Source organism: Streptosporangium sandarakinum, assembly GCF_050942225.1.
Taxonomy (GTDB): Bacteria; Actinomycetota; Actinomycetes; order Streptosporangiales; family Streptosporangiaceae; genus Streptosporangium; species Streptosporangium nondiastaticum.
The window spans coordinates 781651-891196 of the sequence record NZ_CP192034.1; the positions used below are offsets into that span (position 1 = coordinate 781651).

Annotated in this window: 111 protein-coding genes, 1 tRNA gene and 3 pseudogenes (1 of these 115 cut by a window edge); 63 read left to right on the plus strand and 52 right to left on the minus strand. The window is 71.0% G+C overall.

Annotated features, from left to right (window positions below; translation table 11 throughout):
* The 4 genes from ACQP10_RS03775 to ACQP10_RS03790 form a co-directional block, all read left to right on the plus strand.
* On the plus strand, positions 1-729 hold the final stretch of the coding sequence (locus tag ACQP10_RS03775) for a BTAD domain-containing putative transcriptional regulator (protein ID WP_433540886.1). It extends 2088 nt beyond the left edge of the window; only the last 729 of its 2817 coding nucleotides appear in the window; its start codon lies beyond the left edge, outside the window; it ends in the stop codon at positions 727-729.
* A 130-nt stretch (positions 730-859) separates the two neighbouring features.
* On the plus strand, positions 860-1843 hold the full coding sequence (locus ACQP10_RS03780; protein ID WP_346017725.1) for a BtrH N-terminal domain-containing protein: 984 nt from the start codon (positions 860-862) through the stop codon (positions 1841-1843).
* A gap of 179 nt (positions 1844-2022) precedes the next feature.
* Complete coding sequence (locus ACQP10_RS03785; protein ID WP_346017724.1) at positions 2023-3021, plus strand: ATP-binding cassette domain-containing protein; 999 nt, start codon at positions 2023-2025, stop codon at positions 3019-3021.
* A complete protein-coding gene (locus ACQP10_RS03790; RefSeq protein WP_433540887.1) occupies positions 3018-3875 on the plus strand; it encodes an ABC transporter permease in 858 nt (285 codons plus the stop codon). The genes ACQP10_RS03785 and ACQP10_RS03790 overlap by 4 nt, the downstream gene beginning before the upstream one ends.
* A gap of 6 nt (positions 3876-3881) precedes the next feature.
* Here ACQP10_RS03790 and ACQP10_RS03795 read toward each other — a convergent pair whose 3' ends face one another.
* Together ACQP10_RS03795 and ACQP10_RS03800 are read right to left on the minus strand one after the other, a co-directional pair.
* Positions 3882-6992 (minus strand): BTAD domain-containing putative transcriptional regulator, encoded by a 3111-nt coding sequence (locus tag ACQP10_RS03795; protein ID WP_433540888.1) that lies wholly within the window; start codon positions 6990-6992, stop codon positions 3882-3884.
* A 135-nt stretch (positions 6993-7127) separates the two neighbouring features.
* Positions 7128-8333, minus strand: a complete 1206-nt coding sequence (locus ACQP10_RS03800; RefSeq protein WP_433540889.1) for an MFS transporter — start codon at positions 8331-8333, stop codon at positions 7128-7130.
* Positions 8334-8424: 91 nt separating this feature from the next.
* Between ACQP10_RS03800 and ACQP10_RS03805 the strand changes: the two genes are divergently transcribed.
* Positions 8425-9327, plus strand: a complete 903-nt coding sequence (locus ACQP10_RS03805; protein WP_433540890.1) for a LysR substrate-binding domain-containing protein — start codon at positions 8425-8427, stop codon at positions 9325-9327.
* A 265-nt stretch (positions 9328-9592) separates the two neighbouring features.
* Here ACQP10_RS03805 and ACQP10_RS03810 read toward each other — a convergent pair whose 3' ends face one another.
* The 5 genes and pseudogenes from ACQP10_RS03810 to ACQP10_RS03830 form a co-directional block, all read right to left on the minus strand.
* Positions 9593-9895, minus strand: a complete 303-nt coding sequence (locus tag ACQP10_RS03810; RefSeq protein WP_399498995.1) for a DUF6980 family protein — start codon at positions 9893-9895, stop codon at positions 9593-9595.
* A gap of 352 nt (positions 9896-10247) precedes the next feature.
* Positions 10248-10547: a hypothetical protein gene (locus ACQP10_RS03815; RefSeq protein WP_399498996.1), complete on the minus strand. Its 300-nt coding sequence runs from the start codon at positions 10545-10547 to the stop codon at positions 10248-10250.
* 71 nt (positions 10548-10618) lie between these two features.
* Positions 10619-10753: pseudogene (locus ACQP10_RS03820) on the minus strand (IS982 family transposase); the annotation flags it as partial.
* A 50-nt stretch (positions 10754-10803) separates the two neighbouring features.
* On the minus strand, positions 10804-11307 hold the full coding sequence (locus tag ACQP10_RS03825; protein WP_433540891.1) for a nucleotidyltransferase domain-containing protein: 504 nt from the start codon (positions 11305-11307) through the stop codon (positions 10804-10806).
* Positions 11308-11517: 210 nt separating this feature from the next.
* Complete coding sequence (locus ACQP10_RS03830) at positions 11518-12105, minus strand: TetR/AcrR family transcriptional regulator (protein WP_389991333.1); 588 nt, start codon at positions 12103-12105, stop codon at positions 11518-11520.
* An 89-nt stretch (positions 12106-12194) separates the two neighbouring features.
* Here ACQP10_RS03830 and ACQP10_RS03835 point away from each other — a divergent pair, with 89 nt between their 5' ends.
* The gene (locus ACQP10_RS03835; RefSeq protein ID WP_346017717.1) at positions 12195-13142 is read left to right on the plus strand and encodes an alpha/beta fold hydrolase; all 948 of its coding nucleotides are present in this window, start codon (positions 12195-12197) and stop codon (positions 13140-13142) included.
* Between the two features lie 95 nt (positions 13143-13237).
* Here ACQP10_RS03835 and ACQP10_RS03840 read toward each other — a convergent pair whose 3' ends face one another.
* From ACQP10_RS03840 to ACQP10_RS03855, 4 genes are all read right to left on the minus strand, one after another.
* Entirely contained in the window at positions 13238-13525 is a 288-nt protein-coding gene (locus ACQP10_RS03840; RefSeq protein WP_433540892.1) for a hypothetical protein, read from the minus strand.
* A gap of 64 nt (positions 13526-13589) precedes the next feature.
* Positions 13590-14462 carry an IS3 family transposase gene (locus tag ACQP10_RS03845; RefSeq protein ID WP_433540893.1) on the minus strand — a complete coding sequence of 291 codons (873 nt, stop codon included), beginning with the start codon at positions 14460-14462 and terminating at the stop codon, positions 13590-13592.
* Positions 14459-14770 carry a transposase gene (locus tag ACQP10_RS03850; RefSeq protein WP_433540894.1) on the minus strand — a complete coding sequence of 104 codons (312 nt, stop codon included), beginning with the start codon at positions 14768-14770 and terminating at the stop codon, positions 14459-14461. Before ACQP10_RS03850 ends, ACQP10_RS03845 begins: the two co-directional genes overlap by 4 nt.
* A 672-nt stretch (positions 14771-15442) precedes the next feature.
* Positions 15443-16051, minus strand: a complete 609-nt coding sequence (locus ACQP10_RS03855) for a hypothetical protein (RefSeq protein ID WP_346017715.1) — start codon at positions 16049-16051, stop codon at positions 15443-15445.
* Positions 16052-16414: 363 nt separating this feature from the next.
* Between ACQP10_RS03855 and ACQP10_RS03860 the strand changes: the two are divergent.
* A pseudogene (locus tag ACQP10_RS03860) lies at positions 16415-16570 on the plus strand (GNAT family N-acetyltransferase); the annotation flags it as partial.
* A 756-nt stretch (positions 16571-17326) separates the two neighbouring features.
* Here ACQP10_RS03860 and ACQP10_RS03865 read toward each other — a convergent pair.
* From ACQP10_RS03865 to ACQP10_RS03885, 5 genes and pseudogenes are all read right to left on the minus strand, one after another.
* Complete coding sequence (locus ACQP10_RS03865) at positions 17327-17980, minus strand: response regulator (RefSeq protein ID WP_433540895.1); 654 nt, start codon at positions 17978-17980, stop codon at positions 17327-17329.
* Between the two features lie 24 nt (positions 17981-18004).
* Complete coding sequence (locus tag ACQP10_RS03870; RefSeq protein ID WP_433540896.1) at positions 18005-19201, minus strand: sensor histidine kinase; 1197 nt, start codon at positions 19199-19201, stop codon at positions 18005-18007.
* 191 nt (positions 19202-19392) lie between these two features.
* Positions 19393-19503 (minus strand): annotated as a pseudogene (locus ACQP10_RS03875) (IS5/IS1182 family transposase); the annotation flags it as partial.
* A complete protein-coding gene (locus ACQP10_RS03880; protein WP_433540897.1) occupies positions 19487-19960 on the minus strand; it encodes a DUF3995 domain-containing protein in 474 nt (157 codons plus the stop codon). The gene ACQP10_RS03880 and the pseudogene ACQP10_RS03875, both read right to left, overlap by 17 nt.
* A gap of 55 nt (positions 19961-20015) precedes the next feature.
* Entirely contained in the window at positions 20016-20468 is a 453-nt protein-coding gene (locus tag ACQP10_RS03885) for a hypothetical protein (protein ID WP_346017711.1), read from the minus strand.
* Between the two features lie 305 nt (positions 20469-20773).
* Here ACQP10_RS03885 and ACQP10_RS03890 point away from each other — a divergent pair, with 305 nt between their 5' ends.
* Together ACQP10_RS03890 and ACQP10_RS03895 are read left to right on the plus strand one after the other, a co-directional pair.
* Entirely contained in the window at positions 20774-21235 is a 462-nt protein-coding gene (locus ACQP10_RS03890; RefSeq protein ID WP_389991306.1) for a DUF4279 domain-containing protein, read from the plus strand.
* 36 nt (positions 21236-21271) lie between these two features.
* Positions 21272-21490: a hypothetical protein gene (locus tag ACQP10_RS03895; protein ID WP_433540898.1), complete on the plus strand. Its 219-nt coding sequence runs from the start codon at positions 21272-21274 to the stop codon at positions 21488-21490.
* A 7-nt stretch (positions 21491-21497) separates the two neighbouring features.
* Here the strand turns inward: ACQP10_RS03895 and ACQP10_RS03900 are convergent, their stop codons facing one another.
* Together ACQP10_RS03900 and ACQP10_RS03905 are read right to left on the minus strand one after the other, a co-directional pair.
* Positions 21498-22130, minus strand: coding sequence for a hypothetical protein (locus ACQP10_RS03900; protein WP_433540899.1), 633 nt, complete (start codon positions 22128-22130; stop codon positions 21498-21500).
* 136 nt (positions 22131-22266) lie between these two features.
* Positions 22267-22488: a hypothetical protein gene (locus tag ACQP10_RS03905; RefSeq protein ID WP_433540900.1), complete on the minus strand. Its 222-nt coding sequence runs from the start codon at positions 22486-22488 to the stop codon at positions 22267-22269.
* A gap of 449 nt (positions 22489-22937) precedes the next feature.
* On the opposite strand from ACQP10_RS03905, the gene ACQP10_RS03910 reads away from it, so the two are divergent.
* Together ACQP10_RS03910 and ACQP10_RS03915 are read left to right on the plus strand one after the other, a co-directional pair.
* On the plus strand, positions 22938-23468 hold the full coding sequence (locus tag ACQP10_RS03910) for a hypothetical protein (protein WP_433540901.1): 531 nt from the start codon (positions 22938-22940) through the stop codon (positions 23466-23468).
* A gap of 273 nt (positions 23469-23741) precedes the next feature.
* Positions 23742-24149, plus strand: a complete 408-nt coding sequence (locus ACQP10_RS03915) for a tyrosine-type recombinase/integrase (RefSeq protein WP_433540902.1) — start codon at positions 23742-23744, stop codon at positions 24147-24149.
* A 254-nt stretch (positions 24150-24403) separates the two neighbouring features.
* On the opposite strand, the gene ACQP10_RS03920 is transcribed toward ACQP10_RS03915, so the two are convergent.
* Positions 24404-24556: a GNAT family N-acetyltransferase gene (locus ACQP10_RS03920; protein WP_346017701.1), complete on the minus strand. Its 153-nt coding sequence runs from the start codon at positions 24554-24556 to the stop codon at positions 24404-24406.
* A gap of 142 nt (positions 24557-24698) precedes the next feature.
* On the opposite strand from ACQP10_RS03920, the gene ACQP10_RS03925 reads away from it, so the two are divergent.
* The 4 genes from ACQP10_RS03925 (at position 24699) to ACQP10_RS03940 (ending at position 28607) form a co-directional block, all read left to right on the plus strand.
* A complete protein-coding gene (locus tag ACQP10_RS03925) occupies positions 24699-25124 on the plus strand; it encodes a spore-associated protein A (RefSeq protein ID WP_399499014.1) in 426 nt (141 codons plus the stop codon).
* Between the two features lie 729 nt (positions 25125-25853).
* Positions 25854-26384, plus strand: a complete 531-nt coding sequence (locus ACQP10_RS03930; RefSeq protein ID WP_433540903.1) for a hypothetical protein — start codon at positions 25854-25856, stop codon at positions 26382-26384.
* 310 nt (positions 26385-26694) lie between these two features.
* Positions 26695-27282, plus strand: a complete 588-nt coding sequence (locus tag ACQP10_RS03935) for a hypothetical protein (RefSeq protein WP_433540904.1) — start codon at positions 26695-26697, stop codon at positions 27280-27282.
* A 137-nt stretch (positions 27283-27419) separates the two neighbouring features.
* Complete coding sequence (locus ACQP10_RS03940) at positions 27420-28607, plus strand: AlbA family DNA-binding domain-containing protein (RefSeq protein WP_433540905.1); 1188 nt, start codon at positions 27420-27422, stop codon at positions 28605-28607.
* A 186-nt stretch (positions 28608-28793) separates the two neighbouring features.
* Here ACQP10_RS03940 and ACQP10_RS03945 read toward each other — a convergent pair whose 3' ends face one another.
* Positions 28794-30086 carry a hypothetical protein gene (locus ACQP10_RS03945; protein ID WP_433540906.1) on the minus strand — a complete coding sequence of 431 codons (1293 nt, stop codon included), beginning with the start codon at positions 30084-30086 and terminating at the stop codon, positions 28794-28796.
* A gap of 346 nt (positions 30087-30432) precedes the next feature.
* Here ACQP10_RS03945 and ACQP10_RS03950 point away from each other — a divergent pair, with 346 nt between their 5' ends.
* Entirely contained in the window at positions 30433-30726 is a 294-nt protein-coding gene (locus tag ACQP10_RS03950; protein WP_433540907.1) for a hypothetical protein, read from the plus strand.
* 303 nt (positions 30727-31029) lie between these two features.
* On the plus strand, positions 31030-31722 hold the full coding sequence (locus ACQP10_RS03955; protein ID WP_433540908.1) for a GntR family transcriptional regulator: 693 nt from the start codon (positions 31030-31032) through the stop codon (positions 31720-31722).
* 61 nt (positions 31723-31783) lie between these two features.
* Here the strand turns inward: ACQP10_RS03955 and ACQP10_RS03960 are convergent, their stop codons facing one another.
* Positions 31784-32227 carry a hypothetical protein gene (locus ACQP10_RS03960; protein ID WP_433540909.1) on the minus strand — a complete coding sequence of 148 codons (444 nt, stop codon included), beginning with the start codon at positions 32225-32227 and terminating at the stop codon, positions 31784-31786.
* Positions 32228-32404: 177 nt separating this feature from the next.
* Here ACQP10_RS03960 and ACQP10_RS03965 point away from each other — a divergent pair, with 177 nt between their 5' ends.
* The 7 genes from ACQP10_RS03965 to ACQP10_RS03995 all read left to right on the plus strand — a co-directional run bounded on the left by ACQP10_RS03965 (position 32405) and on the right by ACQP10_RS03995 (position 37962).
* Positions 32405-32830 (plus strand): plasmid replication, integration and excision activator, encoded by a 426-nt coding sequence (locus tag ACQP10_RS03965; protein ID WP_362790863.1) that lies wholly within the window; start codon positions 32405-32407, stop codon positions 32828-32830.
* Entirely contained in the window at positions 32830-33102 is a 273-nt protein-coding gene (locus ACQP10_RS03970; protein ID WP_433540910.1) for a hypothetical protein, read from the plus strand. The genes ACQP10_RS03965 and ACQP10_RS03970 overlap by 1 nt, the downstream gene beginning before the upstream one ends.
* Before the next feature lie 83 nt (positions 33103-33185).
* Positions 33186-34610 (plus strand): FtsK/SpoIIIE domain-containing protein, encoded by a 1425-nt coding sequence (locus ACQP10_RS03975; RefSeq protein WP_433540911.1) that lies wholly within the window; start codon positions 33186-33188, stop codon positions 34608-34610.
* On the plus strand, positions 34607-34756 hold the full coding sequence (locus ACQP10_RS03980) for a hypothetical protein (protein ID WP_433540912.1): 150 nt from the start codon (positions 34607-34609) through the stop codon (positions 34754-34756). The genes ACQP10_RS03975 and ACQP10_RS03980 overlap by 4 nt, the downstream gene beginning before the upstream one ends.
* Positions 34753-36414, plus strand: a complete 1662-nt coding sequence (locus tag ACQP10_RS03985; protein ID WP_433540913.1) for a replication initiator — start codon at positions 34753-34755, stop codon at positions 36412-36414. The genes ACQP10_RS03980 and ACQP10_RS03985 overlap by 4 nt, the downstream gene beginning before the upstream one ends.
* 13 nt (positions 36415-36427) lie before the next feature.
* On the plus strand, positions 36428-36634 hold the full coding sequence (locus ACQP10_RS03990; protein ID WP_389991224.1) for a helix-turn-helix domain-containing protein: 207 nt from the start codon (positions 36428-36430) through the stop codon (positions 36632-36634).
* A complete protein-coding gene (locus ACQP10_RS03995) occupies positions 36634-37962 on the plus strand; it encodes a tyrosine-type recombinase/integrase (RefSeq protein WP_433540914.1) in 1329 nt (442 codons plus the stop codon). The genes ACQP10_RS03990 and ACQP10_RS03995 overlap by 1 nt, the downstream gene beginning before the upstream one ends.
* Before the next feature lie 100 nt (positions 37963-38062).
* Here ACQP10_RS03995 and ACQP10_RS04000 read toward each other — a convergent pair.
* Positions 38063-38136 (minus strand) — tRNA-Gly (locus ACQP10_RS04000).
* A 120-nt stretch (positions 38137-38256) separates the two neighbouring features.
* Between ACQP10_RS04000 and dcd the strand changes: the two genes are divergently transcribed.
* From dcd to ACQP10_RS04015, 3 genes are all read left to right on the plus strand, one after another.
* Complete coding sequence (dcd, locus tag ACQP10_RS04005) at positions 38257-38832, plus strand: dCTP deaminase (RefSeq protein WP_179819944.1); 576 nt, start codon at positions 38257-38259, stop codon at positions 38830-38832.
* Between the two features lie 675 nt (positions 38833-39507).
* Positions 39508-40125: a DUF47 domain-containing protein gene (locus ACQP10_RS04010; RefSeq protein ID WP_179819942.1), complete on the plus strand. Its 618-nt coding sequence runs from the start codon at positions 39508-39510 to the stop codon at positions 40123-40125.
* Positions 40126-41130, plus strand: a complete 1005-nt coding sequence (locus tag ACQP10_RS04015; RefSeq protein ID WP_346017698.1) for an inorganic phosphate transporter — start codon at positions 40126-40128, stop codon at positions 41128-41130.
* 366 nt (positions 41131-41496) lie between these two features.
* On the opposite strand, the gene mshD is transcribed toward ACQP10_RS04015, so the two are convergent.
* The gene (gene mshD / locus ACQP10_RS04020) at positions 41497-42507 is read right to left on the minus strand and encodes a mycothiol synthase (RefSeq protein WP_399499016.1); all 1011 of its coding nucleotides are present in this window, start codon (positions 42505-42507) and stop codon (positions 41497-41499) included.
* A 129-nt stretch (positions 42508-42636) separates the two neighbouring features.
* Between mshD and ACQP10_RS04025 the strand changes: the two genes are divergently transcribed.
* Positions 42637-44436: a bifunctional metallophosphatase/5'-nucleotidase gene (locus tag ACQP10_RS04025; RefSeq protein ID WP_433540915.1), complete on the plus strand. Its 1800-nt coding sequence runs from the start codon at positions 42637-42639 to the stop codon at positions 44434-44436.
* A gap of 148 nt (positions 44437-44584) precedes the next feature.
* Here ACQP10_RS04025 and ACQP10_RS04030 read toward each other — a convergent pair whose 3' ends face one another.
* The gene (locus ACQP10_RS04030) at positions 44585-45298 is read right to left on the minus strand and encodes a winged helix-turn-helix transcriptional regulator (protein ID WP_179819934.1); all 714 of its coding nucleotides are present in this window, start codon (positions 45296-45298) and stop codon (positions 44585-44587) included.
* A gap of 207 nt (positions 45299-45505) precedes the next feature.
* On the opposite strand from ACQP10_RS04030, the gene ACQP10_RS04035 reads away from it, so the two are divergent.
* From ACQP10_RS04035 to ACQP10_RS04075, 9 genes are all read left to right on the plus strand, one after another.
* Positions 45506-45757, plus strand: a complete 252-nt coding sequence (locus tag ACQP10_RS04035; protein WP_179819931.1) for a MoaD/ThiS family protein — start codon at positions 45506-45508, stop codon at positions 45755-45757.
* A gap of 133 nt (positions 45758-45890) precedes the next feature.
* Positions 45891-46571: an LmeA family phospholipid-binding protein gene (locus ACQP10_RS04040; protein ID WP_433540916.1), complete on the plus strand. Its 681-nt coding sequence runs from the start codon at positions 45891-45893 to the stop codon at positions 46569-46571.
* A gap of 100 nt (positions 46572-46671) precedes the next feature.
* On the plus strand, positions 46672-47184 hold the full coding sequence (locus tag ACQP10_RS04045; RefSeq protein WP_179819927.1) for a sigma-70 family RNA polymerase sigma factor: 513 nt from the start codon (positions 46672-46674) through the stop codon (positions 47182-47184).
* Entirely contained in the window at positions 47181-48068 is an 888-nt protein-coding gene (locus ACQP10_RS04050) for an anti-sigma factor family protein (RefSeq protein WP_433540917.1), read from the plus strand. Before ACQP10_RS04045 ends, ACQP10_RS04050 begins: the two co-directional genes overlap by 4 nt.
* Positions 48069-48130: 62 nt before the next feature.
* Positions 48131-48556, plus strand: coding sequence for a thioredoxin family protein (locus ACQP10_RS04055; RefSeq protein ID WP_179819922.1), 426 nt, complete (start codon positions 48131-48133; stop codon positions 48554-48556).
* Positions 48557-48834: 278 nt separating this feature from the next.
* The gene (locus tag ACQP10_RS04060) at positions 48835-49230 is read left to right on the plus strand and encodes a DUF4395 domain-containing protein (protein WP_179819920.1); all 396 of its coding nucleotides are present in this window, start codon (positions 48835-48837) and stop codon (positions 49228-49230) included.
* A 15-nt stretch (positions 49231-49245) separates the two neighbouring features.
* The gene (locus tag ACQP10_RS04065) at positions 49246-50085 is read left to right on the plus strand and encodes a sulfurtransferase (protein ID WP_179819918.1); all 840 of its coding nucleotides are present in this window, start codon (positions 49246-49248) and stop codon (positions 50083-50085) included.
* A complete protein-coding gene (locus ACQP10_RS04070; RefSeq protein ID WP_399499021.1) occupies positions 50085-50381 on the plus strand; it encodes a DUF1416 domain-containing protein in 297 nt (98 codons plus the stop codon). The genes ACQP10_RS04065 and ACQP10_RS04070 overlap by 1 nt, the downstream gene beginning before the upstream one ends.
* A 248-nt stretch (positions 50382-50629) precedes the next feature.
* The gene (locus tag ACQP10_RS04075; RefSeq protein ID WP_433540918.1) at positions 50630-51934 is read left to right on the plus strand and encodes a hypothetical protein; all 1305 of its coding nucleotides are present in this window, start codon (positions 50630-50632) and stop codon (positions 51932-51934) included.
* 7 nt (positions 51935-51941) lie between these two features.
* Here ACQP10_RS04075 and ACQP10_RS04080 read toward each other — a convergent pair whose 3' ends face one another.
* The 3 genes from ACQP10_RS04080 to ACQP10_RS04090 form a co-directional block, all read right to left on the minus strand.
* Positions 51942-52706, minus strand: coding sequence for a hypothetical protein (locus ACQP10_RS04080; RefSeq protein WP_399499024.1), 765 nt, complete (start codon positions 52704-52706; stop codon positions 51942-51944).
* Positions 52707-52990: 284 nt separating this feature from the next.
* The gene (locus ACQP10_RS04085; RefSeq protein WP_346017691.1) at positions 52991-53644 is read right to left on the minus strand and encodes a hypothetical protein; all 654 of its coding nucleotides are present in this window, start codon (positions 53642-53644) and stop codon (positions 52991-52993) included.
* Positions 53644-54285 (minus strand): hypothetical protein, encoded by a 642-nt coding sequence (locus tag ACQP10_RS04090; protein ID WP_399499025.1) that lies wholly within the window; start codon positions 54283-54285, stop codon positions 53644-53646. Before ACQP10_RS04090 ends, ACQP10_RS04085 begins: the two co-directional genes overlap by 1 nt.
* A 165-nt stretch (positions 54286-54450) precedes the next feature.
* Between ACQP10_RS04090 and ACQP10_RS04095 the strand changes: the two genes are divergently transcribed.
* The 5 genes from ACQP10_RS04095 (at position 54451) to ACQP10_RS04115 (ending at position 61851) form a co-directional block, all read left to right on the plus strand.
* Positions 54451-56412 carry a hypothetical protein gene (locus tag ACQP10_RS04095; RefSeq protein ID WP_179819905.1) on the plus strand — a complete coding sequence of 654 codons (1962 nt, stop codon included), beginning with the start codon at positions 54451-54453 and terminating at the stop codon, positions 56410-56412.
* Between the two features lie 175 nt (positions 56413-56587).
* On the plus strand, positions 56588-59077 hold the full coding sequence (locus tag ACQP10_RS04100) for an ATP-binding protein (protein WP_433540919.1): 2490 nt from the start codon (positions 56588-56590) through the stop codon (positions 59075-59077).
* An 8-nt stretch (positions 59078-59085) separates the two neighbouring features.
* Positions 59086-59574, plus strand: coding sequence for a hypothetical protein (locus tag ACQP10_RS04105; RefSeq protein ID WP_433540920.1), 489 nt, complete (start codon positions 59086-59088; stop codon positions 59572-59574).
* Positions 59575-59837: 263 nt separating this feature from the next.
* Complete coding sequence (locus ACQP10_RS04110; RefSeq protein ID WP_179819900.1) at positions 59838-61139, plus strand: MurT ligase domain-containing protein; 1302 nt, start codon at positions 59838-59840, stop codon at positions 61137-61139.
* Positions 61129-61851, plus strand: coding sequence for a type 1 glutamine amidotransferase (locus tag ACQP10_RS04115; protein WP_346017688.1), 723 nt, complete (start codon positions 61129-61131; stop codon positions 61849-61851). Before ACQP10_RS04110 ends, ACQP10_RS04115 begins: the two co-directional genes overlap by 11 nt.
* A 29-nt stretch (positions 61852-61880) precedes the next feature.
* On the opposite strand, the gene ACQP10_RS04120 is transcribed toward ACQP10_RS04115, so the two are convergent.
* On the minus strand, positions 61881-62243 hold the full coding sequence (locus ACQP10_RS04120) for a DsrE family protein (RefSeq protein ID WP_346017687.1): 363 nt from the start codon (positions 62241-62243) through the stop codon (positions 61881-61883).
* Between the two features lie 69 nt (positions 62244-62312).
* Between ACQP10_RS04120 and ACQP10_RS04125 the strand changes: the two genes are divergently transcribed.
* The gene (locus ACQP10_RS04125; protein ID WP_433540921.1) at positions 62313-62822 is read left to right on the plus strand and encodes an FABP family protein; all 510 of its coding nucleotides are present in this window, start codon (positions 62313-62315) and stop codon (positions 62820-62822) included.
* Positions 62823-62987: 165 nt separating this feature from the next.
* Here ACQP10_RS04125 and ACQP10_RS04130 read toward each other — a convergent pair whose 3' ends face one another.
* Positions 62988-63887, minus strand: coding sequence for a macrolide 2'-phosphotransferase (locus ACQP10_RS04130; protein ID WP_346017685.1), 900 nt, complete (start codon positions 63885-63887; stop codon positions 62988-62990).
* Positions 63888-64410: 523 nt separating this feature from the next.
* Here ACQP10_RS04130 and ACQP10_RS04135 point away from each other — a divergent pair.
* The 3 genes from ACQP10_RS04135 (at position 64411) to ACQP10_RS04145 (ending at position 66416) form a co-directional block, all read left to right on the plus strand.
* Positions 64411-64899, plus strand: a complete 489-nt coding sequence (locus tag ACQP10_RS04135) for a DUF5946 family protein (protein ID WP_346017684.1) — start codon at positions 64411-64413, stop codon at positions 64897-64899.
* A 96-nt stretch (positions 64900-64995) separates the two neighbouring features.
* Positions 64996-65409 carry a Fur family transcriptional regulator gene (locus ACQP10_RS04140; protein ID WP_179819887.1) on the plus strand — a complete coding sequence of 138 codons (414 nt, stop codon included), beginning with the start codon at positions 64996-64998 and terminating at the stop codon, positions 65407-65409.
* 20 nt (positions 65410-65429) lie between these two features.
* Entirely contained in the window at positions 65430-66416 is a 987-nt protein-coding gene (locus ACQP10_RS04145; RefSeq protein WP_433540922.1) for a YgfZ/GcvT domain-containing protein, read from the plus strand.
* 94 nt (positions 66417-66510) lie between these two features.
* Here ACQP10_RS04145 and ACQP10_RS04150 read toward each other — a convergent pair whose 3' ends face one another.
* Both ACQP10_RS04150 and dtd read right to left on the minus strand, forming a co-directional pair.
* Complete coding sequence (locus ACQP10_RS04150) at positions 66511-67608, minus strand: M20 family metallopeptidase (RefSeq protein ID WP_433541874.1); 1098 nt, start codon at positions 67606-67608, stop codon at positions 66511-66513.
* 230 nt (positions 67609-67838) lie between these two features.
* The gene (dtd, locus tag ACQP10_RS04155) at positions 67839-68264 is read right to left on the minus strand and encodes a D-aminoacyl-tRNA deacylase (protein WP_346017681.1); all 426 of its coding nucleotides are present in this window, start codon (positions 68262-68264) and stop codon (positions 67839-67841) included.
* A gap of 57 nt (positions 68265-68321) precedes the next feature.
* Here dtd and ACQP10_RS04160 point away from each other — a divergent pair, with 57 nt between their 5' ends.
* A complete protein-coding gene (locus ACQP10_RS04160) occupies positions 68322-69269 on the plus strand; it encodes an asparaginase (RefSeq protein WP_389991172.1) in 948 nt (315 codons plus the stop codon).
* Between the two features lie 64 nt (positions 69270-69333).
* Here the strand turns inward: ACQP10_RS04160 and ACQP10_RS04165 are convergent, their stop codons facing one another.
* Together ACQP10_RS04165 and ACQP10_RS04170 are read right to left on the minus strand one after the other, a co-directional pair.
* A complete protein-coding gene (locus ACQP10_RS04165) occupies positions 69334-69753 on the minus strand; it encodes a hypothetical protein (RefSeq protein ID WP_433540923.1) in 420 nt (139 codons plus the stop codon).
* 182 nt (positions 69754-69935) lie between these two features.
* Entirely contained in the window at positions 69936-71639 is a 1704-nt protein-coding gene (locus ACQP10_RS04170) for a DUF2207 domain-containing protein (protein WP_389991164.1), read from the minus strand.
* A gap of 146 nt (positions 71640-71785) precedes the next feature.
* Here ACQP10_RS04170 and ACQP10_RS04175 point away from each other — a divergent pair, with 146 nt between their 5' ends.
* The 5 genes from ACQP10_RS04175 to ACQP10_RS04195 all read left to right on the plus strand — a co-directional run bounded on the left by ACQP10_RS04175 (position 71786) and on the right by ACQP10_RS04195 (position 77567).
* Entirely contained in the window at positions 71786-72811 is a 1026-nt protein-coding gene (locus ACQP10_RS04175; protein ID WP_346017678.1) for a neutral zinc metallopeptidase, read from the plus strand.
* 158 nt (positions 72812-72969) lie between these two features.
* Positions 72970-73683, plus strand: coding sequence for a sulfotransferase family protein (locus tag ACQP10_RS04180; protein WP_346017677.1), 714 nt, complete (start codon positions 72970-72972; stop codon positions 73681-73683).
* A gap of 669 nt (positions 73684-74352) precedes the next feature.
* On the plus strand, positions 74353-75120 hold the full coding sequence (locus ACQP10_RS04185; RefSeq protein WP_433540924.1) for an RNA-guided endonuclease InsQ/TnpB family protein: 768 nt from the start codon (positions 74353-74355) through the stop codon (positions 75118-75120).
* Positions 75121-75500: 380 nt separating this feature from the next.
* The gene (locus ACQP10_RS04190; protein ID WP_346017675.1) at positions 75501-76055 is read left to right on the plus strand and encodes an SGNH/GDSL hydrolase family protein; all 555 of its coding nucleotides are present in this window, start codon (positions 75501-75503) and stop codon (positions 76053-76055) included.
* 168 nt (positions 76056-76223) lie between these two features.
* The gene (locus tag ACQP10_RS04195) at positions 76224-77567 is read left to right on the plus strand and encodes an FAD-binding oxidoreductase (protein ID WP_433540925.1); all 1344 of its coding nucleotides are present in this window, start codon (positions 76224-76226) and stop codon (positions 77565-77567) included.
* 74 nt (positions 77568-77641) lie between these two features.
* On the opposite strand, the gene ACQP10_RS04200 is transcribed toward ACQP10_RS04195, so the two are convergent.
* From ACQP10_RS04200 to ACQP10_RS04270, 15 genes are all read right to left on the minus strand, one after another.
* The gene (locus tag ACQP10_RS04200) at positions 77642-79273 is read right to left on the minus strand and encodes an endo-1,4-beta-xylanase (RefSeq protein WP_433540926.1); all 1632 of its coding nucleotides are present in this window, start codon (positions 79271-79273) and stop codon (positions 77642-77644) included.
* Between the two features lie 155 nt (positions 79274-79428).
* Positions 79429-80988 carry a cellulase family glycosylhydrolase gene (locus ACQP10_RS04205; protein WP_433540927.1) on the minus strand — a complete coding sequence of 520 codons (1560 nt, stop codon included), beginning with the start codon at positions 80986-80988 and terminating at the stop codon, positions 79429-79431.
* Positions 80989-81180: 192 nt separating this feature from the next.
* A complete protein-coding gene (locus ACQP10_RS04210; protein WP_433540928.1) occupies positions 81181-83706 on the minus strand; it encodes a glycoside hydrolase family 9 protein in 2526 nt (841 codons plus the stop codon).
* A 256-nt stretch (positions 83707-83962) separates the two neighbouring features.
* Positions 83963-86902 carry a glycoside hydrolase family 48 protein gene (locus tag ACQP10_RS04215; RefSeq protein ID WP_433540929.1) on the minus strand — a complete coding sequence of 980 codons (2940 nt, stop codon included), beginning with the start codon at positions 86900-86902 and terminating at the stop codon, positions 83963-83965.
* 304 nt (positions 86903-87206) lie between these two features.
* Positions 87207-88814 (minus strand): cellulase family glycosylhydrolase, encoded by a 1608-nt coding sequence (locus ACQP10_RS04220; RefSeq protein WP_399499041.1) that lies wholly within the window; start codon positions 88812-88814, stop codon positions 87207-87209.
* Positions 88815-89147: 333 nt separating this feature from the next.
* Entirely contained in the window at positions 89148-90716 is a 1569-nt protein-coding gene (locus tag ACQP10_RS04225) for a protein kinase domain-containing protein (protein ID WP_433540930.1), read from the minus strand.
* A complete protein-coding gene (locus ACQP10_RS04230) occupies positions 90703-91716 on the minus strand; it encodes a LacI family DNA-binding transcriptional regulator (RefSeq protein ID WP_189247843.1) in 1014 nt (337 codons plus the stop codon). The genes ACQP10_RS04225 and ACQP10_RS04230 overlap by 14 nt, the downstream gene beginning before the upstream one ends.
* 105 nt (positions 91717-91821) lie before the next feature.
* Positions 91822-92379, minus strand: coding sequence for a GNAT family N-acetyltransferase (locus tag ACQP10_RS04235; protein ID WP_433540931.1), 558 nt, complete (start codon positions 92377-92379; stop codon positions 91822-91824).
* A gap of 178 nt (positions 92380-92557) precedes the next feature.
* The gene (locus ACQP10_RS04240; RefSeq protein WP_179819832.1) at positions 92558-92896 is read right to left on the minus strand and encodes a DUF2516 family protein; all 339 of its coding nucleotides are present in this window, start codon (positions 92894-92896) and stop codon (positions 92558-92560) included.
* A 225-nt stretch (positions 92897-93121) separates the two neighbouring features.
* Complete coding sequence (locus tag ACQP10_RS04245) at positions 93122-93568, minus strand: hypothetical protein (RefSeq protein WP_346017666.1); 447 nt, start codon at positions 93566-93568, stop codon at positions 93122-93124.
* On the minus strand, positions 93565-94104 hold the full coding sequence (locus ACQP10_RS04250) for a helix-turn-helix domain-containing protein (RefSeq protein ID WP_346017665.1): 540 nt from the start codon (positions 94102-94104) through the stop codon (positions 93565-93567). The genes ACQP10_RS04245 and ACQP10_RS04250 overlap by 4 nt, the downstream gene beginning before the upstream one ends.
* A 163-nt stretch (positions 94105-94267) precedes the next feature.
* Entirely contained in the window at positions 94268-95194 is a 927-nt protein-coding gene (locus ACQP10_RS04255) for a M56 family metallopeptidase (RefSeq protein ID WP_179819825.1), read from the minus strand.
* On the minus strand, positions 95191-95547 hold the full coding sequence (locus ACQP10_RS04260) for a BlaI/MecI/CopY family transcriptional regulator (RefSeq protein WP_179819823.1): 357 nt from the start codon (positions 95545-95547) through the stop codon (positions 95191-95193). Before ACQP10_RS04260 ends, ACQP10_RS04255 begins: the two co-directional genes overlap by 4 nt.
* 229 nt (positions 95548-95776) lie before the next feature.
* Positions 95777-96613, minus strand: a complete 837-nt coding sequence (locus ACQP10_RS04265; RefSeq protein WP_399499045.1) for a class I SAM-dependent methyltransferase — start codon at positions 96611-96613, stop codon at positions 95777-95779.
* A 2-nt stretch (positions 96614-96615) separates the two neighbouring features.
* Positions 96616-97353 (minus strand): SDR family oxidoreductase, encoded by a 738-nt coding sequence (locus ACQP10_RS04270; protein WP_346017663.1) that lies wholly within the window; start codon positions 97351-97353, stop codon positions 96616-96618.
* 144 nt (positions 97354-97497) lie between these two features.
* Here ACQP10_RS04270 and mshA point away from each other — a divergent pair, with 144 nt between their 5' ends.
* Together mshA and ACQP10_RS04280 are read left to right on the plus strand one after the other, a co-directional pair.
* A complete protein-coding gene (mshA, locus tag ACQP10_RS04275) occupies positions 97498-98736 on the plus strand; it encodes a D-inositol-3-phosphate glycosyltransferase (RefSeq protein WP_218912126.1) in 1239 nt (412 codons plus the stop codon).
* 136 nt (positions 98737-98872) lie between these two features.
* Positions 98873-99352, plus strand: coding sequence for a YbjN domain-containing protein (locus ACQP10_RS04280; RefSeq protein ID WP_179819812.1), 480 nt, complete (start codon positions 98873-98875; stop codon positions 99350-99352).
* A 472-nt stretch (positions 99353-99824) separates the two neighbouring features.
* Here ACQP10_RS04280 and ACQP10_RS04285 read toward each other — a convergent pair whose 3' ends face one another.
* The gene (locus ACQP10_RS04285; RefSeq protein ID WP_433540932.1) at positions 99825-100094 is read right to left on the minus strand and encodes a hypothetical protein; all 270 of its coding nucleotides are present in this window, start codon (positions 100092-100094) and stop codon (positions 99825-99827) included.
* A gap of 9 nt (positions 100095-100103) precedes the next feature.
* On the opposite strand from ACQP10_RS04285, the gene ACQP10_RS04290 reads away from it, so the two are divergent.
* The 3 genes from ACQP10_RS04290 to ACQP10_RS04300 all read left to right on the plus strand — a co-directional run bounded on the left by ACQP10_RS04290 (position 100104) and on the right by ACQP10_RS04300 (position 102177).
* A complete protein-coding gene (locus ACQP10_RS04290; RefSeq protein ID WP_433541875.1) occupies positions 100104-100343 on the plus strand; it encodes a cytochrome P450 in 240 nt (79 codons plus the stop codon).
* A gap of 97 nt (positions 100344-100440) precedes the next feature.
* Positions 100441-101289: an isocitrate lyase/PEP mutase family protein gene (locus ACQP10_RS04295; protein ID WP_346017660.1), complete on the plus strand. Its 849-nt coding sequence runs from the start codon at positions 100441-100443 to the stop codon at positions 101287-101289.
* Between the two features lie 144 nt (positions 101290-101433).
* Entirely contained in the window at positions 101434-102177 is a 744-nt protein-coding gene (locus ACQP10_RS04300) for a phosphoglyceromutase (protein ID WP_179819807.1), read from the plus strand.
* A gap of 252 nt (positions 102178-102429) precedes the next feature.
* On the opposite strand, the gene phoU is transcribed toward ACQP10_RS04300, so the two are convergent.
* A complete protein-coding gene (gene phoU / locus ACQP10_RS04305; RefSeq protein ID WP_346017659.1) occupies positions 102430-103086 on the minus strand; it encodes a phosphate signaling complex protein PhoU in 657 nt (218 codons plus the stop codon).
* Positions 103087-103232: 146 nt separating this feature from the next.
* Between phoU and ACQP10_RS04310 the strand changes: the two genes are divergently transcribed.
* Both ACQP10_RS04310 and ACQP10_RS04315 read left to right on the plus strand, forming a co-directional pair.
* Positions 103233-104429 (plus strand): sensor histidine kinase, encoded by a 1197-nt coding sequence (locus tag ACQP10_RS04310; RefSeq protein WP_179819802.1) that lies wholly within the window; start codon positions 103233-103235, stop codon positions 104427-104429.
* Entirely contained in the window at positions 104426-105115 is a 690-nt protein-coding gene (locus ACQP10_RS04315) for a response regulator (RefSeq protein ID WP_399499047.1), read from the plus strand. Before ACQP10_RS04310 ends, ACQP10_RS04315 begins: the two co-directional genes overlap by 4 nt.
* A 90-nt stretch (positions 105116-105205) precedes the next feature.
* On the opposite strand, the gene ACQP10_RS04320 is transcribed toward ACQP10_RS04315, so the two are convergent.
* Positions 105206-105814, minus strand: a complete 609-nt coding sequence (locus ACQP10_RS04320) for a copper chaperone PCu(A)C (RefSeq protein WP_346017658.1) — start codon at positions 105812-105814, stop codon at positions 105206-105208.
* A gap of 261 nt (positions 105815-106075) precedes the next feature.
* Between ACQP10_RS04320 and ACQP10_RS04325 the strand changes: the two genes are divergently transcribed.
* The 4 genes from ACQP10_RS04325 (at position 106076) to ACQP10_RS04340 (ending at position 107978) form a co-directional block, all read left to right on the plus strand.
* Entirely contained in the window at positions 106076-106558 is a 483-nt protein-coding gene (locus ACQP10_RS04325; RefSeq protein ID WP_012887713.1) for a CarD family transcriptional regulator, read from the plus strand.
* Positions 106559-106575: 17 nt separating this feature from the next.
* Positions 106576-107043: a 2-C-methyl-D-erythritol 2,4-cyclodiphosphate synthase gene (gene ispF, locus ACQP10_RS04330; protein WP_346017657.1), complete on the plus strand. Its 468-nt coding sequence runs from the start codon at positions 106576-106578 to the stop codon at positions 107041-107043.
* Positions 107044-107346: 303 nt separating this feature from the next.
* On the plus strand, positions 107347-107613 hold the full coding sequence (locus tag ACQP10_RS04335; RefSeq protein ID WP_346017656.1) for a GlsB/YeaQ/YmgE family stress response membrane protein: 267 nt from the start codon (positions 107347-107349) through the stop codon (positions 107611-107613).
* 92 nt (positions 107614-107705) lie between these two features.
* A complete protein-coding gene (locus tag ACQP10_RS04340) occupies positions 107706-107978 on the plus strand; it encodes a GlsB/YeaQ/YmgE family stress response membrane protein (RefSeq protein WP_179819789.1) in 273 nt (90 codons plus the stop codon).
* A gap of 549 nt (positions 107979-108527) precedes the next feature.
* Here ACQP10_RS04340 and ACQP10_RS04345 read toward each other — a convergent pair.
* Positions 108528-109367, minus strand: coding sequence for a hypothetical protein (locus ACQP10_RS04345; protein ID WP_433541971.1), 840 nt, complete (start codon positions 109365-109367; stop codon positions 108528-108530).
* Positions 109368-109546: the final 179 nt, after the last annotated feature.

The following is a 109546-nucleotide window of genomic DNA, read 5'->3' on the forward strand; positions in this document are numbered from 1 at the left end:
GCGGAGGAGCACGCGCACCAGGCCCTCGACGCGTGCGAGGAGACCGCCGAACGGGCTCGGGCGCTGCTCACGCTGGGCAACGTGGCCCTGCGCCGGCGGCAGGACGCGCAGGCGGAACGGCATCTCAGGCAGGCGCTCGACCTCACCCGGATCGGCGCCGACACCTGGGGCGAGGCCCACGTGCTCGGCATCCTCGCCCTCGTCCTCGACCGGGCCGGCCGTCCGGAGGAGGCCCGGCGCCATCTCGACCTGGCGCTGGCCCTCCACCGCAAGGTCGGCAACCCGGCGGGGGAGGCGATGACCCTCGACCACCTCGGCGTCGTCCTCCGGCACCAGGACGAACCCGACCTGGCGCGCACCCGCCATGAGCAGGCCGCCGCCCTCTACCGCGGGCTCGGCGACACCGCCGGCGAGGCGGCCGCGCTCAACGGGCTCGCCGAGGCGGCGGACGATCCGGCCCGGGCGGTCGAGGAGCACACGACCGCGCTCGCGCTCGCCTGCCTGACGCGCAACCGGCCGGAGCAGGCGCGTGCCCACGACGGCCTGGCACGCGCCCACCTCGCGCTCGGGCACCCGGCGCGGGCCCGCGAGCACGGCCGGCTGGCTCTCGGCCTCTACGGCGAGCTCCGCGTTCCGGAGGCCGAGGAGGTCCGAGCCTTCCTGGAGCACGCCGGAGAGCTTCAGGAGCATGCCGGAGAGCCCGTACGGCAGGACGTCCTCACCCAGTGAGGCCGTGAGCGCTCCGCCGCGGTTGGACTCTCCCCCTGTGGGAGGCGTCAAGGTGTCTCCGATGATCCTGGTGGCCGGCCAGGGAGGAAACGGGCACGCGCTGGTCGCCCGGTTGTGAGGAGAGCGACGTATGACCATCGTGAAGGACGTCGAGGTCCGCGGCACGCAGCACTGCGAGACGACGACGCTGGGGGTGCTGCTGCGGCACGAGGGACTCGATCTGTCCGAGCCCATGCTGTTCGGGCTGGGCTCGGGCCTGTCCTTCGTCTACTGGGACGGCAAGGGCATGGCGTTCCCCTTCCTCGGAGGCCGCGTCAGGCCTTTCGAGCTCACCAGGAACCTGACCGCCAGGCTGGGGCTGACACTGCTGGTCAAGGAGACCACCTCACCGCGAAAGGCGTGGGAGAACGTGGTCGCCCCCATCGACGCCGGCCGGCCGGTCGGTCTTCAGCTCGACTGCTATCACCTGGAGTACTTCCGGTCCAAGGTGCACTTCGGCGGCCATGTGGTCGCCATGTACGGCTACGACGAGCACGACGTCCACCTGGTGGACACCGAACAGCAGGGAGGGGCGGTGCGCGCCGGCAGGGCCGGCCTGGCCATGGCGCGGGCCGAACGCGGCCCGATGACCGCCAGGAACCGATCCTTCACCATCACCCTGCCGGAGCACCCGCCCCGCTGGCAGGACCAGATCATCCCCGCCATCAGGGACTGCGCCGACGCCTTCCTGTCCGCTCCCATCGCGAACCTCGGCCACCGGGGCATCGGGAAGGCCGCCGAGCGGGTGCCCGGATGGCTGCTGCGCGCCGGTGATCCGCGGCGGGACCTGCCGCAGGCGGCCGTCCTCATGGAGGAGGCCGGCACCGGCGGCGCCCTGTTCCGCGCCCTCTATCGCGACTTCCTCGGCGAATGCGCCCGGTTGATCGACGACAGCGGCCTCCGCAGCGGTCACAGGCTGTACGCCGAGGCCGCCACCCTGTGGACGGACGTGGCCGACCTGATCACGAAGGCCGGGGAGAGCGGCGACGCGGGGCACCTCGAACGGGCCGGCGTCATTCTCCGCGACCTCTCGCGCATCGAGAGCGACGCCATGCGGGTGCTGCGCCGGCTGTAGCCCCACCCGGATCGCGCACGGCGGACGCCCGCCGCGCCGGTGCTCGCCGTACCCGAGGCACCGGAGCCGGTGAAACCGCCAGATCAGCGGTGAAACCACCGTGAAGCCGCGATGAAGCCGGCAACGTGGAAGCTCTTCTCCGACGCCGGGAGATACCCGGCGGAGAGAGGAGACGTGTCATGGCGGACCTCGATGCCGTCCGCGCCGACGGTCTGGTCAAGGACTTCGGGGACTTCCGGGCCGTGGACGAGATCGACCTCCACGTACGGCAGGGCGAGATCTTCGGAGTCCTCGGCCCCAACGGAGCGGGCAAGACCACCACGCTCCGGATGCTCGCCACCCTGCTCCCGATCGACGGCGGCCACGCGGAGATCTTCGGCGTCGACGTCCGGCGTGAACCCCACCGGATCCGGCAGCTGGTGGGCGTCACCGGCCAGTACGCCTCGGTGGACGAGGATCTGACCGCCCGGGAGAACCTCCGGCTGTTCGCCCGCCTGCAGGGCCTGACGAGCGCCCGGGCCAAGGCGATCGCCGGTGACCTGCTCGAACGCTTCGGCCTCCAGGAGGCGGCCGACCGCCCCCTGTCCCAGTTCAGCGGTGGCATGCGCCGCCGCCTGGACCTGGCGTCGAGCCTGATCACCCGCCCGCCCCTGATCTTCCTGGACGAGCCCACGACCGGCCTCGACCCCAGGACCCGGGGACAGATGTGGGACACCATCCGCGAGCTGGTCACCGACGGTTCCACGATCCTCCTCACCACCCAGTACCTGGACGAGGCCGACCAGCTGGCCGACCGTGTGGCCGTGATCGACCGGGGCCGGAAGGTCGCGGAGGACACCCCCGACGCTCTGAAGACCCAGGTCGGCGACTCGACCCTGCAGCTCGGCCTCGCGGACGGCTCCGACCTCGCCCTGGCCGCGGACATCGTCCGCCGGCTGCTGGCCGAGGACCCGGTCCTGACCCCGGAGTCGGGACGCGTGAACATCCCCCTCCCCGACCCGAACCGGGCCGCGGACGTCCTGATCGGCCTGCGGGAAGCGGGCATCGGCATCTCCTCGGTGAGCGTCGCCAAGCCGACGCTGGACGAGGTCTTCCTGGCGCTGACCGGCCACGGCGCCGACGAACCCCGAACCGGCGAATCCCAGGCCGGCGAACCCCGGATGGAGGCGGCCCGATGACCACGAGCGTCACGACCCCGATGACCCCTGCCCCCGGCGCCTCCCGGCGCGTCGACCCGTCCGCCGCGGTGGCCCGCACCACGTCCCACAGCTCGCTTCAGGAGACCCTGGTCCAGACCCTGGCGATGGCGTGGCGGGCCCTGAAGAAGATGCGCCGCAAGCCCGAGCAGTTCTTCGACGTCCTCATCCAGCCCCTGCTGTTCACGGCGATGTTCGCGTTCATCTTCGGCGGCGCGATCTCCGGCAGCGTGTCGGACTACCTCCCGGTGCTGATCCCCGGCATCCTCGCCCAGACCGCCCTGACCGTCTGCATGGCGACGGGTGTGCAGCTGCGCGAGGACATGGACAAGGGGGTCTTCGACCGCTTCAAGTCCCTGCCGATCGCCAGGATCGCCCCCCTGGCCGGTCCGATGATCGCCGACCTGATCCGCTACGGCATCGCGTCGGTGCTGACGCTCGTCACCGGCCTGATCATCGGCTACCGACCCGGCGGCGGCGCGCTCGGCTGCGTCGGAGGCGTCGCGCTCACCGTGATCGCGGGCTGGTCGCTGGCGTGGATCTTCACCTGGCTGGGCACGATGGCGCGCTCGGCGCAGAGCGTCCAGGGCATCTCAATGATGATCATGTTCCCGCTGACCTTCCTGTCCAACGCCTTCGTCCCCGCCGAGACGCTGCCCGGCTGGCTGGAGGCCTTCGTGAAGGTCAACCCGGTGTCGCACGTCGTCTCCGCGGTGCGCGACCTGCTCAACCACGGGGCCGTGACGGCCGAGGTCGGCTGGGCGGTCATCGGCTGCGCGGTCGTCGTCGCGATCTTCGCTCCCCTGGCGGTCCGCTCCTACTCCCGCAAGATGTAGGCGGCGTCAGACCACCCGCTCCAGGACGGCGCGGGCCTCGGCCAGCAGGTCGGGGCCGCGCCGTGCTCCGTACCCGGCCTCGATCCGGGAGATGAGGCCGGGGGCGACCCGTTCGGCGTGCGCGGACAGCACCGGCCACCGCATTGTCGGGGTGAACCGGTTGTAGGCGAACCGTTCGGCGAGCACGAGCAGCCGGGCCGCCTCCTCGTCGGGCATCGCCTCCTTCAGCAGACCCCAGATGCCCAGCCCGGCGAGCGCCATCCCCATCGCCGGGAGGTCCGGGAAAGCGCGGTCCAGGTCGAACACGACCAGGACTTCGGCCCGCAGCGCCTCGAAGAGGTCCGCGCCGTCGTCGCCCTCGCCGTACTGCGCGAACGCCGAGAGCGCGATGACCTCGCCCAGGATGGCCCACAGAGTGGAACCGCCCGGCGCGCCCGGGACGCGCAGGTCCCGGAGCGCCTCGGCCGCCTCGCGGTATCGCCGCAGCCCCCCGGCGATGTCGCCGTCGACGAGGGCCAGTTCGGCTCTGGCGGCGGCGACCGACAGGACCTCGCCGTAGGAGCCCTGGGAGGAGAGCGCCTCCAGGTCGTCGATCATCCGTGCGGCCTCGTCACGGCGCCCCCCGGTGAGCGCCGCCATGGCGAGGGCGGCGCGGATCTGGACGACGTCCTCCATCACCCCGAGGCGTTCGAGCACCGGAAGCGCCTCGGTGGCATGCCTGGACGCCGACGCGGAGTCACCGAGGTGCGCGTACAGGCCGGCCAGCTGGGTGTGCAACGTCGCCCGGTGCCAGGGACCGCCGTCGTCGCCGACGAGTTCCAGGGCGGCCCGGGCGGCCTCGACCGCGCCGGCCGGGTCGCCGGCGTTCTCCCGGCCGTGGCTCAGCCAGTGCAACGCGATCCGGCGGACCAGCGGGTCGGGATCGGCGGCCAGCTCGTCCAGGCCGTTCCCGGAATCCGACACCATGGTGAGCAGGGCGGTCACCAGCGCCCGGACGGCCGGGTTCGCCGAGTCGGCGCCCAGCCCGGACAGCAGCCTGGCCGGCGTCCCGGTCTCCTCGGGGGAGGCCATGACGGTGCTGAACAGCGCGATGCCCAGGGTCATCCGGGTCCGGTCGAGGAGCCGGGGTGGAGGCGCCCAGCCGTCCAGGGCGGCGGTGACGGCCGGGGTGAGGACGATGGCGCGCGGGTGATCTCCGCGGATCGTCCAGTAGCCGCCCAGAGCGGAGAACAGCACCACGGCCGCTTCGGGGTCGGGGTCGGCGAGGGCCTCGCGCAGAATGTCGGCGAGGTTCGTCTCCTCCGAACGCAGCCGGTCCATGGCGTCGACCTGCTCCGGCGAGTACAGCCGGGCACCGTGCCGGTCGGCGTAGCCCACGGCCCACGCGCGTACGGCGGCCCGCGCGCCGGCGGTCTCACCGGCCGCGTCCAGCCGGACCCGGCCGAACTCGCGCACCGTCTCCAGCATGCGGTACCGCACCCCGCCGGCCGTCTCCACGACGGTGAGCAGGGACTGCTCCACGAGCTCCTCGACGTCGCCGAGGGCGTCGCCGCCGAGCACCTCCTCCGCCGCGTCGAGGGCGAAGCCGTCCGGAAAGGCGGAGAGGCGGCGCAGGGCCCGGCGCTCCCGCTCACCGAGGAGGTTCCAGGACCAGTCGATCACCGCCAGCAGCGTCTGGTGCCGCGAGGGGGCGCTCCGGTCACCGCCGCGCAGCAGCGCGAACCTGTCCTCCAACCGGCGGGCGATCTCGGCCGGCGACATCACCCGCACCTTCGCGGCGGCCAGTTCGATCGCGAGCGGCAGGCCGTCCAGGCGGGCCACGACGGCGCCCACGTCATCCTCGTCCAGGCGCACACCGGGCCGGGCCGCGGTCGCGCGGTCGCGGAACAGCTCGACGGCGTCACCGGTTCCCAGCTGGGGCAGCGGATAGACGCGCTCGGCGGCGATCGCCAGCGGCGAGCGGGTCGTGGTGAGGACGCGCAGCTCCCGCGTGGTCGCGGTCAGATAGGCGACCAGGTCGGCGACCGCCTCCACCAGGTGCTCGCAGTTGTCGAGCACCAGCAGCGCCGGAGCCAGGTCGAGCTGCTGGGCGATGCGGGCACGGACGTCGGCGCGCTGCCGCGGGGTGAGCGTGCGGCGTCCGGTCACCGAGTCTCGGACGCCGAGCGCCGACCCGACCTCGCCGACCAGGTCCTCGGGCGCGGTCACGCCGGCCAGCTCGACGAAGTGCACCACCGGCTGCGGGGCCTCGCGGGCGACGGCGTGGGCGAGCCGGGTCTTGCCGAGCCCGCCGGGACCGAGGATCGAGACCACCCGGGAGGCGGCGAGCAGTGACCGCACCCGCCGGAGGTCGTCGTCGCGGCCGAGCAGCGGGGTCGCGTCGAACCGCACGCCGGCGCGCACGGGGCTGTCGAGCGCCAGCAGCTCACGATGGACCCGCCGCAGCTCCGGGCCGACGTCGGCGCCGATCCGGTCGCGCAGGTCCGACCGGTGGCGCTCGAAGCGGTCCAGGGCGGCACCCGTTCCGCGCACCGCCGCCTCGCTGCGCAGGAGGTCGGCGAGCAGCCCCTCGTCCTCGGGACGGACGCGCGCGGCCTCCTCCAGCCCGGGCAGGGCCGGGTCGTGGTCGCCGCTCCGGCTCCGGGCCCGGGCGAGCACGATCCGCGCGGACGCCAGGTCGTGTTCCGCGCGGCGGCGCACCTCGGCCAGCGGACCGCCGCCCTCGGGCGGCAGCGTCCCGGCACCCAGCGCGAGCGCCTCCTCCGCCGCCGCGGCCGCCGCGGCGGGATTCTCGGTGAGCAGCACCCCCGCCCGGCCCGCCAGACCGTGCAGCCGACCGGCGTCGACCAGGTCGGGCGGAACCGCGAGCCGGTAGCCGTTCCCCTCCGTGACCAGCGACGCGGGCCCCACGACCGACCTGGCTCGGGACACCAGGACCTGTAGCGCCTTCGCCGGATTGGCCGGTTCGCCGTCCCCCCACACCTCCGCGACGAGCCGGTCCGCGCTCACGGTCCGGCCGGCGAGCGCGAGGGCCGCGAGCAGCGCCTGAGCCCTTTCGCCGACCACCGGCCGCCCTTGCCACCGCACACCGTCGAGCAGGGTCAGGTGGATCGGCATGCCGCAAGTCTAGGCTTCACCGGGCCCTTAACCCGTTGCCGCTTTCACCGGTCCCGGCGGGCCCTCTGCCCGTTGCCGCTTTCACCGGTCCCGGCGGGCCTCCGCCCGTTGCCACTCTCACCGGCCCTACCCGGATCAGACGCGGCCCTCCGACGAAGCGGCCGTCCTGCTCATGCCCGAGACGGCCGCGCTGACCACGGCGAGTGCCGCTCCCACCCACATCACCGCGGAGAGCGACACGCCGTCCACGATCCGGCCGCCGGCGAACGAGCCGAGTGCGATGGAGACGTTGAAGGCGCCGACGAAGAGAGCCGTGCCCATTTCACCGCCGCCCGACCGCATGATCCAGAGCTGCAGCGTCACACCCACGCCGCCGTAGCCCAGACCCCACACCACGAGCATGATCAGGGGCAGGTCGATCAGAGGCAGCGCCGCCGTGGAGAGCGCGATCAGCGTGGCCAGTGTGACCAGGACCGGTCTGGGGTTCCTGGCCGCCCACGCGCCCGCCGCGAAGTTGCCGATCACGCCCGCGACGCCGTACAGGAGCAGGGCGACGCTGACGAAGGCGGGACCGGCGTGTGAGACCTGCTCCAGGAACGGCCGGACGTAGGTGTAGGCCGCGAAGTGGCCGGCCACGATCAGGACGGTCAGGACGAGGACGACCTTGAGCGGGCCGGAGAGCCGGGAGAGCAACCCCTTCGGCGCGGGGGAGGGGGTCTCGTGGGGCGTCGGCTCGGCCGCCTCCGTCCGGGACTCGCCGGGCAGGGGCGGCAGGGCGGTGGCCAGCAGCGCGAGCAGGGCCAGGGCCAGCACCCCCATGGAGACGAACGCGGTCCGCCACCCCGCGAACGAGGAGATGAAGGTCCCCGCGGGCACCCCCAGCACCGACGCCACCGACACCCCGGCCAAGATGATCGATGTGGCCCGGCCGACGGACCTCTCGGGCACCAGTCGCAGGCCGAGCCCTGCCGCGAAGGCCCAGAACCCGCCGATGCTCACTCCGGTCAGCACCCGGGCGGCCAGCATGACGGGGTAGTTCGGCGCGAACGCGCCCGCCAGGTTCGCCACCGCCAGCAGCGCCATCAGTCCCAGCAACGTGACACGCCGGTCGAGCCGTCGAGCGGTGATCGCCAGCACCGGCGCGGAGACGGCGGCGACCAGCCCGGGCGCCGACATCATCAGCCCGGCCGTCCCGTCGGAGACGCCGAGGGTGGCGGAGATCGAGGTCAGCAGGCCGACGGGCAGCATCTCGCTGGTCACGACGGTGAAGGTGCCCACCGCCACCGAGAAAACCGCGAGCCAGCGCGCTCGGGCGGCGGTGGAGACGTCAGTCATGGTCATGCCGTTCAGCCTTCTACCGTCCACCGGCGGGAACAACGCCGAAGGCCGAAGGCTTGGTTTAGGTGGACTAAACGACGAGGCGGAGGCGGGGATGGAGTTCAGGGAACTGGAGTGCTTCATCGTGCTCGGTGAGGAACTGCACTTCGCGCGTACGGCCGAGCGCCTCTACCTGTCACCCGGCCGGGTGAGCCAGCTCATCCGCTCACTGGAGGACAGGATCGGCGGCCGGCTCTTCCAGCGGACCAGTAGGCGCGTGAGCCTCACGCCCTTGGGCGAACGGTTCCTGGCCGACCTGCGCCCCTCCTACGACGGCCTCGCGAACGCGGTCGGCCGGGCCAAGGCGAACGCCCGCGAGGTGACAGGCGTGATCCGGATCGGCTTCCTGGCCACGCCCACGCAGGTCGTCACCGGCAGCGTGTCCGCCTTCGAGCGCCGGTACCCGGAGTGCCGGACAGAGCTCATGGAGATCCCGCTCTCCGATCCCTTCGGGAAGCTGCGGGCCGGGCAGGTGGACATCGCGTTCACGCTGCTCCCGGTGGACGAGCCCGACCTGGCGACGGGCGAAGAGTTGAACCGGGTCTCGTACCGGCTGGGCGTGTCCTCGCGTCACCCGTTGGCCGCCCGTTCGAGCATCAGCGCGGAGGAACTGGCCGGCGTTTCCCTGATCGGCCTGGACGGTCCGGCTCCGCGCGCGTGGCGCGAGCGCATGGCACCGTCCGTCACCCCCTCCGGCCGTCCCATTCCCAGGGCCGGTACGGTGACCACCAGCCAGGAGGGCCTGACCCAGGTGGCGCTCAACCGGGGCGGCATGCTGCTCTGCACCCCCACGGCGGCCTACCAAAGGCGGCCGGACGTCAGTTTCGTCCCCGTCACGGGGCTGCCTCCCTCGATACTCGGCCTGGCCTGGGTGAAGGCGGCGGAGACGGCGACCATCCGGGCGTTCAACGAGACGGCCGTCGGGCACGCACTCGGGAGAGCGGTCCTGGTGGCATGAGCCATGGCGGCAGATCTTCGGGGCGACGTCGGCGTGGACGACGGCGACGGGCCGGTCGAGGGGCTGGTGGACGGGCTGGGCGAATGGGGCAGGGTCGTGCACGTCCGTGATCCCCACGGCCGTCGTGTCCTCGCCTCGGGCATCGTGACGATGCTCGGCATGGACCACGGGCGCTACCTCGTCCGCGACGCTGAGCCTCACGAGGCCGCCCGGCGCTCTGTTCCGGGGGACCCGGCGCCGGGAGCCGGTCACCTCGCGAGCCGGATCATGGGTGCGGTCGGCGCCCGTCCGCGTATTCAGCGGGGATCTCGTCTTCCTGCGGATCGATCCCGCGTTGCTCCGGTTCCTCGAACCAGTGATCCCGCTGGGATTCGGGCAGGCGGCTCCCGCACCAGGGGCAGAAGGCGATGCCGATGGCCGAGGTCCCACCATCGTGGATGATCAGCCCGTACTCCTGGAACGTGGAACCGAACCACACGAGGGCATCCGGGCAGTCGAACGGGTCCTCATGGTCGTCGCAGTGCCACGTCACCTGACGGATCATCGATTCACAGCAGTGCTCGCCCATGGGGCTGGATTCTCGCAGGATGGAAGCCGGTGGCCGGCTCTTCCCGCGCGGCGCGTCCGCGCAGACGTCCACGAGACATTCCTCAAGCCGGCCCGCGCGCTGATCTGCTGGCGCCGACTCACCTCATTGCGTCAGCGGCTCTCAGGACCTACTCGTCTGGCCTGGGTCTCGGGAGTCTTGTCGAGACGGAAAGCAAACTCGCGCCGGTCTTCGATCCGTGACGCAGCGGTGCCTCCGTGAGCCGGCCGGCGCGCACAAGGCGCGCCGGCCGCCACAGCGGGGACCATCGCCCGTCGCCGACGAGGAGAGCCGACTCCGCCGCCGGGTCTCTCTTCTCGCGCACCGCCCCTGGCTAGTGATCTGACGTGTACCACTTGCCGCTGTAGTAGGAGCCACTGTTGCTGGCCGTGCTCGTGCCGCCCAGCCGAACCAGGCTGCCGGCCAGGTAGGTGCAGGATGAGGTGGAGCAGAACTGGGCCCAGACCCGGAATACACCCGTAGCGGTTCCGGTGGTGCACTTGACGCTCACCGAGTGGGTGGAGCTGGCGGTCTTGTAGCAGCCGGCCGCCGCAGCGGGGGAAGCGGTGCCGCCGATGAGGGCGGTGGCTCCGAGAACCACGCCGACGACGCCGGAAAGGATCTTCTTAGTCATGAGCACGTATGATCGCTTGCCGCACTTGATCTTCACAAGCCCTGTCCGTCCGGATACGTACGGCCGGGCTCGGAACGGCCGCACTCGATCGGCGTGGAATCCATCACCCACAGCGGGTCACTCCACAGGTCGGTGTCACGCGTCGGTGCCCGGACGGCCTGCTTGAGCAACGGCAGGGCCTTGCGCAGGCGCTTCCCCGAGCCGGTCGGAGGCCGGGCTGGACCTCGCCGGGAGGTGCTCGCCCGCACCGCCCGTATCAGAAGTGGGTGGCGATGCCGTAGACCCTGCGCAGCTGTGCCATGTCGTGCCGGTCCCGGTCGGTCGGCTCGTAACCCTGGTGGAAGTGGACCTGCTGCCTGGCCGACAGACAGGCGATGCTCGTGCCGAGGATCGTGCCGGTGGCGAAGGCGTTCGCGGGGTAGGGGAAGACGTCCCCACGGTCGTTGGCCGGCTGCACGGCGGAGCCGTCGGGCTGGAAGGTCAGCGGGTGCAGATCGAGCTCCCGCCCGTCGGGATGGCGCATGACGAACCGGGCAGGCCGTCCGGGGACGATGTCGTGCCTTTCGGCGAAACCGGTGTTCTCCAGGATCTCGATCAGGGTGGGCTCCTGGGTGGCGTCGTGCATCAGGTCCAGGTCCCGATGGGGGCGGGTGACCTCGCTCACGAGCGCGTCGATGCCCCAGCCGCCTCCGACCCAGACCCTGCATCCACCGTCGTGGAGCAGCCCGATGACTTCGATGACGTCGCCGGCTTCGAACACGGCTAAGACCCTACCTGCCATCGCTCCGCCGGAGTGAGCCGTTCGCGGCGGGGGCCGCGACCGGTCGAGAGATCCACCGGGCAGGGTTCAGGAGCCCGGCCGTCGCCCCGGCGACGGTGTTCAGGCGCGTCGAGTCCGCCCGGGAGTGCCGGCGGGCGACCACCGGAGCCTCCCGTCGCCGTCGACCTGTTTCGGGGATCCGCCTTCCCGTCACGAGTCCGCCGGCAAGCCGATCCGGCCGAGCTGGTGGTCGAGGACCGCGACCGCCTCCGCGACGCCCAGTTCCCCGACCAGCACGCCGTCGGCCAGGCCGCGCGCGAGCCCGAGAAGCACGTGGGCCTCGGCGCCGGCATCGACGCCGGGTCCCGAAGCGGTGGCGGCCACGAGCGCGGTGATCTCGCGATGGACCGCGTCGCCGCCCGCGCGGTACAGCCCGCGTACCTCAGGGTCGGCGACGGACCTGGCCAGGAACGCGTGCCCGGCGAGCAGGAGTACGGGAGCGCGCACGCCCAGCTCGACGACGGCGAGCAACGTGCGCCGCAGCGTGTCGGCCGGATCGCAGGCGTCCTGCAGCGCCGCGCGGACATGGTGCTCGATTTCCTGCCTGAGGAGATGCGCGCTCGCGCGCAGCAGGTCGGCCTTCGCCGCGAAATAGTGCTGCACGAGCCCTTTGGAGACGCCGGCCTCCTGGGCGACCCGCCCGATGCTCACGCCGGCCAGGCCGTCCCGGGCGCACAGTCTGAGGGCGGCATGGGCGATCTCCGCCCGCCGCGCCGCGTGGTCCACCTGCTTCGGCACGGCCCGGCCTCCTCTCTTCGCGATACGAGTGTATCGTGATATTGATGCGATGCGATCGTATTGTGAAAGGCGAACGGAGGATCCCGTACGTGAACGACCCCGTGGAGCCCAACATCGGAGCCGCGTTCCGCCCGCGGCGGCTCGGCCACTTCCGTGACGCGTCCGCCTTCGCGCGCTACCGGAACGCCTACGACCAGGCCATGGCCCAGCTTCCCGAACCCGATCAGATCCAGGACGTGGAAACCCGCTTCGGGGCCGTCCGGATCTATCGTTTCGGCACCGGCGACGGCGTACCGCTTCTCCTGCTGCCAGGACGCACCGCGTCCACCCCGATGTGGGAGGCGAACCTGGCCGGCCTCACGGGCCACCGGCCGGTTTACACGGTCGACCTGATCGGCGAGCCCGGCCTGTCGGTACAGACCCGGGCGTTCACGAGCGCGGCCGACCAGGCCGACTGGCTGGCGGAGCTGCTGGCCCGGCTCGGCCACGACCGGGTGCACCTCTTCGGAGTGTCCATCGGCGGGTGGAGCGCTTTTCACCTCGCCCTGCACGCTCCGGAGAAGGTCGCCTCGGTGAGCCTGCTCGATCCGGCCAGCCTTTTCGGCCGGTTCACCTGGAAGGTCGTCGTCGTCTCGCTGGGCTCGGTGGTGCCGTTCTTCCCCGAGTCGTGGCGCCGGAGGCTGCTGAGCTGGATCTCCGGCGGAGCCGACGCCTCCGAGGACGAACCCGTCGCCAACCTGATCTCGGCAGGGATGCGGGACTTCACCGCCTTCCTGCCGCCTCCGACGTACCCCACGGACGACCAGGTGGCCGGACTCGACGTGCCGGTGCTCGCCCTGATCGCCGGGCGCAGCATCATCCACGATCCACGCAAGGCCACCCTGCGCGCCCGCCGCCTGCTCGCCCGTGGCGTCGTCGAACTGTGGCCGGACGCCTCCCACGCCATCAACGGCGAGTTCCCCGAGCGCGTCAACGCGCGGGTCCTCGCCTTCATCGACGAGATCGACCGCACCGGCCACGCCGGCGACACACCGTGATGACACGAGCCGGTGAAGCGCGCTCCCGAACGACGCGGGCGTTCATTGCGGACAGGCGATCCGCCCCCTTGTCGCTCTGTCCAATCGCACGCTGATCAGCCCGCCGGCGCGATCTCTCCGGAGGAGTGATGCATCTCGCCGGCCCGTCCCGTCTGTCGTCGAACTGAAGGCGCCTGTTCGCTCTGAGCCGGCTTCCGCGTCGTCTCGGGACTCACGTAGTAGTGCAGCAAAGCGTTTTCGCCCGCCGCGTTCAGCCACTCGGCGCGGGCGCTTGCCACACGTCGCCATCCGGCACGTTCGTACAGGGCGATGGCCGCGTGACCGTCGTCGGATACGTCGAGCACGAGAGGCATCCCTAGATCGGCGGCCTTCTTGCCGGCCACGTCGAGGAGGCGGGTGGCATGTCCTGAGCTTGTTCCGCTTTGACGGACACCTTTGGTGTGGTGGTCAGACCGCGACAGCGGCCTCATAGGTGGCGGGGCTAACGTAACCCAGACTGCTGTGCAGCCGGTGCAGGTTGTACCAGCCCTCGATGAACTCGAAGATCGCGCTGCGGGCGGCCGCCCGGCTGGGCCATGACCGCCCGTCAAGCAACTCGCCCTTCAACGTGGCGAAGAACGACTCGGCCAGGGCGTTGTCCCAGCATTGGCCGGTCCGGCCGACTGACAGCCGCACCCCGAGCCGCTCGGCTAGATCGGCGAACGCCCCGCTGGTGTACTGACAGCCGCGGTCCGAGTGAAAGATCACTTCCTGGGCGGGGCGGCGCTGTCGGCAGGCTGTTTGCAGGGCCTCGGCGACCAGCTCGGTGCGCAGGTGGTCGGCGGTGGCCCAGCCGACCACCCGGCGGGAGGCGATGTCGATCACGGTCGCCAGATACAGCCATCCCTCGTCGGTGAGCAGATAGGTGATATCGCCGCACCAGCGGGTATCGATTGCGGCCGGATCCGGGGTGAAGTCGCGGCCGATGAGGTCGGGGCGTAGCGCGGCGGCCGGGTCGGCGATGGTGGTCTGCTGCCGGCGGCGCCGGTGCCGGCCCTGCAGACCGGCCGTGCGCATCAGCCGGGCCACCCGGCGCCGGCCGCAGACGATGCCTTCCCGTCGCAGGACGGCGTGGACGCGCGGAGCTCCGTAGGCGCCGCGCGAGTGCCGGTGGATCTGATGGATGCGTTCGGTCAGCTGCGCATCGCGGGCCGCGCGGGGACCAAGAGTGCCGGTTCGGCGGGCGTAGAAGGCGGCTCGGGAGACTCCCAGCAGCTCACACGCCCGTTTGACGTTGTGGCCGCCTTGCTTTTCCGCCTCGATGAAGGGGTGCACCTTCACCGGGTCTCCGTGGCGAAGAAAGCCGTGGCCCGCTTGAGGATGTCGACGTCCTCGCGCAGGCGGCGGTTCTCCCGCCGCAGCGCGGCCAGCTCCTCACGTTCACCACTGGTCAGCCCGTCACGCCGGCCGGTGTCGGTCTCGGCTTGGCGGACCCAGGCGCGCACCGCGGTCTCGGTCAGATCGAAGTCCGCAGCCACCTGGCCGATCGAGCGGTCTCCGCGTTGGCACAACTCGACGATCTCGGCTTTGAACTCACGGGTGAACGAGCGGCGAGGGCGCGGTTTCTTCTTCCCCATGTGCTCCATCATGGACATCCTTTCGGGGGCAAGCCCCTGATCTCGGATGTCCGTCAAACCAGATCAAGCCCAGTCCGCAGCCTCGCCCCTGAGGGGTCACGAAGAGCCGGGTGATCGATCCGACCGGACCGGCCGGCGTACTGATGGCCCGGGCGAGGGGCGCTTCAAGCGTTGCCGCGTCCAGCCGTGAGAGTCCCACGTGTCCGACGACGTCAGAGCCTTCAACCACCACCCATGCTTCAACAAGGTCGGAAGGTGTCAGCCATCGCCCGGGATCGGCGGGCCAGTCCACCGGGTAGCGGTCGGAAGCATGCACGGTGGCGAGAGCCTCGATGCAGGAACGCAGATCCTCGGTGGTTCTTGGGCGGATCAAGGGGCTCATCACCCGGCGATTTTCTCAGGGCGCGGGCTTGATCAGGTCGGCCAGGATCAGAACCTGTACTCGCGGACCGTCGGGGACCCGACTTCCGTATGGAGCGGGTGACGGGAACCGAACCCGCGCCGTCGGCGTGGGAAGTGCGTCGATCGCGCCTCGTGGAGCGTCTGAGCTGGGCGTTCGGCCGGTCATGAATGACCGTGGTCGACCCCTCGTCACCCTGGTCGATGGCACGCTGACGACACGGCGATCAAGGCTCCAGATCGGCTTGACGACGGACTCGGCGGCGATGGCCCGGAGTCGTTCGATCATCCCGCAGGTGAAGCGCTCCCGCCGGAGGCATCGGGGTTCATGGGGAGCGTTTGGTAGGTGGGTCGAGTCGCCCCCAGTCTCCGGGCACCGGCTGGAGACAGGGTCATAGGGGTGACCCACCCCTGCCGGGTCAGGACCACTTGGGCCGGCAGCGGGGTGACCGGGTAGACCTCGATGCCGCGTGACCAGTTCGTGAGCAGTCCTTCGGTGCCGCCGGAGTCGACCAGGACGAGCGAGATGGGCTGGCCGTCCATGGCCCAGGTGTTCCAGATCGCCCATCCTTCGGGCCGGGCTTCGACTCCCAGGCGGGTGCAGATCTCGATGTAGCTCTCTTCCATATCGGCGGGGACGGTATGCGGCCGGAGGATGATGACTCCGGCGAGTTTCATGAGCGGAAGCTCTCCGCCGAGGCAGCCGTCCCCGTCGAAGTGATGGTGACGGAGGTGACGGGCCGTTTCGATCACTGCTCGCTGAAGGGGAGTGGCTTCATCGGAGACGCCGGTGAGAGCGAGCCACCCTTCGCCGTCCGCCGCGTCGACAATGGCGCGCGCCAGGTGCTCGATGTGCCGAAGGTATTCGGTCTCACTGAGGTCGGTTGGGGACACCGCGACAGTGTGGCATCAGGTCGTGCGCTTGAACACGCGGGTTACCCGACCGACCGGAAGTCGTCGGTCTCCTGGTGGGGAGTTGGTGACGGGATTCGGATCATGCGCGGACGCGCACACTTCTCCCGGACCTGATCCGCTGACGTGACGAGTCAACCTGAAGGTCGCTTCCACGCGCGAACGGTAACCCGGTGCTCCCGCTTGTCGATGGAGACGGGATGAGAGGACTTCTACCTCAGCCAGTCGCGACCTCGTCCTACGATCGCGGCAATGGTTCCGGAGGCGAGGCCCTCGCTCAAGGAGGGAGTGAGGAGGCGCGCTCGGTTCACTTCGGGGCAGTCCTCGCCGTCGTCTCGGGGTGAGATGGGCTGGATTTTCCATCCATCGATGTCGGGCCGCGGGTTTGCCACAGAGGCGGTTCGAGCCCTCATCGGCGTGGCCTTCGAGCGCTGCGGCATGCACCGGGTCATTGCTCGACTCGATACGCGGAACGAGGCATCGGCGCGACTGTGCCAACGTGTGGGCATGGTCAAGGAGGCATACCTGCGCCAGGACTACTGGATGAAAGGCGAGTGGGCCGACACTCTGATCTACGGACTGCTCGCGGAGCAGTGGCACGGCTGAAGGAACAAGAGGGCCAGTGCCACACCAAGGGTGAAGGCCACATTCCCGTAGACCCTCACGGTCTCCACGTCGCTCTTTGTCTCGTGAGGAGTGACGTCATCCGGCTCATTCACAGCAAAGATCACCCCATGTCGGCAGATCGCAGCGAAAGAGTGCGGAGACGCCATCCGCAGATCCAGCCCCACATCAGCCAACTACGGCTCCGCGATCGGCAGTAGCGATCATCCCGGAGCGGAGTCCCCCGCCGGAGGCGTCAGCTTCGAAAGAGGCGGACAAGCGCGATGACTATCACCACGGGGATGACGACCGCCGCTATGAGCACGAGAAGAATGAAGATCCCGAATGGGGAGTAGATCACAGCCTGCTCCTGTCGACAGGGTGATCATATGCATGCCTAGAAAGCGGAGCGGCGGGGGCCGGTGGTCGGCGAGAGCATCGGTGGCGCGTCACCGCTTGATACCCCATGAGAACAATTCGGCAGTGACTCAGGCCGCGACCGGCTGGTGCGCCGTTGCTCAGAACTCCGGGAAGAGGCTGAGCACCTCGCTGAAGCCGTTGGTGAGGCTGTCGAGTAAGGCTTTGCTTTTTCGGCGGTGGCCATGGAGAGGCGGCAGACGACTCCGCTGCCCGGAAGCACCGTGGCCCCTCAGCTCAGCCGGGGGAGACGAAACCGGACTCGTAGGCCGTGATGACGGCCTGGGTGCGATCGCGCGCCCCCAGCTTGGCCAGGACGTTGCCGACGTGGGTCTTCACCGTCTCAGCCCCGATGACCAGCTCGGCGGCGATCTCGATGTTGGATCGGCCGCAGGCCATCAACCGCAGCACATCGGCCTCCCGCGCGGTCAGCTTCCCGAGCCCGGGGACGGCACGGGTGGCGGCGTACCGGCTCCGACGGTTCGCGGCGAGCGCGCGGATCGCGGCCGGGAACAGCAGCGATTCCCCGGCGGCGACGATTCGGACGGCCTGGACCAGGTCGTCGGGCCGGCTGCGCTTGAGCAGGAAGCCGCTGGCCCCCGCGCGCAACGCGTCATATACGTAGTCGTCGTTGTTGAAGGTGGTCACCACGATGACCTTGGGCGGTTGAGGCAGCGCCAGCAGCAGCCGGGTGGCCTGAATGCCGTCCACCGCGGGCATCCGCACGTCCATCAGCACCACGGCAGGCCGCGCCGTCCGAACCACCGGCACCACCGCCGCTCCATCGGCCGCCTCGCCCACCACCTCCAGGTCGGGTTCGGCATTGACGATGATCCGCAGACCGGTCCGGATCAGATCCTCGTCATCGGCGATGACCACACGAATCGGCATGCGCCCGACACTATCCACCACCATTCAGGGACGAAGTGGCAGCCGTAGCGACACGTGCCACTCTCCATCCGCGGGACCGGCGGCGAAGTCGCCGCCCAGCAGCGTGACCCGCTCGCGCATGCCACCGATGCCGCGTCCACTCCTGCCAGGCGCCCGTCCCGCCGGGTTGCGCACGTCGAGCTCCAGATGGTCGTCGTGCACGGCCAGCGCCAGCCGTACCGGACCGGTCCCGTGGCGCAGGGCGTTGGTGAGCGACTCCTGGGCGATCCGGTAGACCTCCCGGGAGACCTCGGTCGGCACAGCGGCCAGATCGCCGGTGACCTCAGCGGCGGCGCCGGTCCCGTGTACCAGGCCGCTCAGGTCGGCGAGCGTCCGCGCCGGGGCCGTGGACGGCTCGTCTTCCTGTTCGCGCAACACCCCCAGCACCTGGTCCAGCTCCTCCAACGCCGCGCGCGCCGATTCCTCGATCGCCCCCAGCGCGGCCCGGACCGCCACGGGGTCGCGGTCCAGGACCCGGGCGGCCGCCCCGGCCTGCACGGTCACCACACTCAGCGCGTGCCCGATCGAGTCGTGCAGTTCACGGGCCAGGCCGTTGCGGACCGCCTGGCGGTGGACCCGCTCCTCCAGCAGCGCCAGCCGCTGGGCGGGTGAGGGACCCAGCAGCTTCGGCGCCGACCGGGCCAGCAGCGCGCCCACCCCGGCGATCAGGTAGACGAGCGCGACCAGGAGGACGACGCCCAGCAGCGGGCCGCCCCACCAGACCGCCCGCAAGGTGGACACGATCCACAGGTCGAACGGGGCACCGGTGACCGGCAGCAGAATCGCCACGACCACGAACGGAACCGTCGCCAGCGTCAGTCCCGCCATCACCCCGCCGACCCCCAGGTGCAGGGTGAACCAGGTGGCGGTGCGCCGCCGCTCACCCCAGCTCCGCCTCCCGGACGCCCACCCGGCGGGCAGTGGGTCGATCTCGGCGCCCAGCAGGCTACGCGCCGCCGCCACCTCCAGCGCCCGGACCGGCAGTACCAGCCCGGTCAGTGCCACCAGCGGCAGCACCGCCAGGAAAACCAGCGGCTGGAGCGAGTCGCCTGACGCGGTCGACAACCCGGTCAGGCCACCGATCATGGAACCCACCATCATGTACGGCATCAGCAGTGCTCCGCCGAGGACGAGACAGGCCCACCGCAGATAGGTGACGCGGCTGACAAGGGGTGACAGCATGCCTTCAATCATCCTCAACCGCCGACGCCGTACGGCGGGCGAGTCCAGTGGGCGTAGACCAGCGTGGCGATGACCGTCCCGATGTTCTGAAGGAGCGGACACGTGCCAGCAGGGAGTGCTCGTCTCCTCGTGCGTCCTCTCATTCGGTGACCAGACGGTAGTGAATGAGGGCATCCCGCCGGTCAGGAGGCCGTCCGCTCGACGACCCGGCGGTGCCGTCCCAGGCGCCGGCTGGATTGGATCCCGCGGCGAGCGGTGCGCGGGATGACGTCTTGCCCACGGCACCTACCTCGTCGAGCTTTCACACCGCCTCACGGGCACGACCCTGCTCGCTCTGCCCAGCCGCCATCCGGCCGTTGCCCAGCACACCCCCCAGAGAAGAAAGAACGGCGACCACAGCAGCAGATCCCAACGCGCCAGGTCGCGAGCCAGCGAGGCGTGCTCGACCGGGGGCGGGCGAACCCCGGTCAACAGCAGCACGTCGCCGACGAAGCCGAACCCGAGCACGCCGATCGACCGGGCGATCATGAAGACTCCGAGCGTCCCGGTGATCGCGAGCAGCAACCGGCGCGGCACTCCCGCACCCCAGGGCCTCACGGTGGCCAGCGCGACGATGACACCGACCATTGCGGCACCGGCCAGCAACCAGTGGCTTGCCACGAACAAGGGATCACGGGCAAGCAACCGTTCGCGCAGGTGCGGGGGCAGCGGGTCCTTGTCGGCCAGCGCATCGGCCCCCAGCGCCTGAGCGAACTTCATCGATCCGTACGCCGCGGCGCACACCACGGCCCCGTACGCGCCCACCCGCGCGCGATCAGCCCGCGACACGTCTCGTCGCCGCCGCGTAGGACCGGGTCATCTCCAGGAACAGCCCGATCACGAGGATTCCGAGGACTCCGTGGTACCACTGCCAGCCCACACCGATGCCGACGAACCCGTCCACGATCATGATCCCCGCGCCGCCGCCGACGGCCAGCAGCATCCCGGCCAGCACGAGCAACATCAACGTTCTCGGCACCCGATGCCCCAGCGTCGTGACCGTGGCGAGGGCGACGCACGCACCCAACACGCCGGACGCGGTTGCGAGCCACTGTGCGGTGGCCGCCTCCATGAAATAGCTTCCGGTCTCGGCAGCCGACACGGGAGGGCCGCCCGGGAACCCGAGCCGGGCCTGCAGAGCAAAAGCGGCCTTCCCCGCGGCGTAACCGAGGAACAGCACCGCCACCGCGTACGCCGGCCAGCGTCGCCGGCGATCAGAGGTAACCATGATCACGAGAGTAGAAGCCGCACGTCGAACGTCATTCCCCACAGCGGGGGAGGCGCCTCCCCCGAACGGGGGAGCACCAGCAGCCCCTTCGAGCACGTTCCCGGCCCTCCCGAATCCCGAAGGCCGGTGGCCGACCGGGCTCCGGACCGTCGTTCGCTCCCAGCCTCTTACGGAGATCAGCCATCGCCAGGCGATCGTCAGGGCGGTATGAGTGCGGCACCACCACGAAGGCATAGCAGTCAGGCGCTTGATCTTTCCAGGTCGTTCAGGTGAGTCGGAGGTTCTCGGCTGTTTAGAGTCGCCCCATGGAAGTGGGTCAGTACGTGTACTTCGCTCTCAAGAGCGAACGCATGTCTGCAGAGGAGATGGCCACGCGCCTGGGTCTTGAGGCGGATGAGGTCACGATTCGAGCCGGTAAGAGGCTTGAGCCCCCTCGTCCAGCGGTGCACATCTGGCAGATCAACGTTCCCAGATCGAGCCTGCCCGTTGACGACATGATCGCAGCTTTGGTTGACCGACTGGAGCCGTACGCCCAAGCGATCGGAGCGCTCGCCGACGAACTGGACCGGCATGAGCCCGGACACACTGCCGTCCTACAGGTGGTTCGCTTCTTCGGTGACGATGACGAGAACTCCGAGGAAGAGCGAACAACAGAAGCTTCAACTCGACCCCGGCCACTGGGCTGGCACCTTGACCGCCGTGTCCTCGACTTCTTGCAGACCACTCGGGCGGAACTCGACGTTGATGAATACGGGGACACCCTCTGATCATCGATCAGTGCCGCTCTGGCCATGTGCCCGCCCATGGCTTGGCCGAGTGGTTTCACCGGCGGCGCGTCGCTGGTGTCGGCGAGTCTCGTCGGGTACGGCGGGTGCATGGTGAGGCTACGGCCCGGGGCGCCGCCGGCCGGGACCGGCGCCCACACCGCACGCCCGGACGCTTCGGGTACGGCGCTGGCCGTGGTGGAGGCACTGCCCCCTGCGGACCGGTACGAGTTGGAAGACGCCTATCCGATCGAATGATCGGCCTCTAATCGAACCAGACCACCAGTCGCACGCCATCGTCTCCGAACCGCCCCGCCAGAGCTCGCATCACCTCGAAGACGTGTTCCCACCCGGTGCCCGGCCCCAGCGCGTGCAGCCGTGTCACCGGGCCGTATTCAAGTGTCGCTCCGGCAGCTTCCCAGCGGCCTGCCGGTGCCTCGACAGGCGAGTCTCCCAGAGGGGGCATGCCATACCGCTCGACCATCTCGCTGGGCCACCGGTCATCGATTCGATACCTGTGGATGCGGTGGGTCGAGGAGCCCGGCCCTGAGCGGACCTGAAGTATTCCGCGCGCGGCCGGGCGGGCGGACATGTCAAGATCACGCAGCTCCGACCAGGAGACCCACGTGCAGCCATGCGTGGCGGCATCAACCCTTACGGAACCCTCGTAATCGGTACGGACATGCTCTGACACGTCAGCCGGCAAACCGCGGCCGGCCGCGACCGGGGTCCAGCCGAGCCGGTTACGGACGCCGAAGAGGCAACCGAACGCCACGTGGTCATCACCGTCGTACAGCGGATAGAGGGGCATGGCCACTGACCACGGCTCTCCCTCGTACCACTCTTCAGCAGCGGACGGGTGACGAGCCTCGATGAAGCCGTAAATGTCGGTGGGCACGGCGGCAGGTTAGAGGAAGCAGATCACCGCCGCTTACGTTCGTCGTTCGTAACCGCGAGCCGTCTCTGCGTCTGTCCTCCGCGTTGCCGTTACACTCGGCACGGCAAGACGGGTGCCGGCGCGCCGAGAGGCTGTTCTAGTCGCTCACGATGAAGGCGAGGACGATCAGCAAGGACAAGATCGTCCCGATGCCGAACAGCCATACGGCGGTCTTCCGGCCACTCCGTGCTGCAACGAAGGTGGCCACCGAAGGCACCCCGACCGCCACGACCCCGGCAGCGGTCATGAGCCGCGAGACATGTTCCCGATCGACGGGGCGGTCCCAACCCGCCGCAATGCCCTCGGTGAGCGGGTACACAGCTCAGGAAACAATCAAGGCCCGGGTCGGGATCTGATCCCTGACCTGGGCCTTTCGAGTGGAGCGGGTGACAGGAATCGAACCCGCGCTGTCAGCTTGGGAAGTGCATGACTCGCGCCTCGTAAGGCGGTTGAGCTGGGCGTTCGGCCGGTCGTGAGTGACCGTGGTTGACCCTTCGTCACCCTGGCTAATGGCACGGCGATCAGCTCGTGACCTGGTCTTGCCTGCGCGGCGCACACCCCGTTCGCCTGCTCATCCCGTCTGCCGTCGACCCGCCCGCAGGGGAAGCGGAGCAGGGCTTGTCCCGGGTCGACGGCAGACGGGATGAGCAGGCCCCTACCTCAGCCGGTCACAAGCCGAGAGGGATGGTCGCGTCCTTGGTGGTCATCCCGGAGCCGGAGCGCCCTCGCGGGGGCTGCTTTGTCGGGTTGCCTGGCTACAGTCGGTGCGTGCGTGACGATCAGAGCGCTTTGGAGCGGCTCATCGCTCTTGTGCCTCCGCCTGAGGACCCGCTGTTCGCCCTGGGGAGCTGGGAGGAGCTGTTCGCGGACCTGGGTACGCGGTTGCCCGCGGACTACACGGCGTTCATCGACGCCTATGGGCAGAGCGACTTCTCCGAGTGGCTGGGGATCGGAGATCCCCGGCGGGATGAGCACGGCTTCAGCAAGGACGCGGAGGCCAGGGAGATGGGCGATCAGTATCGCTTCTTCCGCTCGCAGCGGCCCGAGGACAATCCGTTCGCGGCGTGGCCGGAACCGGGTGGGTTCCTGTCATGGGGGAACACCGTCGACGGTGACCACTTGGGCTGGCTGACCGCAGGCGAGCCCGATCGGTGGCCGGTGGCTCTGTGGCCGCGTCACCACGGTCACCGGGTGGTCGACATGACGGTGACGGAGTTCCTGTGGGGCTGGTTCTCCGGTGAGCTTGTGGGCGGAGAACTGCCCGATATGGCTCCGCTTACCTGTCAGCCCTGGATGTAGATCACGGCACCGGTTGCATGACACGGGGCGGATAGCGGAGCGGGCTCGTCTATGCCTGAGCCGTAGCGGCGGTGCGCCGCTGAGGTCGGTGCGTCGGCAGGTGCGGCGGGCACGCGGTGCGGCTGCGGCCCGGGTCGCCGCCGGCCGGGACCGGCCCCCAGGCCGCACGCCCGGCCGGCGGGCGGCGGAGGGCCGGGTACGGCGGCGCGGCGCGCCGCCGCCTTGACCGGGGAGCTGGTCCTCGGTCCGCCCAAGTCCAAGGCGGGCCGGCGCGTGGTCGGCATCCCACAGAGGATCGTCTCGGCGCTGCGCGAGCACCTGGACACCTATGTTCAGGCCGATCCGGGCTCGCTCGTGTTCCCCGGTATGAAAGGTGGTCCGCTGCGGCGTAGCGGCTTCAACACTCGCACGCGCTGGGTGGACGTGGCCCGGGAGGTGGGGCTGCCCGGTCTGCATTTCCATGATCTGCGTCACACGGGCAACGTGCTCGCCGCCGAGTCGGGCGCCGGGCTCAAGGACCTGATGGCCCGGGTGGGACACGACAACGTGCGCGCGGCGATGATCTACCAGCACGCCGTACGGGGTGCCGACAGGGTGATCACAGAGGCGATCGACTGGCAGATCCTCGGGCGTGATGACGACGAGGACGGCCCGGCCGGAGTGCTGATCCCGATGGGCTGATCAGGAGCCAATGGCACGCTAATGGCACGGGAAGATCGAACAGCTCCGGAAACAAACAAGGCCCGGGTCGGGATCTGATCCCTGACCTGAGCCTTTTGGGTGGAGCGGGTGACGGGAATCGAACCCGCGCTGTCAGCTTGGGAACTGCATCGATCACGGCCCGCTGGGGCACTGAGCTGGGCGGAAGGCTGGTCCTGAGTGACCGTGGTTGACCCCTCGTCACCCCTCTTAATGGCCCGCTAATGGCCCGGTGATCAGTCTGCGACCTGGTGTTTCTCGCGCGACGCGTGCATCCCGGGCCAGTCGGTGTAGCGGGTCACCTCTGGGTCGCCGGCGAACGCGTGCACGGCCGCATGATCACTGGCACGGAAGTCACGCAGCAGCAGCCTAGGCGTGGTCAGTTCCATGATCTTAAGTATGGGCGCACCCAGAATGAGCCGCAGCCCGGAGTGAGGCTCTACGAAATGTCTAGCTTCGTCACGATGCATGGTGACGATCCGTTACGCTGCCCAGCGTCAAAGTATGATCTTGAGGAGAGCGAGCCAGACAATGCGTAGATTCAAGCAGGCAGCGGTGTTCACGGTCGCCACGGCAGTCGCACTTGCCAGTTCCGTGGTCATGAGCAGCCCGGCAATGGCCGCGTCATCGCCGACCGCGGCGTGCGGCGGCGGCAGCTACCGCGTCATCGACAGCCACGCCATCAGCGGGCTCGCCACGATTTACCTGCTCTACAACGGCAGCACCAACTGTGTGGTGACGTGGAAGAGCAGCAAGTACCAGGGCGGTTACACCCTTACGGGGGCCACCCTTCAAAGGAAGGGCGGCAGCAAGGTTGGTGACACCGGCTCCTACAAGATCTACGCCGGTCCCGTGAAGGTCAACGCTGCCGGCACCTGCGTCTCGTGGGGAGGCCATGCTTCGAACAGCGCCGGTGTTGGTGAGGGCTGGCAATCGAGCTGGACTCACTGCGGCTGATCACCGAGACAGGTCGTCATTTCAACGTCGGGGTGACTCGGCCCCGAGTTCACCGGGGCGCGAGTCCCCTTCCGTGCCCGGGCGAACGACTGGTGTCGAGAATGACTGCCCACACGCTTGCGTTCCACCTCGGCCGGGCGCGCAGTGACCGTACTTGCGCGCCGACAGAGACCTTCTGCCCAGGGTCGGCGGTATGAGCCAAGGCCCGGACGGGGATCTTGTCCCCACCTGGGTCTTCATAGTGAGAGCGGGTGACGGGAATCGAACCCGCGCTGTCAGCTTGGGAAGTGCATGACTCGCGCCTTGTGAGGCGGTTGAGCTGGGCGTTCGGCCGGTCGTGAGTGACCGTGGTTGACCCCTCGTCACCCTGGCTAATGGCACGCTAATGGCACGGCGATCAGCTCGTGACCTGGTCTTGCCTGCGCGACGCGCACACCCCCCCGCCTGCTCATCCCGTCTGCCGTCGACCCGCCCGTAGGGGGAGCGGGGCAGGGCTTGGGGGTCAAGGTGGAGCGCCCTACCGGACGAACGACCTTGACCCCCAAGCCCTGCCCCGCTCGGCTTGTCCCGGGTCGACGGCAGACGGGATGAGCAGACCCTTACCCCAGCCACCGACAGGCCGGAGGTGATGAGCACGCCCGAGGCAGTCATCCCGGAGCCGGAGCGCCTCCGCCGGAGGCGAGAAGTATTGCTTCGATCGGTGGAGTGGTGCGCTGGAAGACTGGCGGTATGACCAGTTCGTTGTCGTTGGTGCGCCGGGTTCGGTCCTATGAGAAGGGCAGCAGAGGCACGTATCGCTCCGAGTGTCATTTCCTGGACTTCGTGGTTGACGGCAGGTCGCTGTTGGAGATCGTGGCAGAGCGCAATCCCGGGAACGCGGATATGGCTTCGGCCCTGTGGCTGGCGCCTGCGCTTGAGGATGATGACGCTGTGGGCTGGATGCTGGGGCGGTGTGCGTCGCCGTTGGATGACGGCAGGGTGCCGCTGTATGTGTGCCCGGAGTGTGGTGATCTCGGCTGCGGCGCCCTGACCGCGGTGGTGGAGGTCTTCTCCGATCAGGTGGTCTGGCGGGATCTGGGGTGGCAGACCGATTATCGCGATGAGGTCGACTACGGCGACTTCATCGGCCTCGGTCCGTTCGTGTTCGACAGGGTCCAGTACGAGGCGGCGCTGTCGGTGGTGCCGGAGTTCCGTGCTCGGGAGGAGCGGGAGGCCCCGGTGCAGGAGCCTCGTCCTTGGTGGATGTGGTGGCGTCGTTGACTCGGATCGGAGTAAGGATGCGGTTCGCGGCGACCCGAGTCGCCGGCGGCCGGGACCGGCCCCCAGGCCGCATGCCCGGCCGCCGAGCGGACGTAGGGCCGCGAGGCGGCGCGCAGCGCCGCCTCCTTGATCCCTATGAGAACAATTCGACAACGCCTTTGCGTTTGGATGCGCGGTCGTACGCCAAGACCCGGCATCTGCTCGGCACTGAAGGATCTTGAACGCCACCCGACTGCTTCCGCCGATGGGGCAGCAGACTTGACCCGCTTCGAAGAGTTCATCCAGGCCGCTCAGAAGGGTTGTTCCGTTCATGCTTGACGAAAGCATCACCCGCTATGACGACATGCTGAGTCTTTGCGGCATGGAGGACTTCGCCTACACGGTGACGATCCCCGATGTCGGCGTCCTCACTGTTGAGGATGCCGTACGTCGTCTGGGAGCTGATCCCGCTGCACTGCGAGCCCTCGAACAGCCCATTGGTCGCGGTCTGCACCTCTACCAGGTTGGTGCCGGCATCGTGACACTGGATTGGGCCTATCCGGAGGATGAGCGCAAGGAGCTGACCGATCGACTTGCCGGCGAGGGGTTCCGGCATTGGTATCTGTCACTCGACATCGAGGGCAACACGGTCATGCACGTCCGCTACGGAGACGCCGAGGGATTCCTCGAGCACCCGGAGCCGGGCTGGATTCCCTTCACCGACTGGACGGATTGCTTCGGTCCCCTGAGCGCTTACACCGAGCTCCTCCTGACAGGTTATGACCGTGAGGCGGAGGCGGAGGCGGGGGTGGACATCACCGCAGCGTGCCTGGCCGTGATCGAGATGGAAAGCGGCGTCTGCCTGGACGATGCGCTGATGGACCGCCCCCACGCTCTCCTGCCAGATCCGGCATCTTGACGCGAGGCCTCACCTCCAAACGCAGCAGCGTTGAACAATTCGACAGTTCCTCTATGGTGGTCAGTGGCCCTTAATGACGGCCAGGGAGCATGAGGTATTGATAGGTCTACGCCATAGATGTTAAATAATTTCGACGGATGTCGGCTGTTGGAAAGGATTTTGTCTTGACAATTTACCTCGAAGGCTCGGGAATTCGTCAAAGCTATCCGAAAAATAATTTCGACTTCACTGCAATGCTGAACGATGTGTCGACACTATCTTTAAAAGATGTCGCTCTCATCGTGCGGAATTATATTGACAGCCTTGATTCATCCGATCGGAGTGGGTCGCACGAGATTTGCGGGTTTGACATAATCGCATCAGTTTTTATTGATATAGATCCGCTGGCTTGGGAAGAGGATGTAGATTTAACGCTTTACATTGCTTCAAGTGGTGAGATGATATTTGCGACCAGCGTGTCGGCTCTTGCTAGACAGACATCGCGATCGTTGATAAATCATTTTTCCAGCAGTCTGCGGAATTTGGGACACGAGCTTTTGGATATCTATGGAATAGAAGAGCAAATGATTGTTCGTAACCTTGATAAAGATGTCAAGGAGTGGGGTTTGCATGCGATGGTCTCATCCTTTGATTTAAGCGTGGAAAAATTGGCGGCACATCGCCATGAAATCGCTCGAACCACTTTCTTTCCAAAGAGAATGCAGTCGAGCCCTGGTGCCCTGTTCGAGATGGTCAAACTCGGCGGAATTAAGAATATAATAAACATGCCAGAGTCGGCTTCTCTTGAAGTGAAGTCTGCGCCTTATGAGATGAAGCGAGATAAGGAGTGGCAGTGTGAACTTGCCGAAGATATTGCAAGATTTTCCAATTCCGAACATGGCGGGTTGTTGCTAGTAGGTATGCGTTCTAAAAAAATAGACGGTCAAGACCTAATTGTTGATATCTCCCCTATCCCTGTAGATGGAGATAGGATTTCTCGCTATTATCAAACCATTGATTCACGCATTCATCCTCCAATATCAGACCTTCAGTTCGAAAGTGTCCCTTTCGACGCCGGAGAGATTCTGTGCATATTTGTGCCACCGCAACTGGAGGAGAGTAAGCCATTTCTGGTTCAGGGGGCGTTCTTCGATGGTAAATATCAGAAGGGATTGATATCTATCGTAAGGCGTCGTGACGAGCACTCTATCCCTGTTACTGCGCGAGAAATCCATTCTATGCTGGCCGCGGGGCGAGCGCTGCTGCGTGGACAAGCGGGATGGGATAGCAAAGGTATATCGTCGATTGATGGGTTTGATCGAGAAGATCCAGAAAATGCCGGTTAATAGATTTTATGCAATTCTCTGCCGACTCTCTTTTCTCTTGCATGCACAGAAAGGGTTAATTGAATAGAAATCTACTTATAGCTATATAAACATGACAAAATATGTTCAGTGACAGAGGGTGCGTGGAAAATCTTGACGTGCTCATCTAATTTCGTTTTACGATTCTGTGTGCGTTCAATATTGCGGCTAATCCAGAAGGTCGGGGCGTCGATTAGCTAGAGCTCGACGGGCCGTAAGAAACCGCTCGTGGAACTCTTCAGCAAGAGCTTCTCTTCGGTAGCTTTGGCGGAGAACTCGATCCAAGTCTCCAGCTCGATTGACTAGGTCAGTGAGAGACTTACGTTCGATATCAAACGCGTTCATGCCTTGTTCGACTGCGGCATCAAGGTCTCCGCGTCGGGCGTGGACAATGCCGAGGTCTATGTGAGCGTCGGCGACTCGCATGGGGGCGTTGGAAGTGCCATCCGGGCGGGTGTGCATCTGGATCGTCTCCAGCGCGTGTTCCTCGGCCCGGTCGTTGTCTTCCAGCCAGGTGTAGGCGGTGGCGGCGTAGAAGACCCACTTGGCGTGGTCGAACACGAAGTGATGGTCGGGGTTGCTCGGAAGCGGAAGCCTGGCAAGGATGTCGGCGCCTCGGGTGAGGGCCTTGTCGGCTTCGCGGCGGTCGCCGATGCGGGCCAGGCCGCGGGCCTCTTGCAAGGTGAGTTGCACCATGGCGCTGGACTGGCCGGCTGCGGCCTGGCCTATGCGGGCGGCGGTGACCACGTCCTCATAGCGGCCTTCGACCAGGGCGAACCATGCTGACATCTCGTAGGCCCAGCCCATGAGTTCCCCGTGCCCGACCTGGCGGCCCATCTCATAGGCGGTACGGCGGGCGGTCTCGGCCTCCTCCCGCTCGCCCAGGTCGTAATGCACGCATCCCAGGAGCGCGGTCAGCCATCCGGTGATGACCAGGAGTTCGCGATGCTGGTCGAGGGTGATCCGGCCGGACAGCAGGCGGGTGATCTGCGCGAGGCGCTTCTGTGTCCGGTCGCGCAACGTGGCGGCGGGAACAACCGGATAGGCCCGGCACAGTAGGTCGACGGCCTCGGCGAGTGCTTCGAGCGTGCCGGTTCCGACGTCGGACGCCTGGAGCTGCTGGGCGAGTTCCATGGTCCCGTACAGGTCGGCCTCGGCGCGGAGCGCGTCCATCGGCACGATGGTCGTCGCCTCGATCAGGCGACCCTGGCCGCGCCGGTTCTGGCGGAACCCCAGGGCTTCGGGTTGCAGGCCGGTCAACTGGGTGAGGGCGCGCCGGTAGGAGGTGTGCGGCCAGGAGACTTCGCCGGCCTCCCATCGCCTGATCCGCTCCTCATCGCACGCCAGGCGTTCGGCGATGCCGGTCGGGGTGGCGTTGATCCGGTCGGCCATGTCGGCGCGAGTGAGCTGGTGCTCGTTGCGCCAGGCCCGGAGTTGGACGTTCGGGATGTTGTCGGGCATCTCGGGTCTTCCTCCCGGCTGGGGGCTCAAGAGGGGGAAAGAAGGGGGGTCTTTCGGGGTCCTAGCGATCACGATTTGCCGGTGGACTTGCCATCAAGCAACCACGGTACGTCAGCCCGCCTTCCGCCGCAGGGAGCGCGGATCAAATCGAGGAGATGGCGACGGTGACCCGGCCAGACGAGAACAGCGCGACACGCCCGTGCCCTGCGTGCCGGGGACGTGGAACCAAACTGCGCAGCTCGCGCCGTGCACTTCTCCTCGGCGAGAGCAGCGATGACCACGAGACGTACGGAGAACAGGAATGTCTCGACTGCCTCGCAAGCGGCCGGGTCGAAGGGAACGCCAGATGAATCCGATCATGCAAGCCGCCGCGGCCTTCACCGAGCACCAGCGTCAGCAACGTGAGGCGTTCGCGCTCACCCGGTTGCGCGATGAACTGCTCACGCACAAGGTCCACGCCGAGCTGCGCGACAACGACAGCGCCCTGATGGTCCACCGTCCCGGCGGGGCCGGCCTTCCCGTGTGGGTCTTCGTCGGGTACGGCGGGGCCTACTACTCCTGGCAGTCCGCGGAGAAGCGTCACCCGGTGAGTGACCTCCAGGGCGCCGCACAGGTCTTGGCCGACTACGTCGGTCGCTGAGACGGGCACGGCGAGGCGGCGAGTCCGCCGGCTGGAGGGGGCCGGAAGGGCGTTACCCCTTCCTCGCCGTGTCCCCCGGCTCCCCGGCAGGCAGTAGAGCATGGCCGCGCGGCCCACCCCCTGTACGCGCGTCTTTCCCCCGTCTCTCCTGCCTGCCGGGGCTGCCTCATGTCTGTCGCGCCACCTTCGTCCGGGTGACAAGAGGGCGTCACGGCGATACGCTCAAACTTGGTAAAACAACCTGTCGGGTGCAGGACGGTCATGATGTCGCTTGAGTCCGTACCGCCGAAGTATGCGCAGCTTGTGCAGACGCTCCAACGGCGGATCGAGGCGGGAACCTACCCGCCCGGATCGCTCCTGCCGAGCGAGAACCAGCTCATTCAAGAGTTCGGTGTCTCCCGGCCCACCGTGGTCGCCGCCCTGCGGGTCCTGCGCGAACAGGGTTGGATCGAGTCCCAGCAGGGCAAGGGCCGGTTCGTCCGCGGCCGTCCCGCGCTCACCTCGGCGGAACAGCCCCGGCCCGGACAGGCGTACCTGATCGCTCCGGAGAGCGCGTCTCAGGGTGAGGTGATCGAGGCGGCGGCGCTCACCGCTCCCAACCGCATCGCTGCCCTGCTCGGTCTGGAGTCGAAGGGTAAGGCGTTCCTCCGCCGCCGGCTGATCAGCCGGGACGGGGAGCCGACCGAGATGGTCTCGCTGTGGGTGCCGGTGGAGCTGTCCCAGGGCACCGACCTGACCAGCGCCGAACCGCTTCCGCAGGGTCTCCGGGAACATCTCCAGTCTCGCAAGGGCGTGCGGTTCGATCACATCGTGGAGCAGATCACCGCACGCATGCCCACGGCCGACGAGACCAAGCGGCTCGGCATGCCGAAGAACACACCGCTACTGGCCGTCTACGGCGCGGTCCGGGACGCCTCGGGTACGGCGCTGGCCGTGGTGGAGGTCTTGCTCCCTGCCGACCGGCACGAGCTGGAAGACGCCTACCCGATCGGCTGATAGCCGGACGCGGGCTTTCGGGGTCACGCTGTCGGCTCCGAACGGCGAACGCTGTCGCTCCTCACTCGCAGAACCAGGGCACCTGTGTGGTGCTGTTCGGCTGTGCCGTGCAAATCGAGGGAGCGACGAACGCGTAATCGATGTAGCGGTGGCCGAAAGGCCCCGGAGCCAGGCGGACGACAGCGATCGCCAGGACCGCCAACGAGGCGGCGAACACCGTCGTTACCACCATCCTTCTCCTCATCAGGGCGACTGCAAGTCCGATCACCGGTATGCCGCCGCCGACGACCAGGGCCACGATGGCGAGGACTTCGGCGCGGGTGAGGGGATCGGGCGACAAGGCGCTGAGTCCCGGGCTCCACATCAAGATGTCGTCTGCTTCCCACCATTCCATGAAGTCGTCCGTGACGGTCAGCATGACCAGGACCAGCGCCCCGACCAACCAAGAGATGCCCAGCCAGAGCGGCCACGCGCTGTTGCCCTGTCGGGTGCCATCGGACTTCATGATCGAGATTATTCACCGCAACGGTGGGGCGGATAGCAGCAAAACCCGCATACCTGCCTGAGCAAGCCTGCCCGGTCGAACAACTTCACCTAGTTACTTGACCTACCAAGTTGAGCCGTCGTACTCTCAGAGCACTTGATAGGTCAAGTGCCTATCAGACGACAGGAGGAGACCACCATGGCTCTGCAAGGCCCCATCCCCGTCACCTTCGACCAGGTCTTCCCGCACGGCTGCTACGTCGTCGGGGAGGTCGAGGCGGTCAAGGACTTCGACGCCTCGACCAACGGCCGGTTCGTCCAGGCCCGGGACAAGTCCACCGGAGAGCTGGTGTGGCAGGTCGCGGTCATGGACGCCGACCCGGCCGTCAAGCCGGGACAGAAGACCGTCGCGGTCAAGATCCTTGCTCCGGTCCAGCCCGTGCCGCCGGCCCCCATGCCGGGCCTGCCCTTCACGCCGGTCGAGTTCGACCACGTCACCGTCACGCCGTACGTCAACGGCACCGGGCGTCTCGCCTACTCGATCAAGGTTCGCGAGATGCGGGCTCCCCGTACCGGTGCCGCTCCCGCCAAGAACACCGTCACCCCCGCAAAGGACGTCGCCTGATGACCCGTCGCAGGAACCACCGTGTCAGCATCATCAACCTCAACACCGGTCGCGGCGCCCGCGCGACCAGCCACCCCTACCCGGCCCGCACGCCGGTCCTGGCGCTCGACTTCGGGGCCGTCTCGGTCCTGGTCACCACCTCGGCCAGTGACCTGGTCACCGCGGCCGACGTCGAGTTCGCCCACCAGCTCGCCCGCGAGGCTCACGCCTTCGCGCGGTCGGTCGAGCGCTCCTTCCACGGTCTGGTCGACGGCAAGGGCATCGCGGCCTGACGCATGAAGCGGGGCCGCTGGAACTGGTCCTTCCGGCGGCCCCTCATCTCCCTGGATGCGTATCAAGAGAGGGCTCAAGCCTAATGTTCAAAAAACTGCCTGGCGACGAGGCCCGTAACCTCGTCTCCACCACCCCGGACACCGCCGTCGTCTTCCGGCCGGCCGTGGTCCAGACTCCGGCCGTCATCACCATCGTCATCTTCGTGTGGCGGCTCCTGGCCGGGCTCGTCCGGCTCGTCTGGCGTTACCCGATCGCCGTGGCGCTGCTCGCCGCTCCCGTGGTCCTCACGTGGTTGTACGGCTGGCGCGTCACCCTGGCGGCGGTCACGTTCCCCTTCTCCGTCCTGATCCCCTGGGCGCTGTTCGACCGGCCCACCTTCAACACCTGGATCGGCTGGCGGCTGCTGGCCTGGTGGCGGCTCGTCTGGGTCTACCGGCGGCACTGGCAACCGGTGATGATCGTCTCCGGGCTGGGTCGTCACCTCCGCGGGCGTGACTGCCTGCCCCGCCTGCTCAAGGTCACCTGTACCTCGTGGGCCGACGTGGTCACGGTGAGGATGCTCAGCGGGCAGGCCGTCAAGGACTGGGCCGACCGGACCGAACACCTGGCGCACGGCTTCGGCGCCGTCTCCTGCCGGGTCACCGTGGCCCGTGCCGGCCGGTTACTGCTCACCTTCCCCCGGTGTGATCCGCTGGCCGTACCGCTTTCGGCCGTCTCTGTTTCCGAGACACCCTCGGTCGGCCCGGTCGAGGTCGGCGCGCAGGAGAACGGGCAGCCCTGGCGGCTCAAGGTCCACGGGACTCATGTCCTGGTCGCCGGGGCCACCGGGGCGGGCAAGGGCTCGGTCATCTGGTCGGCGGTTCGCGGGCTGCTCCCCGCCGTCCGGGCCGGGCTCGTGGAGCTGTGGGCGCTGGATCCCAAGCTCATGGAGCTGTCCTACGGCCGGGCCATCTTCGGCGACCGGTACGCGGCCGACCCCAAGGAGTGCGCCGACCTGCTCGACGAGGCGGTCTCGGTCATGCAGGAACGGGCGGCCCGGTTCGCCGGGGTCCAGCGCAGTCACATCCCGACCGTGGACGACCCGTTCGTCCTGGTGATCGTCGATGAGGTGGCGTTCCTGACCGCCTACCAGTCCGACAAGGGGTTACGGCAACGCATCACGGCCGCGCTCGCCACCCTGACCACGCAAGGCCGGGCGGTCGGCATCGGTGTCCTGGCCGCGCTCCAGGACCCGCGCAAGGAGGTCATGAACATCCGCAACCTGTTCCCCGACAAGATCGCGCTCCGGCTCGACGAGTCCGAACAGGTGGACATGGTTCTCGGTGACGGTGCTCGCGACCGGGGCGCGCTGGCCGATCACATCTCCCCGATCCCGGAGCAGGGCGCGGGCGTCGGCTACGTCCGGCTGGAGACCAGCCCCGACCCGATCCGGGTCCGCGCGGCCTACGTCTCCGACGCCGACATCCGCGACATGGCCCGCGACTTCGTCAGGGGTGAGGCCGCGTGACCCTGGCCCACTTCCTCGACGGCCTGCGTTGCTCGGCCTGCGGCCTCCTCAACGCGCTCTGGCTCGACACTGTCCGGGGCCTGGTCGAGTGCCAGGGGTGCGGGCAGAGCGCGCTTCTCGTCCCGGAGATCGGAGAGTGCGAGTGACCGACGCGCAGACCGTACCTTCGACCCCTCCGGCCCGGCTGGTGAAGACCGTCCTGCCCTCCGCCCTGGAGGTCCTGGAGGCGGTGGCCGTACAGAACGGCGTCTGCATCCGGCCGGTGCCGCTCAAGCGGATCGACCTCGCGACCGGCAGGGCCGAGATTATCGACGTGCCGTGTGGCGCGACCCTGGAGAGCAAGTGTCCGGCCTGCGCCAAGCGGAACCGGCAGCTCCGCATGGCCCAGTGCCGAGAGGGATGGCACCTCGACCACGAGCCGGTCATCGTCAGGAACGATCCCGACGAGGAACAGCGGCGGCTCGTCGAACAGCGGGCGGACATCCAGGCGGCACGCGACCGAGCGGAGAGGGCCGGCGACTCCACCGCCGAGCTTGACGCGGTCATCGCCGACCTGGACGCGCGGATCAGGGCGGCCGGGGTCCGCGGTGAGGTACTGCCGGGTGACCGGCCCAAGCGCACCCGTTCGACCCGGCGGCGGCAGGACGCCCCGGATCTGCCCAGGCGGACCCGTGAGGCCCGGACCGTGGGACAGATATATAGGGCCTCGGACGGGAGGACCTACCGGCCGTCGCTGTTCGTCACGCTCACCCTGCCCAGCTACGGCCGGGTCCGGCGGGACGGCACCCCCGTCGACCCGGACACCTATGACTACGTGCGGGCGGCCCGCGACGCGCTGCACTTCTCCAAGCTCGTCGACCGGTTCGTGCAGAACCTCCGGAGGGTGGCCGGCTACGACGTGCAGTACTTCTCCTCGGTCGAACCACAGCGGCGGCTCGCCCCGCACCTGCACATGGCCATCCGGGGCACCCTGCCACGCAAGGAGGTCAAGGCCATCGCCGCCGCGACCTATCACCAGGTGTGGTGGCCACCGGTCGAGACGGTCGTCTTCGAGGGCGATCACCTGCCCGTCTGGGTGGAGAGGCCCGAGCGGGCGGAGCCGTACCCGGACCGGCAGGCCGGCGACTACCTCGACCCGGTGACGGGGGAGATGCTGCCCACCTGGGACCAGGAGCTCGACCGGCTCGACGCCGACGAGGACGCCGAGCCGTTCCACGTACTGCGCTTCGGCATCCAAGTGGACGTTCAAGGCGTGCTCGCCGGGACCCCGGACGCCGACCAGTGCATCCGCTACCTCGGCAAGTACCTGACCAAGTCGGTCGGCGAATGCCACACTCCGGAGAGCGACGCCCAGCGGCGCCACGTGCAGCGCCTGGCCGACATGCTGCGCTACGAGCCGTGCGCGCCGACCTGCCCGAACTGGCTCCGGTACGGCGTGCAGCCCAAGAACGCCAAGCCGGGCATGCGGCCCGGTGCCTGCCGGTCCAAGGCCCACAAGCCCGAACACCTCGGCTACGCGGGCCGTCGCGTCCTGGTCTCCCGCAAGTGGTCCGGCAAGACCCTGCGCGAGCACAAGGCCGACCGGCGGGCCTGGGTGCTGGAAGCTCTCGGCCTCACCGACGACCAGCCCGCCGACGGGTACGCCTGGCGGCCGGTCATGGCCGGTGACCCGGACCTGTTGCCCCGTGCCCGTCGCCTGCTCCGGCAGATCGCCGAACGCCAGCGATGGCGCATGGCCATGCAGCAGGCGGAGGCGAGAGCGGCAGGACAGCGAGATCTTTCGGCAACTCCACTGGCAGCCTGACGGGAGGGACCCATTGGACGAACTTCTCAAGGCCCATGAGGCCGCCGCACTGCTGCACACCTCCGAGCGCTTCGTCCGCCGGTTGATCGCGGAACGCCGGATCGAGTTCGTGAAGATCGGCCGACACGTCCGTATCCGGGAGTCGGCCCTGCTCGCCTTCGTCGCCGCCGGGACGGTCGAACCCCTGGCGGCCTCCGACGTCACCGGGAGGGCGGCCTGATGGCCAACAGAGACGGTCACCGGCGTTTCGGCAACATCCGCAAGCTTCCGTCCGGGCGCTTCCAGATCCGCTATCCCGGCCCGGACGGTCGCATGCGGACCGGCTCGGAGACCTATGAGCGCAAGGGCGACGCCGAACGGGCGCTCTCCCTCGTCGAGGCACAGATCATCAAGGGGGAGTGGACCGACCCCGATCGCGGGAAGGTCAAGCTCAAGGAGTACGCCGAGACGTGGATCTCCCAGCGTCCCGGCCTTCGGCCGCGCACGGTCGATCTCTATCGCTGGCTCCTGGGCAAGCACGTCACGCCGTATCTCGGCAACACCGCCGTCGGGAAGCTCTCCACCGCGATGGTCCGGCAGTGGCGGGCCGACCTGCTCGGCAACGGGGTCTCGGTCTCCGTGGCGGCCAAGGCGTACCGCCTGCTGCGGGCTGTATTGATGACGGCCGTCGAAGAGGATCACATCATCACCCGTAACCCGTGCCGGATCCGCGGGGCCGGCGACGAACATGCCCAGGAACGGCCGGTGCTGACCGTGGCCCAGGTCTTCGAGCTGGCCGGCCTGGTGGGCCGCCGACCGGTCGGCAACGTCCGCAAGCTCAAGGAGGACGCCTACCGGCTGCGCTTCCAGCGGCACGGCGAGATGAGGACTCATCCGGAGGTCTTCACCGGCCGGGCCGACGCCGAGCGGGTGCTGTGGAAGATGGGGATGGACGGCCGGGCCGACTGCGTCCATGACGGGCGCTTCCGCGCCCTGGTGCTGCTGGCCACCTTCGCGAGTCTGCGCTGGGGTGAGGTGAGCGCGCTCCGCCGTACGGACATCGACCTGGACGCCGGGACGGTGCGGGTTCGGGTGGCCTTCGTCGAGCGCTCGACCGGAGAGCTGGTCCTCGGCCCGCCCAAGTCCAAGGCGGGCCGGCGCGTGGTCGGCATCCCGCAGGGGATCGTCTCGGCGCTCCGCGAGCACCTGGACACCTATGTTCAGGCCGATCCGGGCGCTCTCGTGTTCCCCGGCGCGAGGGGTGGCCCGCTGCGGCGTAGCGGCTTCAACACTCGCACGCGCTGGGTGGATGTGGTCCGGGAGATGGGGCTGCCTGGTCTGCACTTCCATGATCTGCGTCACACGGGCAACATGCTCGCCGCCGAGTCGGGCGCCGGGCTCAAGGACCTGATGGCCCGGATGGGACACGACAACGTGCGCGCGGCGATGATCTACCAGCACGCCGTACGGGGTGCCGACAGGGTGATCACAGAGGCGATCGACCGGCAGATCCTCGGGCGTGATGACGACGAGGACGGCCCGGCCGGAGTGCTGATCCCGATGGGCTGATCGGGAGCCAATGGCACGCCAATGGCACGGGAAGATCGAACAGCTCCGAAAATGATCAAGGCCCGGGTCGGGAGATGCTCCCTGACCTGGGCCTTTCAAGTGGAGCGGGTGACGGGAATCGAACCCGCGCTGTCAGCTTGGGAAGCTGATGTTCTGCCATTGAACTACACCCGCAGCGGTGCGCCGCGTCCACCACTGTAGCGGAAACTCCGACCACTCTCACCGTCTGCGCCGTCCGCGGAGGAGGAGATTTCCCGGCGCGACCGGCGGCGTGGCGTTGGTAGGTTGCCTCACGTGCTGCTTTCCGACCGTGACATCGCCGCAGAGATCGAATCTGGCAGGGTCAAGCTCGATCCCTTCGACCCCGAGATGATCCAGCCGTCCAGCATCGACGTGCGCCTGGACCGTTACTTCAGGGTCTTCGAGAACCACCGTTACCCGCACATCGACCCGGCGGTCGAGCAGCCCGGCCTCACCCGGCTGATCGAGCCGGACGGCGACGAGCCGTTCGTCCTGCACCCTGGGGAGTTCGTCCTCGCCAGCACCTACGAGGTCGTCAGCCTCCCGGACGACATCGCCTCGCGGCTGGAGGGCAAGAGCTCGCTGGGCAGGCTCGGTCTGCTCACCCATTCCACCGCCGGCTTCATCGACCCCGGCTTCAGCGGTCACGTGACCCTGGAGCTCTCCAACGTCGCGACGCTGCCGATCAAGCTCTGGCCGGGGATGAAGATCGGCCAGCTGTGCATGTTCCGGCTCAGCTCGCCCGCCGCGCATCCGTACGGCTCGGAGCGGTACGGCTCGCGTTACCAGGGGCAGCGGGGGCCGACACCGAGCCGCTCCTATCTGAACTTCCACCGGACCACGATCTGAGCGACCCGGACCGGGACCGTCCGCCGAGCCGGGCCGGGCCGGGCCAGGCCGTCCAGCCTGTTCGACCCGGACCGGGACGCCCGGACCGCCGGCCCGATTGGGGCCGCCCTGCCGCCGACCCGTACCGGACCGCCCGGCCGCCGGCCCGGTCGGAACCACCCGCTCCACCGGCCCGGCCAGGGCCGGGTGGCCCGCGGGAGGCAGCGGTACGGCGAAGCCCCTGGAAAGTGAACGCAAAGTGAATATCAGATGAACATGGGGCCAAAAAGATCCACTCGGTCTGGCGGGGAACGAGGTATTCGAGTGACGGAGTGACCGAAATCACGGTCGCCGTCCGAAACCCCTGGATGCCCGGGGTCCTGTCATCGCAGGTGAAAGGGCTTGCCCGCGCGCGAGGAGCGGGGGAGGGCGTGTCCGGGGAGAAGAAAGCGTGACGGGCGGGTCAAGCCACAGCTGGCGGTCCTTCTTGCCGGCCCCGGCTCGGCGTAATATGGCCCAAAACCAGCAAAACGGTCATCGGAAAGATGAGCCCAAGGCTTCCTCCGGAAGGGTGCCGCCAGGTATACACCGGGCAGCGGCAGTTGGAAGAGTAGGCGTCTACTGGGTGAAGTTCGGATTTCCGCTGGTAACCCGTACCCTTCTCTGCGGACCATCCCCGCACATCTGGAGAACGACGTGCGCCTGCGTCTCACGCCTAGTGAGGACAGCTACTACGACTTGTTCGCCGACTCGGCGAACAACCTCGTCACAGCGTCCCGTCTACTGGTCGAGATCATCAGCGACGGATCGGACAGGGACGCCCTGGCCGAGAAGATGCGTGCCTGTGAGCACGCCGGTGACGAGCGCACTCACGCGATCATGAACCGGCTCAACGAGAGCTTCATCACGCCCTTCGACCGCGAGGACATCTACCGTCTCGCGTCGAACCTCGACGACGTGATGGACTACATGGAGGCCGCCGCCGACCTCATCGGCCTGTACCAGATCGACCACCTCCCCAAAGAGGTCGTCCGCCAGGTGGAAGTCCTGGAGCGCGCCGCCGAGCTGACCGCGGAGGCCATGCCGCGGCTGCGTTCGATGCGGAACCTCAACGAGTACTGGATCGAGATCAACCGTCTGGAGAACCAGGCCGACCAGGTCTACCGGCGCCTGCTCGCCAAGCTGTTCGGCGGGGAGTACGACGCGCTGACCGTTCTCAAGATGAAGGAGGTCATCGACCAGTTGGAGATGGCCGCCGACGCCTTCGAGCACGTGGCGAACACGATCGAGTCGATCGCGGTCAAGGAAAGCTAAGTGGACCTCACGCTCGTACTCGTCATCGGCGTGGTCGTCGTGGCGCTGGCGTTCGACTACACCAACGGCTTCCATGACGCCGCGAACGCGATCGCGACCTCGGTCTCGACCCGCGCGCTGACGCCCCGGGCCGCCCTGTTCATGGCCGCCGCCATGAACTTCCTGGGCGCCCACCTGGGCACACAGGTGGCGGCGACGGTCGGCAAAGGCATCATCGACGCCCCCAAAGGGGTCCACGGTCTGGTGATCGTGGTGTCCGCGCTGGTCGGAGCGATCTCCTGGAACCTCATCACCTGGTACTTCGGCCTGCCCTCGTCGAGCAGCCACGCGCTGATCGGCGGCCTCGTCGGCTCGGCCCTGGCCTCGTCGAGCGTCGTCCACTGGGACGGCGTGATCGAGAAGGTCGTCATCCCGATGATCCTGTCGCCGCTGATCGGCTTCGTCCTGGCGGCGATCGTCATGATCGCCATCCTCTGGGGCTTCCGCCGTTCCCAGCCGGCCAAGACGAACCGGGGCTTCCGGCACGCCCAGACGGTCTCGGCCGCGGCCATGGCCCTGGGCCACGGCCTGCAGGACGCGCAGAAGACCATGGGAGTCATCTTCCTGGCGCTCGTCGTCGGCGGGTTCCGGCACGAGGGTGACGAGATCCCCCAGTGGGTGATCCTCTCGGCGGCGGCCGCCATCTCGCTGGGCACCTACGCCGGCGGCTGGCGGATCATGCGGACGCTCGGCCGCCGGATCATCGCGCTCACGCCCCCGCAGGGCTTCGCCGCCGAGGCCGCCGCGGCCTCCGTCCTCTACACCGCGGCCATCGGCTTCGGCGCCCCCATCTCCACCACGCACACGGTCACCAGCGCGATCATGGGCGTGGGCGCCACCAAGCGCCTGTCGGCGGTGCGGTGGGGCGTCGCGGGCAACATCGTGATGGGCTGGATCCTCACGATCCCCGCCGCCGCGGCCGTCGCCGCGGTGTGCTACTTCGCGGTCCACTGGCTGGTCGAGTAGCGAATCGAGTGGTCGAACGGAGCGCCGGTCGGGGACATCCCGACCGGCGCTCCGCCGTCTTCCCGATCCTCACGATCCCCGGGGCCGGACGGTGCGACCGACCGGCGCTCCGCCGTCTCCGCCGTCTTCCCGATCCTCACGATCCCCGGGGCCGGACGGTGCGACCGACCGGCGCTCCGCCGTCTCCGCCGTCTTCCCGATCCTCACGATCCCCGGGGCCGGACGGTGCGACCGACCGGCGCTCCGCCGTCTCCGCCGTCTTCCCGATCCTCACGATCCCCGGGGCCGGACGGTGCGACCGACCGGCGCTCCGCCGTCTCCGCCGCCTTCCCGGTCCTCACGGCCTCCGGGGCCGGCCGGTGCGCCCTACCTGCGGTACATGACGTCGACGTCCCACCGGGTGAAGCCCAGCTTCTCGTAGAGGCGGACCGCGGCGACGTTGCTCTCGTCGGCGTACAGCATGACCTGTGAAAGGCCCCGGGAGCGCAGGTGGGCGAGGCCCGCCAGGGTGAGCGCCCTGCCCAGTCCGCCGCCCTGCTCGTCCGGATCCACGCCGACCACGTACACCTCCCCGATCGGGTCGTGCGCGTGGTCGCCGTCGCCGTGCACCTTGGTCCAGTGGAAGCCGACCAGCCGCCCGCCCCCGGTACGCCCACCGGCCGCCCCGCCGTACGGCTCGGCGCCCGGCCCGTCGGCCGCCCCGCCGTACGGCTCACCGGCCTCCCCGCCCGGCGGCTCCTCGGCCGCCCGCTCGGCGAGGAAGAAGCCCGCCGGGTCGAACCACGGCTCACGCTCGCGCCGCCGCAGGTCGTCGAGCGTCCACGCGCCCTGCTCGGGGTGGTGGGCGAACGCCTTCGCGTTGAGGGCTACCCACGCCTCCTCGTCCGGGGAGCCGGGTTCGAACGTGCGCAGCCGTACGCCCGCGGGCAGTTCGAAAGAGGGGAGGGGCTCGGTCAGCGGGCGGCGCATCTGCCACAGCGACCTGACCCTGCCGAACCCCGCCGACGTGGCCAGCGCCTCGGCCCCCGGGTGCCCGCCGTGCGCCCACAGGCGCAGCCGTCCCCCGGTCCGCTCCAGCACGGCCGCGAGCAGGCGCCGTCCGTGGCCGCGCCGCCGGAACGCCGGATGGATCACCAGCTCCCCGCTCGGTCCCTCGACCGGGTCGGTCGGATCGACGTGGGCGTAGCCCGCGAGGGCGTCCCCGTCGTAGAGGAGCACGGCTCCCGCCCGGTCGTCGCCGCCGTAGCGGAGATGGAGCATCACGTGTTCGTTGAGCGGCCTGACACCGTCGGTCTCCGTGGCGGCCGCGACCACCTCCATGACGGCGGCCACCTCCGCCTCGCCGAGCCTTCCTCGCTGTTCCACACGCACGTTCATGCTCTGGACTCTAGGCGGAGCCCGGAACGGGAAGGCTGCCCGGACCGGCTGAATCGCCCCCTTCCGGCGGGGTGAATCGTTACCTCCTGGACATTGTTTACATAGATTGCCGTTTTAGGGTCGTGGGTCATGATGTCTCGCTCCCTCAAGCGGCTGGCCCTCGCCGGTGCCCTCGCCGGCAGCGGCCTCGCCCTCGCGGTGGGGCCGGCCCAGGCGGTCGACCGGTCCGCCAGGACGGTGCCGGTCCGCCTGCTCGCCCTCAACGACTTCCACGGCAACCTGGAGGCCTCGACCGGGTCCTCCGGCCGGATGGTCGACGAGACGGGCACCACCGTCTACGCCGGTGGCGCCGCCTACATCGCCACCCACATGGCGCAGATGACGGACAAGAACACGCTGAAGGTCGCCCAGGGCGACCTGATCGGCGCCAGCCCCCTGATCTCCGCCGCCTACCACGACGAGCCGTCGGTGGAGTTCCTCGGCAGGCTCGGCGTCACCGCCTCGGCCGTCGGCAACCACGAGTTCGACGAGGGGTACGGCGAGCTGCGGCGCATCATGTACGGCGGCTGCCACCCGGTGGACGGCTGCTCGCCCGCCGGGCAGTGGAAGGGCGCGCGGTACGACTACCTCGGCGCCAACGTCCTGTTCAAGCAGCCCACCGGGACCGCCGAGAAGCAGGCGCTCGCCGCCTTCGGTGACCCGAAGAACGCGGCCGCACTGCGCGCCCTGCTGAAGAACTACGGCGTTCCGGCCCTGCCCCCGGTCGCCATCCGCTGGATGAACGGCGTGCCGATCGGCTTCATCGGCCTGGTCACCCAGAGCACCCCCGGCATCGTCACCTCCGAGGGCATCAAGGACCTGCGGTTCATCGACGAGGTCAAGGCCGCCAACGTCGCCTCCAAACTCCTGTCGCTGGTCGGCGTCAAGGCGCAGGTCGTGCTGATGCACGAGGGCGACCAGGCCGCCGTGGGCAAGTCGCCCGACTCGTGCAGCGCCGAGCCGGGCGCGGGCACCCGCATCGCCACCCAGGTGGACCCCCAGATCGACATGATCCTCAGCGGCCACTCGCACCAGGCGTACCTGTGCCAGGTGACCGACCCGGCGGGCGGCAAGCGCCTGTTCAGCCAGGGCGCCTCGTTCGGCCGGGTGATCACCAAGGTGGACTTCCAGGTGGACGTCCGCACCCGTGACGTCGTGCGCTCCACGGTCGCGGCCGACAACCAGGTCGTCACCCGGACCGTGGACCCGGACGAGGACACCTCCACGTTCGTCCAGACGTGGAAGGACCGCGTCTCGCAGATCGCCGACAGGCCGATCGGGAAGATCACCGCCGACATCACCAACACCGCCTCCCCGTCCGGGGAGTCGCCCCTGGGCAACCTCATCGCCGACGCCCAGCTCGCCGCGACGAAGACCGGCGGCAACGCGCAGATCGCGCTGATGAACCCGGGCGGCGTGCGCGAAAAGCTCACCTACGCGAGCTCTCCCGCCGGCGAGGGCGACGGGGTCGTGACGTACGGCGAGGCCTTCGCGGTGCAGCCGTTCAACAACCTCACGCAGGTCGTCACGCTCACCGGCGCCCAGCTCAAGACCGTCCTGGAGCAGCAGTTCACCGGCGGGCCCAACGCCCAGCCGTTCACCAAGATCCTGCAGCCGTCGTCGAACTTCACCTACACCTACAGCGCGAGCGCGCCGTGGGGCTCGAAGGTCTCCGACATGAAGATCGACGGCGTCGCCGTGACCGACACCCAGACGATCCGGGTCGCCGCCAACAACTTCCTCGTCGGCGGCGGTGACGCGTTCCAGGGCTTCACGGCCGGCACCGACCTGTGGAGCGGCCCGCTCGACATCGACGCCTTCACCGCCTACCTGACCACGGCCGGGACGATCGCGCCGCCGGTCCCGAACCACATCACCGTCGCGCCCTGACCCGGCGCGAAGCCCGACCGGCCGCCTCCCGCAACCCGCGGGGGGCGGTCCGGCTCCCGGGCCCGCCGCGTGCGGCCCGTCGCCGTGCCCGGGAGCCCGTGGTGCGGGCCCCGGCCCTCGCTTTCCGAGGGTCCTCGCGCGTGCGCCGCTACTTGCGTGCGGGCTCGCGTCTGTCGGTGGCCTCCTCGCCCCGCTCGGGGACGAAGCGGTACCCTACGTTGCGCACGGTGCCGATCAGCGCCTCGTACTCGGCGCCGAGCTTGGCGCGCAACCGCCGGACGTGGACGTCCACGGTCCGGGTGCCGCCGAAGTAGTCGTAACCCCAGACCTCCTGCAGGAGCTGGGCGCGGGTGAAGACCCGCCCTGGGTGCTGGGCGAGATACTTCAGGAGCTCGAACTCCTTGAAGGTCAGATCCAGCGCGCGGCCGCGGAGCCGGGCGGTGTAGGTGGCCTCGTCGATCGTCAGGTCACCGTTGCGGATCTCGTCGGGGGCCTCCTCCGCGGCGGCCTGGTTCAGCCGGCCCATGGCCAGCCGGAGCCGGGCCTCGACCTCGGCGGGGCCGGCGGTGTTGAGGACGACGTCGTCGGCGCCCCACTCGGCGGTCATCGCCGCGAGCCCGCCCTCGGTGACGATCACGAGGAGCGGGCAGGTGATGCCGGTGGTCCGCAGCAGCCGGCACAGGCTCTTGGCGTGGACGAGGTCGCGCCGCGCGTCGAGCAGCACGGTGTCCGCGGGCGGCGCGTCTATCAGGGCGGTTGCTTCCGCGGGAGCGACCCGGACCGGATGCAGCAGCAACCCCAGCGCCGGGAGCACCTCCGCAGAGGGCTCAAGGGCGTTGGTGAGCAGCAGCAGATTGCTCACAGTGCCTCCTTCCGCGTCGTGCGGCGAAAAGCCGTACAAACACGTAAAGGACCCGGGGGCTACGTCGCCCAGGTCCCGTAGTAGGTGAGGATAGCCCACGGGGTCGAAGGAACCAGCGGCCGTCCACCTGATGAACACCGGTTACATCCGGTGAGTTACCCGTGACGACGTCGTCACCATACGTGTTCCGAAGGAGTTGGTCAGAAGATGGCGAAAGGTGTGATCCGCTACTGGGCCGCCGCGAAGGACGCGGCCGGCGTCGCCGAGGAACCCTTCGAGGCGAAGACCCTGGCCGATCTCGTGGCGGATGTCACAGCGGGCCGCGAGTCGCTCGCCCAGGTCGTCAGAAGGTCGTCGTTCCTGGTGAACGGTGACCCGGTGGGGCTGCGGGCGCACGACGCCGTCGCGCTTCCCGAGGGAGCGACGGTGGAGGTGCTCCCGCCCTTCGCCGGGGGGTGACGGCCGGACTCCGCCCCGGCGACAAGAGGCCGAAAACGTCGCACACCTGGTAATGATGAGGTGTTTCCCGGGAAATTACCCGGGGGCGCCGCCGTGGCGTTCGGGCCGGAACCGGGGACGGACAGGGAGTCGGATGCGTAAGCTGGTCGCTTTTCTGATTGTGCTGCTCGTTCTCGTGGGCGTCCTCGACCGGGTCGCGGCCGCCGGGGTGGAGCGGGAGATCGCCACCCGGGCGACCGCCGAGTACGACCTCGCCTCCCCGCCCGAAGTGGACATCAAAGGCATTCCCTTCCTGACCCAGGCGATCTCCGGGCGGTACGACGAGGTCCGGGGCGCCACCGGCGCCCTGGAGGTCTCCGGCATCCGGCTGGCGGGCGTCGACTTCACCCTCTACGGGGTCACCGCCCCGCTGCGGGACCTGGTGCTCGACGGCGGCAAGGCGAAGGTCCGCGCCGACCGGGTCGCCGGGACCGCGGTCGTCTCGCTGGACACGCTGAACCGCAGGGCCCCGCAGGGGTTCAAGGTCGCGGTGGACGGCGACGCCCTCAAGGTGGACGGCGAGCTGACCGTCCTGGGCCGGAAGGTGGCCGCGGAGGCCCGGATGAGGATCGGGGTCGAGGGGGACGGGCTGCGGATCGTCCCGGAGAAGGTCACTCTGGCCGGCGGCATCCCGGTGCCGAACGCCGAGAAGGCGATCTCCTATCGGATCCCGCTCCGGAACCTGCCGTTCAATCTCAAGGTGACGGGCGTGAACGTCGTGCCCGAGGGGCTGCGGATCTCCGGCGAGGCGACGGACGTCCCCCTCCAGGGCTGACCCGGCCGCCCTGGCCGGACTCCGGTCCGCGAACCGGCCTTTTCCGTGGTCGACTGGAGAGGTGTCCGAACCGATCCGCCCCGCCGTACGTCATGGAGGTGTGAGCCGAGCCGGAACCGCCGACGAGCAGCTCGTCAGGGCGCTCTTCGACGAACACGGCGGGCCACTCTACGGCTACGTCCTGCGGCTGACGGGCGATCCGGGGAGAGCGGAGGATGTCGTGCAGGAGACGCTTCTGCGGGCCTGGCGGCATCCCGACGCGCTCAGCGGCCGTCCCATCCGGGCGTGGCTGTTCACGGTGGCCCGCAACCTCGTCGTCGACCAGCATCGGGCGCGCAAGGCGCGTCCCCCGGAGACGGGGGACGAGGCGCTCGCCGTACTGCCCGCCGATGACGAGCTGGAGCGGGCCGTCGAGTCATGGGCCGTCGCCGAGGCGGTGGCCACGCTGCGGCCGGAGCACCGCGAGGTGCTGGCCGAGGTCTACTACCGGGGGAAGTCGGTCAAGGAGGCGGCCGAAACGCTGGGCGTGCCGGCCGGAACGGTGAAGTCGCGCACGTACTACGCGCTTCGGGCGCTGAAGCTGGCGCTGGAGGAGCGGGGGCTCGCGCCATGATGATGACGTGTGACGAGGTCCGGATGTCGCTCGGCGTCTACGCGCTGGGGGCGCTGGAGCCCGAGGAGCGGGTGCTCGTGGAGGCGCACCTCGCCGAGTGCGCCGCCTGCCGGACGGAGGCCGAGGAACTGGGCGGGGTGGCAGCCCTGCTCGGCCGGGTCGCCGAGGAGGACGTGGCGCAGGCGGTCAGCCCACCCCGGGTGGTGCTCGACCGGCTGCTCAGCGAGCGGCTGCACGACGACAGGGCCAGGAAGCGCCGGACGGCCCGGGCGCTGCTCGCCGTGGCGGCCTCGGTCGTGGTCGCCGGGATCGGCGGGACGGTGTGGATGACCGCCGGCCCGCCCGCCGCGGACCATTCGGCCGCGGCCCCGGCGGTCTCGCAGCCCCGGTCGGAAGCCTCCCGGAGCGGGACCCTCCTACGGGACCAGAGGTACGGCAAAGCCGCGCCGGAGCGCTCCGCGCCGTCCGAGAACTCCGAGGGCGAGGTCAGGATCCTGCTGGACGCCCCGCGGGGCCGCGAGTTCGAGGGCCGCGACGGCGCCGCCCACGCCACCGCGATGGTGGCGGCGGGCGCCGGGCCGAGCGCCGGGCCGAGCGCGGGACCGGCCGCGTCGGCGGGCGCGGAGCGGGGCGGAGCGCCGAGCACGGTCACGGTCACGGTGTCCGGGGTGCCCGGCGGGACCCGCTGCCGCCTGGTGGCGGTCGGCGCGGGCGGCGTCCGCCGGACGGTCACCGAGTGGACCGTCGGCCGGGCCGTCCACGGCAGCCCCGGTGTCTCCGCCGGGAGCGCGGTCACCGGGACCACGACGCTCCGGCCCGAGGACATCGAGCGGTTCGAGGTCGTCGCCGGTGGCAGGGTGCTGCTCCGCCTCGGCCCCCGCTGACGGCCGGTGCCTCTTGACGGGCGGACGGGAATGACCGCCGCCGGTGGCGCGTTGTCGGCTCCGTGACCGGACTCGCGGTGCTGCTCGTCACGCTCGCCCTGGCGACGCTGACCGGGGTGGCGCTGCGGCGGCGCGCCGTGCCGCGCGACACGGGAGGCGGGAGGAGAGGCGACATGGGACGCCTGACGTCCGAGCAGCTCGCGGCGGAGCTGGGGGAGCGGGCCACGCTCGTGCAGTTCTCCAGCGCCTTCTGCCAGCCGTGCCGGGCGACCCGCCGGATCCTCGCCGAGGTCGCCGGGATGGTGCCCGGCGTGGCGCACGTGGAGATCGACGCCGAGGCGCGGCTCGACCTCGTCCGCGCGCTGAACATCCTGCGCACGCCCACCGTGCTGGTCCTCGACGGATCGGGCCGCGTGGTGAGACGCGCCTCCGGACAGCCCAGGAAGGCCGACGTGATCGGGGCGTTGGGACTCGCCGTCGGCGACTGAACCGGGGCCTCCGGACCGGGGTCTCCCGGCCGCGGTCCTCCGGACCATGGCTCTCCCGTCCGCCGAACATGGATGTCTCACGAATTGGACAGGGATGTGACAGAGGGCGGGACGTCGGGGTAATGTCGTTCGTATGATCCTGACGACAGAGCTGCTGACGAAGCGGCGCGCGGTCGACTTCTGCCCCGTGACCACCGCGCTCTGTCGCTTTTCCTAAGGGCGATCTCAAGCGGCCCCCGCGCCGCGCCGATCCGCACACCCTTGGGGAGCATCGAGCGATGCACGTCGATCCCAGAGCACTCCGTTTCGCCGCGACCGTGACGACCGCCGTCCTCGCGATCGTCCTGATCACGGGGAGCACGTGGCTGCTCGCCGCCCAGGCCGTGGTCTTCGGACTGGGCGTCTTCGGAGCGTCGCCGTACGGGATGGTCTTCAAAGGGATAGTGAAGAGCCCGCCCAGTGTGCTGGAGGACGCCGCCCCGCCGCGCTTCGCGCAGGGGGTCGGCCTCGCCTTCGCCCTGGCGGCCCTGGTCGGATACATCACACGAATCACGCCGCTGGCCCTCGGCGCCACCGCCGCGGCCCTCTTCGCCGCCTTTCTCAACGCCGTCTTCGGCTTCTGCCTCGGCTGCGAGATGTTTTTGATCATCCGCCGATCACTGCCCGCAAGATAATTCCGGAGGATTGCCATGAGCCGTTCCGCCACACTGGTGGACGCCGACTGGGTCGAGGCCAACCTCGGCACGCCCGGTGTCGTCCTCGTCGAGGTCGACGAGGACACCAGCGCGTACGAGAAGGGTCACATCCGGGGCGCCGTGCGGATCGACTGGAGGACCGACCTCCAGGACCCGGTCCGCCGCGACTTCGTCGACCGCGAGGGCTTCGAGGCGCTGCTGTCCGCCAGGGGGATCTCCAACGACGACACCGTCGTCCTCTACGGCGGCAACAACAACTGGTTCGCGGCCTACGCCTACTGGTACTTCAAGCTCTACGGCCACGAGAACGTCAAGCTCCTCGACGGCGGCCGCAAGAAGTGGGAGCTGGAGTCGCGCGAGCTGGTCAAGGACGTTCCCGAGCGTCCGGCCACCCAGTACCGCGCCCAGGAGCAGGACAGCTCCATCCGCGCCTTCCGTGACGACGTCGTCGCCGCGATCGGCAAGCTCAACCTGGTCGACGTGCGCTCGCCCGACGAGTTCACCGGCAAGCTGCTCGCCCCCGCCCACCTCCCGCAGGAGCAGGCGCAGCGCGCCGGCCACGTGCCGACCGCGCGCAACATCCCCTGGTCGAAGGCGGCGAACGACGACGGCACCTTCAAGTCCGACGAGGAGCTGAAGGCCCTCTACGAGGCCGCCGGTGTCGACTTCGGCAAGAACACCATCGCTTACTGCCGCATCGGCGAGCGTTCGGCCCACACGTGGTTCGTGCTGCACGAGCTGCTCGACCAGGCCGACGTCAAGAACTACGACGGTTCGTGGACCGAGTACGGCTCGCTCGTGGGCGTGCCGATCGAACTGGGAGAGGCCCGATAATGACTGACGGATGCGCTGCTCCGGAGCAGACTGTTGCTCTTCCGGCCGGGATCGACCTCTCGACCCAGGCCGTCATCCAGGGGGTGGTCTCCGGCACCGGCACCGCTTACGCGCGCCTGCTGGACCACTCCGGCGAGTTCACCGGTGAGGTCGTGGTGTCCGACGAGGGCGTCTTCCGCTTCTTCGCCGCCCCCGGTGACTGGACCGTCCGCATCATCGCGGGCGGCGGCGTCACCAAGGACATCCCCGCCCAGGCCCGCCTGGGTGAGGTGACCCAGCTCAGCGTGACGGTCTGACCGTCCGGACCCGTTCCGGCGGCCGGCCCGCGTCACGGCTCTGAGGGCCGGCGTTCCCCGCGAGGGGGCGCCGGCCCTCTCGCGTTCCCGGCGGGGACGCCTGCCGGGCTCCCGTTCCGGCTCGGGCGCCGCCCGGGGCCGGGCTCCCGCGTGGCCGGCGCCGGACCCGGGACCCGGGCGGGCACGCGGGTCCGGTACGGCCGGCGACGCCGATCGCTACGATTCGTCGGGTGTCCGGAACGCCTGTCATGCCCCAGACGTCAGCCCCGACGCCGCCGCGGGCCGTCGGCCGGGCCCCGGCCGCGCCCACCGCGCCCACCGCGTACTCGCTACCCCTTCACGCGCTGCGGATACTCGGGTCCCGCGCCGCCTCGCTGGTGCTGTGGTTCTCGGCGGGACGGGCCGTCCGCGCCGGCCTGATGTGGGCGGGCACCGAGGTCTCCCACGGCGACCACCGGCAGGTGCGGCTCGTCGTCACGATGCTGGTCTTCACGTTGATCGTGCTGAACGAGCTCGTGGTCACGGTGGGCATGCTGCACTCGGTGCGCGGCGCGCTCCGGGAGATCCGGGTGCGGCGGGCCGGAGACGAGGCGGACGAGAGCCTGTTCGGCGCGCTCAACCGGGCCACGCTGGTCTTCGCCACCATCTACCTGGCCTGGAGCTTCCACGTCGAGGACGCCAGGGAGTTCGTCGCCCTCGACCGCACCCATAACGCGGGCGAGGACCTGCTGCTCCGGCCGCTCACCGGTGAGGAGTCCACCACCGGGACCGGCCTCATCGCCCTCGACGTCCGGCTCTCCCTCGCCATCGCCGTGGCCGCCTACCTGCTCAGGGAGCTTTTCGGCTGGTGGCACGTGCGGGGCAGGATCAAGGGCAGCGGGATGCTGACCGCCTTCTTCGAGCTGGCGTTCGCGTTCTACGGCATCAACGCGATGCTCACCCTCGTCCAGGCCCGCTCCGACTGGCTGTCCCACCGGGTGGTCGTCGACGCGCTCGGCGACCAGGTCAAGCGGCTGGAGGAGAGCGTCCCGGGCTGGAAGGAGGTCGCGGCCCGGGTCGGGGAGGTCTGGCCGTACGTCGTGGACGCGCTGCTCGGGCCGCTGACCTGGCTGACGGTCGCGGCGCTCGTCTACGGCGCGTTCGCCGAGGACACGAGGTCGGTCGTGCGGGGGACCCGGCTGGACGCCGTGGCCGGACGGATGGAGCGGACCCACTCCCTCACCCGCTCCACCATGACGCGGATGACGGCCGGGTTCCGGGAGCGCTGGGTGCCGCCGGTGAACGCCTTCCGGCTCGCCGCCCGCGGGGGCGCCGCGCTGTTCGGCATGTTCTGCCTGTGCTACGTGCTCGTCCGGGTGGGCGCCGACTACACCACCCAGGGCGTCAAGATGCTGATCGGCAACCCGGAGCCCTTCAGCTGGGTGGCGTGGGGGTCCGCCGCGTCGGTCCTGCGCGACCTCGTCGTCGACACGCTGACGATCTGCCTGCTGGCGGCGACGTTCGACATCGCCGCCACCCGCGCCAGGGAGGCCGGCGAGGCCGTCAGCGCCTGAAGCGCCGTCAGCGCCTGAAGCAGAGGACGTTGTCGTTCAGTTCGCTCTCCCGCGCGGTGCGCTTCATCGAGTCCTCGAAGGACTCGTTCTCGATCATCCGGACGGCGCTCGGGCGCACGCACACCGACACCTCGCGGGCGAGGGCCCTGGGCACCAGGCTGAGCACGTCGTAGTGGTACGGCGTGCCGACCCTGTGCTCGGCGGCGGTGAGGGGCACGTCGTCCTCGGTGATCTGCGCCATCCAGGACCGGCCGTCGGGGTGGCGCACCTCGACGTCGGGGATGCCGCGCCGGATCACGCCCTCGGGGTCCAGGGCGGTCCGGGTCAGCCTGATCCTCAGCCACCGCCGGTCCGGCTCCAGCGGGCGGCCGCCGGGCAGGCCGTCCGACTCCTCCACGGCCACCTGCCAGGAGACGTGCCGGAACGTGGCGGTCCGGCCGGCCGCGAACGTGTGGACACGGTCGTCCGGCCGCGCGTCTTTGTAGGTCAGGTACCCGTCCCACGTCGGGACGGCCACGGCCACGGCCAGCGCCAGGACCGCCGCGGTGACCCGGAGCGCGGTGCGGGCCGGACGCCCGGCGGGGGCGGGGGACGCGGGGAGGTCCCCGCGCCCGGTCCCGGGGATCTCCAGCGGGCCGGGCGGCGGCGCGGACCGGGGCAGCGGGGCCGACCTGACCGCGGGGAACGGCTGCGTGGAGGCGCCTCCCGAATCCTCCCGAGCCACGGGGGGCCAGACCTGGCGGTCGGGGAAGGCGTGGCGCTCACCGGACATCCAGGGCGCCCCGCCGGTGGCGGGCCCGGGACCGCCGCGGTGGGGCGCCGGAGCCGGTCCGGAACCGCCTGGACGGGGCGCCGGAGCCGGTCCGGGGTGGCCCGGATGGGGAGCCGGAGTCGGTCCGGGGCCGCCCGGACGGGGAGCCGGCGCGGGCGTCGCCGGGCCGGGGGACGCCGTTCCCCACCCGGGGACCGGCGCCGCGGACCGGGAGTCGTGGGGAGGGGCGTCCTGGGCGCGCGGGGTGAACCAGCCGCCGGAGTCCCGGCCGCCGGGGGGTGCCGTCACGGCTTGCCCGCCAGTGTGTGGACGTCCTTCGCCGTGGAGACCAGGCGCGCCGCGGTGGCCTCGTCCAGCCCGAGGTCGATCTCCACCTCGGGGGCGGAGGGCTCGATCAGCCCTCCGTTCCCCTCCTGCGGATGCACCACGATCCGGGCCCCGGCCAGCTCGGCGGGCGGGACCTCGAAGACCGCGGCCTTCCTGGCCCACCAGCCCCACTGGATGAAGGGGCCCGTGATGGTCAGGTCGCCGTTCACCTTGTCGGTGGCGGCGTATCGGCGTCCGCTCTCCGTCAGGAGGACCGGCGGGGCGATCCGCTGCGGGACCCGAGTAGACGTCGCGGCCAGGTCGACGACGAGGAAGATCCCCTTGGTGGTGGCCCGCTGTCCCGTGCCGGACGAGGTGCCGGACGAGGTGCCGGACGAGGTGCCCGGGGACGTGCCGGCCTCGATGGCCCTGGCGGCGTGGACCCCCTCCGCCCGCACCGATATCCGCGAGGCGGTGACCGTCTCCCCGAGGCCGCCGGTCCAGGTGAGGGGGCCGCTGTAGTCGTCGCGGGAGAAGGCGAACGACTGGGCGGCGACCGCCGCCGCGGCGAGGACCGCCCCGGTGAGCAGACCGCCCAGCCTGCGCCACCGGCCGGGGGCCGACCTGGCCATCACCCGGTCGCCTTCCGCCGGACGGGCAGGATGACCTGCGCGGCGACGACCGGGGGCCCGTCGTCGTCCTTGGCCAGGAGCCAGCCGATCTCCTGGGTGAACCCCTCGGGGTGCTCGAAGGTGCCGACGTCGAGCCGCACCTGCCCGGGCGGGCGCCGCCCCTCGGGCAGCTCGTACCGCACCACGACGGTGGACTCCATCCCCGGGTGCAGCTGCTTGCCGGGCACGCCGTCGGCCTGGACGAACACGTCGGGGCCGAAATCGTTCCTGATCTCCGGGGTCATCCTCAGCAGGGACCCGGCGAAGAAGTAGCCCGGCTTCCCGCCCTGCCCCGGCGCCCCCACGCCGGTGGTCTCGTCCCCCTTGTTGGTCACCTGGAACACGATCTCCAGGTACCGCTTGTCCGGCCCGCCGTACCGGCCGGGCCGGGTGGTGGCGCGGGACTCCACGAACCTCGTGGTGAACTCCCCCTGGTCGAGGACGGCGCCGGGCCCCAGTCGCCTGGGCGGGTCGTCGGGCGCCTCGTCGAGGCCGCCGAGGGCCGCGGTGATCCCCAGGCCGGCGGCCGCGACGAGCGCGGCGACCGGCACCGCGACCGGGCGACGCCGTCGGGTCGCCGCGCCGCCGGGGGGAGACGTCATGGCACAGGATGGTAATCGCTGATCTTCCTGTCGTTCGACACACAGGTCCCACCAGCACTGGATAACCAACGGAAAATACAGCAGATTGGTGGGAACGCCGCCCGGAACGGAGATCCAGCTCCTACGCTGTCACCGAGGCGGCGAGGGTCCTATGGCGGAGGTTCCGTGGCGGACGTGCATCCCGAGCACGCGCAGCTCCAGGCGGACCGGATCTACCTGGGCTGGCAGTACGCCCTGCTTCACCCCGACCCGGGTCCCGCGCCCAGACGTCCGTCCCCCGCCGACGAGACCGTCGCGGCCGACCTGCCGAAGATCGACCCCGAGTGGGCGCGCCGGGAGCGGCTCAACGAGAACCTGCTGAACCGGCCGATGCGGACCTTCCGCGCGTTCATGGGCGTGCTCGCCGCGCTCATCCTCGTCCTCGGCGTCAGCCACCTGCTGAGCTGGTCGTTCGCGGTCGCCGGGCTGGTCGCGACCTGCGGGGTGGCGGTGTTCTGCAGCTACTCCATCCACCAGGGCGGCAGGGCGGTCCGCCACCGCATCCGCGAGCACGAGGAGGCCGGCGACCGGCTGCGCCGGGAACGTGACAGGAGCCTGCACCGCGCCCAGGAGGAGCACGCCGCCCGCTACCGGGAGTGGGCCGAGAAGAAGGAGCGCCACGACCGCCAGCTCACCTGGTACGCCGTGACCGTGCCGGACGAGCTCGACCGGATCGACGTCGCCGGGGGCACGCTGGCCGGCTGGTCGGCGCTGATCACCCTGCTCGGCGCGACCCGCCTCTACAGCGGCGGCCACCTGACCGTCCTCGACCTGTCGGAGGGCGCGGTCGCCAAGGACCTGATCGAGCTGGCCCGCCGCGGCGGCGACGACCCGCTGGTGTGGGTGCTCCCGGTGGACCTGCCCCGGCTCGACCTCGGCGCGACGCTCGCACCCGAGGCGTTCGCCGACGTGCTCGCGCACGTGGTGAGCGTCAGCGAGGAGCACCGCACCACCCGCGACCTGTCGTTCGACAACGCGATCCTGGAGCGGGTCCTTGAGGTCCTCGGCGAGAACGCCACGATCAACCAGGTCACCGCCGCGCTGCGGGCGCTGGCCCAGGTCGGCGACCCCCGCGAGGACCTCAGGCTCGGCCTGATCACCGCCACCCAGCTGGAGCGCATCGGCACGCTGTTCGGCCGGGGCGTCAGCGACCGGGTGGTCATCGAGCGGGCCTGGGCGCTGGAGTCGCAGCTGCGCAAGCTGGAGACGCTCGGCTCCGAGGCCGTACGGCTGCCGCCCGCGCGGCTGCGCGTGGTGTCGATGGACCGCCAGGCGGGTGTGTTCGGCAACCGGGTCCTCGGGACGTACGTCGCCACGGCCCTCACCCACATCCTGCGCCAGTCGCCCGCCTCCGAGCGGCCCTGGTACCACACGATCGTCGTCGCGGGCGCCGACAAGCTCCGCGGCGACGTCCTGGACCGGCTGATGGACGCCTGCGAGACGTCCAGAACCGGGCTGGTGCTGACCTACCGGTCGCTCACCCCGACCGTGCGGGAGCGGCTCGGCCGGGGGCACGCGGCGGTGACGTTCATGCGGCTGGGCAACGCCGAGGACGCCCGGGTGGCCAGCGAGCACGTCGGCACCGAGCACCGCCTGGAGCTGGCCCAGCTCACCGAGACGATCAGCGCCGCCGGGGCCGGGATGGACGGCGGCTACGTCTCCACCGTCGGCCACACCGACGACGGCGACGACCGCGACGCAGGCCGTCCCGATCTCAAGGAGGACATCACCTCCTCCACCGAGTGGGGCCGCCGCGCGACCGAGGCGATGGGCGAGACCGAGCGGGTGCTGCACCGCTCCAGGGAGTTCCTCGTCGAGCCGCACGAGCTGCAGCAGCTCCCCACCACCTCGGTGATCGTCACCGACGCCACCGCCCACGGCCGCCGGGTCCGCCTCGCCGACGCCAACCCCGCGATCCTCACCTTCCCCAAGACGACGCTGGGGGAGTTCGAGGAGATCAAGGAGGCCGTGCTGGAGCGCGGCCGGCGGGAGGAGGAGCCGGAGGTCCCCGCGCCGGGTCCGTTCGCCGACGCGCCGCCCAACCTGGGCCCTCCGCCGGCCCGGCTCGACTGGCGCACGCGTCAATGAAGCGTTCTTTTCCGGTAAGGGGATGGTCAGCAGGCGGGTGTCCTCCACCGTGGAGGTCCGACCCTGGTCGCCGGGGTGGTCCGCCTCCCGGCCCGCACCGGCCGGTACGGCGGGGCCGCCCATGACGCGTCAACACCCCGGCGTCGAGCCGGGTCCCCCGGGTGGAGACCAACAAATGCAGCCAAGCGTGTCCCTTCCCGCCGGCGGCCTGACCGGCCCCTGGTACCGGATTCAGGCGATCACCGCGCCGTCCCGCAGCTCGTCGGCGGAGTGGGACTTCGTCACGGTCCTGCCGGCCGTGCTGTCGGCCGCGCAGCGCAACCGGCCGTTCGTGGTCGGCTGGCTGTCGCGCGGCTCCGGCGCCCCGCTGGAGCTCGTCACCAACGCCGGGCCGCTGACCCCGCCTCGCCCGCCGCGCAGGGCGGCCGACATGACGGCCGAGGCCGATCCGGTCCCGGCCGCCTCGGAGCCGCTGCTGTTCCCCGCCGGGGCCAGGGGCGTGCGGATCGGCGACGAGTGGCTGCGTGACCTGGCGGACCTCGCCTGGACCGCCTGCCCCGGCAGACAGGCCCCGCCGCTCGGCGGGCGCCGCGAACCGGACGCCGACGAGGTCAGGCGGCCCACGCTGTTCGAGTCCACGCTGGTCACGCTCATGTCGCGGCCGTTCGCCTGGCTGGTGGTGGCCGAGCGGACCGACCTGCTGGACGCCGAGGTGGCGCACCTGCGGACCCAGCTCAACGTGCTGCGCCAGTACGGCGACGCCTCCGAGCGCTCCCGCTACGACGCCGAACGCGCCGAGCGGCGCATGCAGGAGCTGGACGCCTTCCGCGAGGCCGGGCTGTGGAGCGTGCGGGTGCTGGCCGGGGCCGCCGGGCCCGAGGAGCTGCGGCAGATCGCGCCGGTCCTGGTCGGCTCGGCCGAGATGAGCCACCACCCCTACCGGCTGCGCAGCGCCCTGTCCGGCCCGGTGTACGGCTTCGCCGAGGCGCTGTCGGTCACCCTGCAGGACCCGGCTGACGGCAGCGCCGCGCCGTTCGCCGCGACCGCGGGGGCGCTGGCCGCGCTCGCCGGGCTGCCGCGCCGGGAGGTACCGGGGGTCCGGGTGCTCGACGCGGGCTTCTTCGACGTCACCAGCGAGGCGGAGGCCGCCTCCGGGGCCGGGACCGTCGAGCTCGGGTCGATCCTGGACGGCCAGAACCGGGCGGTCGGCTCGTTCCGGGTGCCGCTCGCCACCCTCAACCGGCACGCCTTCGTCACCGGCGCCACCGGCTCCGGCAAGTCGCAGACCGTCCGGCACCTGCTGGAGCAGCTCACCGGCGCGGGCATCCCGTGGCTGGCCATCGAGCCCGCCAAGTCCGAGTACGCCGCGATGGGCGGCCGGGTCGAGCACCTCGCCCCGGTGACGGTGATCAACCCGTCGGCTCCCGAGGCGGTGCCGTTCAGCGTCAACCCGCTCGCGCCCGAGCCGGGCTACCCGGTCCAGGCGCACATCGACATGGTGCGGGCGCTGTTCATGGCCGCCTTCGACGCCGAGGAGCCGTTCCCGCAGATCATGTCGCTGGCCCTGCAGCGGGTCTACGAGGCCAACGGCTGGGACGTGGTGACCGGCTGGGCCGCGCCCGGCGCCGCCGTACGGCCGGCCGTGCCGACCCTCGCGCAGCTCCAGCAGCACGCCATGGACGTCATCCAGGAGATCGGCTACGGCCGGGAGGTCCAGGCCGACGTCGAGGGGTTCATCTCGCTGCGGCTGCGGTCGCTGCGGGTCGGCTCGGCGGGCCGGTTCTTCGAGGGCGGCCACCCCGCCGACATCGGCGACCTGCTCCGGCGCAACGTGGTGCTGGCCATCGAGGACGTCGCCAACGACGAGGACAAGGCGTTCCTGATGGGCACGCTGATCATCCGGATCGTGGAGCACCTGCGGATGCGGGCCAGGACCGAGCGGAGCAGCGGCCTGCGGCACGTCATCGTGATCGAGGAGGCGCACCGGCTGCTGCGCGACCGCGGCGCCGGGCGGGCCAGCACCCACGCCGTCGAGCTGCTGGCCGGCATGCTCGCCGAGATCCGCGCGTACGGCGAGGGCATCGTGGTGGCCGAGCAGATCCCCACCAAGCTGGTCTCCGACGTGGTGAAGAACACCGCGCTGAAGGTGGTGCACCGCCTGCCGGCCGAGGACGACCGGCAGCTCGTCGGGGCCGCGATGAACCTCAGCGAGGAGCAGTCGCGGCAGGTCGTCTCCCTCCAGCCGGGGACCGCGGCGGTCTTCGCCGACGGGATGGACCGGCCGCTGCGGATCCGGGTGCCGCTGGGGGAGGACCGCGAGCGGGCCGTGCCCGGCGCCCTGGGCCACACGCCGCCGATCAACGGGCGCCGCTCGGCGGCCTGCGGCCGGGAGTGCCGGACCGGCCGGGCCTGCACGCTCGTGGAGCTGCGCGAGGCCGACCTGCTCGCCGACGCCCCCGAGTGGGCGTGGCTGCGCATCTGGACCGACACGCTGGTGCTGGCCTTCTGCACCGACCGGCCGCTGCCGGGGGTGCCGCGAGCCCTCGCGGACCTGTGGGCGGAGCTGCCGCTGCGGCGCCGCGAGTGCCTGCTGGCCACGGCGGTGGAGCGCGCCGTGGCCCCCGGGCGTGGTCGCTGCGGACCGTCGCCGACCCGGCGAAGCTGACCGAACGGGTGGCGGCCACCGCGACCCGGCTGCTCGGCCCGGAACGAGAGGGCGCGGAACGGCCCGGCCCCGAATGGGTCATCCCGCAGGTCCGCTGGCTGCACGAGGTGGACCGGCTGTTCCCGCACGACCGGCCCGCGCCCGATCCGCACTCGCCCGCCCCGGCCCCGGACTACCCGCTGGTCACGCCTCCGCCGGGCGGCGCCGAGCTGCTCGGGCACCGGGCCAGGGCACTGCGCCACCACCCGCTGTCCATGGAGGCCGACCGCAACCGGGCGCTGGCCTGGCGGGTCATCCTCGGCGACGACGAGCGCGAGAGCGTGGAGCGGGACATCCAGACGGTGACGATCGGCGTCGCTCCCGCCGACCGGCTCCGGCACGTCGCCCAGACGATGGGGGCGGGGTGGCTGGAGACCGTGCTGGCGTGGCCGCGCCGGTTCGTGCTGCCGTTCGACGCCGCCGCGCCGGAGGACGTCGAACTCGCCTTCACCGACTGACCGGCGCGCGCCGTACGGCGCGCGGCGCGGCCGGGGCGGCACGGGCGGCTCGGACGCCTCGGAGGCGGCACCCTGTGATAGGGCGAGCCAGGCACGCCGTACGAACGGGACGGACGGTGCGACCTTCGTGATCGGCCCTTTCGCGGGCGTTGCCGGACCGTGACCATGCCGAACCCCGGCTAGTATCGCGGCATGAACGATTCGGCGGACCAGCCCCGGATGCTGAGTCGTCCCGCGACGGGGCCGCTGGGCGAGGAGAGGTCATGACACAGCTTCCGCTGCGGGCTCAGCTCGCGAGCGCTCTCGGACGGACGGCCGCGACCCTGTCCCGGGCCACCGGCCGCGGCGACGGATCGGTGATCGGCGGCCGGATCGGCCTGGCGCTGGAGCCCGACCTGCTGAGCCAGCTCGCCCGGGACCGCAGGCTCGCACTGGTGAGCGCGACCAACGGCAAGACCACCACGACCCGCCTGATCACCTCCGCCCTCCAGGAGCTCGGCGACGTCGCCACCAACGCCTTCGGCGCCAACATGCCCGCCGGGCACGTGTCGGCGCTGGCGTCGGCCAAGGACGCTCCGTACGGCGTGCTGGAGGTCGACGAGAAGTACCTCCCCGCGGTGATCGACGCCACCGGCGCGGGCGTGATCGCCCTGATGAACCTCAGCCGCGACCAGATGGACCGGGCGGGCGAGATCTGGCTGCTCGCCCAGAAGTGGCGGCGTGCCCTGGCCGGCAAGAACACCCACGTGATCGCCAACGCCGACGACCCGCTGGTCGCCTGGGGCGCCTCCACCGCCGCCCGGGTGACCTGGGTGGCGGCCGGGCAGCCCTGGAAGGAGGACTCCTGGTGCTGCCCCGAGTGCGGCGGCCCGCTCGACCGCAAGGGGGTCGACTACACCCCGCCGGGCGGCCACGTCGCCGGCGCGGCCCCCCTGGCGATGGTCCCGCGCCCGGTCGAGGACGACTGGGCCTGCCGCGAGTGCTCCTTCCGCCGGCCCCAGCCCTCCTGGTTCCTCGACGACGACGCGGTGATCGACCCGCGCGGGCAGCGCTGGGTCCTCGACCTCCAGCTTCCCGGCCGCGCCAACCGGGCGAACGCCGCGATCGCGCTGGCCACCGCCGAGGCGTTCGGCCTGCCGGTCCAGGCGGCGCTGCCCCGGCTGCGCGAGGTCAGGTCCGTCGCCGGCCGCTACACCACGGTCGAGCGCGACGGCCGCCGCGCCCGGCTGCTGCTGGCCAAGAACCCCGCCGGCTGGCTGGAGGCGTTCGACGTGCTCGACCGCTCGCTGCCGGTCATCCTCTCGGTGAACGCCCAGGGGCCCGACGGCCGTGACACCTCCTGGCTGTGGGACGTCGACTACCGCGTCCTGCGTGGCAGGCCGGTCTTCGTGACCGGGGAGCGGATGCTCGACCTCGCGCTCCGGCTGGACGTGGCGAACGTGCCGTTCCAGCTCGTGGCGTCCTTCGAGCAGGCGCTCGCCGCGCAGCCGCCGGGCAAGGTCGACGTGATCGCCAACTACACCGCCTTCCAGCAGATCCGAGCGGAGTTCGACCGTGCAGTCTGACAGCATCCTGCGGCTCGTCTGGATCTACCCCGACCTGCTGAGCACCTACGGCGACCAGGGCAACGTCCTGATCCTGGAGCAGCGCGCCCAGCGCCGTGGCATCCCGGTGCAGACCATCCACGTCCGCTCGGCCGACCCGGTGCCGGAGAGCGGCGACATCTACCTCATCGGCGGCGGCGAGGACCGGCCGCAGATCCTGGCCGCGGAACGGCTGCGCCGCGACGGCGGCCTGAACCGGGCCGTGGCGCGCGGCGCGACCCTGCTGGCGGTCTGCGCGGGCTACCAGATCATGGGCAGCACGTTCGGCGGCGAGGAGGGCCAGCCGGTCCAGGGCATCGGCCTGCTGGACATCGCCAGTGGCCGGGGCTCCGGCCGGGCGGTCGGCGAGTTGGCCGGGGAGGCCGACCCCGCGCTCGGCATCCCGATGCTCACCGGGTTCGAGAACCACATGGGCGTCACCCGGCTGGGGCCCGGCGTCCGCCCGCTGGCGCGCACCGCGGTCGGCACCGGCAACGGCGACGGCACCGAGGGCTGCTACGCCGGGAAGACCGTCGGCACCTACCTCCACGGCCCGGCGCTCGCCCGCAACCCGGGCCTGGCCGACCTCCTGCTCACCTGGGCGGTCGGCGCGCAGCTCCCGCCGATCGACGACTCGTGGTACGACCGGCTCCGCCAGGAGCGGCTGACGGCGGTGCTCCCCCAGCAGGCCTGACGACCCGCCTCCCGGCGGGTCGCCGCCCTTCAGTAGATCAGCGCCTGGACGCCCTCGGCGAGGACCTCCTCGACGAAGGTGGAGGCTCCCGCGATGCGCACGCCGTCGATCAGGTCGTCCGCCGTCAGGTCCCGCCGGGCCGCGCACTGGGTGCACAGCGTCACCCGGCCCCCGGCGAGGACGGCGTCGAGCAGGTCGCCGAGCTGGGCCGCGTGCGGGAGCGTGAACTCCTTGGCCCGGCCGGGCAGGGCGAACCACGACGCCTCGCCGGTCAGCCACAGCGAGACGGGGACCCCGCTCGCCAGCGCCGCCGCGGCCACCGTGAACGCCTGGTTGCAGCGCTCGGGGGCGTCCGCGCCGGCGGTCACCTTTATCACCAGTGAACGTGCCATGGTACGCAGCCTAATGCGGGCGGGAACCGGGGGCGCGAGCCGTACCGGGGCGGCCTTAGGCTCGTGTCCATGGACGTTCCCGAACTGCACCCCGACCTTGAGCCGATCGCCTTCCTCCTGGGCCGGTGGGAGGGCGCCGGAGTGGGCGGATACCCGACGATCGAGAGCTTCAACTTCGGGCAGGAGATCGTCTTCGGTCACAACGGCAAGCCGTTCCTGACCTACACGAGCCGCACCTGGCTCCTGAACGACGCGGGCGATCGGGTCCGCGAGCTGGCCACCGAGACCGGTTACTGGCGGCAGCTTCCCGACCGCCAGCTGGAGGTGTGCCTGACGCACCCCACCGGGGTCGTGGAGATCTACGTCGGCGAGGTCGTCTTCCACAAGATCGAGCTGCACACCGACGTGGTCGCCCGCACCGCCACCGCCAAGGAGTACACCGCGGGCCACCGCCTCTACGGCCTGGTCAACGGCAACCTGATGTGGGCCTACGACATGGGCGCGGTGGGACAGCCGATCCAGTCGCACATCTCCGCCGAGCTCAAGAAGGTGGCCGACTTCGTGTCGGAGGCCGGCTAGGGCCGGCCGGGCCGCCGCGTGTCCGAGAGCCGGACGGGCGGCACCCGGGCAGGAGCGTTCACTCCTGGGCTGACCCGTCTCGTGTGCCCCCACGGACCTCCGGGAACGACGACGGCGCACCTTCCCACTCCGGTGAGGCGCGCCGTCTCGGGACCGGGCAGGGCATCAGGCCCCGGGGTTCAGCATCGCCGCCGCAGCGGCCAGGTCGCTCTCGGCTCCGGTGGTCAGCGCGTACAGGGCGTACCCGATCGGGGAGGCGTCCCACAGGTGCTTCGCCTGGGCTGCCAGGCCGGGGTGGACGTGCCCGCCCGCCTGCTCGTACGCGGTGAGGGCGGCCTGCAGCATCTCCTCGCCCGCGGCGCCGTACTGGGCGGACAGGTCACGGGCGGGGTCGTCCACGCGGGCGGTGGTCCAGTCCAGGACCCCGGTGATCGTGCCCTCCTCGTCGAACAGCACGTGCGCGGGGTAGATCTCGCCGTGGGTCATCACGGTCCGCTCGGGCCAGCAGGTGTCGTCATCGAGCCAGGCCCGCCAGGCCTCCGTCAGGGCGGGGGAGACGGTGAAGGCCTCGCTCACACGGGCGATGTCGTCCCGCCACGCCTGACGTACCCGGGCCGGGGTGCGGACCTCGACGCCCGCGGCCTCGGCCTGCTCCGGGGTGATGGAGTGCAGACGGGCCAGCAGGCGCCCCAGACGCTCGGCGTAGTCCGGGCTGGCGGGGTCCATGTGCCAGTCGGGCTCCCCGGCGTCGGTCAGGGTCAGGCCCGGGGAGCCGGGCAGGGCCGGGTAGGCGATCAGCTCGGGGGAGCGGACCCGCCAGTCGGGGACCGCGACGCCGTGCTCGGCCAGGATGGGGGCGACCAGATCGAGGATGCGCGTCTCGGCGGCCATGCCCTCGGAGACGTCGGCGCGGCGCGGTACGCGCAGCACCCACCTCCGGTCGGTCGCGTCGGAGGCCATGACGACGCGGTAGTCCAAGCCCGCCTCGTTCACGGTGGCGCCCTGCGCGGACAGGCGCGGGCCGTGGGCGGCGGCCAGGGCGATGACGTCATCGATCGTGCTCATGGGACCAAGATCTCACCTGCGTCTACGCCATTTCCAACTTCTCCCCTCCCGGTCATGCCGCCGAGGGGCCGCTCCGGAGCGGCACGGCCTGCTCGACCGTCCTCGCTTGCCAGGTCAACCGTGCGTTCACTCCGCTGGGGCCGGCGGGCACCGGGGAAAGAAAAGAACCCCGGGCCTGCTCCCGCCGTTCACGGCGGGGCCGGATGGACCATAGACGGGATCTTCGCGTCCCGCCCTCCGGCAGCCCGGGGTTCCGGTGATTGTCATGGATTCGCCGAACGTCGCGAGACGTCCGGACAGAGTCCGGAGTCGCGGCGTCCTAGCGGACAGCCACCTCGCTAGCCCAAGAACTGTCAACCATTGTCTGGACCACCTCCTTTCTGCGTGCCCCAAAGCTATGCGCTCGGGTCAGCCGCGGGCAAACCTTTTTCCGCCTGCCGAAACGATCACCCCGGCCCCGCCGCGGGCGGTGGCGCCGAAAACTCGTCGACGAGGCCGTCGCCGGCCCCCTATGTTGCAGATCATGGAAGACGATCCCATTGCGGCTCGGTGCGACTGCGGTGCGGTGGCCGGCCCGCTGGGCGTGTGCGCGGACTATTACCACGCGATCCTCGCCGAGGAGCAGGCTGATCCTCAGATGTACCGGTGGCACGCGCCTGTGGTCTGCGCATACCTCCTGCAGCATCCCTCCAGGGCTCATGAGAAGTACCTCGACGGCCAGTTCCGGCAGTTGCAGCTCTATCTGGACAAGGGTCTCGACGCGCTGCTTCGCGTAGCGGCTCATCAGGTGGCGCGGAACAGGCACGGGGTGGGATCGGGCTACGACATGGCACCGTTGGCGGCATACGAACCGCTCCCGCCCGGTGGACCTCCGCGGCACTTCCGCGCCACGTTCTGCGGGTTGCCGTTCAGAGACGGCAGCTTCGTGTCCGACGGTCATTCGACGTACGGAGACCGCATCGAGGCCATCGTCGGAGCGACCGTGGAGTCCTGGAGATCCGTCCAGGCGTGAGACCCGGAGGCGGCTCCACACCACCTCGCTGGACGTGACCCGGGCCGAGCACGCGGCGGGCTGCTCCCGCGGCGGAACAGACCCTAGACTCTGGGCATGTCCGAGACGTCGTGGCACGAGCAACTGCGGGCGCACGGTTACCGGGTCACCCCGCAGCGCCAGCTGGTGCTGGAGGCCATCAAGGCCGCCGAGCACGCCACTCCCGAGGAGATCTGCGCCAAGGTGCGGGAGACCGCGCGCGGGGTGAACATCTCGACCGTCTACCGCACCCTCGAACTGCTCGAACAACTCGGCCTGGTCACCCACACCCATCTCGGGCACGGCGCCCCGACCTACCATCTGGCCGCCGACGCCGACCACGTGCACCTGGTCTGCCACGAGTGCGGTGAGATCGACGAGGTCGCGCCCGAGCTGGTGCAGGACCTCGTGACCAGGTTCGACGAGGAGATGGGGTTCGCGGTCAACGTCCACCACCTGACGGTGTTCGGGCGTTGCCGTAAGTGCCGCTGAGGGCTCGTAGGCTTGGGACCATGCGAAGCCCTCTGCTGGACACTCCCGGCGCGGTCGCGGCCGAGGCCCCCGACGCCGACGTCGCCGGACACTACGGCGACCCGTTCGCCGAACAGCGCGCGTTCCTCGCGGGCGAGGCGATGGTCGACCGGAGCAACCGCGAGGTCGTACGGATCTCCGGGCCCGACCGGCTGAGCTGGCTCAACGACCTGACGTCGCAGAAGCTCAATGATCTCAAGCCCGGTGTGCCGACCCAGACACTGTTCCTGGACGCCCAGGGCCGCGTGGAGCACCACCTGACGCTCGTCGACGACGGCGAGGCCGTGTGGGCGCACGTCGAGCCGGGCACGTCGGCCGAACTGGTCGCGTTCCTGGAGAAGATGCGGTTCATGCTCCGGGTCGAGATCGCCGACGTGACCGGCGACTACGCGGTCGTGTCCGTCGCCGAAGGGACGCCGGTCGCCCCGCCCGAGAGGTCCGTCGTCATCGGGGGCGACGTGCTGCTGCCGCGGGCGCTGCTGGCCGACCGGCTGGGCGGCATGGCCCCGGCCGGGCTGTGGGCCTACGAGGCGCTGCGGATCGAGGGGCACCGCCCCCGCCTGGGCTTCGAGACCGACCACAAGACGATCCCGCACGAGGTGGGGTGGATCGGCCCGGCGCTGCACCTGAGCAAGGGCTGCTACCGGGGCCAGGAGACCGTGGCCCGGGTGCACAACCTCGGCCACCCGCCGCGCCGCCTGGTCTTCCTGCACCTGGACGGCAGCGTGGACACCCTGCCCCGGCACGGCGACCCGGTGACCCACGACGGCGCGGAGGTCGGCTTCGTCGGCAGCGCCGCCCGGCACCACGAGCTCGGCCCGGTCGCGCTGGCCATGGTCAAGCGGACCGTGCCGGTGGACGCCACGCTCCAGGCCGGGGGAGTGGCCGCGGCGCAGGAGGTCGTCGTGCCGCCGGACGCCGGCCGCAACGTCGCCATCGACCCCGCCCTGCGCCGCCGCATCCGCTGAGACGGCGGCGGGCCTCTGAGGAACGGCCCGGCGCCTCGGAAAAGGGCCGGGCCGTCCGGCGGTCCCGGCTCGCCGGAAAGGCGACGGCCGCCGGTCAGGAGGCCAGCGTGCGCAGGAGCGCGGCGGTGAGGGCGGCGCGCTCCAGCATGCCGTCCACGCTGATGTGCTCGTGCCGGGCGTGCGCGCCCGCGCCGACCGCGCCGAGCCCGTCGAGGACCGGCAGGCCCAGCGCGGCGGCGAAGTTGCCGTCGCTGGCCCCGCCGACCGAGCGTTCGCACAGGTCGAGGCCCAGCCGGGCGGCCACGTCGCGGGCCCGCCCGAACAGGCGGGCGGTGCCCTCGCTCCGCTCCATGACGGGACGGTTCCACCCGCCGGTGACCTCGATCGAGGCGCGGGGGTCGTGCGGGCGCAGGGCGGCCAGGGCCGCGTCCACCCGGGCCGCCTCGGCCTGGCTGGCGACGCGGACGTCCACCTCGGCGCGGGCCGCGCCGGCGACGACGTTGGAGCCCGTGCCGCCCGAGACGACGCCGACGTTGACGGTCGTTCCGGCGTCGAGGTCGGTGAGGTCGTGCAGCAGGCGTACGGCCCGCGCCAGCTCGTCGATCGCGCTGGCGCCCTTGGCCGGTTCGAGGCCGGCGTGCACCTCGACCCCGGTGAACTCCAGGCGGAAGATGCCGACGCCCTTGCGCTCGGTCTTCAGCGCCCCGTCCACGCTCGCCTCGAACACCAGCGCCGCGGCGGCGTCACCGGCCGCCTCCTCGATCAGCGGCCGGGAGGCGGGGCTGCCGATCTCCTCGTCGCCGTTGAGCAGCAGCCGCAGCGGCGGCCGGGGAAGCCCGGCGGCGTCGAGCGCGCGCAGCGCCCAGACGAGCTGAACCAGCCCCGCCTTCATGTCGAAGACGCCGGGGCCGCTCGCCCGGTCCCCCTCGACGGTGAACGGCCAGGAGGCGAGGGTGCCGGCCGGCCACACCGTGTCGTAGTGGGCGAGCAGCAGGATCGGCGCTGTCCCCCGGCCGGGGTAGTCGTTGACCCGGATGTCGCCGTACGGCCCGCCGTCGACGCGCCGGGTGGCCGCGGGGGCGCCCAGCCGGGCGGTCAGGTAGCCGTCGAGCCACGCGAGGGCCGCGTCGAGCAGTGCCCTGTCGTTGCTGGGGGTCTCCAGCGAGACGTAGTCCGACAGGTCGGCGAGCATGTCGGCGCGGTGCCCCGCGATCCAGGCGTGCAGCGCCCGCGCGTCCGCCGCGTCGCCCGCGCTCCCCGCGCTCCCCGCGTCCCTCGTGTCCCGCACGTCGCTCATGCTCTCCGGCTCCTTCGCGTCCCGCGCGTCGCTCGTGCTCCCCGCGCCCGCGTCTCCCGCGTCGCTCGGTTCTCCCGCGCGGTGCAAGCCTAAGGTGACGTGATCAGGGCTTCCCCGGTCGCCGGTCAGATGTCCAGGACCAGGGTGATGGGCCCGTCGTTGACCAGGGCGACCTTCATGTCGGCGCCGAACACCCCGGTCTCCACCCGGGCGCCCAGCGCGCGCAGCTCGGCGCAGACCGCCTCCACCAGCGGCTCGGCCACCGGGCCGGGTGCGGCGGCCTGCCACGTGGGGCGGCGGCCCTTGCGGGCGTCGCCGTACAGGGTGAACTGGCTGACCACGAGCAGCGGCGCGCCCACGTCGGAGCAGGACTTCTCGCCGGACAGGATCCGCAGGCCCCAGAGCTTGGCGGCGAGCCTCGCGGCCTCGGCCGGGGTGTCGGTGTGCGTCACCCCCACCAGCACCAGCAGGCCGGGCTCGTCGATCGCCCCGGCCGTCACGCCGTCCACAGTCACCGAAGCGGAACTCACCCGCTGTACCACCGCACGCATGCCCCCCATCATCTCGCGCACCCGGCGACCCTAGAATCCACGCGAAAGGAGACAAAGGTGTCTGCTGAGTCGTTGGTTGTCGAGGTTGTCCGCTCGGGGTTCGTGGAGTCCACCCACCGGGCGCGAATGCTGGCCGTCGAGGCCGACGGGTCTCCGGTGAGGGTGCACGGCGCGGTCGACGCCCTGGTCTCACCGCGCTCGTCGATGAAGCCGCTCCAGGCCCTGGCCATGGTGCGCCACGGCCTGGCCCTGGAGGGTGAGCTGCTCGCGCTGGCGTGCGCCAGCCACTCCGGGGAGCCGTTCCACGTGGAGGGGGCCAGGAAGATCCTGTCCGGGGCCGGGCTGGACGAGAGCGCGCTGCTCTGCCCGGAGGACCTGCCCGGGGACGACGCCGCCCGCGACGAGGTGCTGCGGTCGGGCGGCGGACCGGCCCGCGTCCACATGAACTGCTCCGGCAAGCACTCCGCGATGCTCGCCACCTGCGTCGCCAACGGCTGGCCCGTGGAGACCTACCTCGACCCGGCCCACCCGCTGCAACGGGCCATCCGCGAGGTGGTCGAGGAGCTGACCGGCGAGCGCGTCGCCGCCACCGGCGTGGACGGCTGCGGCGCCCCGCTGTTCTTCGTCTCGATGGTGGGCGTGACCCGGGCGTTCCGCGCGTTCGTGCTGGCCGAGCCCGGCACCCCCGAGCGGCGCATCGCCGACGCCTTCCGCGCCCACCCCGAGTGGACGTCCGGCACCCGGCGGGCCGAGGCCCGGCTGATGCGCGCCGTGCCCGGCCTGATGCTCAAGGCCGGCGCCGAGGCGTTCGACGCGTTCGCCTTCAGCGACGGGCGCGCCGGAACCGTCAAGATCGAGGACGGCGGCCAGCGGGCGCGGACCCCCGTCACGGTCGAGGCGCTGCGCGCGCTGGGCTTCTCCGGCGCCGACCTCGACGAGCTGGCTGCCGGGGTGCTGTACGGCGGCGGCCGGCCGGTCGGCGAGGTCCGCCTGCGCCGTTCCTGACCGCCCGCGGTCGCGCCGCCCCGGCGGTCACCCGCCGCCGGGGCGGCACGGAGTCGCGCGGCGGTCAGTCCCCGCGGAGCTCCTCGGCCACCAGCCCCGCCCCGATGCCCAGCAGCCAGACGTCCTTGACGATGCCGAGCCCCTCGGGGGTGGGGCGCAGGCTGCCCTGCCGCCGCAGGCCCGGGGTCCGCAGGTACAGGCCCATCAGCCCGCCGGCGAAGGCCGCGAGGACGGCGCCGGCCAGCGCCGACGGCACCACCGGGAGCAGAAGAGCCGCGCCGAGGGCGATCTCCGACTTGGCGAGCCAGCGGGTGAACTCCTCCGGGTCCAGGTCCTTGAGGAACGGGTAGGTCCCGGCGGCCATGCCGTGGGTCTGCCGGGCGCGCTCGCCGTTCGAGGCGGCCATGGACAGCCCGGACTCCAGGATGACGAGCCCCGCGGCGACACGGGCCGGAAGCTGGTGCGGTCGGGCGGTGATCCTCATGGCGGCTCCTCCCAGTCGTCGGTGAGACGGGCGGGGGACCGTGGTCCTTCCCCCGCCCGCGAGGCGCACGCCCGATTTGATCCTTTCTTGGCGAGGAACCGCCGGAACCGCCCGCGGCCTCCTCACCTGGTGCCGCCCCGGACCGCCCACCGCGCTCCCGGTGAGGCGCCGTCCGGAACCGTCTACAGGGAGCGGAGCTGCCGGGTCGCGGAGATCGCGCCCGACGTCGTCGTGGTGAACGTCCGCATCGAGTCGGCGAACTTCGACAGGTCCCACTCGGCGGGGCCGTGGTACCAGTACAGGTTGTCGGCCTGCTGCCCGTTGCCGGTGACCGAGGAGACCACGCGGGCCCAGCGGTCCACGCTGTCGAAGATCACCGCGTACGGCAGGTAGCGGGAGAACAGCTCCACCCGCTGGGCCTGGGGCACGTCGGCGCCGACCTCGCCCCGGGCGAGATACTCCCGGAAGCCGAGGGTGTGGGCCAGCGCCGCGGACCCCTTGGCGGTCTTGGCCGGCATGTACTGCCCGCCCACGGCCAGCGCGGCGCCCGCGATGATCAGGGCCAGGCCGAGCACGCCGTACGTGGTGAACCAGGCGAGCGCGACGGTGGCGAGCACCCCGGCGAAGGTGAGCACCACGCCGACGGTCGTCCAGCGGGTGCGGACGGTGTCGGGGCGGCGGGCGAACCAGCCCTGGGTGACCACGTCCCGGTAGAGCGCGTCGCGCACCTTGCCGAGGTTCGCCGCGAACGTGCCCTTGAGCTGGGAGAGCGGCACCGCGTCGCGGCCGTCGAAGATCGCGTCGTAGAGCGCCCGCTCGTACGGCATGAGCGCGCCGACCTGGGCGCCCGGCAGCCGCACGAGCGTCCAGTCGGGGGCGTCGTAGGTCTGGCGCGGCTGCTCGTCGATGCGGAGGTAGCCGCGGACGGCCAGGTCCACGATGGTGGCGGTCACGTCGACCACGTCGGCCTGCTCGTCCACGAGCGTGCCGATCTGGCCGGGGCGCACGCCGTCCGGCGGGGTGAAGTGGCCGTTCTGCACCGCGTCGAGCGCGCCCGACTCGTGGCCGACCACGCGGGCGTCGCGGCCCCGCGTCCAGTAGAGGAGGCCGAGGCCGCCGAGCAGCAGGACCAGCAGGCCGGCCAGCGCGCCGCCGGTGACGGTGTTCAGCGTGAAGGCGTTGGACAGTTCGAAGCGGCGCTGCAGGATCGGCGCGCCCTTGGTGGCGCCCGCCGGGTAGCCGACGACGACGGTCAGCATCTCGTTCGCCCCGAGCTCCTGCTGCTCGAAGTCCGCGGTGGTCCCGGTGTGGTCGGGGGAGGCGGCGGTGCAGCCGATCGCGGAGGTCAGCACGCCCGCGAAGCAGGACAGGCTCTGAAGCTGGGCCGGCCCGGTCACCTTCACCGTGGCCAGCTCCACCGGGACCGGCCAGCCGCCCACGGCGTACCAGCGCAGCTCCTGGGCGTCGCCCAGCGGGGTCACCGCGCCCTTGACGTCGTACTCCAGCGTGGCGGGGCTCCGGCCGGTGACGGTGAGCGAGTCTCCCTGCAGGGTGCCGCCCCGCAGGTTGGCGACCTGGTAGACCCGGTCGTGGCCGTCGTCGTAGCGCGTCCGGGTGACCAGCTTGCGGGTCGGCCCCGTCCCCGTGAACTCCAGGGTCTCCTTGACGTGCAGGACGCCGTCCGGCCGCAGCTGGAGCTCGACGGCGTCCTTCGTCACCCTCCCGTCCGGCGCGGCGTTCCGGGCCTCCGCGGCCCGTCCGGCCTGCGCGGCCTCCGTGGTCCGTCCCGCCGGTACGGTGGCCGCGCCCGCCGCGAGGGCCGGGGACGCGCCCAGGGCGAGCGCGAGGGTGGCGGCCACGGCCAGGCCCCTCGCCGCTCGATGCATCAAAGATCCCGCCATGGCTCGGGAGCCTATCGAGAACCGCCCATCCGTGGCGGATGGGCGGTAACCAATTTTTCAGTCCTTAAACCTACATATGTGTGTATCCGCTAGATTGCCGGGCGTAGATCATTCCTCGGGAAGGCGGTCACATGCGGTCGCGCGGGTCGAGTCCCCTGGCCTTCGGCGTCCTCGGACTCCTCGCCACGGCCTTCACCGCGGTCGTGGTCGTCGCCGGCCTGACCGGCGGGGACGACGTCGAGGCCCCGGCCGCCCCCGGGTCGGGTCCCGTGGCCACCGAGGGCCCCGGACCCGAGCCGATCGAGGGCGCCGAGGTCGCCCCGCCCAGCTTCCGGCCCCCGCAGCGGCTGAACCTCGGCTCGGCCGCCGGCTCCCGCGTCGCGCTGGCCGCCGCCCGCCGTCAGGTCGTGGACCTGCGCACCATGCGACGGACCGACACCGCCGCCCGTCTCAAGCGCAACCCCCTGTACGGCACCGGCGTGATGCTTCCCACGTCCTGCCGCGCCCCGCGCCCCTCGACCCGGTCGCAGGACATGCTCGCCTACCTCGACGCCGTCTCCGCCTGCCTGGACCGGGCCTGGGCGGGCAAGTTCTCGCAGGCCGGGGCGGTGTTCCAGGCTCCGCGCCGGGTCTACTGGTCCCGTCCGGGCCGCGGCCCCTGCGGCACCTACCCCGCCCCGAACACCGCCGCCTACTACTGCCCCGCCAACCGGGGCATGTACATCGGCCTGGGCCACGTGATCGAGCAGACCGGCGGGCGGAACCCGGCCGGGAACCATGTGCCCTACCTGACGGTCCTCGCCCACGAGTACGGCCACCACGTGCAGTCCATGGCGGGCATCGGCGGCGCCTGGTGGTGGGAGGTCTCCAACCGGTCCAAGGCCGCCCAGAACGCCTACAGCCGCCGGTCGGAGCTCCAGGCGCAGTGCCTGGCCGGGGTCTTCGCCCGCAGCGTCCGCACCCCGCTCGCCATCACCGGCTCGCGCTGGCAGGAGGTGCTGGAGTCGGAGTACGGCCGCGGCGACGACCAGAACGGCGCGGGCCTGCGCGACCACGGCAGCGGCGAGCACTTCGCCGCCTGGATCCACCAGGGCTGGCGGTACGCCAAGGTCGGCTACTGCAACACCTGGGTCGTCCCCGCCTCCCAGGTCAGCTGACCTCCGCCGGGGCCGTCCCCGTCCCGCGCGTCACCCTTGTGAGCCGCCGACCCGGATGGCCGTTCCGGGACAGGAGAATCCCGGCGGGTGTGGACGAACGGCGCCGTGGGCATGCCGCCGGAGGGCGAATACGGAGATCGTCGAATGCGAGGGACGACATGCTGAAGGTGATCGGCGCGGGGTTCCCGCGCACCGGGACCAGTTCGACCAAGGCCGCGCTGGAGCGGCTGGGGTTCGGCCCGTGCTACCACATGTTCGAGATCCTCTCCAACCCGGACCACGTCGACCGGTGGCTGCCCGCCGCCTCCGGCGAGCCGCTGGACTGGGAGCGGGTGTTCGAGGGCTACCGGTCCACCCAGGACTGGCCGGCCAGCTTCTTCTGGCGCGAGCAGGCGGAGGCGTATCCGGACGCCAAGGTCGTCCTGACCGTGCGCGACCCCCACCGCTGGTACGACAGCATGGGGACCCTGCTCGCCAACGGGCCCGGCCGGGAGCTGCCGCCGGGCATGCCGGAGGGGGCGATCGCCGTGTTCCAGGCGATGGCCAGGCTCCGCCCGGTCCTGGACATGATCGGACGGAGCGTCTTCGGCGAGACCTGGAGCTTCGGGGAGAAGCTGCCGAGCGAGAAGGTCGCCGTGGAGGCGTTCCACCGCCACGTGGACGCGGTCCAGAAGAGCCTGCCCGCCGACCGGTTGCTGATCTTCGACGTCCGGGAGGGCTGGGAGCCGCTGTGCGACTTCCTGGGGGTCGACGTTCCCGAGGGTGAGCCGTTCCCGCACCTGAACGACTCCGACACCATGCGGCGGATGATGGAGCGGCTGGTGACCGAGGGCAGCGTCGAGAGTCCCTTCGGGAGTGGCCGGCGCGGCTGAGCCGGCCTCCGGCGCGGGGCCGTACGGCGGGCCGGGGCTCGGGAGCGGATACGGCCGGGCGGGATTCCGCCGGTGCTTCCGAGCGGGTGGTTCCGGCCTGCCGGACCCGGGCCGCGTTGGACGGGCCGCCCTACCGGTACTACGAGGTGGCGGTGACCACGACACGAGGCTGGGGTAGGGGGCCCGTAATGCCAGATACTGCCTATTTGTGATGCTTTGGGCAAGGCCCAACCTGCAATATTTCAAAAACCTACCCCTGACGGCAGACCGGATGAGGCGGGAGTGAACGAAAGGGATCGAAGGGGTGCCTGGGAGCCCGTCGCCCCCGTGGTCCCGCCGCCGGATCCGTGCCGGAGGGAATTCCACGATCCGCGGACCGGCGCTCCCGGTCCGGGCTACCGAAATGCGGGCCGGTGCTCCGGCCTTCAGGTGCGGGGGTGAAGGCCCGCGCGGGAGTGCCCGCCAGGGCGCGAGCGTGCCCTGACCTTCCTGGTCCTGTCGTTCGGCCCACCAGGCGCAGGGCGCCGGGACGGCGAAGGGCCGGCCGCCCGCGTTCGGCGATGGTGTGCTCGCCGGGGTGGCAGGCGGCGTTGGCGCGGGCGCCGATGTTTTCACGGATCGCCCGGATTCCCCTACGCTCGGTCATGGTCGAGTGGCACGATGATGGCCGTGCGGCTTCGTTCCCGGTACCGGCTCCATCCGAATGCCGCCCAGCGCCAGGCGCTGGCGCGGGCGTTCGGGTGCGCCCGCGTGGTGTTCAACGACGGGTTGCGCGCACGAACCGAGGCCCGCGAGGCGGGCCTGCCGTACATCTGTGACGGGGAGTCGTCGAAGAGGGTCATCACCGAGGCGAAGAAGACGCCGGAACGCGCTTGGCTGGGCGAGGTCTCCGTCGTGGTGCTCCAGCAGGCTCTGGCCGACCTGAACGCCGCTTACCGCACCTTCTTCGCCTCGATCACCGGTAAGCGGAAGGGGCCGAAGGTCGCTCCTCCCCGGTTCCGGTCGAAGAAGGACGACCGGCAGGCGGTTGCCGCGTTGATCCGCGGCAGCCAAGCGGTGTACGTGGAGAACCTGTCGGTGAGGGGCCTGGCGCGCACGAGACTGGCCGGGAGCGTCCATGACGCGGGCTGGTCGGCCTTCACCCGGATGCTGGAGTACAAGGCCATCCGATATGGGCGAACCTTCACCAGGATCGACCGCTGGATTCCCTCGTCGAAGCTGTGCTCGGCTTGCGGGGCCGTCGCCGGATCGATGCCGCTTTCCGTCCGGTCATGGACCTGCCCATGCGGGGCGGATCATGACCGGGACGTCAACGCGGCGATCAACATCCTGGCCGCCGGACGGGCGGACAGGCTAAACGCCTGTGGAGACCCGGTGAGATCACCGCTTGCGGTGGCGCGGGTCGGCGAAGCAGGAAGCCACAGAGGCGCCGCGTGACCGCGCGGCACGGGCTGAATCCCCGGGCCTTCAGGCCGGGGAGCGCGTCAAGACGCCGGTCTGCTCATGACGGTCCCGCCGGGCGGCGGCGCCGGAGCCCTCGCCCGGTCGGCGCGGCGCTCCGGGCGGCGAGCGCGAGCCGCCGCGCCCGCGGGACCGGCCCCCGCCGGCGCCCCCGCCGGCACCCCTGTCGGCAGCCCAGAGATCCCCGAGGTGGCATGCGCGGGCCCGTTCCTGGACGACCCCGAGCATGGATACTCGCCTTACTTGTCGGGATTTACTGCCTTATTTCGGGATGCGCGGGCGGGGAGACCCGGCCGGCCGGACCGGAGGCGCCCGGCGACCGCCTCGGGTCCGGCCGGGCGGCGGCCCCGCTGGTCATGGTCATCGGCGACAGCTTCACCGCAGGCTCCGGGCCGGTCGAGCCGTGGGAGACCTACGCCGCCGAGACGGCCCGCGAGCTGGGCTGGCAGCTCGTCACCGCCGGGGCGCCCGGGACGGGCTACGTCAACCCCGGCAGGGTGGGGCGCACGTTCCTCGGCTCCTTCGCCCTGGAGCTCTCCTGGCGGCCGGCCCCCGACCTGCTGATCGTCTCCGGCGGGCACAACGACCGCGGTGTCTCCCCCGGCCGGGTCGGACAGGCGGCCGGGATCCTGCTGGAGGCGGTCCGGGCCCGCTGGCCGGGCACCAGGATCGCCGTGGTCGGCCCCATCTGGATGACCCCGGCGCCCCCGTGGGCCTATGAGGTGCGGAACGCCGTCGCGGCCGTCGCCGCCGGGGAGCGGGCGCCCTTCCTGGACCCGATCGACCGGCGCTGGGGCGGTGACGCGCTGCTGCCCGACGGGGTCCATCCCACCCGCGAGGGCCACGTCCGCCTGGCCCGCTGGCTCGTCGCCGCTCTCCGCGAGCACGGGATCGGCCGGGACGTCCGCTGACACCCCGCGGCCGGCCCGCCGTACCCCCGGACCGGCCGGGCCCCCGGATCCGCGGGTCCGGCGGGACGACCGGCCGCCGCCCCAGGGCTCAAGCCGTATGCAAACCGCTCCCAGCTCTTCCGCAAGTCGCCTCCGTGACGATGGCGGCGCGAAGGAAGAGGAGAGATCATGACATTCGGGGACGACCTGCGGCGCACGGTCAGAGGACGGGTACTGGTCGCCGGGGACGAGGGGTTCGAACAGGCCAGGAAGGCGTGGAACCTCTCGGTGGACCAGCGGGTCAGGGCCGTGGTGGAGGCCGAGGACGCCGACGATGTGGCCGCGCTGGCCGCCCACGCCCATCGGGTGGGACTGTCGGTGGCCGCCCAGCCGAGCGGCCACGGCGCGTCCGGTGACACGGACGGGGTGATCCTGCTGCGGACCCGGCGGCTCGGCGGCGTGGAGGTGCGGCCGGAGCGGCGCACGGCCCGGGTCGGGGCGGGCGTGGCGTGGGGCGAGGTGCTGTCGGCGACGAGCCCGTACGGTCTGACCGGGCTGGCGGGCAGTTCACCCGCGCCCAACGTGGTGGGCTACACCCTCGGCGGCGGCCTGAGCTGGTTCAGCCGCCGGTACGGCTTCGCCGCCGACAGCGTCCGGGCCTTCGAGGTCGTCGACGTCGAGGGCCGCCGGGGCACGGTGACCGCCGACTCCGACGCCGAGCTGTTCTGGGCGCTGCGCGGCGGCGGCGGAGACTTCGCGCTGGTCACCGCCATCGAGTTCGATCTGCACCCGGCGCCCGCCCTGTACGGCGGGCGCGTCATGTGGCCGGTCGAGCGGGCCCCGGAGGTGCTGGCCGCCTTCCGGGAGATCACCGAGGACGCCCCCGAGGAACTGACCGTGTGGTTCCAGCTGCTGAACCTGCCGCCGCTCCCGGAGCTCCCGGAGTTCCTGCGGGGCCGGTCCGTGGTGACCGTGGACACCACGTTCCTGGGCGAGGAGGGTGAGGCCCGGGCGCTGCTGCGCCGCCTCGACAAGATCGACGGGTCGATCATGGACAGCCGGGGGATGCTCCCGGTGGCCGAGCTGGGCGGCATCTGCGCCGAGCCCACCGCCCCGTCGTACAGCCTCGCCCGGGGGGAGCTGCTGACCGCCCTGGACGACGCGGTGGCCGGGGCGCTGCTGGCCGAGCCCACCGCCCCGCTGGCCGTCGTGCAGCTCCGCCACCTGGGCGGGGCGCTGGCCCGCCCGGCCGAGGGCGGCGGCGCCTGCGGTCACCTCGCCGAGCCGTACACCCTCGGCCTGATCGGTGTCGTGCCGGCCCCCGAGCTGGTGCCCGCGGTGGCGGACCGGCAGGAGGCCATCGTGGCCCGTCTCGCGCGGTACGTCAGCGGGCGCAAGCCGTTCACCTATCTCGGGAAGGGGGAGCGGGCGGCGGCGGCCTTCCCGGACGACGCCCTGGCCCGGCTCCGCGACGTCAAGCGGGCCCGAGACCCGCGCGGGGTGTTCCGGAGCAACCACCCGGTCCTGGACTGAGGCCGTAGAGCGCGCCCGGCGCGGCCGGCTCCGCGGGGGGAGCGGTGGAGGCCACGCCGGGTCGCGGGGAGGCGTCAGGAGAAGGCGGGGGCGGGCGGGGTGCCGGTGCCGTTCCAGGAGCCGATGTAGCCGAAGGTGGTGGAGCCTCCGGCGGGGATCGTGCCGTTCCAGTCGGCGTTGGTGAAGGTGTAGGCGGGCCCGCTGCCGGTCATCCTGGAGCTCCACGCCTGGGTGATGCCGACCCCGGAGGGGTAGGTCAGCGTGGTCTTCCAGGAGGTGACGGCGCTCGCGCACCTGATGGTGATCTCGCCCTGGAAGCCGCCCTGCCAGGAGTTGACCAGCTTGTAGGAGGGCGTGCAGCCGGTGGACTGCCCGGCCAGGGTGGTGAAGCCCACCGTCCCGGAGGCCGGGGAGGTGTTTCCGGCGGCGTCGCGGGCGACGACGTGGACGGTGTAGGCGGTGCTCGGGGTGAGGCCGGTCAGGGTGAGGGAGGTGCCGGTGGCCGAGCCGAGCCTCGTGGTGCCGGAGTAGACGTCGTAGCCGGTGACGCCGACGTTGTCGGTCGCGGCGGTCCAGGTCAGCGTCGCCCCGGAGGAGGTGACGGCCGACACGGACGGCCTGCCCGGCGCGGTCGGCGGCGTGGTGTCGGAGGGGTCGGGACCGCCGGCGGCCAGCGCGTCGTGGATCGCGGTGTAGGCGGGCTTCCTGCCGTAGTTCTCGTCGTACGGCAGGGCCGCCCCCTCACCCGGGAACGTGTCGGGCACCCAGGAGTACCTGTCGGTGAAGCCCCAGATCGTGACGCCCACGCACCGGCTCACCGCGAGGCAGGCGTCCATGACGTTGCGGTAGTAGGTGGCCTGCCGGGTGTCCTTGGCCGAGTCGCGGGGGAGCGCCATCCGGACGTCGATCTCGGTGAACCGGACGTCGACCCCGAGGTCGGCGAAGCGCTGGGTGTTCTCCTTGACCTGGCCGGGGAAGCCGTACTGCAGGGAGAGGTGGCCCTGGAAGCCGACGCAGTCGATCGGCACGCCCTGCCCACGCAGCGTCTTGACCAGGTTGTACATGGCGGTGCTCTTGGCGTTGACGCCCTCGACGTTGTAGTCGTTGATGCACAGCTTGACGTCCGGGTCGGCGGCGCGGGCGGCGCGGAAGGCGTCGGCGATGTAGCCGCTGCCCAGCTTCCGGTACCAGAACGAGTCGCGCATCGTCCCGTCCTCGTTGAACGCCTCGTTCACGACGTCCCAGGACTTGACGACGGGGTTGTCGGCGTAGCGTCCGACGACCGTGGCGATGTGGTTGTTCATCGCCGAGCGCAGGGTGGTGGCGTCGAGGTTCTCCACCCAGCTCGGCGTCTGGCTGTGCCAGACCAGGGTGTGCCCGTGCACCTGCTGGCCGTTCTGCGCGGCGAAGGCGACGACGGCGTCCGCGCCGGAGAAGTTGAACTGGTTCCGGCTCGGCTCGGTGGCGTCCCACTTCATCGCGTTCTCGGGTGTGACCTGGTTGAACTCGGTGGCCGCGATGGTCCGGTAGGACGCCTCGTTCGCCAGCTGGGTGGTGGCCACCGCCGTGCCGATGAACTTGCCGCGCGCCTCGGCGTGCGCGCGCAGCGGCTCCGAGGCGTGGGCGGGCGACGCCGCGACGACGGCCGAAGTGACCGGCAGGAGGGCGAGCGCTCCGACCGCGATCGCCCTGCGGGTTCGTGACATGGGTGGTTCCTTCCTGGGGAGAGGCGGACCCGGCGGAGCCGGGACCCGGATATCAGAAACTTGTGTCGCTGGTCCGAAACTTTCGGAACCGGCGTGAGGGGAGGGGGTACGGCCGGCCGGGCCGTACCCCCTCATGGGCGGGTCGTCAGGGGCCGTCAGGAGAAGGTGGGCGCGGGCGGGGTGCCGGTGCCGTTCCAGGAGCCGATGTAGCCGAAGGTGGTGGAGCCTCCGGCGGGGATCGTGCCGTTCCAGTCGGCGTTGGTGAAGGTGTAGGCGGGCCCGCCGCCGGTCACCTTGGCGCTCCAGACCTGGGTGACGCCGACCCCGGAGGGATAGGTCAGCGTGGTCTTCCAGGAGGTGACCGCACCGGTGCACCTGAGGGTGATCTCACCCTGGAAGCCGCCCTGCCAGGAGTTGACCAGCTTGTAGGAGGGCGTGCAGCCGCTCGCCTGCCCGGCCAGGGTGGTGAAGGAGACGGAGTCGGAGGCGTCGGAGACGTTCCCGGCGGCGTCGCGGGCGACGACGTGGACGGTGTAGGCGGTGCTCGGGGTGAGGCCGGTCAGGGTGAGGGAGGCGGTGGTGGCCGAGCCGAGCCTCGTGGTGCCGGAGTAGACGTCGTAGCCCGTCACGCCGACGTTGTCGGTCGCGGCGGCCCAGGTCAGCCTGGCGCCGGAGGAGGTGACCTCGGAGACCGCGGGCTTGCCGGGCCTGCCGGGCTTCTGGGTGTCGGGGGTGCCGGGGTTGCCGTAGATCGTGGCCTCGCGGGAGGTCTGCGCGATGCCGTTGGCCCCGTTGAAGAGACGCTGGCCCCAGCTCGTCAGGCCGGCGGTGTTGAAGTTGGTCACCTGGTCGAGATACTCGACGCCGCCGCCGTTGCCGCTCCAGGACCAGCCGAGGTAGCCGATGCCCCGGGACTGCGCCTGGGCCATGATCGTGTCCTCGTCGGGGTCGCCGTCGGAGTGGTTGAACCCGAACTCGCCGACCACCAGCGGCAGGTTCGCCGTCTGGAAGCGCTGCATGTAGTCGGTGACCTCGGCGGCGGTGTCGAACACGCCGTACATGTGGATGGAGAAGACGGTGTTGCGCTGCGGGTCGGCGGCGAACACGGTCGCCGCGTTGTCGCGCATGGTGAAGCTCCAGTCCTGGCCCCAGTTGGGCGCGTCGACCATGAGCATGTGCTGGAACCCGGCGTCCCGCATCCGCTTGATCGCGGCGGAGGTCGCCTGGGTCCAGCCGGGGGTGGTGGCGTTGTTGCCGAACGGCTCGTTGCCGATGTTGATGACGACGTGGTCCTCCTGGCCGGCGACCGCGCTCTTCACGCTGATCCAGTAGTCGACGGCCTGGTCGAGGGTGTAGGCGCCGCTCTGCTCGCCGTACCCGGTGGTGTCGTGGTTCTCCAGCACGCAGATCAGCTTGTTCTGCCTGCACAGCGAGACGACATCGGCCACGTCGGAGGCGGTGTTGGGGGTCCAGCGCCCGCCGCTCAGCACCACGCGGACCGTGTTGGAGCCGAGGGACTTGATGCCGGCGAAGGAGGCGGTCTGGGACGGGTACCAGGTGTGCGCGTGGCTGGTGCCGCGCATGACGAACGGGGTGCCGTTCCCCTCAAGGATCTTGGTGCCGCTCACGTGGAGTCCGGTGGCGGCGTGGGCGGGGGGTGCCCAGACGAAGAACGACGCCAGGAGCGCGACGAGGAATGCGAGTCGTGTTCTCATGCCTGCCTCTTCCGGGATGGCCCGGAGGTCGTACGAGGGCGGGGGGTGTCGTAGGGGCTGGGAGAGAGAGGCCCGGCCGGACGGAGGGGTCCGTCACGTCCGGCCGGGCCTGGGGCCGCGCCCGCGGCGGGGGCACCGGGGCGCGGCGTTCCGGGACCGGCCCACCGCGGCCGGTGGCTCCCGTGTACGGGGTCAATTCGCGGCGCAGGTCACCGCGGGGACGGCGTTGGTGCCGTTCTGGGTTCCGGTGAACCCGAAGGCGGCCGTGGCGCCGGGCGCCAGGTTGCCGTTCCAGGAGATGTTCCTGACGGTCACGTCCGCCCCGCTCTGGGTGTGGGAGCCGTTCCAGAGCTGGGTGACGGTCTGGCCGTTCGCGAACTTCCAGCTCACGGTCCAGCCGCTGATGGCCGAGGCGCCCTCGTTCTTGACCGTCACGTCCGCCTGGAAGCCGCCGCCCCAGGAGCTGGTGACCTTGTAGGCGGCGGTGCAGCCGCCGACCGGGGGCGCCGTCGTGGTGAACGACGTGCTCGCGGAGGCCGGGGAGGTGTTTCCGGCGGCGTCGCGGGCGATGACGTGGACGGTGTAGGCGGTGCTGGGGGTGAGGCCGGTCAGGGTGAGGGAGGCGGTGGTGGCCGAGCCGAGTCTCGTGGTGCCGGAGTAGACGTCGTAGCCCGTCACGCCGACGTTGTCGGTCGCGGCGGCCCAGGTCAGCGTCGCCCCGGAGGAGGTGACGGCCGACACGGCGGGCTTGCCCGGCGCGGTCGGCGCGACCTCGTCCTCGACCGGCGGCGGCTCGTCACCGGGCGGGTTGCCCCAGATCTTGGCCGTCCCCGCGTACAGGGTCATGTTCGGCGTGCGGACCGGGGTCGCGCCCGGGGTGGTCGGGATGTCCTTGTACGACCAGTCGTTGGACGGGTCCCACGTGCCGGTGCTGGCGATGCGGAACTGCACCTCACGCCGGTGCTGCGACTGGCCCGCCGGGGCGATCGAGGTGCCCGAGCAGTCCACGGTGACGTAGTAGGTCTTCCCCGACAGCAGGGTCGGCCCGGTGGGCGCCTTGCACTGGTTGTAGGCCGACGAGACGGTGACCTGGCTCGCGGTGGTGTCGCCGTCGAGGGTGAAGTAGTAGCGGAACGAACCGTTGTCCAGGACGCGGGCCGGCCAGGCGGACTGGTTCCGGACGATGGCCTTGATCTCGGTGAACGTCGTGCCGGAGGCGTTCACCCCGGCCTCCACGAAGATCTCCGGGCCGGCGGGCGTCTCGGCCTTGGGGAAGCCGGCCGCCGGGGCTCCGCCGTACTCGGAGTACAGGCGGGCGAGCGCGCCGGTGAAGCCGGCGTTGTAGTCGGTGGCGACCTCGTTCATCACGTAGTCGTCGCGCTTGTCGGTGTAGGCGTCGTCGGGGTCGGGCGGGCCGCCGACGAGCGCGCCGTACAGGGTGTGGCGGGTCTCGGCCGGATTGGTCATCTGGTCGGTCCACGAACCGTGCGCGGTGCGGTGGTGCGGGTTCTTCGGCGGGTTGTCGCCGAACCCGATCACGTAGGAGGAGTGGCGCGGGTTGTCGCCGAGCGCGTAGTCGATCTGGCGCTTGGCGAAGTCGTGGTAGCGCGCCTTGCGGGTCGAATCGGTGATCGTGTCGGCGTGGACCAGCGCCGCGAACGCGGTGTTGGCGGCGTAGCGCAGCGACCCCCACCGGTCGAGTACGGCCTGGCCGCCCGGCGAGTACTTCACCCGCTGGCCGTTGACGCCGACCGTCCAGTAGTCGAGCCAGCGGTTGGCGTCGTCGAGGTAGCGCTGCTTGCCGGTCAACTTGTTCAGCAGCACGTAGGCGCCGTAGGACTTGTCGTCCCAGGCGATCGTCCACTTGTAGGACCTGGTCGTGGACTGCGGCTCGGTGCCGAGGTTGTCGTAGTAGGACTCGGCCTTGGCGAGGTAGGAGGCGTCCTTGGTGGCCCGGTACAGCCAGATGGCGCCCCAGACCAGCTCGTCGTTGTAGCCGCTCCAGGAGTTGTAGTAGCCCTGGGCGTCGGAGATGCAGTCGCTGTACTTCTTCCGAACGGTGTCGGCGAAGGTGTAGAGCTGCTTGGCGTGCGTCAGCAGCGTGTCGGCGTAGGACGGGTTCGTCGGGCGGAAGACCATCGAGGAGGCGGCCATCGCGGCCGCGGTCTCCCCGGCGAGGTCCGACCCGCCGCAGGAGGCGTCGATCTTGTAGGCGGGCCGCTCCATCTGCATCGCCTCGGCCGGACCCCACCAGGCGTGGTCCTTTCCGCCGTTGCCGACCTGCCCGTAGAGCACGTTCGGTGACGGGTGGGCCTTGATGAAGTAGTCGTTGACGAACTTCAGGTTGTTCAGCAGGTGGGTGAGCTGCCCGGCGGAGTCGTAGGCGTCGCGGTACTCCACCGCCCCCCAGGCCAGCATCGTCGCGCTGGCCGCCATGGGCAGGCCGAACTTGACGTGGTCGCCGGCGTCGTACCAGCCGCCGGTCAGGTCGAGCCCGGCGTCCTTGCCGTCGTTGAGCGCCGAGTCGCCGCGCCAGCCGACGCGGTTCCAGCTCGGCAGCCTGCCGGACTGCTGGGCCTCGTAGAACCAGATGGACTTCTGCAGGGCATCGCCGTAGGCGAACGCCGGGGCGGCGCTCGCCGGCGCGGCCTGGGCCACGGCGGGCAGCGGGGCGGCGACCACGGCCGCCAGGCCGAGTGCCACCAGGTGTTTCCTCATCGGGGGATGCCTCTCGGGAGACGAGACGGTGCTGTGGACGAGACGGGTTCCGCGGATCGGCGCCGGGGATACGGCGGGCCGGTGAGGGAGGGGAGCGGCGGGGCGGTCGATGGTGCTCGGGGCGTGACGGCAGGTCAGGGGTACCGTCACGCCCCGAGGTCTCGCGGGGGCGGGCCGGCCGGGGAGCCGGCCCCGCTCCGTCAGGGCGGGGGCGGGCCGTCCGGGCCGGCCCTGCCCCGCCGGGGCCGGATGCGGGTCAGCCGAAGAGCCGGCCGTACTCCGCCAGGGCGACGGCCACGTCGACCTGGGCCCAGAACCGGTGGTAGTTGAAGGTCGGCGCGGGACCGGTGCCCTTCAGGTAGGCGTCCACCTTCGGCCAGTCCGGGTCGTTCTTGTAGAAGGACCGGATCGACAGGAAGGTGGAGTTCGAGTCGATCACGTCGCCGTTCGGCATCTTGCCGGTCCAGCCGGCCGGGACGTAGATCGGGTCGTCGAGGCGGTTGTAGTCGGCCTTGGTCTCCGGGGTGGAGACGCCCTTGGCGTCCTGGTTGTTCTTCCACATGCCGTCGAGCAGCCCCTTGGCGATGCTCTGGGCCTTGGCGTCACCGGCCTTGGCCGCGTAGTACATCAGCACCTTGGCGTAGGAGCCGGCCACACCGACGTCGGTGGTGTAGTCGCGGATGCTGACGTGCAGCCCGGTGTTGGGACGCGGGTTGTTCGGGTCCCAGGTCTCCGGCTGGCCGGTCCACACCAGGGTCGAGGGGATCTGGAAGGTGCCGTCGGCGTTGACCGTGGTGTTGTCGGTCGCCCACTTGACCCACTTGTCCAGGACGAGCTTGGCGTCGGCGTTGCCGGTCGCGTAGTAGAGCTCCGCGACGCGCTCCATGGACCACGCCTGGAAGCCGAACCACTGGTTGGACGGCGGGTCGTGGTAGACCGGCTGCCAGTCGTAGGCCATGCCGTAGAAGGTCGGCAGGGTCGACGGCGGGCTGGCGTAGTGGCCCTGCCAGCTGTTGGTGGCGCCACCGGCGATCGCGCCCTCGGTCGACTGCAGCCAGCGGTAGAACTCCAGCTGCCGCTTCAGGCTGGTGGTCCAGTCCTGGACGGCGGTCGTGCCCTTGGGCTTGAGCGCGTCCACGCTGGACAGGGCCCAGGCCGCCATCGGGTTCTGGTAGCCGGAGTGGTTGTGGCTGGAGCCGATCCGCCAGGCCCAGCCGGCGGAGCTGTCGAGCGCGCCGCCCCAGGCGTAGTACCAGCTCAGCAGGTAGGCCGAGCTGTCCTTGCCGGTGCCGGCCGGGCACGAGGTGCTGGTGCAGCCCTGCTTCTTGAAGTACTTGTCGTACATCGCGTAGCGCAGGTAGTCGCCCATCTTCGCGGCCTTGGTGACCGAGGCGGTGACCTGCGACTCCTTGCCCTGCTCCTTGGCCCAGGTGTGGGCCCAGTAGGCGACCTGGACGGCGCGGGCGTCGGCGTCGGGGGCGTTGGTGTACTTCCACTGCTTGGCGTAGCTGCTGTCCCCGGTGAACAGGTCGAGGAAGCCGTTCTTGCCGCCGTGCTTGAAGGTGTCGCAGGACGGCTGCGGGATGGTCTCGAAGACCGACTCCTCCGGGCCGCGCTGGTAGGTGTTGATGTAGGCGGGCCTGGTGGTGCCGTCACCGCAGCGGCCGAAGCCGTAGGTGTTGTCCACGTCCAGCAGCCAGTGCATGCCGTAGACGTCGCTGGTGCCGTAGGCGCTCTTCAGCTCGTTCGCGAGCGGGTCGACGCCGACGCTCACGCCGCCGTCCAGCTTGGACGGGTACTGCTTGATGTCGTCCCACTCGCCGGCGTAGGTGGCGGGCTTGGACGGGTTGTAGAAGGAGTTGGTCGGCTGGTCCGCGGTGGAGGGGATGATGTACTTCTCCATCGAGGCCCAGGCGGCGTTGAACTTGGTCCAGTCGCCGGTCACCCTGCCGTAGGCGGCCTCCAGCCACAGGTAGTAGCTGTAGGCCTCGGAGGTGGTCTCGTGCCCCTGGTCGGGCGCCTCGACCATCAGGGTCTCCACCGAGTGGTACGGCACGCCCTCCGGAGAGAAGTAGCCGTTGGCGGGGTCCTTGAGCTTGTTGTACATCGTGGTGAAGCGCTGGACGTACTCGTTGTCGCCACCGGTGGTGTCGTTGTCCACCTCGGTGACGGTCGCCTTGGCCGAGGTGTGGCCGGCGGCGGTCGCGGTGAACTCGGCGGTGCCGGAGGTCTTGTCGGCGTCCTCGGCCGCGGCGATCCGCACCGTCTGGGCGGTGTTCCAGTTGGCCGGGGTGAAGGTCAGCGTTCCGCCGGAGGCGACCGTCAGGTCGGTGTCACCGCTGGTCCTGGTGGTCGTCACGGTGACGTTCGAGGCAGGGGCCTTGGAGAGCCTGACCGACAGGTCCGCGCTGCCGCCCTCGGGGACGGCGAGGGTGGCCGGGCTCAGGACGACCGCGGGGGCGCTGTCGGCCCGCACGCTGATCCCGACCGGGTCGGAGGTGGTGGAGGCGCCCTTGTCGTCGGTCGCCCTGGCGGTGATCGAGTAGTCGCCGGCCGCCACGCCGGTCCAGCTGTAGGCGTACGGCGCGGTCGTGTCGGTGCCCAGCAGGGTGGTGCCGTTGTAGAACTCGACCTTGGAGACCGTGCCGTCGGAGTCGGCCGCGTCGGCGGTGATGTCCACCGTGGCGGGCGCGGTGAAGGTGGCTCCCGCGACCGGCTTGGTGATCTTCGCGGTGGGCGCCTTGTTGACGGGGCCGGACCCGCCGCAGGTGGCGCCGTTGATCGAGAAGCTGCTCGGCTTGGGGTTGGACCCGGACCAGCTTCCGTTGAAGCCGATGTTGGTCGAGGCGCCGGTGGCGAGGCTGCCGTTCCAGTCGAGGTTCCTCGCGGTGACGTTCTGGCCGCTCTGCGACCAGGTGGCGCTCCAGCCCTGCTGGACCTTCTGCGCGGCGTCCGGGAAGGCGAACCCGAAAGTCCAGCCGTTCAGCGGGTCACCGAGGTTTTTGATCGTTATATTGGCGGTGAATCCGCCCTGCCAGTCGTTGGTGGTGTAGGTCACCTCACAGGCGACGGCCGCCTGCGCGGGCGCGGCGGCCAGTGCGGTGGTCATCCCGGCCGCCACGCTGAGCAGCGCCAGCCCGGCGATCCGTCTCCGGAAGCGTGGGAGCGCTCCCGTTCTTTGCGGGGATTGAGGCATCGGGAAGGTCCTCCAGGGGGTGGGTCGGCACAAAACCGCTGGTTGCGGTCACGTGCCGGTTGGAGCCGGGGGAAAGGGGGGTGGGAGCGCTCCCAAAAGGGATTTTTTGAGGCTGGGTGTCCGGATGTCAATGGGATGGATTCCGGGTTACACCCGCGTTTCACGCCGCGGGCCGCCAGGCTGCTGAGATCCCGGCGGGGAATTTCCCGTCATCTGAAACTTTCACGTGCCTGCGGGGGTACCGGGGGCCCCGGGAGGCCGGGTCACCGGGAAGGGACCGGCCGCCGGGGCTCCCCGGAGGGGGTCAGGATCCGGAGCAGGTGACGCCGGACGGCTCGCCCGCCGTGCCGTTGGCGGTGAAGCCGACCGCGACCGACTGCCCGGCGCCCAGGTTCCGCGCCCAGTCGGGGCCCTGCGCCGTCCAGGTCGTGCCGCTGGTCGTGACGACGGCGTTCCACGCGCTGGCGAGCGTGACGCCCGAGGGCATCGTCCAGGTGGCCTTCCAGCCGTTCAGCGCCGAACCGCCGGAGTTCTTGATGGTCAGCTCGCCCTGGAAGCCGCCCTGCCAGGAGTTGACGAGCTTGTACGACGAGGTGCACGAGGCCGGGCCGGCCGTGGGAGAGACCGTCGGGGTGGCGGTGGGGGTGCCGGACGGGGAGGGCCCCGGGGTCCCGCCGTTCCCGCCGGACGGCGGGATCAGGTAGGGCTGGATGATGTCCTGCTTGACCTGGTCGACCGTGGTCCAGTCGTCCTTGAGAATGCCCCCGGTGTCACCGGAGTTGGGGTTCCACGACCAGTACGTGAACGACATGCCGTTCACCCCGGTGCCGGTGTACTTCAGCAGCTCCTGGAGCCAGACCTTGTCGATCGGGGACTGCATGGTGCTGCCGAACTCGCCGATCATGATCGGGGCGATGTTCTGCCGGTGGAGGTAGCCCCAGTACCGGTCCCAGATCGCGGGCATGTTCGCCGGGTAGGACGGGTCGTCGAACCACGCCTGGCGGTAGACGGACGTGGCGTACTCGTGCGGCGAGTAGACCAGGCGGTTCGGCACGCTGAGCCGTACCGGGAACTGCCCGGCCTTGGACAGGTTGCCGCCCCACCAGCCGCAGTCCTCGTCGTTGCTCGGGTCGTTGTCCCAGACGTTGGACAGGCCGCCGCTCGGGCAGCTCACGCCCTCGACGAAGATCAGCCAGTCGGGGTTGACCGACAGGACCGCGTTGCCCGCCCGCTCGGCCGCCAGCCGCCAGTCGCGCGCCGGGTCGCCGCAGCCCCAGCAGGACCCGGTGGCCGCCGGGTTGGTGCCCTCGGCGTGCGGCTCGTTGTGCAGGTCGGCGCCGATCACCGTGGTGTTGCCCGCGTAGCGCCGGGCGAGCGTCTTCCAGTCGTCGATCCACGTGCTCTCCGGCGTCGCGGAGACGTACCACAGGGCCGACTGCCCGGCGGAGGTCGGGCGGTGCCGGTCGAGGATGATCCGCATGCCCTTGCCGCCCGCGTAGGCGATGACCTTGTCGAGGATCTGCAGCGGGGTGTTCCCGGCCAGGTCGGGGTTGACGTAGTCGTTGACGCTGGTGGCCGTCGCGCCGGGCTTGAGCGCGTCGTTGGAGAACGGCACGCGCAGAGTGTTGTAGCCGAGCGAGGCCATCTTGTCGATCTGGCTCCGCCACGGGTTGCTCGACCACAGACCGTGGAAGGTCCTGTTGTCGGTCTCCATGCCGAACCAGTTGATGCCGGTCAGCCGGACGGTCGCCCCCGCGCTGTCGACGATCTTGTTGCCGGAGGTGTGCAGGTAGCCGGTTCCGGTGCCGCCCGCCGCGCCCGCGGGGGAGGAGACGAACACGACCGCCAGCGCCGAGGTGACGGCGAGCGCCGCCAGCGCCGCCATCCACCTGCGAACACGCAGGACTCTCATCGGGTGCCCTTCGAGGAGTCGAGGACGGATCTGCCCGCGGGGGGATCCCCGCGAGGGAGGGTGCGGCCGGTCGCGTCGTCATGCTTGGCCGCCCGGCGGACGCCCGTCAACCGCCCGTCGACCGTCCCGTCTCCCCCGCGGGCCGCGTGACCTGCGCCGTCCCGGCACCGTACGGCTCCGGCCCGCCCCCGGGTTCCGTGAAAGTTTCACCGGCCGCGCCCCGCGGACGCGGCGGGGCGCGGCCGGCGCCGGGCGTCACGGGCCGGAGCCGCGCCCCGGGCGGTCACCGGCGGGTCGGCCGCGCCGCGAGAGGCTCCCGCCGGTACGGCCCGGTCAGCCGGTCAGCGCCAGCGCCACGTACCGGAGCTGGTCCCTCAGCGCGTCGCGGAACCCGTCCGACAGGGCGCCCTCCCGGTGCCGGGTGTCGATCTTCTCCCGGACCACGGCGAGGTCACCGGAGCAGCAGACGACGCCGTCCAGCACCTGTCGCAGGTCCAGCGCCACGTCCGGGCGTATCCCGCCCCGGCTCTGCCCCTCGGCGAGCAGCGCGTTGAAGCCCCGCACGCTTCCCTCCAGGTCCGGCACCGGTGGGACCTCCGCCACCGGGGCCGTCTCCGGCGCCCCGCGGTCCGGAGGCGACCGCCACGCGCGGGCCGTCCGATCCGCGCGTGGCGGCTCGCCCGTCCCCGGGGACCGCTCGGCGGAACCGGCGGATCCGTCCGGGGTGGCCGCGGACCGCTCAGGGGTGCCCGCGGACCGGTCAGGGGGGTCCGCGGGCGGCGTGGAAAGGTCCGCGGGCTGGTCAGGGGAGCCCGCGGACCGGTCTGGAGAGATGGGGGAGGAGGGGTCCGGGGAGCGGGCCCGGCCCGGGGTGGGAGAGGCGCCGAGACGGGGGGTCGCGGACGGGACGGGCCGGGTGGCGGGCCCGAGCGCCGTGCCCGGCCCGGCCCGCTGGCCTCCCGGGCCGAACACCTGGTACCACGTCAGGGCTCCCGCGGCCAGCACCACCGCCGCCGCCACCAGCGTCCAGCGCACGATCACGGTCCGCGCCGCCGTACGGGTCCTGGACGGCGGCCGGGAGAGCCGGTCGGCCACCTCGCGGGCCTTCGGCCGCTCCGCCGGGTCGGCCGACAGGCAGCTCCGGCAGAGCGCGGCGATCCCGGACGGCAGGCCCGGCGCCCGGACCTCCGGCGGCGGTCCCTCCCGTCTCGCGTTCTCGATCTCCTCCCAGGTCCGCTCCGGGTACGGCGGGCCGCCGGTGAGCATCTCGAACAGCAGCACGCCGAGCGCGTACACGTCGCCGGCCGGGTCGGCCGTCGTGCCGGTCAGCCGCTCCGGCGCGACGTAGGGAGGGGTGCCGTAGTCGGAGGCGTGGTCGTCGTCGCCCTCGCCGATGAACGCGGCGATGCCGAAGTCGAGCAGCTTGGCTCCGTCCGCGGTCAGCAGCACGTTCTCGGCGGTCACGTCCCGGTGGGCGATGCCGCGGGCGTGGGCGGTGGCCAGCACGGCGGCCAGCCGGGCGGCGATGGCCGCCGCCTCCCGCCACGGCAGCGGCCCCTCGGCGATCCGGTCGGCCAGCGGCCGGCCCTCCAGCAGGCGCATGACCACGTACGCGGCGAGACGGCCCCGGGTGGTGACCGTCTCGCCGTAGTCGTACACCTCGATCGCGTCCGGGTGGATGAGGCGCGCGGTGGCGCGGGCCTCCCGGCGGATCAGCTCCCGGTCTCCCCGGTCGGAGCCGAGATCGCCGTCCAGCACCTTGACCGCGACCTGCCGTTGCAGGGAGCGGTCGAAGGCACGCCAGATGACGCTCATGCCGCCCGCCGCGATCGGCTCCACCAGGTCGTAACGGCGGGCGAGGACGTCTCCCGCCTGAAGTCCACCGGGCTCAGGCGGACTCACGGACCACCAGCTCGGTGGGCAGGACCGGGTTGTTGCCCGCGCCGCCGGCCGTGGCCGGCGACGACATGGCCAGCAGCAGCAGGCGGGCGGCCAGGGCGGCGAACTCCTCCACGGGCTGGCGCACGGTGGTCAGCGGGGGAGAGGTCCGCCGGGCGACGGGGGCGTCGTCGAAGCCGATCACGGCCACGTCGTCCGGCACCCTGCGTCCCGCCCGCCGGAGGGTCTGGACGGCCGCGGCGGCCATGACGTCGGAGGCCGCGAACACCGCGTCCACGTTCGGCATCCGGCGCAGCAGCCACTGCATGCCGTGCACGCCCGAGTTGTGGCTGAAGTCGCCGTAGGCCACCGGCACCCCGGTCATCCCGGCCAGGGCGAGCGTCTGCAGGAAGCCGTCGAGCCGGTCCCTCGCCGCCGGCAGCCCTGGCGGGCCCGAGATGACGGCGATGGACCTCCGCCCGCCGAGCAGCAGGTGCTCGGCGGCCTGCCGTCCGCCGTCGCGGTTGTCCATGTCGACGTGTGGAAGCTCGATGCCCTCCGGCGGCTTGCCCAGGCACCGTATCGGGACTCCGGAGGCGGCCAGGGTGACCGCGAGCGGGTGCCGCTCCCTGGCGCCGATGAGAAGGACGCCGTCGACGCCGCCGGAGACCAGCGGCGGCGTGGCGACGGTCGAGGTCGCCGCGGTGGCCGTCATCATCGCCAGGGGAACGCCGTGGCGGGTGAGCACCTCCTCCGCCGCGGTGATCAGCCTGGCGTAGAACGGCTCGGTGAACAGACGGTGTACGGGCTCGCAGAGCACCGCGGCCACCATGTGGTCGGACCGGCGTCCGGCGCCGCCCCTGGGGGCGCGGTGCCGGACGTAACCGAGACGTGAGATCGCGTCGTGCACCTGCCTGCGGGTCGACGTGCTGACCCGCACCGAACCGGTGAGTACCCGGGACGCCGTGGCGGGGGAGACCCCCGCTTCCGCCGCGACCTGGGCAAGTGTGGGTAGATCCGACATAACTTCCTCCACACCAACATTCCGCACAGGTGGGAGCGCTCCCAGTGAACGTAGCATTGTTTCGGAAGTGTCAAAAGATGTTTCCAAAAAATCACTACATGTATGTCAAATCTCTCTGACTTTCCAGTCAGGGGCCAGTATCGCCATGGTGATCGAGTCGTGCCATTCCCCGTTCCACCGCAGGGCGTCACGATGCACGCCCTCCTGGACGAAGCCGGCCTTCCGGTAGACGTGCAGGGCCCGCTCGTTGAAGGTGAAGACCTCAAGGTGAATTCGGTGGAGCTGCGTGGTGGTGAAGGCGTGGCGGAGCACCAGCCGGATCGCCTCGCCGCCGTACCCCCTGCCGAACACCCGGGGGCCGATCAGGGCGATGCGCAGGTTGCAGGAGAGGTTGTCGGTGTCGAGGTCGTTGAGAACGATCTCCCCGACGTAGGCGCCGTCCTGGTCGTCGGCGCAGATCGCCAGATCCAGCCGGTTGTCGTGCTCGCCGCGTGAGGCGTACCAGCGCTTGATCGCCTCATGGTCGGGCTTGGCGTGCGAGCCGGTCAGCCGGCCGGTCTCCGGGTCGTTGACCAGCTCCCACAGCCCTTCGACGTGCTCGGGGCCGACGGGGCGGAGCGTCACGCGGTCCCCGGGCAGGATGGGTTTGTCGGCGAACATCATCCGGAATGTCTACCTGGTCCGCCGTTCGCGGGGCAATGGGGTTATGGCGTCCGGGGCGACGGACCGTGTGCCCGGGTGGCCGGGCCGTGCGTCCCGGCGGCAGGGCCGCCGAGCAGGCGGGTCGCGGGTCCGGGTGGACGGGGCGCGGGTCCGGGTGGGCCGAACGGAGGGGCGGCGATCACCAGGGGCCGTAGGGGCCCGAGTTGCCGCCCCGGCCGACCTCGCCGACGGCCGGCTTCACGTCGGCGAGATAGATGCCGGCCGCGATCACCGCGGCGATGGCGAAGATGTTGAGCTGGCCGAGGCCGACCCCGAAGTAGCCCACCGCGGAGGCGAACGAGAAGAGCGCCGCCAGTCCCAGCACGATCAGCCAGAACTTCTTGCTCTGCTTGCCGGCGACCGCGAACGCCCGCGCCGACGTCCGTACGGCGTGGAAGAGGGCCCAGGCCGACATGGCGAACGCGGCGATGGAAAGCACCCAGAAGATCAGGTCCAACACGCCGTGGATCTGGAGCATCGCCTCTCCTAAACGTTCGCCTCGCTGGTGTCTCTCAGACTAATGCCGCCGGAACGTGCGTGCGGCACGCGAACCGGAGCCGCCCGTGGGCGCGTGCGGGCCGGCGCCCCGGAGAACGCACGCGGTGCGCGGGCCGGCTTCCGGGGCGTGCGGGATGTGAAAGCGCCCGCCCCGCGGCCCCGCCGCGGAAGCGGACGGGGGCGCGGGGCGGGCGCGGTGCCGGCGTCAGGCGCGCGCGGCGTTGTTCGGCTTGGTGGTGCGGGTGGTCTTCCGGGGCGAGGCGTTGGTGGCCGACGCGGCGATCGCCGGTTCGGCGGTCTCGGAGACCTCCTCCAGCTCCAGCGCGGCCTCGCCGCTCGCCCGGGAGACGACCTTGCGGCCACGGGTGGCGAACTCCTCGTAGAGGCCGGCCGCCATGCTGGTGAACTGGTCGGCGTAGACGCGGGCCTTCTCCGGGAAGTCCTTGGCGTAGACCTCGGCCTTGTCGGCGAACGTCCTGGCCCGCTCGGGCAGTTCCTTGGCGACCTCGCGGATCTCCTCGCGACGGTCCTGGAGCCGCTGCAGCTGGTCGGGGATCTCGCGGAGCTTCTCGACCGCGTAGTCGCCCGCGCCCGCCACGGCGTAGAACGGCTTGGAGTCGGCCAGCTTCTTGACCTCGGTGGTGAACGTCATTGATCAGTCCTCCTGGTTTTCCGGTTTGACGTCTTGGGCTTCGCCGCCGCCTTCGGGGACCCGCCGTCCTCCGGCGTGGTCACGCGGTCCTCGGGCGAGGGCGTGTCGTCGGGCGAGGAGTCCGTGCCGCCCCCCGGAGACTCGGCCGCCGGGTGCGCGTCATCCGTGGTCCACGCGCCCTCGGCCGGTGTCTCCGACCGGTTCTCCTTGCGAAACGACTCGTAGATGTCGATCAGCACCTGGCGTTGCCGCTCGGTGATGTTGCGATCGGCCCTTATGGCGGTCAGCACGTCACTGTCGGGCTCGCGATCCTCGATGAGGCCGGCCTGAACGTAAAGTGCCTGGGAGGAGATCTGCAGGCCCTTGGCGATCTGGTTGAGGATCTCCGCGCTGGGCTTGCGCAGGCCGCGCTCGATCTGGCTGAGGTAGGGGTTGGAGACCCCCGCCGAGGCCGCCAGCTGGCGCAGAGAGATCTTCGCCTGCGTCCGCTGCTCCCGGATGTACTCGCCGATCGAACCGACCTTCGGTAGTGCCATGTGTCCAGTGTGCACCACTCTGCTTGCAAATGCAAACGCGGTGGCTAACACCAGCAAACACGGGCCGGCGCGGTGTGGCGGAACGGAGCGGTCGGCGCGGCGTTCTGAGCCGTGCGCGGGCATGCCCGGCCGGCGTGGCGCCACGGCCGTACGGCCGGCGTGGTCAGTGCGGGATCAGCCAGAGCAGCGGGGCCGAGGAGGTCAGCGTGACCGAGAAGGCGACGATGGCGTAGCGGATCCGCCGGGGCAGGTCCGGCACCGGGTTGACCAGGCGCTGCACCCGGGCCATCACCGTGTCGCAGGTCCCCGTCGCGCCGAGCGTGCCCTGCGGGGCGGGGACGCTGCCCGCCGTACCGAAGCGCAGCAGGGCGGTGGCCAGGCGGCGGGGTGAGCAGTAGCGGCGGGCGGCGTCGTCGGCGGCCATCTCCACCAGCAGGCCGACCTCGCTCTGTATCAGCCTGACCAGCCGCGACCAGGGCAGCGCCCGGTGCAGGGCGGCGAACGGCAGCAGCACCAGGTCGTGGCGCTCACGGACGTGCGCGCTCTCGTGGGCGAGCACCGCGGTCAGCTCGTCGGGGGACAGCAGCTTCAGGGTGCCGGCGCTGACGACGACCTGGGAACGCAGGCCGGGCACGCAGTAGGCGGTGGCGCCGGGGTGGTCGAGGACCCGCACGCCCGGGACGTCGGGGTCGTCATGGGAGACCAGCGCCAGCAGGACGCGGTGACGGCGCCGGGCACGGAGCGTCTGGGAGGCCGCGGTGAGCAGCACGACGACCAGCACCGACAGCGCGGTCAGTCCCGTGATGAGGGCGAGGATCCTCGGCACGTCGTAGGGGCCGGGGGCGTCGTAGCCGCCGTCGAAGGCCGAGTGGACGAAGGAGAGGAGACCGTGCAGCACACCCTGCCGGTAGGGCTCCAGGGCATAGGCCAGCAGGGCCCCCGTCCCCGCGAGGCCCCAGGTCACCCCGAGTGCCTGCCACAGGACGATGGCCACATGGGGAGCGCGGTAGGTCCACCGTGCGTGGGTGAACCGCCAGGCTCCGATCGCGCAGACCACGGCGAGTATCGCCAGGGCTGCAGCGGCTATCACTCGTCCTCCAGCTCCGAAAGGGCTCTGAGCAGGATCTCCGCCTCGCTGCCGGAAACGGCCTGGGCGAACCTGGTGAGCGCGGCGGACCGGTCTCCGGTCATGTCCAACGCCTCAAGCATAAGCTCCGCGACGTACGCGTCGCGGCTCTCGGCCGGCTCGTAGCGCCAGGCTCGCCCGGAACGGGTGCGCACGAGGAAGCCCTTGCGGGTCAGCCGGTCGAGCACGGTCATCACGGTGGTCGGCGCGAGGTCCCGGTCGGCGATCAGACGCCCGACCTCGCGCGCCGTCACCGGGGATGACTGCGCCCAGATGATGTCCATGATGCTGCGTTCCAACTCGCCCAGACCCTTCACGGGAACAAGCCTAGCTCCCGCACCACGAGGGGTAGTACTACGGGTTGTCGAGTCATGCGGAAGTGGCCTTCCCGTCAGGGTTTCCGGCTCCGAGGTGATCGGCCCGGGGCTCCGGGGAGGACGCCCCGGATCTCCGGACGCGAAAGGGCGGGCCGGGACCCCGGGGGCGGCCGGTCGAGGCTTCCCGGCGGCCGGTCGCGGATTCCGGTCACCGGTCACCGGTCACCGGTCACCGGTCACGGACGTCGGCCGTGGGTTCCGGGGGCCGGCCCGGGTTCCGGGGGGCGACCGCCGCCCAGTCGAGGGTCAGCTCGCCGAGCCGCCAGCGGCCCTCGCCGCCGAGCGGCGGGCGCACGGCCACCGGCCAGGCCGCGGCAAGCATCCGGGCGGCGGCGATCCAGCGCTGCCGCGCGCCGTGGGCGCCGAGGGCGGCGTTGACCGCCCAGGCCCGGTCGAAGTCGCGCAGGAAGGCGTGGACGGGCTCACCGGGGACGTTGCGGTGGATCAGCGTCTTGGGCAGCCGCTCGGCGAGGTCGGAGGGACGGTCGAAGGCGTCGAACCGGGCCGCGAGGGTCAGCGTCCGCGGTCCGTGCTCGTCGAGCCCCACCCAGGTCGCCCGGTGCCCCACCTCCGAGCAGGTGCCCTCGACGATCATCCCGCCCGGCGCGATCCGGCTCCGCAGCAGCGCCCAGTGCTCCCACGCCTCGGCCTCGCCGTACTGCCGCAGCACGTTGAAGGCCCGCACCAGCAGCGGCGGCCTGCCCACCGGCAGCTCGAAGCCGCCGAGCCTGAAGGACAGCCCCGGCCGCTCGTACGGCCTGGCCGCCGCCACCCGGGCCGGGTCGATCTCCACCCCGACGACCTCGACCGACGGGCAGACCGCGCGCAGCCGTTCGAACAGCTCCAGGGTCGTGACGTGCGAGGCCCCATAGCCCAGGTCGACCACCAGCGGGCGGTCCGCCGACCGCAGGAGCCGCCCGCAGGCGACGGTGATCCAGCGGTCCACCCGCCGCAGCCGGTTGTGGCCCGTGGTCCCCCTGGTGATCTCCCCGACCGGTTTCGCCATCGTCAGACGCGGTGGACCTTGTGCTGGGCGGCCTGGGCGCGGGGCCGGATGACCAGCCGGTCGATGTTCACGTGGGCGGGGCGGGTGACGCACCAGGCGATGGCGTCGGCGACGTCGTCGGCCGACAGGGGATCGGGGACGCCCTGGTAGACGTGGCCGGCGGCGGCGGAGTCGCCCCGGAAGCGGTTCAGCGAGAACTCCTCGGTGTGCACCATCCCCGGGGCCACCTCGACGATCCGGACCGGCTCACCGCACAGCTCCAGCCGCAGCACCTCGGTCATCGAGCTCTGGGCGTGCTTGGCCGCGACGTAACCGCCGCCGCCCTCGTAGGAGACCAGCCCGGCCACCGAGGTGAGCATCAGCAGCACGCCGTCGCCCGACTCGATCAGGCGGGGCAGCAGGGCCCTGGTCATCCGGAGCGAGCCGAGCACGTTGACGTCGTACATCCGCTGCCAGTCGGCCACGTCGGCGCCGGCCACCGGTTCGAGGCCGATCGCGCCGCCCGCGTTGTTCACCAGGACGTCGCAGCGGTCGAGCGAGGCGGCGAACTCGTCCACCGACTCCTGGGAGGTCACGTCCAGGGTCACCGGGCGGATCCCCGGCACCTCGGCGGCCAGGGCGTCGAGCCGGTCGCGGCGCCGCGCGCCCGCCACCACGTCGAACCCCTCGGCAGCCAGCCGGCGCGCCGTGGCCGCGCCGATCCCGCTGCTTGCACCCGTGACGACCGCTGTCTTCCTCATGGCGTCCCATCCTGCCAGGGCGGCTCACCGGTACCCCCGGGGAGTCCGGATGCTGGGAATGTTGCGAAGTATTGAGTGGTTAAAGCGTTTTCGGAGGTGGTGTCCGTGAGGCGACGGCGGGTCAGCCGGGTCGCGACGATCAGCATGCACACGTCCCCCCTGGACCAGCCGGGGACCGGGGACGCGGGCGGCATGAACGTCTACATCGTGGAGGTGGCCAAACGCCTGGCCGATCTCGGGATCGAGGTCGAGATCTTCACCAGGCAGACGGCCCGTGACCTGCCTCCGATCGCCGAGATCGTCCCGGGCGTCTCCGTCCGCCACATCACCGCGGGACCGTACGAGGAGCTCGACAAGGGTGACCTGCCCGGCCAGCTCTGCGCCTTCCTGTCGGGCGTGCTGCGCACCGAGGCGATGTACGACCCGGGACGCTACGACCTGATCCACTCCCACTACTGGCTGTCGGGCCAGGTGGGCTGGCTGGCCAAGGAGCGCTGGGGCGTGCCGCTGGTGCACACCATGCACACCATGGCCAAGGTGAAGAACCTCCTGCTGGCCGAGGACGACAAGCCCGAGCCCGCGGGGCGGGTGCTGGGCGAGGAGCAGGTCGTCCAGATCGCCGACCGCCTGGTGGCCAACACCCCGACCGAGGCCCGCGAGCTCGTCGACCTGTACGGCGCCACCCCCGGCCGCGTCGCCGTCGTCAGCCCCGGGGTGAACCTCGGCGTCTTCCGGCCCGGGTCCCGCAGGGCGGCCCGTCATCGGCTCGGCCTGCCGCGCGACGCCCACGTGCTGCTGTTCGTGGGCCGGGTGCAGCCGCTCAAGGCCCCCGACGTGCTGCTGCGCGCCGCGGCTCGGATGATCGCCCAGCGTCCCTCGCTCCGGCGGACGCTCATCGTCGCCTGCGTCGGCGGCCTCAGCGGCAACGGCCTGAGCCGGCCCTCGTACCTGTCCGACCTGGCCGCCTCCCTGGGCATCGAGGACGTCGTCAGGATCGTCCCGCCGGCGCCCCAGCCGGAGCTGGCCGACTGGTACCGCGCGGCCGACGTCACCGCCGTCCCCTCGCACAACGAGTCGTTCGGCCTGGTCGCCCTGGAGTCGCAGGCCTGCGGCACCCCGGTCGCCGCGGCCTCCGTGGGCGGCCTGCGCACCGCCGTGCGCGACGGCGTCTCCGGCGTGCTCGTCGAGGGTCACGACCCGCACGACTGGGGGCGGGTGCTCACCCGGTTCGTGGACCGGCCCGCCTGGCGCGACGCGCTGTCGGCGGGCGCGGTGAACCACGCGGCGGCCTTCGGGTGGTCGGCCACCGCCGCCCGCCTCTCGGAGGTCTACGCCGGGGCGATGGCGCACCTTCACCGCGTCCCGATCGCCGTCTCCTGCTGACCCCGCGTCCCGCCGTCTTCCGCGCCGTCCCGCCGCCCGTAGGTCGGACGGGCGGGCGCGGCTTCCGCCGTCCCCGTCCCGCCCGCCCGCTCTCCGAGCCGCGCCCCTCCTCGCGGGCGGCTCGTAGGGTGGACGCATGCGTGAAGTGATCGAGGCGGCGCTGAAAGGCGCTGAGGTCTCCTACGAGGAGCCCCGGCCGGGGGCATTCCTGGTCAAACTCCCCGGCCAGCACAAGCTCGCCACCATGACATGGTTGATCGTCGGCGACCAGGCGCTGCACGTCGAGGCGTTCTTCTGCCGCCAGCCCGACGAGAACCACGTCGAGTTCTACCGCTGGCTGCTGACCAAGAACGGCTCCATGTACGGCGTGCACTTCGCCCTCGACCCCGTCGGCGACGTCTACCTCGTCGGCCGGGTGCCGCTCGCCGCGGTCTCCGAGGAGGAGATCGACCGGCTGCTGGGCTGCGTGCTGACCTACTCGGACGAGGGTTTCGACCGGGCACTGGAGCTGGGCTTCGCCTCCTCGATCCGGCGCGAGTGGGAGTGGCGCGCCAAGCGCGGCGAGTCGCTGGCCAACCTCAGGGCGTTCGCCCGGTTCGCCGAGCCCGGCCACTGAGCCCGGCCACTGAGCCCGGTTCGCCGGGCCCGGCCGCGGCCCGTCAGACGTTTCGGCCGGCGCCGAAGGGTTCCGCGCCTAGCGTGTGGGTCATGATCTCCCAGCCGAACAGCGCGGCCCGGCCGGCCCAGCCGGTGGTCGTGAGCCGTTACGACGAGGTGCGGGCGCTCCTGGCCGACCCCGCCCTGACCGTGCCCGCCGTGCCGCGGCCGCCCTTCTCGCTGACCGTGGCCTGGCTGCGCGGCGCGGTCGGCCGTTTCGCCGACGGCCCGGTGCACGCCGCCCGCCGGGCCGCGTCGGTGGGCGTGCTCGCCGGACTGGACGAGCGGGCGCTGCGCGCCGAGGCGTTCCGGCGGGCGGCGGGGCATCCCAGCCCGGAACTGGTGCCGGTCGAGGTGCTGGCCGTCGCGCTGGGTGTGCGGGCCGAGGACGGCGCGCGGGCCGCGCAGGCGGTCGCGGCCCTCGCCCCGGCCTACCTGCCCCCGCGACCCCGCCCGTCCAGGCCGCTCCGCCTGCCCAGGCCATCTCGCCTGTCCAGGCCGCCCCGGACGACGCCGCGGCCGACGCGGGCCTGGCCGAGCTGTCGCGGCTGCTCGGTGACCCGGAGCCGGAGCGGCTCGCCGTACTGGCCGGGCTGCTCGCCCAGGCGTGCGCGGCGACCGCCGATCTCGTCCGGAACGCGCTGGCGGCGGACACCGGCCCCTGCCCGGTGGAGGACCTGCTGGCCGAGACGCTGCGCCACGACCCGCCGGTGCGGGCGCTGCGCCGCGTCGCCGTACGGCAGGCCGCCGGGGGAGTCCCGGCCGGGACGACGGTGCTGCTGGACGTGGCCGCGGCCAACCGGGATCCGCACGTGTTCGACGACCCGGACCGCTTCCGGCCCGGTCGTTCCCCACGGCACCTGACCTTCGGGGCGGGACCGCGACCCTGCCCCGCCGAGCGGATCGCGCTGGCGCTGGCGGCCGGTGTGGTCGAGGCGGTACGGCGATGACGATCGAGACGGTAAGGCGATGACCGGAGGGATGGAAGTGACGAAGGCGATGGGTACGGAGGCGGCGATGGGGACGAGGGATACGAGGGTGACGGGGATGGAAGCGGCGAAGACGGCGGGTGGCGCGGCGGCGACGGTGTTCGAGCGTTTCAGGGCGCTGCACCACGGCCCGGAGCCGCTGCTGCTGCCCAACGCCTGGGACCACGCCTCGGCCGCGGTGCTGGCGGCGGCCGGGTTCGCGGCCGTGGGGACCACCAGCCTGGGGGTGGCCGCCGCGGTGGGCAAGCCGGACGCCGCGGGCGCGACACGCGCCGAGACGCTGGCGCTGGCCCGCCGGATCGCGCACCTGGACGTCCCGGTCACGGTGGACATCGAGGACGGTTTCGGCGGCTCGCCCGCCCAGGTCGCCGAACTGGCCGGGAGCCTGGCCGCCATGGGGATCGCGGGCGTCAACATCGAGGACGGCCGCGGTGACCGGCTGGCCGATCCCGCCGAGCAGGCGGAGCTGATCAGGGCGATCAAGGACAGCGCGCCGCACCTGTTCGTCAACGCCCGCACCGACCCGTTCTGGCTGGGCATGCCCGGCGCCCTCGCCGAGGCCGTACGGCGGGTGCGGATCTACGCCGACGCCGGAGCCGACGGGGTGTTCGTCCCGGGCGCGACCGCCGGACGGGACCTGGAGACGCTCGCCACGGCGGCCGGGGTACCGCTGAACGTGCTCGTCCAGCCGGGGGTGCCGCCGTCCCGGCTGGCGGAGCTGGGGGTGCGGCGGATCAGCTTCGGCTCGCTGCTGTTCCGTGCGGCGCTGGGTGCGATCACGGGTACGGCGCGGGCCGTCGCCGCGGGCGGCCACCCGGTCGCCGAGGTCCCCTCCTACGACGAGATCCAGCGGCTGGCGGGTCCCGGGGACGAGGAAGGGCCGACGACCGGCGGACCTCGACGGTGAGGAGGCCCGGCGGGCGGCGGGTTCCGGCGGCAGGGGAGATCCGGCGGCCGGCGGACCTCGGCTGTGAGAAGACCGGGCGGGCGGAGGACCCCGACGCAGTGGCCGCTCCGTAGTGGGGCGCGGGCACGCTCTAGGCTTGTCCGCATGGCGACTTTGGTGCTGTTGCGGCATGGCGAAAGCGAATGGAACGCCAAGGGACTGTTCACCGGGTGGGTGGACGCCGGGCTGTCGGAAAAGGGCGAGGAGGAGGCGCGGCGCGGCGGGCGGCTGCTGGTGGAGGCCGGGGTGCGGCCCGACGTGCTCCACACCTCGGTGCTGACCCGGGCGATCCAGACCGCGAACCTCGCGCTGGGCACCGCGGACCTGCTCTGGCTCCCGGTCAACCGCTCCTGGCGGCTCAACGAGCGTCACTACGGCGCGCTCCAGGGCAAGGACAAGGCCCAGACCCGGGCCGAGTTCGGTGACGAGCAGTTCATGCTCTGGCGCCGCTCCTACGACGTCCCGCCGCCTCCGATCGCCGACGACGACGAGTTCTCGCAGGCCGGTGACCCGCGCTACACCCTGCTGCCGGGCGAGCTGATGCCGCGGACCGAGTGCCTCAAGGACGTCGTCGAGCGGATGCTGCCCTACTGGTACGACCGGATCGTCCCCGACCTGGCGGCGGGCCGTACCGTCCTGGTCGTCGCGCACGGCAACTCGCTGCGGGCGCTGGTCAAGCACCTCGATCAGATCGGCGACGACGAGATCGCCGGGCTCAACATCCCCACCGGCATCCCGCTCCGCTACGAGCTGGACGACGACTTCCACCCGGTGGTCAAGGGCGGCGAGTACCTCGACCCGGAGGCCGCCGCGTCCGCCATCGAGGCCGTGGCCAACCAGGGCCGGTAGGCCCCGAGGGGCCGCCCCGGCGCGACCGGAGCGGCCCGCCACCGGCCGGGAACGAGGCCACGGGAAAGGCCCGCCACGGCCGAAAGCGAAACCACGGAAACCACGGGAAAAGGGGAAGGGCCCGCCGCACCGACGGGCCCTTCCCCCTCCCCCGATCCCGCGGTTCCGCCCCCGGTTTCCGCGGTGACGGTGCCCACCGGCTCCCGATCCGGTGACTCCGCGGTCCCGCGGTCCCGCGGTCCCGCGGTTCCGCTACAGGACGCCGTCCTGCGGCCGGGAACCGGTCACCAGGTAGACCACGTCGTTGGCGATGCGGACCGCGTGGTCGGCGTAACGCTCGTAGTAGCGGCCGATCAGCGTCACGTCGATGGCCGGCTCGACGCCGTGCCTCCAGTCGTCGGCCAGCAGGATCTTGAACAGCCGGCGGTGCAGCCGGTCCATGGCGTCGTCGTCGCCGTGCATCTCCATGGCGGACTCCACGTCTCGCGAGGCGATGCAGCTGCCGGTCTTGGTGACCAGGCGCTCGGCGACCTGCCCCATCTCCAGGATGGTGGCGCGCAGCTCCGGCGGGATCGCCGACTCCGGGTGGCGCAGCCGTACGACCTTGGCCACGTGCTCGGCGAGGTCGCCCATCCGCTCCAGGTCGGTGCCCATCCGCAGGGCGGCGATGACCATGCGGAGGTCGACGGCCACCGGCTGCTGCCGGGCCATCAGGTCGAAGATCGACGCCTCCATCTCCGCGAAGAGCCGATCGACCTCCTCGTCCTGGGAGATGACGCTCTCCGCGAGCTGGAGATCGGAGTCCAGCAGGGCGGTGGTGGCCCGGGAGATCCCGGAACGCACCAGGCGGGTCATCTCGATCAGCCGGTCGGTGAGGGCGTCGAGTTCTTCGTGATAGAGGTCGCGCATGGCCCTCAACGTACGCGGGCGACGGTGAACGAACCCCGACCGTAAAGTGAACATTGCGGGAAAGGCCGTTGTAGTGCCGCTCTGAGCTGCCTGAAGGGGAAAACGCCCGCCTACCATCGGGACCGTGAAGCCTACAGGAGGACCGCATGAGTGAGCTGCTGGCGAGCTTGGCCGCGCTGGCCGGCTTCGTCGTCGGAGCGCTGGCCGTGATGGTCGTCCGGCACAACATCGAGGGACGGCGTGTCGTGCTGACGCCGGTGGACGACGTCGCGCCCGGTGCGCTGCCACCGGGCGTCGCCTCCGTGCTGGCCGTGCTGCCGTCCTCGGCGGTCGTGCTCGACAGGGACGACAGGGTGCTCCGGGCCAGTTCGGCCGCCCGGGCGTTCGGCCTCGTCAAGGGTGACCACCTGGTGGTGGCCGAGCTCCTCGCGATGGCCAGGCGGGTCCGCCGGGACGGCGAGATCCGGGAGAACGAGATCGAGGTCGCCGGGCACAAGTTCGGCCAGGACTCCACCTGCTTCGCGGTCCGGGTCGCCCCGCTGGGCTCCTACGGCCAGGTGCTCGTGCTCGCCGAGGACCAGACCGAGCACCGCCGGGTCGAGGCGGTGCGCCGCGACTTCGTCGCCAACGTGAGCCACGAGCTCAAGACACCGGTGGGCGCGTTGTCGCTGCTGGCCGAGACCATCCAGGACGCCGCCGACGACCCCGAGGCGGTCACCCGCTTCGCCGGGCGGATGCAGCACGAGGCCGCCCGCCTGACCTACCTCGTTCAGGACCTCATCACGCTCTCCCGCATCCAGGGGGCCGAACCCATCCCCACCCCGGGGCCCGTCCCGATCGACGACGCCGTGCACGAGGCCATCGACCGCTGCAACACCACCGCCGCGGCCAAGAACATCAGCCTGGTCACCGGGGGCGTCGAGGGCCTGCGGATCTGGGGCGACGACGAGCTCCTCGTCACCGCGCTGCGCAACCTCATCGACAACGCGGTCGCCTACAGCCCCGAGCAGACCCGGGTCGTGGTCAGCGCGCGCGCCGTGGGCCCGCACCACGAGTCGATCGAGATCAGCGTGAGCGACCAGGGGATCGGCATCCCGGAGAGCGCCCAGGAGCGGATCTTCGAGCGGTTCTTCCGCGTCGACGCCGCCCGCTCGCGCGCCACCGGGGGCACCGGCCTCGGCCTGGCCATCGTCAAACACGTCGCCGCCGCCCACAACGGCGCGGTGACGGTGTGGAGCAAGGAAGGCTCCGGCTCCACCTTCACCCTCCGCCTGCCCGCGTTCGGCGGGCAGGCGGTAGCCGTACCCCGTAACACCCCGATCCCCCTGGAGGCCGCGCAGTGACCCGCGTGCTTGTCGTCGAGGACGAGGAGTCCTTCTCCGACGCCCTGTCCTACATGCTGCGCAAGGAGGGCTTCGAGGTCGCGATCGCGGCCACCGGCCCCGAGGCGCTGGACGCCTACGACCGCAACGGCGCAGACCTGGTGCTGCTGGACCTGATGCTGCCCGGCCTGCCGGGGACCGAGGTCTGCCGTTCGCTGCGTCAGCGTTCCAACGTCCCGGTGATCATGCTCACCGCCAAGGACAGCGAGATCGACAAGGTCGTCGGGCTGGAGCTGGGCGCCGACGACTACGTGACCAAGCCGTTCTCCTCCCGGGAGCTGGTGGCCCGCATCCGCGCGGTGCTGCGCCGTCAGGGCGACACCGAGGAGACGGAGTCGGCGGTGCTGACCGCCGGCCCGGTCCGGATGGACGTCGACCGGCACGTCGTCGCCGTCCGGGGTGACCAGGTGCAGCTCCCGCTGAAGGAGTTCGAGCTGCTGGAGGTGCTGCTGCGCAACGCCGGCCGGGTGCTCACCCGGGGCCAGCTCATCGACCGGGTCTGGGGCGCCGACTACGTGGGCGACACCAAGACCCTGGACGTGCACGTCAAGCGGCTGCGAGCCAAGGTCGAGGCGGATCCCTCCAACCCGCGCTGCATCCTCACGGTCCGCGGGCTGGGCTACAAGTTCGACCCTGTGGAGGGCTGACGAAGGGGGCGTGCGGGAAGTCGTCCCGCACGCCCCCTTCGCATGTTCACGGCGGCGCGGCCGGCGCGGAGTCGCGCGGGCCGCCGCCGGTCACTCGGTGGTGGAGGGGCTGGGGGACGGCGACGCCGTCGCGCCCTCCGAGGGGCTCGCCGACGGCGTGGCGGACGGCGTGGACGACTGGTCCCCGCCCGGCGCCGGGGCCAGGGTGGCGAACTCGCGGCTACGGGTGATGACGGGAACCGTCACCGGGATGATGCCCGCGTTGGCGAACTGCAGCTGGATCTTGATGCTCTCCCCGCCGCTCAGGGGCTGCTTCAGGCCCTCCACCACGATGGTGGGCGTGGGCGTGCCGATCCGCACGCCCTGACCCGTCTTGAGCTCGACGGGCGCGGGGATCTTCGCGGTGCCCACGGCCGGGTCGATGCCGACGCCGACGAGCTGGTCGGCGGTCCGCGCGCTGTTGACCAGCGACATGTACAGCGGGATCGCCCCACCGGCCTGGATCTTCGAGCCGGGCTCGGGGCCGAGGAAGAACGCCTGGGAGATGTCGATGCCGTTCTGCCTGACGGTGACGGCCTCGGTCGGGTGGTAGGGCTTGCTGGTGTTGGCGTCCTCTCCGGTACCGCAGCCGGCCAGGACGGGGGCGGCGGCGAGGAACGCGGCGGCGGCGATCGCCCAGCGACGGCTGTTGCGGGTCACGGTACGGGGTCTCCTTGTCACACTGGATGCAGGACAGGGCCAACCCTATCCGTGTCCAATACCGGGTTTTCCGGCGGCCCACCTGATCGCGGAGGAGTGCCGAATGCAGGTGGGGACCGCTTTTCAGCCTGCCGATTCACAGGAGAGAATATTTGTCAAGCCATAAGATGCCGCTTTGACCTGCAGTTATGGTGATTTCACTGTTCCGGGAGGCTGTGGATACGTGGTACTCTTGAGTACAGCGGAAGGGGTACTTGTCACATGACTTTCCAGGTCGGCGACACTGTCGTCTACCCCCACCACGGGGCTGCTCGGATCGAGGCAATCACGACCCGGACCATCAAGGGTGAGGAAAGGACCTACCTGGTCCTCAAGGTCGACAAGGGCGACCTTACCGTCCAGGTGCCGGCAGACAACGCCGAACTCGTCGGCGTTCGCGATGTCGTCGGTCAAGAGGGCCTTGAGCGCGTTTTCGACGTGCTTCGCATGCCTCACACCGAAGAGCCCACGAACTGGTCCCGCCGCTACAAGGCCAACTTGGAGAAGCTGGCGTCCGGTGACGTCAACAAGGTGGCCGAGGTCGTTCGCGACCTGTGGCGACGAGACAAGGAGCGCGGGCTCTCCGCAGGAGAGAAGCGAATGCTGGCCAAGGCCCGGCAGATCCTGGTCAGCGAGCTCGCGCTCGCGGAGAAGACCAACGAGGACAAGGCCGAGGCACTTCTGGACGAGGTTCTCAACTCCTGAACACGATATTTCCTCGGGTGGGCGTCGGAGTCGACGTCCACCCGTTCGCATCCGGTCGCGAGTTGCACCTCGCGGGGCTCCACTGGCCTGGAGAGACCGGTCTCGCCGGGCACTCCGACGGTGACGCGGCGGCCCACGCCGCCTGTGACGCGCTGCTTTCCGCGGCGGGTCTCGGTGACCTCGGCGGGCTGTTCGGCACCGCGGACCCCCGCTGGGCGGGCGCTTCCGGCGTCACCCTGCTGGGCGAGGCCGCCCGTACGGTGCGCGCGGCCGGCTTCGAGATCGGCAACGTGGCCGTCCAGGTGATCGGCAACCGGCCCAAGCTCGCGCCGCGGCGGGTCGAGGCGGAGAGGGCGCTCTCTGCGGTCGTGGGCGCACCGGTGAGCGTCAGCGCCACCACGACCGACGGCCTGGGCCTCACCGGGCGCGGCGAGGGCGTGGCGGCCGTCGCGACCGCGATCGTGATGAGCCAGAGCCCGTCATGACGATTCGGAACCCGGGGGAGGGCGTCGCCTGACGCGGCGTCGTCGGACCCGGGAGCGTCTCCTGGCGCGCCGCGCCAGGACCCGGAGGCGGATGTCCCCCGGCGGGTGAACCCGAACCGGGAGGCGGACGTCTCCTTTACGAACGCGAAAGCGTTCCGGCGGGCGGTGCGGAATGCCCGCCGAGGCATCCGGGGCGGTGGCCCGTCAACTGGCGCGGTGCGGGCCACCACCTTTCCCGAATGACCGGTGAACGTCCTGGGTAACCCCCTGATGACATGCTCCGTATCGGGGGGAGAGCCGGACATGCTCGGATCCATCATCGCCGCGATCATCATCGGCGCCGTCATCGGGGCGTTGGCGCGCCTCATCCTTCCCGGCCGGCAGAACATCTCCATCGGCATGACGGTCATCGTCGGCATCGTCGCCGCGCTCATCGGCACCGCCATCGCCGCCGCTCTCGGGCTCGCCGACACACCGGGGATCGACTGGTGGGAACACCTCATCCAGCTCGCACTCGCGGTCATCGGGGTGCTGGCCGTCGCCCAGATGCAGTTGCGGAAAAGTCCCTGATCCAGGATTTCCCGGCCGTCGCGCATAACTCCGGCCCGGAGGGTAGCGAGCTTCCCGTGAGGTGAAGATCTCATCCCATTGAGGAGGTTGATATGACCATCGCGTCCATCCTCGGGGCCATCGTCATCGGCGCCATCGTCGGCGCCCTCGGTCGTCTCGTGCTTCCCGGCCGGCAGCCGATCGGCTGGTTCCTGACCATCGCCGTCGGCATCGTCGCCGCGCTCATCGGCACCGCGATCGCCCAGTCCCTCGGCGTGGCCACCACGGACGGCATCGACTGGATCGAGCTTGTCATGCAGATCGTCCTCGCCGCCGTCGGTGTCGGCCTGGTCGCCGGTCTGCGACGGTCGCGCTCCAGGGTGTGAGCCATCGGCGTGTAACGGCCCGCGACGTGAGCCGCCGCCGGGTCCCGTTCCGCGGATCTCCCCCGCAGCGGGCGGGAGATCCGCGGAACGGGACCCGGCGGCGGTCCCGCGGAATAGAACGACCGGTACGGCGGGGCCCGGCCCCGATCGCCTCGCCGTGACCCGGAAGAACGCCCTCCGGCCCGGAGGTGAAGGCGGCGGCCCTCATGGCGCCACCGCCTTCGCGGGTGGCCTGCTCGGCTGGCCCGACAGGCGAGTGGTCACCACCGTTTCGACCATTTCCCGACATGTCGTGAGGTGGTCGGCCCCGGTCCATCCGGGGACGGGCGCGGAGGTGAGCAGGGCGCCGGTCCGCAGTGGGGCGCCGCTCACCGAGGTGTGAGCGAATAGCTGCGGGCCGGTCCGGCATCGGGCAGAGGGCGGTGGCCGCGTCACGACGCGGCCACCGCCCTCTGTCATGGGTCGGCACCTTGCCGGCCGAGGCCGGGGCGAGCGTACGGCGTCACGGGGACGGGTCGCACGGTGACGCGGGGACGGCCGGTCAGGACCTCACTCGTCCGGCGGGGTGGGCGTGCTCCGCATGCGCCCCGAGGGCGGCGGGGCCGTGGCCGCGCCGCCGTCCGCGGGCCCCTCGCCGGGGTCGGCGGTCTCGGCGCTGTGCGCCGGATCGGGATCCGGGACAGAGCCCGCCGCCCCGGGCCTCCCCGCCGGATCCCGCTCCTCGTCCCCGTTCTCGTCCCCGCTCTTGTCCTTGTCGGGGATCGCGAGCATCGGCTGGGTGTCGGCCCCGCGCTCGTCGGCCTCCTGCCCGGCGGCCCCGGCCTCCGGTGCGGCGGGGCGGAGCGGATGGACCAGCACGTCACCCTTCGGGGGCCGGAGCAGGTCCCCCCAGCGCACCGGCCTGCCGGGCGTGGGAGCGGCGGCCGGCTCGGGGGCGGGCGGGGTCTCGGAGGGCTCCCGGACGACAGGCGGCTCGGCGGCCGGCTCGGGGGCGGGCGGGGCTTCGGAGGGCTCCCGGACGACGGGCGACCCGGTGGCCGGCGGGGTCACGGGAGCGACCCCGGAACCGGCGGCGGGCTCGGGGGCGGGCCTGGAACCGGCGACGGACTCGGGGGCGGGCCTGGAACCGGCGGCGGGCTCGGGGGCGGTGGAGTCCTCGGAACCGGAAGGCTCGAATCCGGTGGAGGGCCTGGAACCGGTGGGCGCTTCGGGAGCCGTGGGACGCGCAGGGACGGGGTCCAGGTCCGGACCGCCGGTCGGCGGCAGTTCGTCGACCTCGGGGGTCTCCGGGGCCGGGGTGGGGCCGACCAGCGGAACGGCGGGCGGCAGGTCGTGGTGCGGTGCCGACTCCAGCGGCGGGGCGGCCTGCGGATCGAGCGGGGTCTCCACCGGAGCGTGGTGGACCGGTTCCCCGGGCGGGGTGTGCGGGGCACGCTCCACGGGCCGGGCGGCCCGCGGGCGATCGCCGCCGGCCGGGACGCCGTCGGCTGTGCCGTCCGCCGTGCCGTCCGCCGTGCCGTCCGTCGTGTCGGTCGGGGCGGCGTATGGGGTGGCGCCCGGCGAGACGC

What these genes read in the sequence shown, in the direction of transcription:
- ACQP10_RS03780 (WP_346017725.1), top strand. Translation starts at nt 860, where the DNA reads ATGACCATCGTGAAGGACGTCGAGGTCCGCGGCACGCAGCACTGCGAG.
- mshA (WP_218912126.1), top strand. Translation starts at nt 97,498, where the DNA reads ATGCACACGTCCCCCCTGGACCAGCCGGGGACCGGGGACGCGGGCGGC.
- ACQP10_RS04270 (WP_346017663.1), bottom strand. Translation starts at nt 97,353, where the DNA reads ATGAGGAAGACAGCGGTCGTCACGGGTGCAAGCAGCGGGATCGGCGCG.
- ACQP10_RS03890 (WP_389991306.1), top strand. Translation starts at nt 20,774, where the DNA reads ATGGAAGTGGGTCAGTACGTGTACTTCGCTCTCAAGAGCGAACGCATG.
- ACQP10_RS03885 (WP_346017711.1), bottom strand. Translation starts at nt 20,468, where the DNA reads ATGGTTACCTCTGATCGCCGGCGACGCTGGCCGGCGTACGCGGTGGCG.
- ACQP10_RS03815 (WP_399498996.1), bottom strand. Translation starts at nt 10,547, where the DNA reads ATGACTAAGAAGATCCTTTCCGGCGTCGTCGGCGTGGTTCTCGGAGCC.
- ACQP10_RS04235 (WP_433540931.1), bottom strand. Translation starts at nt 92,379, where the DNA reads ATGATGTTCGCCGACAAACCCATCCTGCCCGGGGACCGCGTGACGCTC.
- ACQP10_RS04335 (WP_346017656.1), top strand. Translation starts at nt 107,347, where the DNA reads ATGCTCGGATCCATCATCGCCGCGATCATCATCGGCGCCGTCATCGGG.
- ACQP10_RS04065 (WP_179819918.1), top strand. Translation starts at nt 49,246, where the DNA reads ATGAGCCGTTCCGCCACACTGGTGGACGCCGACTGGGTCGAGGCCAAC.
- ACQP10_RS04085 (WP_346017691.1), bottom strand. Translation starts at nt 53,644, where the DNA reads ATGGCCAGGTCGGCCCCCGGCCGGTGGCGCAGGCTGGGCGGTCTGCTC.
- ACQP10_RS03975 (WP_433540911.1), top strand. Translation starts at nt 33,186, where the DNA reads ATGTTCAAAAAACTGCCTGGCGACGAGGCCCGTAACCTCGTCTCCACC.
- ACQP10_RS04340 (WP_179819789.1), top strand. Translation starts at nt 107,706, where the DNA reads ATGACCATCGCGTCCATCCTCGGGGCCATCGTCATCGGCGCCATCGTC.
- ACQP10_RS04200 (WP_433540926.1), bottom strand. Translation starts at nt 79,273, where the DNA reads ATGTCACGAACCCGCAGGGCGATCGCGGTCGGAGCGCTCGCCCTCCTG.
- ACQP10_RS03925 (WP_399499014.1), top strand. Translation starts at nt 24,699, where the DNA reads ATGCGTAGATTCAAGCAGGCAGCGGTGTTCACGGTCGCCACGGCAGTC.
- ACQP10_RS03930 (WP_433540903.1), top strand. Translation starts at nt 25,854, where the DNA reads ATGACCAGTTCGTTGTCGTTGGTGCGCCGGGTTCGGTCCTATGAGAAG.
- ACQP10_RS03800 (WP_433540889.1), bottom strand. Translation starts at nt 8,333, where the DNA reads ATGACCATGACTGACGTCTCCACCGCCGCCCGAGCGCGCTGGCTCGCG.
- ACQP10_RS03880 (WP_433540897.1), bottom strand. Translation starts at nt 19,960, where the DNA reads ATGAAGTTCGCTCAGGCGCTGGGGGCCGATGCGCTGGCCGACAAGGAC.
- ACQP10_RS04100 (WP_433540919.1), top strand. Translation starts at nt 56,588, where the DNA reads ATGCAGCCAAGCGTGTCCCTTCCCGCCGGCGGCCTGACCGGCCCCTGG.
- ACQP10_RS03940 (WP_433540905.1), top strand. Translation starts at nt 27,420, where the DNA reads ATGTCGGCTGTTGGAAAGGATTTTGTCTTGACAATTTACCTCGAAGGC.
- ACQP10_RS03995 (WP_433540914.1), top strand. Translation starts at nt 36,634, where the DNA reads ATGGCCAACAGAGACGGTCACCGGCGTTTCGGCAACATCCGCAAGCTT.
- ACQP10_RS03970 (WP_433540910.1), top strand. Translation starts at nt 32,830, where the DNA reads ATGACCCGTCGCAGGAACCACCGTGTCAGCATCATCAACCTCAACACC.
- ACQP10_RS04195 (WP_433540925.1), top strand. Translation starts at nt 76,224, where the DNA reads ATGACATTCGGGGACGACCTGCGGCGCACGGTCAGAGGACGGGTACTG.
- ACQP10_RS04175 (WP_346017678.1), top strand. Translation starts at nt 71,786, where the DNA reads ATGCGGTCGCGCGGGTCGAGTCCCCTGGCCTTCGGCGTCCTCGGACTC.
- ACQP10_RS03895 (WP_433540898.1), top strand. Translation starts at nt 21,272, where the DNA reads ATGGCTTGGCCGAGTGGTTTCACCGGCGGCGCGTCGCTGGTGTCGGCG.
- ACQP10_RS04035 (WP_179819931.1), top strand. Translation starts at nt 45,506, where the DNA reads ATGGCGAAAGGTGTGATCCGCTACTGGGCCGCCGCGAAGGACGCGGCC.
- ACQP10_RS04110 (WP_179819900.1), top strand. Translation starts at nt 59,838, where the DNA reads ATGACACAGCTTCCGCTGCGGGCTCAGCTCGCGAGCGCTCTCGGACGG.
- ACQP10_RS04145 (WP_433540922.1), top strand. Translation starts at nt 65,430, where the DNA reads ATGCGAAGCCCTCTGCTGGACACTCCCGGCGCGGTCGCGGCCGAGGCC.
- ACQP10_RS04300 (WP_179819807.1), top strand. Translation starts at nt 101,434, where the DNA reads ATGGCGACTTTGGTGCTGTTGCGGCATGGCGAAAGCGAATGGAACGCC.
- ACQP10_RS04075 (WP_433540918.1), top strand. Translation starts at nt 50,630, where the DNA reads ATGCCCCAGACGTCAGCCCCGACGCCGCCGCGGGCCGTCGGCCGGGCC.
- ACQP10_RS03945 (WP_433540906.1), bottom strand. Translation starts at nt 30,086, where the DNA reads ATGCCCGACAACATCCCGAACGTCCAACTCCGGGCCTGGCGCAACGAG.
- ACQP10_RS03965 (WP_362790863.1), top strand. Translation starts at nt 32,405, where the DNA reads ATGGCTCTGCAAGGCCCCATCCCCGTCACCTTCGACCAGGTCTTCCCG.
- ACQP10_RS03850 (WP_433540894.1), bottom strand. Translation starts at nt 14,770, where the DNA reads ATGATGGAGCACATGGGGAAGAAGAAACCGCGCCCTCGCCGCTCGTTC.
- ACQP10_RS04165 (WP_433540923.1), bottom strand. Translation starts at nt 69,753, where the DNA reads ATGAGGATCACCGCCCGACCGCACCAGCTTCCGGCCCGTGTCGCCGCG.
- ACQP10_RS04050 (WP_433540917.1), top strand. Translation starts at nt 47,181, where the DNA reads ATGATGATGACGTGTGACGAGGTCCGGATGTCGCTCGGCGTCTACGCG.
- ACQP10_RS03960 (WP_433540909.1), bottom strand. Translation starts at nt 32,227, where the DNA reads ATGAAGTCCGATGGCACCCGACAGGGCAACAGCGCGTGGCCGCTCTGG.
- ACQP10_RS04250 (WP_346017665.1), bottom strand. Translation starts at nt 94,104, where the DNA reads ATGGCACTACCGAAGGTCGGTTCGATCGGCGAGTACATCCGGGAGCAG.
- ACQP10_RS04265 (WP_399499045.1), bottom strand. Translation starts at nt 96,613, where the DNA reads ATGGCGAAACCGGTCGGGGAGATCACCAGGGGGACCACGGGCCACAAC.
- ACQP10_RS04215 (WP_433540929.1), bottom strand. Translation starts at nt 86,902, where the DNA reads ATGCCTCAATCCCCGCAAAGAACGGGAGCGCTCCCACGCTTCCGGAGA.
- ACQP10_RS04125 (WP_433540921.1), top strand. Translation starts at nt 62,313, where the DNA reads ATGGACGTTCCCGAACTGCACCCCGACCTTGAGCCGATCGCCTTCCTC.
- ACQP10_RS04040 (WP_433540916.1), top strand. Translation starts at nt 45,891, where the DNA reads ATGCGTAAGCTGGTCGCTTTTCTGATTGTGCTGCTCGTTCTCGTGGGC.
- ACQP10_RS04170 (WP_389991164.1), bottom strand. Translation starts at nt 71,639, where the DNA reads ATGCATCGAGCGGCGAGGGGCCTGGCCGTGGCCGCCACCCTCGCGCTC.
- ACQP10_RS04220 (WP_399499041.1), bottom strand. Translation starts at nt 88,814, where the DNA reads ATGAGAGTCCTGCGTGTTCGCAGGTGGATGGCGGCGCTGGCGGCGCTC.
- ACQP10_RS04280 (WP_179819812.1), top strand. Translation starts at nt 98,873, where the DNA reads ATGCGTGAAGTGATCGAGGCGGCGCTGAAAGGCGCTGAGGTCTCCTAC.
- ACQP10_RS04140 (WP_179819887.1), top strand. Translation starts at nt 64,996, where the DNA reads ATGTCCGAGACGTCGTGGCACGAGCAACTGCGGGCGCACGGTTACCGG.
- ACQP10_RS04295 (WP_346017660.1), top strand. Translation starts at nt 100,441, where the DNA reads ATGGAAGCGGCGAAGACGGCGGGTGGCGCGGCGGCGACGGTGTTCGAG.
- ACQP10_RS04180 (WP_346017677.1), top strand. Translation starts at nt 72,970, where the DNA reads ATGCTGAAGGTGATCGGCGCGGGGTTCCCGCGCACCGGGACCAGTTCG.
- ACQP10_RS04240 (WP_179819832.1), bottom strand. Translation starts at nt 92,896, where the DNA reads ATGCTCCAGATCCACGGCGTGTTGGACCTGATCTTCTGGGTGCTTTCC.
- ACQP10_RS03865 (WP_433540895.1), bottom strand. Translation starts at nt 17,980, where the DNA reads ATGCCGATTCGTGTGGTCATCGCCGATGACGAGGATCTGATCCGGACC.
- ACQP10_RS04120 (WP_346017687.1), bottom strand. Translation starts at nt 62,243, where the DNA reads ATGGCACGTTCACTGGTGATAAAGGTGACCGCCGGCGCGGACGCCCCC.
- ACQP10_RS04230 (WP_189247843.1), bottom strand. Translation starts at nt 91,716, where the DNA reads ATGTCGGATCTACCCACACTTGCCCAGGTCGCGGCGGAAGCGGGGGTC.
- ACQP10_RS04070 (WP_399499021.1), top strand. Translation starts at nt 50,085, where the DNA reads ATGACTGACGGATGCGCTGCTCCGGAGCAGACTGTTGCTCTTCCGGCC.
- ACQP10_RS04150 (WP_433541874.1), bottom strand. Translation starts at nt 67,608, where the DNA reads ATGCTCGCCGACCTGTCGGACTACGTCTCGCTGGAGACCCCCAGCAAC.
- dtd (WP_346017681.1), bottom strand. Translation starts at nt 68,264, where the DNA reads ATGCGTGCGGTGGTACAGCGGGTGAGTTCCGCTTCGGTGACTGTGGAC.
- ACQP10_RS04080 (WP_399499024.1), bottom strand. Translation starts at nt 52,706, where the DNA reads ATGTCCGGTGAGCGCCACGCCTTCCCCGACCGCCAGGTCTGGCCCCCC.
- ACQP10_RS03920 (WP_346017701.1), bottom strand. Translation starts at nt 24,556, where the DNA reads ATGGAACTGACCACGCCTAGGCTGCTGCTGCGTGACTTCCGTGCCAGT.
- ACQP10_RS03950 (WP_433540907.1), top strand. Translation starts at nt 30,433, where the DNA reads ATGAATCCGATCATGCAAGCCGCCGCGGCCTTCACCGAGCACCAGCGT.
- ACQP10_RS04060 (WP_179819920.1), top strand. Translation starts at nt 48,835, where the DNA reads ATGCACGTCGATCCCAGAGCACTCCGTTTCGCCGCGACCGTGACGACC.
- ACQP10_RS04090 (WP_399499025.1), bottom strand. Translation starts at nt 54,285, where the DNA reads ATGACGTCTCCCCCCGGCGGCGCGGCGACCCGACGGCGTCGCCCGGTC.
- ACQP10_RS03795 (WP_433540888.1), bottom strand. Translation starts at nt 6,992, where the DNA reads ATGCCGATCCACCTGACCCTGCTCGACGGTGTGCGGTGGCAAGGGCGG.
- ACQP10_RS04130 (WP_346017685.1), bottom strand. Translation starts at nt 63,887, where the DNA reads ATGAGCACGATCGATGACGTCATCGCCCTGGCCGCCGCCCACGGCCCG.
- ACQP10_RS04025 (WP_433540915.1), top strand. Translation starts at nt 42,637, where the DNA reads ATGATGTCTCGCTCCCTCAAGCGGCTGGCCCTCGCCGGTGCCCTCGCC.
- ACQP10_RS03790 (WP_433540887.1), top strand. Translation starts at nt 3,018, where the DNA reads ATGACCACGAGCGTCACGACCCCGATGACCCCTGCCCCCGGCGCCTCC.
- ACQP10_RS04245 (WP_346017666.1), bottom strand. Translation starts at nt 93,568, where the DNA reads ATGACGTTCACCACCGAGGTCAAGAAGCTGGCCGACTCCAAGCCGTTC.
- ACQP10_RS04135 (WP_346017684.1), top strand. Translation starts at nt 64,411, where the DNA reads ATGGAAGACGATCCCATTGCGGCTCGGTGCGACTGCGGTGCGGTGGCC.
- ACQP10_RS04210 (WP_433540928.1), bottom strand. Translation starts at nt 83,706, where the DNA reads ATGAGGAAACACCTGGTGGCACTCGGCCTGGCGGCCGTGGTCGCCGCC.
- ACQP10_RS03810 (WP_399498995.1), bottom strand. Translation starts at nt 9,895, where the DNA reads ATGGGCGAGCACTGCTGTGAATCGATGATCCGTCAGGTGACGTGGCAC.
- mshD (WP_399499016.1), bottom strand. Translation starts at nt 42,507, where the DNA reads ATGAACGTGCGTGTGGAACAGCGAGGAAGGCTCGGCGAGGCGGAGGTG.
- ACQP10_RS03805 (WP_433540890.1), top strand. Translation starts at nt 8,425, where the DNA reads ATGGAGTTCAGGGAACTGGAGTGCTTCATCGTGCTCGGTGAGGAACTG.
- ACQP10_RS04325 (WP_012887713.1), top strand. Translation starts at nt 106,076, where the DNA reads ATGACTTTCCAGGTCGGCGACACTGTCGTCTACCCCCACCACGGGGCT.
- ACQP10_RS03870 (WP_433540896.1), bottom strand. Translation starts at nt 19,201, where the DNA reads ATGCTGTCACCCCTTGTCAGCCGCGTCACCTATCTGCGGTGGGCCTGT.
- ACQP10_RS04190 (WP_346017675.1), top strand. Translation starts at nt 75,501, where the DNA reads ATGGTCATCGGCGACAGCTTCACCGCAGGCTCCGGGCCGGTCGAGCCG.
- phoU (WP_346017659.1), bottom strand. Translation starts at nt 103,086, where the DNA reads ATGCGCGACCTCTATCACGAAGAACTCGACGCCCTCACCGACCGGCTG.
- ACQP10_RS04310 (WP_179819802.1), top strand. Translation starts at nt 103,233, where the DNA reads ATGAGTGAGCTGCTGGCGAGCTTGGCCGCGCTGGCCGGCTTCGTCGTC.
- ACQP10_RS04205 (WP_433540927.1), bottom strand. Translation starts at nt 80,988, where the DNA reads ATGAGAACACGACTCGCATTCCTCGTCGCGCTCCTGGCGTCGTTCTTC.
- ACQP10_RS03785 (WP_346017724.1), top strand. Translation starts at nt 2,023, where the DNA reads ATGGCGGACCTCGATGCCGTCCGCGCCGACGGTCTGGTCAAGGACTTC.
- ACQP10_RS03935 (WP_433540904.1), top strand. Translation starts at nt 26,695, where the DNA reads ATGCTTGACGAAAGCATCACCCGCTATGACGACATGCTGAGTCTTTGC.